Below are 89,468 nucleotides of genomic sequence, written 5' to 3' on the forward strand. Positions count from 1 at the left end.
TCAACCTAACTAAACCAATAAAACTAATCAAACCTAAACTTATGAACTAAAACTCTGCTACAAATATATGTCGAAAAACATATTTTTGTGTTATCTGAATGTTAAAAAAACACATTATTTGTTTTTCTAAAATCTATCAATATTAGATTAGATCTATGAAAATGCTGTGAAAGTATTCCTTTTTGCGACAAAATGATTTAAATGATTTTGGGAGGGGATTCAGAATTGAGATGTGATTTTTATAAAAAAGAAAAAGGATAAGTCAATACTTATCCTTTTCAACCTAACTAAACCAATAAAACTAATCAAACCTAAACTTATGAACTAAAACTCTGCTACAAATATATATCGAAAAACATATTTTTGTGTTATCTGAATGTTAAAAAACACATTGTTTATTTTTCTAAAATCTATGATTTATAGATGTAGTCTATGTATGTGTTGTTGGAGTGTGTTATTTTTTGACATTTTGTATTTGGGTTTTTTGACAATGATGTTATGAGGTATAAAAATGGGAGAGAGTAAAAAGGAAAAAGGATGAGTCAATACCCCATCCTTTTCAACCTAACTAAACCAATAAAACTAATCAAACCTAAACTTATGAACTAAAACTCTGCTACAAATATATGTTGAAAAACATTGAAGTAGGTTAACTGAATGTTAAAAAACATGCTCTACAACATATGTAAAATCTATGTTAATTCGACTAAATCTATAAGAGGTTCGTGGAGGTTTGCTTTTGTTGAGGAGAACAATTCAGGGAGAATAGTTGCTGTGCCCTCATGAGCGGGTAAAAAGAAAAAGGACAGGTCAACACCTATCCTTTTCAACTAACTAAACCAATAAAACTAATCAAACCTAAACTTATGAACTAAAACTCTGCTACAAATGTATGCTATAAAACACATTTGTAGGTTAACTAAATATTAAAAAGTATGTTTTGCAGCATATCTTAAGTCAATGTTAAACTTAAAACAGGGGTCAATCAACGTTAAGTCGATTGACCCCTGTTTTCCCAAAAAAAGTCATCGCCTGACATCAAGTTCGCCGGCGACTTTCATTTATTTATTCTCCCTTTTTGCTTTCTTCTCCTGCAATGGAATCTCTCATTGATGTGTCGGCCATAATGTTTTTGTATTTCATATAGTCCATCACACCCAGATTACCTTTGTTAAATGCTTCGGCGATTGCCAGCGGCACCTGTACTTCGGCTTCAATTACTTTTGCCCGTGCTTCCTGTGCTTTGGCTTTCATTTCCTGTTCAAGAGCGATAGCCATAGCCCTGCGTTCCTCCGCTTTGGCCTGTGCTATGTTTTTATCGGCATCGGCCTGGTCGATTTGTAATACCGCCCCAATATTTTTACCAATGTCGATATCCGCAATATCAATAGAAAGGATTTCAAATGCTGTGCCCGCGTCAAGTCCTTTTTCCAAAACCACCCGGGAAATAAAATCAGGATTTTCCAATACAGCTTTATGTGAATGTGACGAACCGATTGATGAAACAATTCCTTCCCCTACACGGGCAAGAACGGTTTCTTCTCCGGCTCCACCCACCAGTTGTTTAATGGAAGCGCGGACCGTTACCCTTGCTTTTGCGATCAACTGAATACCATCTTTGGCAACCGCTGTAACCGGAGGAGTGTTTATAACTTTTGGGTTTACCGACATTTGCACTGCTTCAAATACATCGCGACCGGCCAAATCAATAGCAGTAGCCATGTTAAAAGGCAGATCAATATTTGCCTTTGATGCCGACACCAGTGCATGCACCACATTGGCTACATGCCCTCCCGCAAGATAATGTGCCTCCAAGGCATCCCGACTCAAATGAACGTCAGCTTTTGTTCCTTCAATTAATGCACGAACGATGATCCCCGGCGGGACTTTTCGGAAGCGCATGAGAAAGAGTTGTAACAGCGAGATTCGTACACCGGAAACCAGCGCTGAAAACCAGAGCCCGATTGGAATAAAATAAAGAACGATAAATAACAGGACAATAACTCCAATTATTAGTCCCCACGTACCGACTGATTCAACCATACTATTCTTTTTTTACAGGTTCTACAATAATTTTATTGGTCAATATTTTTAATACTTTTATTTCTCTGTTATGATCGACAAAACTACCTGTTGACTGGGCTTCAACAACCTCACCGTTCACTTTTACTTTTCCTGAAGGGGCCAGTCTGCCAATTGATTTACCAACATCGCCAACTTTTATTTTTTCTGTGTTTATCGTCTCTACTTTTCCGATTATGTTGGACTCAAGAATCATTTTTTTTCCCGATTTTGATTTAAAAAAGTAATAAATCATGGCGGGAGCAGCAATCAATACAACGGTTAAGGTAAGAAAGCCCGGCCCGGTTCCATATTCAGAAAAAGCAATATAGACGCTGGCTCCCAAAAGAAGAAAACCTCCAATTCCGGCGATGGTAACCCCCGGAATTACCGCAAATTCGATAAGCAGGAGCAAAAGCCCAAGTAAAATCAAAAGTATAATTGCAAAAACAGTCATGGCAGTTCGTTAGTCAATAGTAGCGTTTAATTCCCGTTCAATTAAGGCATCTTTCATGATTTTCAGTACATTGAATTTTCCCTTTTTAACATCACATTTTCCCTTGTAATGCGTAATAATAGTGCACTGTGTAGCCTGCTCATATTCGTGTTTACAAATATCAACGAGCGCATTAATTACATAATCAAACGAATGTTCGTCGTCGTTGTGTAAAATCAGAATGTTTTCTTCAGAAACTTTTTCTTTGAAATCATCTGCAGGTCGTTTTTTGGTCTGCTCTGATGTCATAATTCGCTTTCAATTTTTTTTGCCTCTTCCAAAGTTATTCTTTTTCCGTTAAAATACGGCACAACAAATGCATCTTCTACACCTTCCTGTCGAACTTGTTTCTGCATTTTAACCGCATCTTCCAGATTAGTAAGCTTTCCGGTAGTATAGACAACAACACCGCGGTCGTCGGTGTAGTTATCAATTTTACGAAGAACAGCAAGTTTTTTATAGAGTCGTTCAACATAAGTCGGAAGGCCTCTGCTATAGGCGCCAATTTGAATACGGTATATCAACTCGTCTTTTTGTTCCGGTTCTTCCAGTAAAATATCGTTTTTTTCTTCCGAGAGAAATATTTCCGGATTTATGAAGGAAGTGTCAGCTTCCATAATTGTTTCAGGCGCTTCTGGTGTTTCCGTTTCGTGATATTTTTTTTCGTTCTTAACTTTTTCAACAAACGTTTCAATTTCATTTTCCGAAGCCTTATTCCAATATTCCAGTTCTCTTTTTTGGGCTTGCAAAAGCAGATTTGTAATTTCCTGTTGCAATGGGTAGGACTCTGTTTCCAGTGTAACTATCTTTTTGCCTAAAGCATCTTTTAAAACGGCACTGTTTGCCTGGAGATATTGTTCCCTTAACTCGTCAGTTTTGGTTAAAATCGAATCCAGACGTTGTTGTTTTTGATGGCTTTCATTAAAAAAAGCCCTGCCATCTTCCGTTTGAAAATGGCTGGTGTTATAATAAGTAATCCGGCTGTTTACGATAAACTCAACAGGAATTGCGTCTGGCCTGGCAGGAGTGCCCGCAGCAACTTCTTTATTTTCTTCTGCAAAAACTGTATTTGATGAATCAGGAAGAGGAGAAGGCTCTGCCGCAGTGGTTGAAGTGTCTGTTTCGGTTGCATCGGCATAGCTTTGTGCAAGTGAGCTTTCGGTAACTTTTTTAACCAGTTCCCTGTATGGATTTTCCTGATTATAGCATTGTTGAATTTTGCTTGCCACATTCAGCGCTTCCAGTTCTTCCGGATTGGCATTCATTCTGAACTTATTAAAGTTTTTTAGTGCCTGCTCCCAGTTTTCTTGTGCCTGGTATTGTATGCCGAGGTAATAATTAATTTTGAGGGGAGCTTCTGCCGGATCAGTATTTAATAATTGAATAAGATCATATTCAGAATAGTTTTGGTTTTCGGTTCTGCAGGCACCATAGTAATAGTATAACTCCAGTGATTCCGGTTTTTCTTCAATCAGTGTTTTAAACAAAGGCTCGGCCTCTGCATATTTTTTATTATCAAACAGTTCAAGTGCCTTTGATGATTTGTCATCCTGATTACTTCCAAAACTACCCGTTGAAATGGAAAACAAAACGCCCAAAAATATTGTTAGAAAAAATATCTTTTTTGCCATTGACAATCCCCCTAAGGTTCCGGTTTTAATAGAATGTAAAGGTACAAATTTTGACCGAAGCATTAAATAAATACGGATTTTCTTGAGGGGAATGAAGTGGTGTTTTACCTGATTTTTATCATTATAAAACGTATATTTGTACAACTGAAAAAACAGATTTTTTATGACACATTTAAAAGTTGGAGATAAAGCTCCTGAGTTTAAAGGAGTAAACCAGAATGGGGAAGAGATTGGTTTAAGCGATTTTTCAGGAAAGAAACTGATTCTTTATTTTTATCCAAAAGACAATACGCCCGGATGTACAGCGGAATCCTGTAATTTGAATGAGAATTACAATTCATGGTTAAACAAAGGCTTTGAAGTGATAGGAGTGAGCCCCGACAGTGTGCAGTCGCACGTGAAATTTGCCGATAAATACGGCTTGAAATTTAATTTGATTGCCGATACGGAAAAGGAGATTTTGCAGGCCTATGGAGCGTGGGGAGAGAAAAGTATGTATGGTAAAAAATACATGGGAGTTTTACGAACCACATTTGTTATCGATGAAAATGAAGTAATCACTGAAATTTTTGAAAAGGTAAAAACAAAGGACCATACCAACCAAATAGAAAAAGCTTTAAAAATTTAACCAAAACTAAACATGACAAAAGAAGAAAAAAACCAAATGAATAAAGAAAAGCTGAAAGCAATTCAGCTTACGATGGATAAAATTGAAAAAAGCTATGGTAAAGGTTCCATCATGCGTATGGGGGATCGCGCAGTTGAAGATGTTCCGGCCATTCCATCGGGATCCATTGCTTTGGATGTTGCGCTTGGAATTGGAGGTTACCCCAAAGGAAGGGTAATCGAAATTTACGGACCTGAATCTTCGGGTAAAACAACCCTGGCCATTCATGCTATTGCTGAAGCGCAAAAAGCAGGGGGAATTGCCGCCATTATTGATGCCGAACACGCCTTTGACCCGTATTATGCAAAAAAACTGGGAGTTGATATTGATGAATTATTGATTTCACAACCCGATAGTGGAGAGCAGGCCCTGGAAATTGCCGATAATCTTATTCGTTCAGGAGCTTTGGATATTGTAGTGATCGACTCGGTTGCAGCGCTTACTCCAAAAGCTGAATTGGAGGGAGAAATGGGCGATTCAAAAATGGGATTACAGGCTCGTTTAATGTCTCAGGCTCTGCGTAAGCTTACTGCAAACATCAATAAAACCAAAACCTGCTGCATTTTTATCAATCAGTTAAGGGAAAAAATAGGGGTGATGTTTGGTAACCCTGAAACCACAACCGGAGGAAATGCACTTAAGTTTTATGCTTCGGTTCGTTTGGATATCCGCCGGATTGGACAGATAAAAGATGGTGATGAGGTTCAGGGAAATAATGTTCGTGTGAAAGTGGTGAAGAACAAAGTTGCTCCGCCATTCCGTAAAGCGGAATTTGATATTTTGTATGGTGAAGGAATTTCAAAATCGGGTGAGATTATCGATTTGGGAGTCCAGTTTAACATCATTAAAAAAAGTGGTTCGTGGTTTAGTTATGGCGAAACCAAATTAGGACAGGGAAGAGAAACCGTGCGTAACCTGATTCTTGATAATCCGGAGTTGGCACAGGAACTCGAAACAAAAATAATGGAGACGATTACGGGAAAAATTACAAGCGAATAAAACGTATTTAAATAAGACAGAATGTACTGGATGAGCGGCTTCTGTCGTTTCATCCAGTTTTTTTATAACCAATTTTATAAAAGTATGAAAGTTTTGAAGTTTGGCGGAACCTCAGTCGGTTCAGCCGAAAATATAAAACGGGTAAAGGAGATTGTTCTCAAACAGGATGAGGATGTAGTTGTCGTAGTTTCTGCCTTGGGTGGGATTACAGATAAAATTTTGAATGCCGCCAGGCAAGCTTCTACGGGAACGCAAAACTTTCATGCGGAACTGACGGAAATAAAAAAAGCGCATTACGATGCCATTGAAACACTTTTTAACGGGACCGGCTCAATAAAATACATTGTTGATGAATTGCTGGATGAATTGGAACAGATTTTAACCGGGATTACCCTGGTGGGAGAGCTTACCGTTAAGACACTGGATCGGATTGCCGGAATCGGAGAACGAATTTCGTCGCATATTGTCGCGCAATACATTCCGGGGGCGGTTCGGAAGGACTCGTCGGAATTTATACAAACCGACAGTAATTTTGGACGAGCAGCCGTCGATTTTAAAATTACAAATCAGAACATTCAAAAAACTTTTGCAAACTTTTCAGGCGTTGCAGTAGTTCCCGGTTTTATTTCAAAAAACAGTAAAAGTGAATTTACGACATTAGGACGAGGTGGTTCAGATTATACCGCTTCGATAATTGCCGCAGCTCTTGATGTAAGCTCGTTGGAGATTTGGACTGATGTGGATGGTTTTATGACAGCCGATCCACGTGTTATCAGGAAAGCATACACCATCCCAAAACTGACCTATTCCGAGGCAATGGAACTTTCGCATTTTGGAGCGAAAGTAATTTACCCTCCAACTATTTTGCCGGTGTATCAAAAAGGAATCCCGATTCAGATTAAAAATACGTTTAAGCCGGAAAGTGAAGGGACAAGAATCATTCAAACAGCCGAAAACGGAAAGGAAAGACCTATTAAAGGGATTTCATCCATTTCGGGAATTACGCTTTTAACCCTTCAGGGGATCGGAATGGTGGGGGTAACCGGTATTTCCATGCGTTTGTTTACAGCACTGGCCAGCGTAAACGTTAATGTCATTTTAATCTCACAGGCTTCTTCCGAGAATTCAATCAGTGTTGCTATCGATGAACATGCGCTTGATGCAGCCGAAATTGCTATTCGGGAAGAGTTTGAAAAAGAAATAGCTTCGGGACAAATCAGTAAAATTTATGCCGAAAGTGAGCTTTCAATTGTGGCCATTGTAGGTGAAAATATGAAACATACCACCGGTATTGCCGGGAAATTGTTTTCTACCATCGGAAAAAACGGGGTGAATGTAATTGCCATAGCTCAGGGTGCTTCAGAATTAAATATTTCCTGGGTGGTTGAAAGCCGGGAACTTCGGAAAACACTAAATGTGGTTCATGAATCATTTTTCCTTTCCGAAAATGTGGAATTAAATGTTTTTCTGATGGGAATTGGAACCGTTGGCGGAAATCTGTTGCAGCAGTTACAAATGCAGCAGAAAAAATTGTTGGAGGAGAAACATCTGAAATTAAAACTTACCGGTGTTGCCAATTCAAAAACAATGGTTTTCGACCGCGACGGAATTGAAATTTCAACATTTAAAGAAAGCCTTGATAATTCAGAAAAGAAGTCGGATTTGACTGGTTTTGTCGATGAAATGAGAAAAATGAATATTTATAATTCTGTGTTTGTGGATTGCACTGCTTCAGATAAGGTGGCAGATATTTACAAAGATATTCTTCATTCGAATATTTCCATTGTGGCGGCAAACAAAGTGGCGGCCTCGTCTTCATTTTCAAATTATTCTGAATTAAAAAAACTGGCAAAACAAAAAGGTGTTAAGTTTTTATTTGAAACCAATGTGGGAGCCGGTTTGCCCATTATAAATACTTTAAACGACCTGGTAAATTCAGGAGATAAAATTTTGAAGATTGAGGCGGTATTATCTGGAACTCTGAATTATATTTTTAACACTATTTCAGAAAAAGTGCCTTTGAGTGAAACCATAAAAAGAGCAAAGGAAGAGGGGTATTCAGAGCCTGACCCGCGCATTGATTTGAGTGGTGTTGATGTGGCACGCAAAATCTTAATTCTCGCACGCGAATCAGGTTATGCTGTAGAAATGGAAGATATTAATATCAAACGTTTTGTGCCAGACTCCTTTTTTGAAGGCTCGCTGGAAAATTTCTGGGAAAAGATAAAGGATTTGGATGCTGATTTTGAGGTGAAACGGAAAGTTTTGGAAAAAGAAAATAAAAAATGGCGCTTTGTGGCGAAATACGAAAATGGGTTGGCAGAAGTGGAATTGCAGGAAGTAAGTTCCACTCATCCTTTTTACGATCTGGAAGGAAGCAATAATCTGGTGATGTACACTACGGAACGGTATCAGGAGTTTCCGATGCTGATAAAAGGATATGGAGCCGGCGCTTCAGTAACTGCAGCCGGGGTATTTGCCGATTTAATAAAAGTGTCAAATATTTAAATTTCGGAACTGGAATTTTCGATTAAACTGAAATTATGAAGTACATTATAATTCTTGGCGACGGAATGTCGGACGAACCTCTTGAAAATTATGGCGGAAAAACTCCGCTCCAAATGGCAAACAAGCCTCATATCGACTGGTTAGCTAAAAATGGCCAGGCCGGACAGTTCATTACGGTACCCGATTCCATGCATCCGGGAAGCGAGGTGGCAAATATGGCGGTTTTAGGTTACGATGTGGAAAAAGTTTTTGAGGGCAGGGGAGTGCTCGAAGCAGCAAGTATGGGGATCGAACTTGGCCCCGAAGATTTAGGATTGCGCTGTAATCTGATTACTGTTGAACACGAAAAAATAAAAAATCATTCGGCAGGTCATATTTCTTCTGAAGAAGCCTCTGAGTTGATTTCATTTTTAAATGAAAAGCTGGGAAGTGACAATGTTCGGTTTTACTCGGGTGTTTCCTATCGTCATTTGCTGGTGATAAAAAACGGGAAAAAAGATTTGCAATGTACTCCACCGCACGATGTGCCCGGTACTGCTTTTCTTGAAGTAGCAGTCAAAGCAAAATCTGCTAAGGCAGAAGAAACGGCCGATCTATTAAATAATTTGATTTTAAAATCACAAAAATTACTTGCGGAACATCCCATAAATATAAAAAGGAAACAAGTTGGTAAGGAATCCGCAAACAGTATATGGCCCTGGTCGCCCGGTTATAAACCGGCCATGCCAACTCTAAAGGAAATGTTTGGACTTGAAAAAACGGCAGTTATTTCGGCTGTTGATTTAATCCAGGGAATTGGTGTTTATGCAGGGATGAAAGTGATTCATGTAGAAGGTGCAACTGGTTTGTATGATACCAACTACGAAGGGAAAGCAAAAGCCGCTGTTGACGCGTTAAAAGAAAACGATTTGGTTTACCTTCATATTGAAGCAAGTGATGAAGCCGGACATGAAGGTGACGTTGAATTAAAGACAAAAACAATTGAATACCTTGATACACGGGTTGTGAAATATATACTCGGGGAAATAGAGAAAATGGGTGACGAGGTTGCTGTGGCTATCTTGCCTGATCATCCAACACCGTGTGCATTAAGAACGCACACTCGCGATGCCGTTCCGTTTATCATTTATAAAAAAGGAATTCAACCCGACAGAACTGAGGTATATGATGAATTTGATGTGAAGAACGGTTCGATCGGGTTATTAAAAGGTGATGAATTTATTCGAACATTTTTAAATATCCGGGTATAGTTACTTGTGGTTTTCTGATAAAAGTCATGTTTTTGTTATTAATACTTTAATCTTTGTTGTTGAGACTCCGTATAGATTGAAACTGAAAACAGGCTTGTTATTTTTGTCATCGCCAACGAAGTGAAATAAAAATGCAATATTACAGTACCAATAAAAATACACCGCCGGTTTCGTTAAAAGAAGCTGTAGTAAAAGGACTTGCAGCCGATAACGGACTTTTTATGCCGGAGCGGATTGAAAAATTTGAACCTTCATTTTTTAACTCTATCCATAAACTGTCTTTTCAGGAAATTGCTTTTGAGGTGGCAAAAAAGTTTTTTGGAGAAGATATTGAAGAAGCCAAACTGAAAGAAATTGTTTTTGATACCTTACAGTTTGATTGTCCACTGGTTAAGATTAAGGAGAATATTTACTCACTCGAACTTTTTCATGGTCCTACACTGGCGTTTAAAGATGTAGGTGCCCGTTTTATGGCTCGTTTATTAAACCACTTTTTGGGGGGAGAAAAAGAAAAGCAGGTCAATGTATTGGTGGCTACGTCAGGCGATACCGGAAGCGCGGTTGCCAATGGCTTTTTAGGGGTTGAAGGTATTCATGTATATGTGCTGTATCCTAAAGGTAAGGTGAGTAAAATTCAGGAATCGCAGTTTACTACGCTCGGAAAAAATATTACAGCTCTGGAAATTGACGGGACTTTTGATGATTGTCAGCACCTGGTAAAAACAGCATTTTTAGATGAGGAGTTAAACACGAAACTTGTTTTAACATCGGCCAATTCAATAAATGTAGCCCGTTTCCTCCCTCAGGCTTTTTACTATTTTAATGCATACGCCCGTTTAAAAGAAGTTGGTGCACTTGAAGCAAAAGAACTGGTCGTTTCGGTTCCCAGTGGGAATTTTGGCAATTTAACAGCCGGGCTGTTTGCACAGGAAATGGGATTACCCGTAAAACAATTTATTGCTGCAAATAATGAGAACGATATTGTTTATCAATATTTGAAAACAGGTGAATACAACCCGCGTTCTTCCGTAGAAACAATTGCCAATGCCATGGATGTGGGCGCACCAAGTAACTTTGCCCGCATTTTGGATTTGTATAATCATTCGTATAGAACAATTGCGGAAAAAATTGTAGGTTTTAGATATTCTGACGACCAAATCAGGGGAATAGTTAAACAAGTGTACGAAAAATATGGTTACTTATGTGATCCACACGGCGCATGTGGTTTTCAGTCGCTTGACGATTATTTACAAGGGAATCAAACAGGCATTTTCCTGGAAACAGCTCACCCTGCGAAGTTTACGGAAACAATAGAGCAAATTGTAGGAACGGGAAATGTTACGCTTCCGGATAAATTAGCAGTATTTATGAAAGGATTACGAAAAGTAATTATTTTAGACAAAAAATATTCAGATTTTAAGAAATTTCTGCTTAATAATAGAAATTTCTAATTTTTTTAAACTTATTCTAAACAAATCCGTTTTATTTGTTAACTGATCGGGTATTTCTACGTATAGTTTACTAGATTTTAAATGTTATTTTTGTGGGAATAAAAAGGATTGATAAATTCAACCCGAAAGTATTTTTACTAACCATTAAATTATGAGACAACTAAAAATTACAAAACAAGTTACCAATCGTGATACTTTGTCTTTGGATAAATATCTTCATGAAATTGGTAAAGTTGAATTGTTGTCTGCCGAAAAGGAGGTTGAACTAGCCAAACGAATAAAAAAAGGGGACAGACAGGCTCTGGAAACCTTAATCAAAGCAAATCTTCGTTTTGTGGTTTCTGTCTCAAAACAGTATCAAAATCAGGGACTAAGTTTACCTGACCTGATAAACGAAGGAAATCTTGGTTTAATAAAAGCAGCCGAGAGATTTGATGAAACTCGTGGGTTTAAGTTCATATCGTATGCTGTTTGGTGGATTCGGCAATCAATTTTGCAGGCACTTGCCGAACAGGCAAGAATCGTCCGGCTTCCGTTAAATAAGATTGGCTCTATCAACAAAATTAATAAAGCTTTTAATAAACTTGAACAAGAGTTTCAACGGGAACCAACAGTTGAAGAAGTTGCCGAGATTATGGAAGCAAAACCTGAGATGATAGAGGATTCAATGAATTTCTCAAGTGTGCATGTGTCTATGGATGCTCCTATTCGCGAAGAGGAAGCCAACAATATGTATGATGTAATGTTAAACGACGACTCTCCGAGTCCGGATAACAGTTTAATAGACAGTTCACTCCGGAAGGAAATAGAACGTTCGCTTTCAACTTTGGGCGACAGGGAGGCAGAAATTCTAAGGTTCTATTTTGGCTTGAACGGTTACCAGGCACATACGCTTGAAGAAATAGGCGATGAGTTTGGTTTGACCCGTGAGAGAGTAAGACAGATAAAAGAAAAAGCAATAAAAAAACTAAAAAATCAATACAGAAACAGGTTGTTAAAATCATACCTGGGAAAATAATTTTTGTGAATGAAACGTTTGATCGCACCTTCTATCCTTTCCGCTAATTTTAATCGTTTGGGAGAAGCTATTCAAACCATCAATCAAAGTGAAGCTGATTTTATTCATTTTGATGTAATGGATGGTGTATTTGTACCTAATATTTCATTTGGTATTCCGGTTATCAAAGATGTCAATAAAATAGCGAAAAAACCGCTCGACGTGCATCTGATGATTGTAAACCCGGACAAGTTTATTGTACCCTTTGCAAAGGCGGGAGCTTCCTATTTAACAGTTCATTACGAGGCGTGTCCCCATCTGCACCGAACTGTACAGTCGATAAAGGAGCAGAATGTAAAGGCTAGTGTGTGTTTAAATCCGCATACACCGGTATCGCTTTTGGAAGATATTATTGCAGAACTGGACATGGTTTTGCTGATGTCTGTAAATCCGGGTTTTGGCGGCCAGAAATTTATAGAGAATACCTATAAGAAAGTGACCCAGTTAAAAGAGTTAACGGAAAGATTTAACCCGAATTGTCTAATAGAGGTAGATGGCGGAGTAAATTACGAAACCGGGAAAAAGCTTTTTGAGGCAGGTGCTAACGTTTTGGTTGCGGGTAGTTTTGTTTTTAATGCTGAAGATTCTATAGAAACAATAAGGAATTTGAAACTACTTTGATTTAATTTCAATTTTTTGGCAAAGGTTTTTTTCGTTTTTTCTCTCCGGCAATGGGTTAACAGCATTTCTCAGCATGCATTCGGCAGAACAATCTGAACAATTGTGAGCTGCTTTAGATGTGTTACAATTTTTTGCGTGTTTCTCTTTCGCTCTTTTTTTTCCGAATTTTTTAATCGTTTTCATTGCTGCCACCGCAATTGCAGCACCGATGATCATATAAGTTATAAGCTCCTGCACCATGACAATCTAAAAAATAAGTTGAGCTATATTAAATACAACAAACGCAGCTGTCCACGCAAGTGCAGTGGTATAAAAAATAGTAAATGCAGCCCACTTCCAGGAACCTGATTCATTCTTTATGGTTGCAACTACCCCAATACATGGGAAATAAATGAGAATAAAAATCAGAAATGCCAGGGCTGTGGGTTGCGTAAAAACTTTTTGTCCCTGTCTTTTTCCGCTTTTATAGGTTTCATCCTTTAACTTTTTTTGCAGATTAACTGTACTCTCGTCACTGTTTGTTTGGTAGAGTACTCCCATTGTACTTACAATAATTTCTTTTGCCGGTAGTCCGGCAAGAAGGCTAATACTCATTTTCCAGTCAAAACCAAGCGGCCTCATTACGGGTTCAACAATTCTGCCCAATCTTCCCAAATAGGAGTTCATTAATCTCTCGGATTCAATTTGCTGCTCCAATGTTGCTGTTTGCTTCTTTTTAAATTCACCGTTGAGATTATCATTGCGTTGAACCTCTTCCAATTGCTTCTCATATTGTGCCGCTTGTTTTGTATGACGCGGGAAATATTCCAAAGCCCAGATTATAACCACTCCGACAAGAATAATCGTTCCTATCTTTTTAAGATAGTGTTGGGTTTTATCCCACATCTGGTAAATAATGTTTCTGAAAGTAGGTAAACGGTATGTCGGAAGTTCCATAACAAAAGGAGTTTCCTTGTTTTTAAAAACGGTTTTATTCAGAATTTGGGCAGTTAAAAAAGCAAATATAATTCCGGCAATGTAGATTCCAACGAGGTAAAGCGTATGGTATTTATCAAAAAATGCTGATATGATAAGAATATATACCGGAAGCCTTGCGCTACATGACATAAACGGAATGATAAGCATGGTTAATATTCTATCACCACGGTTGCGCATTGTCCGGGTTGCGAGAATTGCAGGAACATTACATCCAAATCCCATAATTAAAGGAATAAACGATCTCCCGTGAAGTCCAAAGCGGTGCATGATTTTGTCCATAATAAAAGCTGCACGAGCCATGTAGCCCGTTCCTTCCAGCAGCGAAATAAAGAAAAACAGAATAAGGATGTTGGGAAGAAAAACCAAAACGCTTCCGGCACCACTTATGATGCCGTTTACCAGCAAGTCTCTTAACATTCCTTCCGGCATGATATTGTTGACAAAATTTCCCAATGCTGCAACGCCAATGTCTATCCAATTCATTGGATAAGCTCCCAGTTTGAAGGTAGTATAAAACATCAAAAACAAAATGGCGGTAAACAACGGAAAACCGAGGTATTTCTGGGTTAAAATATTGTCAATCTTTTCAGAGCGTGTTTTTTTTGACTGGTTGGGATCTTTAAATGTCTCTTTAAGCGCCCCTGTAATAAAACCGTATTTGGCATCGGTAATTACGGTTTCACTGTCTTCATTCACCAATCCTTCAATCTTCTTTATTTCGCGATTTGTAACCGCTTTTATTTCGTCAAAATTTTTATAATCAGCAAGTAATTCAAGAACGTGTTGATCTTTTTCCAGCAGTTTGATAGCAAGAAACCGGGAAGAAATTTTATCTGTAATGGGTTTGTTCTCTTTAATTTTTTGGCGGACCAGTTTAATTGATTCCTCCAAATCTTTGCCATAATTAATGTGAATATGCCGTGTTGATTTTTCCCTTCCTTCAAAGACCTCTATCACTTTTTCAATCAAATTGTCCAAACCAATTCCTTTTGAACTGATGGTTGGTATAAAAGGCATTCCGAGAAGTCTGGACATCCCGTCACGATTGAAATAAAGTTTTTTCTTTTCCAGCTCGTCAAACATATTTAACGCAGCAACGATACGTAAATCCATATCGATAAGCTGTGTAGTGAGAAAAAGATTTCTTTCCAGATTGGTTGCATCCAGCACATTAATTACCAGATCCGGAGTTTGCTCATAGATAAACTTACGAACAAAAATTTCCTCTTTTGAATAAGCTGTTAGACTGTATGTCCCGGGTAAATCGTAAAAATTGAAAGTATAACCTTTGGTTTTAAAAGTGGCTTTTTTAATATCTACTGTAACGCCTGAGTAGTTTCCTACTCTTTCCTTTGAGCCCGAAATAAAATTAAAAAGGGTGGTTTTACCACAGTTTGGGTTTCCCACTAGCGCAATATTGATAGTTTTTGTCCGCTCCGACTGGTTGATCTGATCGATTTTTCGATCAATTACGCCTTCGTAACTTCCATTCAGGCTTTCAACAAATTTATCGGAAGGAACTACTTCTATCAGATCTGCCTCTGATTTTCGTAGAGAGACATTGTAATTCAGAATCTTAAACTCAATAGGGCCGTTAAAAGGAGCATTTTTAATGACCTTAACCTCTTTCCCCTTAATAAAACCCATTTCCGAAATACGTTTCCGGAATGAACCATGCCCGAGTACTTTGGTTATGATTACTTTGTTACTATTCTTAACCTCACTTAACTTCACTCCTGCTCAACTTCCTTCTATCAAAACTTAAATTAAATAAAAATAAGGCTACAAATATATTCACATTTCCAATTATTAAAAATAAAATGTTAATCTTCTGTTCATATAATAACAAGTCATTATTTTTGTCAGATAAATCAAAGGCATGAAAGAGGATAAATTTTACAATAACATTCAGAAAGCGTTGGAGAACCTGCCTGAGAATTTTAATATTCTTGAAGAACAAATCGATATTGAAATTCAGATGCAATATTTTGAATTTTCAAAAAAAATAAGAGACAAGGACAAAGAGCAAACAGAAGAATTTAATGATGGAGAGGGTGAGTTATTTTCTGAAGAAACAGATGTCGAGAGGAAAAGAGAAATACTATCTACACTGGCAACTGTTGATGATGTTAAAGCTTACCGGCTAATTGAGAAGTTTTTGGAAAGTGCTAAAGGCATTTTAAAACCGTGGGCTGTCCTGGCTCTGCAGGAAAACAGGATGCTTCTCCAAAGTTCGTTACTCGATGAACAGCAGGTTTTTATTTCTTCAGGTTTGGGAGGTAAAGGCCAGAAATTGAGATATTTTGTTGTATTTATTAACCGCAGTAAAGAAGCAATGCTTAATGAAACACAGCGGAAACTGTTAAAAGACGAGCTGATTTTTGAGCTAAAAAAACATGAAGGTGAATTTGAATTGATTGATTTTATGGAAGGTTTTTCAACGAGCCAGGTGATGTTGCCATTAAAAGCCAACCTAAAGGATATTTTCAGAAATATTGTAGATGAGTGTAATCAGTATGGTGACTTTCTACAGGAGGATATGATTGTTACCAACGTTAAGGTCTTGTCGAAAGGAGAGATTTTACGCATGTTGGATAAAAACGAAGAAGATGAAACAAACACATTGGAAATCGAATAAAATTAATGTGGCTATTCAGGTTTTGCCTGAAGCCGAAGGGAAATTAAAATATACGCTGGTTGACGAAGCGATTGCTGCCATTGAAAAAACGGGACTCAAATATAGGGTTTGTCCTTTTGAAACGGTAGTGGAATGTACTTTTCAAGATTTATCAGGGCTAATAGAAAATATTCATGACGCCTGTAAAGCAGCAGGGACAGAAAAAATGTTGACCAACCTTAAAATACAGGTTAACTTTGATAATGATGTTACTATTGAGGATAAAATGGAAAAGTACGGTTAAAGTTTTAATTTCTTGTTGAGTTTTATCAAAAAATATTATATTTGCACCGCTTTTGTGATACAGAACTGATGAAAAATCGGGTAAACAAAGTGTTTTTAGAAAATATAAATGGACCTGTAGCTTAATTGGATAGAGCACCTGACTACGGATCAGGAGGTTAGGGGTTCGAGTCCCTTCAGGTTCACGATGAAAATGAGGTGCTTACGATTTTGTAGGTACCTCTTTTTTTGTGGTTACAACATAAGCACAACAAAATAGACCATGCTGTTGTGCCACTCTATCCAAATATAAAATATTATAGCAGTTTACAATGTGACTCATTTTGTTTACTCGTACCGCAATGCCTCAACTGGATTCCTTGTAGCTGCCCTCCAGCTTTGCCAGCTGACGGTTATCAGTGCAATTCCAAGAGCCAACACTCCAGCCAAAGCAAATATCCACCAGCTTAAACCGGTTTTATAGGCAAAATTTTCCAGCCACTTATTCATGGCGTAGTACGCAACGGGCGTGGCAACGATAAAAGCAATCACTACCCATTTTACAAAGTCTTTATTGAGCATCGTTAATATTTCGGATATTTTTGCACCATTTACTTTGCGGATACCGATTTCTTTGGTTTTTTGTTGTGAGATGAAAAGAGAAAGTGCACTAATTCCGATGATACTTATTAAAATTCCAAGCAATGAGAAAGTAGAAAGTACTCTACCCAAAATAACTTCGGCTTTATACTGACTGGCAATTTTCTCATCCAAAAAAAAGTAATTAAAATCCTGATGGGAATAATGATCATCCCACACTTTACGCACGATTGTCATAGCTGTCCTGAGATCTCCTTTGTTTAACCTGACATGGATAAATCTTGCCGCATTAGACTCTTCTAACAAAAAAGCAAAATCACCTATCGCTTCGTGAGCTGAGTTATAATTAAAATCCCGGGCCACTCCAATAATATTAATCCTCCTCTGGTCCGGAGCAAGTTCTCTTCCATTCTGAAAAGTATTTAAAGCTTCCATACTACCGTGCTGTTCCATAAGCCGATTATACAAATGCTCATTAACTACCATTCCCTCAATCGTATCTACTGGCGGTTTGATCCAGTTCTTCAGTAACTCAATATTCATGGTCTTTAAATATGTATAATTGGCAAATACCAACTCGGCGGATCCGTCGAGTCCCAATCCTTCCAGGCCAAAACTTTGTGTGGGATATCCAAAATGCTGTCTGGTATAACCGACTGAGTTCACCCGACTGTGGGTCTCGAGATCCCGCATAAAAACAGCCGGATCTTTCGAAAAATCTTTCAGATTGATAACCAGCACATTTTCTTTGTCAAATCCAAGTGGTTTTTGATTGATAAAGTTCATTTGCTTGTTCACAAAAAAGGTAGCAGCAATTAAAATGATCACAATGGTAAACTGTCCAATCAACAAGGTTTTTAAAATAAAATTCTTGGAGTATTTGGCTTGCTGATTTAATAAGGCGCTTGGCGATGATTTGCTGTTAAGAAAGAACCCGACAAAGACACCGGTAAGAATCAGGCAAAGAGCTAACACTCCAATTATGCTCGCCAGAACAATCGGCTCAGAATAATAAATATCGAATTGAATATAGAACCACTTGTTAATAAATGATTTCAAACCTTCTGCAACAATAAACGCCAGTAACAGGCCGCTGATACAAACCAGAAAAACTTCCATAAGAATTTGTCCTGTCAACTGTTTTTTAGCTGCGCCAGCCGATCTTTTCAAACCCAGTTCTTTCGATCTTTTTATGAGCCTTGCAATGGTAAGGTTGATAAAGTTCAGTAGTGAAACCAGGAGAATCACAAAAGAAATAACAACAAAAAGTGTAATGTTTATTTTGCTTGAACTTTCTTTCAATTCAAAACGATAATCCGATTTTAAATGGATGTCTTGAAGAGCAATGAGATTAAAATCATATTCTTTGGGGCCAGGGGAATCTTTTAATTCACTTGAATTGTAAAATGCTGCAATTTTATTTGCAACTGTCTGTGGTGATGCTCCTTCTTTTAGTAAAAGATAATTGTATGTCCAGAATATTTTTAAGTTGGGAAGCGATGTATAACGTTCTTCGAGGCTTCCTTTTTGTGATAGTAATATTTCGTAATTGAAGTGTGTTTTTGGATGCGCATTCTTCACAATTCCCTTTATTTCATATTTCCCCAAATCGCGAAAATACTGCAAAGCTTCCACATCAATGGATTTTCCAATTGGGTTTTCATTACTGAAATATTTTTTTGCAAAATCCTCCGTTATAAAGGCAACGTTAGGTTTATCAATATCATTTAAATCTCCAACCTCCGGTTCCACTTCAAACAAATTCATAAAAGCTTTATCAACCGATAAGATATCGTTTTGTTGAAGTAAATTATCGTCAATTTTAATGCTGCCTTCAGTGCAGTACGTGAACTGAGTCGATTCTTCAACTTCCGGAATATTTTCAGCAGCAACATGAACAATTCCAAGACTGCGTGCCCAAGGATCTCCGGTTTTTTGCGGATAAGAAATCACCCTGTAAATATTCTTGTACTTTGCAAAGTGTTTGTCATAGCTTTTTTCGTTGGCCACATATAAAAACAAAATCAAAAAAGAAGTAATTCCGATAGTAAGTCCCAGAATTGTAATGCCCGAAAACAAAGGTTCTTTCCTTATTTTCCGCCAGGTCATTTTTAAGTAGTAGCCAATCATATTTTAAGGTTTTAAAGATTAGTTTATTTCATTTTCAGGTAGTTGTTATTCATTTTATTATTCCAGCCAGGCTCGTGTTCCCGAGCCGACGTGTTACTCATATCTGAGTGCTTCCACCGGATTCCTTGTAGCAGCTCTCCAACTTTGCCAACTAACGGTTAGCAACGCAATTCCCAATGCCATCACTCCGGCAAGGACAAAAATCCACCAGCTTAGGTTGGTTTTGTAAGCAAAATTTTCCAGCCATTTATTCATAGCGTAGTAAGAAATGGGAGTGGCCACTATAAAAGCAACTCCTACCCACATTACGAAGTCTTTGTTTAGCAAAGTCATTATTTCGTTAGTCCGTGCGCCGTTTACTTTACGAACACCAATTTCTTTAATACGCTGTTTTCCCATGAGCAAAGACAATCCAAACAAACCAAGAGTGGCAATAGCAACAGCAATAATTGCAAGCAGCCCAATGGTTTTTGAAAAGCGGATGTCTGATTCATACATGTCGTTCAGAATATCGTCGGTGAATTCAAAATCGAAGGCAGTCGTACCACCAGTGTTTGCCCAGGTTTCTTTTAAAAAGTCGATGGTTGCAGGCAGGTTTTCAGTTCTTAGCCGGATGGCAATACTCTGGCTCATTCCCGGATTTAAGCCAATTATCATTGGCGTGATGGCTTCATGAAGTGAAAACATGTTAAAATCGCTGACTACACCCACAACCGGTCCAAAAGCGGTTTGCTCTCCTAGAATATCAGTCAGCCCCAACGTTTCAATTGCCGATTCGTTGACGAGAACACCACTGTTGTTCTTTTCCTTGTCGAAATCGGAACCCATAATAATTTTGAGCCCCATGGTTTCAGCAAATCCATAATCAACAAAAAGCCCGTTTACTTTTACCTGTTCGTCGTGGTTGCTTACTTTGGGAATCGACATGTACATTTTATTGTTGCTTGGAGGCATCCACAGCGTTCCGCTGGCGCTAAGCACGTTTGGATTTTTTTTGATTTCCTGTTTAAACAAATCGAGATTGTGATCCCCCTTGGGAACACGAATCAAACCTTCTTTGGCAAACCCCAAATCTTTGTTGAAAGCATAACGCACTTGTTTCTGAACCAGAAACATGGTTGAAATTAACGAGATAAAAACAGCAATCTGGAATATCACCATCGCTTTACGGGTGTAGTGTTTGTCTCCAATGTCAATTTTATTTCCCTTTAAAACATTTACCAGGCCAAATCGAGATGATCGTATGGATACCAAACTTCCGGATACAATACCGGTTGTCAGTGTAATCAGTGCTAAAATGGAAAGGCTTGCAACCAATTGCCCCGAAATTTCAATGGAGTAATCTTTTCCAAGCATTGAACTTATGTAAGGCAGAGAAACCGATGCCACAAGTATCGCAAACGGTAATGCAAGGATGGTAATTAAAGTAGAATCAATAATCATTTGTACGATGATACTTTTTTGACGGGCGCCGCAAATTTTACGAACGGCATAGTTTTTCACCTGCGACATAGCTTTTGCCGAAGCCAGGTTGAGATAGTTGATGGAAGCAGTTACAAGAATTAAAAACCCAATAAATGCCAGTACAAGTAACATTGAAAGATTTCCCTGTTCTTTTCTGTTGTTGTCCACAATTTTTTCAGAACCAAAATAAATATCGGAAAATGGCTGGATCGAAAGGGAAAGTTTATTGTTTTCGCTGGAATTCTCTTGTCCCAATTTTTGAAGTTTGGCTTCAAAGGCTTTCGTATCAACACCATCTTTTAGCAGCAGAAAACTAGTAAAGAAAACCCCTTTCCAGGCTTGTCTGAACTCATTTTCGTCGGGCTTATCCGTGTTCGTTTGTATGTTGTCTTCCAAATGCTGCATTGCAAAATCCATACTTGCAATCAGTGTTGCTTTTATACTTGAATTTTGAGGAATATCACGATAAACAGCAGCCACTTCCATCGGAAATTCTTTTCCTGAATAACGAATATCGAGGTGTTGCCCCACTGGATCTTCCACTCCAAAATATTTGGTTGCCAGATGTTCGTTCACAAGGAGCTTTCCTTCAGTTTTATCAAAATCGTTCAGGCTTCCCTGTAATATATCAATTCCAAAGATGCTAAAGAAGTCGCTTTCGGTGCATATCATATCAGGTTCAGGAATATATTCGGTATTCTTTTTAACCTCAATATTTCCGATATTATACTGATGCGCAAAATTTTCTATCTCTGCAAATTTATTTTTGGCTTCTTCAGCAATAACAAAAGGCGTATTTGCCCAGATATGGTTATCTGATTCGTTATAATTAAGAACACGATAAATTTGTTTGTTATTTGCGAAAGAACTATCGTAACCCAATTCATTTAATACAAAAACGAGGACTACCATTACAATCCCCAGACCCAGGATTAATCCGCTGATGCTGATAAATGTATTTATTTTGTCGGCCTTTAAATGTCTGAAACTAATTTGTAAATTGTTTTTGAAACTCATGCTTTATTTTTTAATTTTTTCATACCTCAAAGTTTATCTCGGGCAATCAGCTCCCGATATCCGGGGCTTACTCATACCTGAGTGCCTCAACCGGATTCCGTGTTGCCGCACGCCAGCTCTGCCAACTAACTGTTAAAATTGCAATTCCCGACGCCAGCAAACCTGCCAGGGCAAAAATCCACCAACTCAAATCTGTTTTATATGCAAAGTTTTCGAGCCATTTATTCATAGCATAATATGCAATTGGAGTTGCGATTACAAAAGCGATAACAACCCACTTTACAAAGTCTTTATTGAGCATCGCCATTACTTCAGAAATTTTGGCTCCGTTTACTTTGCGGATGCCGATTTCTTTGTTTCGTTTGGCAACCGATTGAACTGATAAACAAAACAGGCCGATACAGGAAATAAAAATTCCTAACACAGAAAATAGGGTAAAGATATTTCCAAATCTTTTGTCAGAGCTGTATTGTTGTTCAAAAAAATTGTCGAGGAAATAGTAGTTAAACGGATTACCAGGGAAAAGTTCTTCCCATTTATTCTCAAGCAAATCCAGTGCGCCGGAAATATTCTGTGACGGATTTTGTCCCGAACTGATTTTAACCATATAGTCGCCGCTGCTATGTTCGTTGTAAAAACCGATAGGTTCTTTACTGTATTTTAATGACTGTTGGTGAAAATCTGCCACTACACCAATCACTTCACATTCGCCAACACCACCCGCCCAATGATAGCCTACCTTTTGTGATATCGCATCTTGTGGAGAGTTAAAACCAAGCACACTAACAGCAGATTCATTCAATATTACCGTTTGCCGGTTGTTTTCTGCTGCCTCTGAAAAATTATGGCCTGCAATAAAATTAACATCCAACATGGAAAAGTACTGCTGATCAACCAGTATTTCGCTGATTTCTTTCGCTCCTTCATTTTCTCTTGACAACTGGAACAAAGGCCTTGAAAGAACATTAACTTTCCCGGGGACAGCGCTGCATGCACTAACCTGTTTTATTGACGGATACGAAGCAATTTCGTTCCGTAGTCTACGTACTGTCTGCTCAAAATTAACTTGCTGGTTTATCGCATTGGGCCCTTCCAAAACAACGATTCTGTCCGTATCAATTCCCAAATCCTGGTTTCTCATAAAACTAATTTGTTTGTAATTTATCAGGGTACCAATAATCAGGACTATGGAAACCGTAAACTGAAAGACCAGCAAATATTTATTCATTCTGAGTCTCCGCGTCATAGCTGTATGGCCTTTTAGTTTTTCCATGTTTTTCGCAGAAGCAACCATTACAGAAGGGTAAAGTGAAGCAAGAACCGAACCGAGAAGGAGAAGTCCAAACAAAATGAAAATCAAATATCCTCCTGCATAATTAAACGAACCGGGAGTAAAACGAAAACCGGTAAAGTGAGACATGGCAGGGGCTGAAATTTTGCTGATAATCCAACCAATAATTATGGACAACAGATTAAAAATGAAAGCTTCTGTAAAAAGCTGTGCAACAACCTGATGTTTTTTTGAACCTACAATTTGCCGAATACCAATTTCTTCGGTTCTTTCCAAAAATCCGGCAATCGATAAGTTTATATAATTCACCAAAGCAAGAATTAAGATTAACAAGCCGATTCCCGCCATAACATAAACATTAATAATAGAACTGTTAGGTGAAGCTTCATTCGCAAGTTGTGATCTTAGATGAATGTCTTTAATTGGTTGAAGGAAAAAAGATTCTTTAAGATTATTGGCGTTTCTATTTCTGGCCACCAATTCATTTAAACGGGTTTCAATTACTTTTGGGTCGGCGTTTGGTTCAAGTGCCAAATAAGTATACCAGGAATAGTTACCCCAGTTGGTATCGAATATGGTAGATCGGATATGGTCAGGAACATTTTTGGGTAAATAATTGGTAAGAGAACTATGTGTCATTATCATTTCATATTGAAGATGGGAGTTGGAAGGCATATTTTGATAAACACCACATACATTAAACGGCATAGCAGCATCATGGTTGGAATTGTATACAAGAAGTGTTTGCCCGATCGGATTGATTTTTCTGTTCCATTCGGTTCCAAAATATCTTTCAGCCATTCCGTTCGAAATATACACATTACCGGGTTTGGCCAGTAACGAATCGTTACCCCCCACAATAAATTGCAGCGAAAAATAAGTAGCAAAGGCAGCATCAGCAAAAATCGCCTTGTCAGTTTTTATCGAAACAGGCTGATTATTTTTAACATCTTCATAGATAATCGTGTAAGAATTTGCCCATGGAGATAACCTGAAAAAATCTTTCACTCCTGGTATTTCATCTTTGGCTGCAATACCAAGAGCCGGAAAAGTATAAGCATCTTTAAATATTTCTCCGTTATCTTCTTCTTTTTCAACCGCTGCACGATAAATATTGTCAGCCTGGCTTTGAAATCGATCGTAACTAAGTTCGTATCGCAGATACTGAAATATGAGGAGAAAAGCAGCGACCGCAATTGCCAGTCCCAAAATTTTGATTATCGAAAAAGATTTATTTCTGATAATATTTCTCCATGTTAAAAAAAGATAATTCCTAAACATAGCTTCCATTATAAATTTCTAAAAAACCTTCATTCTTCAATGCTTCAATCCCGACGTATGTATTTAGATTTCATCACTCATACCTGAGTGCCTCCACCGGATTCCTTGTCGCTGCCCGCCAACTTTGCCAGCTAACCGTCAACAACGCAATTCCCAGCGCCAGCACTCCTGCAAGGGCAAAAATCCACCAGCTTAAAGTGGTCCTATATGCAAAATTCTCTAACCATTTATTCATCATATACCAGGCAATGGGTGTAGCAATGACAAAGGCGATCACTATCCATTTAACAAAATCTTTATTGAGCATTGTCACTACTTCCAATACCCTCGCTCCATTTACCTTGCGGACTCCTATTTCTTTCGTACGCTGGCGGGTTGCAAAGGTGACCAATCCGAACAGTCCAAGACAAGAAATCAGTATCGAGATAATTGTAAATGAAATTACAATATGGTATGTGCGATTGTCTGCCACATAATTACTCTCAAAGTCCTCATCAAGGAAGGTATAAGTAAATGGTTCGTCAGGAACAAGGGATTTCCATTTCCTTTCCAGGAAAGGAAGTACTTCATTTATTTCAGCGGTATTTGAATGTGCAATAATGTAATTAAAATCGGTGCTATCGTTAAGAAAAAAAGCATAAGGCTCAATTGTCTGACGCAGGTCGGAAAAGTGAAAATCTCGGACCACACCCATTATTTCCAGAGAGCCGATTGAGTTTTCATCTGTATTAAAGTTAAGTTTTTGTCCAATCGCCTTATCAACAGGAATAGAAAACATTCTTAAAGTCGCTTCATTAACAACGATTCGGGAATTTATGTCTCCGGGGAATTCTTCGGAAAACATTCTGCCTGCTACCATTTGAAATTCCATCGTCTTCATAAAATCCGGAGCCACCCAATTGGTCTTTACAGTAACTATATTATTCTTACTTTCACCCGGAAGATATACCGCAATATCGCTTGCATTGACAATACCAGGGTAATAAGAAGTCCCGGATGCGCCTGTAATATGATTATTTTGCAAAATCTCACTACGAAACGTGGCATATTCTTTTTGCGCCTGTTTACTCCGGAGCGGAATAACTATTTGCTGGTCTTTTGCGAAGCCCAGCGGCTGGTTTCGCATAAATCTCATCTGATGCCAAATAGCCATGGTCGCTACAACTAACCCGATAGCAACTACAAATTGAAATATAACCAATCCTTTTCGTAAACCTGTTGCGGATAATGAATTGATAAACTTTCCTTTTATGGTGTCGGCTGGTTTTATGACAGATAAATAAAAAGCCGGGTAACTACCTGCCAGTAGTCCGGTAATCAAAGTCATTGCCAGGAAAGCTAAAATTATTCTCAGGTCAAACAGGTCGGATATAAGAAACGATTTGCCAGAGAGCTGATTGAAGAAAGGTAGCAACAACATAACAAGCAGGCCAGCAATAACCAGTGATAACAAAGTGAGTAATACCGATTCTCCGAGAAACTGTCCGATCAATCCATTCTTGCCGGCTCCCAATATTTTACGTATCCCTACTTCCATGCCCCGTTTTGCCGAACCTGCCGTTGAAAGGTTCATAAAATTAACACAAGCGATAAGCAATATGAACAATGCAATGGATGCCAACACATAAAGATAGGTGGTAGTGGTTGTAGGTGTTATAATCCTATCGATTTTACTGAAGAAATGAATGTCACGCACGGGAAGTAAAAACATTTTCTTGTTGAAACCCGCTTTTTTTAAATCTTTCCCGGCGTACTTCTGTATAAAAGCCGGCAACTTTTTATTCAGTTCGTCCGGGTTAGCTTTAGTATTTAACAGAATATAAGTATAAAACATATTGTTGCCTGAAAAATCCTGACTATAGTTTTTCAGATAATCTCCCACCCAGCCTGAAGTCATTGGAAGAAAATATCGTGCATCAATGTGCGATCTCCTGCTTTCGTCACGGTAAACGCCGGTAACATGAAAACTTTCGCCATTACCATCAATACCACCAATTCTGACTGTTTGATTTAACGCTGGTTCGTTACCAAATAATTTTTCAGCTACCTGTTCTGATAATACAACAGAACGTGGATCTATTAACGCTGTTTGGGCGTTTCCCTCAAGGAATTGGTAAGAAAACATTTCGAAAAAAGTGGAATCTACATGATATCCATTAGTTTCATAGAGCAATTTTTCATTGTTACCCTCCCCAACTTTAAAAAGTGTTCTGTTTTCAAGAAAATTGGGCCAAATCCTTGTTACCTGTTTTATTTCCGGGAATTCTGCTTTAAATGCCTGTGTATAGAGTGATGGCGCCCTTGGATTATCAAATTTATCCCCATTGGGTAAAGAGTTTTCACTTCTAACCAAGTACAGGTTACCAACATGCTCATGGTATTTGTCATATGAGAACTCACTACGAATATAAAGTAGCAGTAATATGCAACACATCATTCCGACTGACAACCCAATTATATTAATAGTGGAAAACATTTTGTTTTTCCTTAAACTTCTCAACGCTATCCTAAAATAATTTGTTATCATCATTTTGCTCTTTTTGATTGTTTACATTAAACCCAAATTATTTATTCATACCTCAGTGCCTCCACCGGATTTTTCGTTGCCGCCCGCCAGCTTTGCCAACTTACAGTTAACAGAGCAATTCCCAAGGCCAGCAAACCGGCGAGTGCAAATATCCACCAGCTTAGCAATGTTTTATAGGCAAAATTATCAAGCCATTTATGCATGGTAAAATAGGCGGAAGGGAAAGCTATCAGCAAGGAAATCGCTACCCATTTGATAAAACTTTTATTCAGCATAAGCATTATCTCTGAAATTTTAGCGCCGTTCACTTTCCTTATTCCTATCTCTTTAATTTTTTGCTGACATAGAAAAATCGACAATCCCAAAATCCCTAGCATGGAAACGATTACCGAAAGCAAGCTGAAGAAAGTAATAAGCTTCGATTGTTGGGTTTCTTTGGCATACAACATATTCAACTGATCATCAAGGAAAAATCCCCTGAAAGGAATTTCAGGACAAAACTCTTCAAAAATGTTTTTAACGGAAGCCAGTACAGCCTGTGAATTTTTTTTGTTGAATTTTAGGCTCACCACGCCCAATTCATCTATTGAACCGGCTTTATGAAAAACAAAAGGGTCGATGTTTTCGCGTAACGATACCATGTTAAAGTCCTTCATAATTCCAACAATTTGTTTGTCGTTGATTTTAGTACCAACTTTCCAACCGTACCTTTTAGCGGCTGTTTCATTACAAATAAAATTTCCCTTTTCTGCCTCACTGTTATTCAGGAACCCACGCCCATCAACAATTTCAAAACCCATCATTTCCATGTAATCATCGCCCACTGCCCAATTCCAAGCAAAACACGCTTCTCCGTCAACATTAAAAATATTATACTCCTGGGCCTGTCCCGGAACAGCACGTGAACAAGCTACCTGATCAACAACAGAACTGGCTTCCAATTCCTGACGAAAAGCCGGATAATTTTTCCTGATTTCGTCATAAATCCGGATTACAAGCGTATTGCCCTTATCAAAACCCAGGTTACTTTTCTCCATAAATTTTACCTGTTTTAGTACGGTTGCCGAAGCCACAATTAAAGCGATAGTTGCAGCAAACTGAAATACGGTTAATGAACCCCTGAAACTTTCACTCATACCCGTACCGGTTGTTTTCAACGATTCTATATAATTGCCCTTTGTACTTACCACTGCCGGATATACAGCAGCAATAAATACAGCTACCAGTGTAATGCCGGCTGTTAATCCCAATACATACAGATTTTGTGTAAAGGGCAGTTCATACCCTAACACCGAAGTGGAGAATGATTTATTTAATGTATATGCCAGAAGGAACGCGAAAATAAGTGATACCAAAAATACCATTAAGGTTTCAAGCATTAACTGTACGGCAGAATTCCATTTACCACCTCCGATTACGCGATTAATATTAAAAGTTTTCATTCGTTTGGGAAGCGTGGCTGTGGAAAAGTTAATGTAATTAATGAGCGCAACGGCCAGGATTAAAATGCCCACTACCAAAAGGGAATCGACAAACAATTTATTATTTGAAGTAAACATGGGGTTTTCAGCCACTTCCTGAGTAAATCTTAAATCGCCTAATGGCCGGACAATTATAGTGGCAGCGGTTTTTCCATTATCGAAAAAACGATATTTTGATTTCAAAATGGACTGTTCATTTATTTTTTGATTAAGCTCTTTGGTGTCAACACCCGGCTCTGTAAGGATAAACTGGGGATAGTTGGTAACGTCCCATTTTGTGCGGGCTTCTGCAATAAAACCCTCTGTGGGTATTTTTAAAATAATAGGACAGGTAATAACACTGTTTTCAGGCAAATCTTCATAAACACCCGTAACCGTGTAAGAAGTTCCCGTAACATTCAGCTGTTTCCCCAACGGGTTGTTGTTTCCCCAGGCTTTTTGTGCAAACGATTTTGTTACAATTGCCGTTGCAGGTTCCTCCAGGGGTTTTTGTTTTCCTGAAATAAACCTGAAACTAAAAATGTCGGTTATATTTTCATCGGAAAAAGCATAATCTTCATAACTCCGCTGAATCCCTGTTTTATTTTCATAGGAAAAAGGTTGTTCTCCCCATTTCCCCCAAGGCATATAAGTAGTCGTTTTGATTATTTCAGGAAATTCATTTACCAGCGTTTCACCGGTTGGACCCAACATAAACACACTGGCTTTGTCACGTTTCGGACTTTTATATTCCAGACGGTAAATCTGACCCGAATTTTCCTGATACTGGTCAAAATGGTATTCATTCCATACATAAAGTATAATGAGGATAAAAGCTGCAAACGCGCTGGTTAATCCCACCAGGTTTAAAAAAGATGTCAGTGATGATTTTTTAAGATTTCCAATAATAATTTTAAATTGATATTTCATGGTGTATAGATAAATTATTCATATCTCAAACTTTCCACAGGATTCCTCGTGGCAGCCCGCCAGCTTTGCCAACTCACCGTCAACAATGCAATTCCCAATGCCAGCAAACCAGCCAGGGCAAATATCCACCAGCTCAAGTTGGTTTTGTAAGCAAAACTTTCGAGCCATTTATTCATGGCATAATATGCAATTGGTGTGGCAACAACGAAAGCAATGATTACCCATTTCACAAAGTCTTTGTTGAGTATGGTCAGAATCTCAGATATTGTGGCGCCGTTTACTTTCCTGATGCCAATTTCTTTTGTTTTCTCATCCATCTTTAAGTAAGTGATTCCTAGTAATCCTATTATAGATATTAAGAATGCCACCAAGGCAGATACCGGTATAATTTTTCGCAGCATTAATTCTTTATTGTAAAGGCCCGAGATTTTATCATTTAAAAAAGAATAATCAAAATATGAATCACCATAGACCTCATCCCATTTCCGTTTGATTACTTCAATTGTTTGATTATCCGTATTAATCAGCTTAATAAGAATAGTACTTGCCCCAAGTGAATTAGATCTTTCGATACCAGTGTAAATACATAGTGGTTCAATTGACCTGTGCAGCGATCTGAAATTAAAATCTTTTACCACCCCGACCACTTTATAAGTTTCACCCGATGACCGGGTAAAAACCGAACCAATTGGATGATCTTCAATCCCATATACTTTCAAAGCTTTTTCATTTAACAAAATAGAATTTGTCGGAGTCTTTTCGGAAAAAAACTCTCCTTCAACCAATTTTAAGTTAAGTACATGATTCATTTCAATGTCACAATTAAAATATTGCGGGGAATATGAGAAACCATCCGGAGAATCTTTTAGCTCAAGGTCTTTTGTGGGCAACGAGGTTCCGGGAAATGCATTTGTCACTGACACCGCTTTGATTCCGGGAAGTTTTCTTAACTGATCTGCCAATACAAAAGCCTTTGCCCTGTCTCTGTTTGTTCGATGTATAATCATTACATCTTCCTTATCAAACCCTAAATCATGTGTTGTGATTAGACGAACCTGATTGTTAATAACAATAAAAAAATTCAATATGACTATTGCAACCAAAAATTGAAGCCCTACAAACATTTTATTTCCTGAAAATCTATGTTCCTGAATGTTTACAGTATTTTTTAATATCGTATGTGGTATTTTCTTAATATTTAAATAGCTTGGTAAGAACCCACACAAAAAGGCTATTAATATTCCTCCAAAAAATAATGAAAGTACTATCTCATAACCGAAGGGATTCGTTCCATTTATTAATCCATCACTAATCCTTTCATAAAAAACTTTATAAATTATTATTGCAATGATAGCTGAGACAGAGTAAATTAAAAATGACTCCATAAAAGACTGAGACGAGATTCCAAATTTATTTGATCCGCATATTTTCTTTATTCCAACTGAAATGTTTCTTCTTCGGAAAGCACTAATATTAAAATTGATAAAATTGAAACATGCAATTAAAAGTAGTAATACCGAAATCATCGAAATTAGAATCACATCATTTATGCTGCTCTGATTATCAAAACCAGCTATATGGCTCCCATATAAATGTATTTTTGAGACAGGTATTAACTTCAAATTGATTGAATTGCCCCTACCCATCCACTCTTTAATGTTTAGCTGATAATTTTTTTCGACAAATGGAGCCAGCCTGTTCGTTATATAAGATTGTACAATCTGTTCAAATTTATGTGGATCTACTCCTTTTATAAGCTTTATGTATGTTGAATACATATATCCATCCAGATCATATTTATCCCGATTACCAGTGATTGTGGATAGCGATCCAATTAAACTAAAATGTAAATGTGAATTTTCAGGATAATCTTTAAAAATTCCTTTTATTTCATATTCTTTTCCATCAATTTTAAGAATTTTACCTAATGGATCCTCATTGGGGAAATACTTAAATGCACACTTTTGACTGATACAAACCTCATTTGGTGATTGGAGCAAGGATGAATTAAATCCATTAAGAAAGTCGACCTTAAACATATTGAGAAAAGCAGGATCAACTAATACAATATCATCCTTAAATTCCTTCCCGTCTGCTTTTCTCACAATGCTCTCATCTATATTATAGGTTCGGGTCATAATTTCAATATCCGGGTAATCTTCAGACAAATACGTACCAAGGCCATATGGAGTTTGTATATATCTATCCCTTATGCCTTCATCAGTCTCATCGAAATATACATTATATATTTGTTGATAATTGTCGTGAAACCGGTCAAAAGATAATTCATGCTTTATATGAGAAAAGATGAATAACAAGGATGACAAAGCCAGTGTCAGTCCAATGATATTAAATACCGATATTACTCTATTTTTAAGTAAGCTTCGAAAGGAATATTTTAAGATAGATTTAAACATTATCCATTTAGTTTTAAGTTATTCATATCTCAATGCTTCGACCCCGACGCGTTGGTCGGGATTTCCGCTCTCCTCTACTCATATCGGAGAGCTTCAACAGGATTCCTCGTAGCAGCTCTCCAGCTTTGCCAACTCACGGTGAACAAGGCAATTCCCAATGCAAGCACCCCGGCAAGAGCAAAAATCCACCAACTCAAGCTGGTTTTGTAGGCAAAATTTTCGAGCCATTTATTCATGGCGTAGTAAGCAACAGGGGTGGCAATTACAAAAGCAGTCGCAACCCATTTTACAAAGTCTTTGTTGAGCATCGTGAGTATTTCAGAAATTTTGGCACCGTTAACTTTGCGGATACCGATTTCTTTGATTCGTAATTCGGCAGAATATATTGACAAAACCATCAAGCCTAAACACGCTATAAAAAGGGCTAAAAAGGTAAAAATATTCAAAAGTATATTCAGGTTCTGTTCGGCTTGGTATTGTTTACCTAAAGTTTCATTTAAGAATGAGTAGGCAAATAAACTCCCCGGAGATGTTGTTTGTATCAGCTTTTCAATATCGGTTAATGCTCCGCTTATGTTCGAGCCATTAATTTTAACGTATAAATTGACAAGAAAATAAAAAGTGTTTGTTATCGCAAGTGGTTCAACCTCGGCGTGTAACGATGAATAATTAAAATTTTGAACTACACCAACAACATTGTGTTTGGTGTCGCCAACAACAACTTGTTCGTTAAGTGGATTTGTAAAACCATAAGCATCAACTGCTGCCTGATTAAGAATGACTGATGGCGTTTGAGACTTGGTAAAGTTGTTACCGTCAGTGATTTTCATATTTAATAACGAAATTAAACGCCCATCGGTGTTTAACACCCTCACATCAGGTAAATTTTCCTTGTTTTTTTGCGATAACGGATAAATTGTGGAAAAACCGATACGTTTTCCTAATTCATATGAAGTAAGCGATACATCAACTATATTCGGATTTTTCAGCAACTCATTTTTCAGCACATCTCCATTTTTCTTGAATTTATTATATAGGTCGCCATATAATTTAACAGATATTGTTGCTGTTTTGTCGAATCCCAAATTTTTGTTATTGATATACTTCATTTGGTGGTGGACTCCCAATGTGCAAACAATCAAAAAAATAGATGCTGCAAACTGGAACACAACCAACGCTTTCCTAAATCCTGCATTTACATTCTTCTTACTTTTAATTGCATCGGTAATATTGTATTTAAAAACAACTGACGCAGGATAAAAACTCACAAGAAACGTAATCAAAGCCAGTAACGAAAGAACAACGACGATGTTAAAACCTTTTAATTTCAGACTCAATCCTAAAATATATCCATAATTTTCGTTGAAAAGAAAAACTATAGCCAACGCAAACACGGTGGCAATTAACACATATATAAACGATTCGTGAAAGAAGTGTAAGACCAAGCTCTTTTTTGATGCTCCTAATACTTTCTTTACCCCAAATTCATTAACCCGTTTTAATGTTTTGATAACGCTAAGATTGATATAGTTGGCACAAGAAATAAATAGTATAAGCGCTGCAATAATTGAAAAAATAAAGAGATACAAAATATTCCCATTTCCTGGGATTTCTTTTTCCAATTTTGAGAATAAGTGAATCTTGTTTATTGGTTGAAGTGCAAGGCTTATTTCTGTATTTTCTGAACCTTGAAGAAGTTGCGTGTATTTTTTTGCAAAATCATTAAGTTTGGTTGTAACTAACTCCGTATTAACTGATTTATTCAATGAACAGTAAGTGTAAAAATTTTGCCATTTGCCGTATCTGTTCAGATTGTCATAATTTTCAGACAGTGAAAGAAAATAATTGAATTTCAAATGGGTGTTTGAAGGCAAATTTTCAATGATGCCTGTCACGGTATAAGTGTTTTCGTCAATTTCAACAGTTTTTCCGAGTGCATCATTCTTATTAAAATATTTTTTGGCAAGCGATTGTGTTAAAACAATTGACGCAGGATTGCTTAAAGCTGTTTTACTATTACCAGACAACCATTTGAATGAAAATATAGAAGAAACAGAATTGTCGGCATTACATCCGTTGTTTTCAATAAATGATTCTGCTCCAACTTTTACTATTTGTTCTTTGCAAAGCGATAGTCGAGCAATATTTTCAATTTCAGGAATTTGCTCTTTAACCATTACCCCAATCGTAGGAGGGATAGCCGCCCATTGGGTTGAATTGTTTTCTTCGGATATGCGGTAAATTTGCCCTGAATTATCAAAACAGCTTTCATAAGACAATTCGTTATGCACATAAAAAACAACCAGTATTGTTACTGCCAAACCAAATGCTAATCCGAAAATATTTATGGAAGAACCGATTTTATCCCGGCTAAATCTGCGTAATGTTAGTTTTAAATTGTATGTTTTCATATTCTATATTTTTCTATTCATATCTCAGAGCTTCCACCGGATTCCTGGTTGCCGCTTTCCAACTCTGCCAACTCACCGTTAACAACGCAATTCCCAGCGCAAGTCCCCCTGCCAGTGCAAAAATCCACCAATTCAAGCTGGTTTTATAAGCAAAGTTCTCCAGCCATTTATGCATGGCATACCAGGCAACAGGTGTTGAAATAACAAAGGCTACAGCAATCCATTTAATAAAATTAATATTAAGCATGGCCATTACTTCCGCGATATTGGCCCCGTTTACTTTGCGTATACCAATCTCTTTGATTTTCTGATTAGCGATAAAAGAAATCAATCCGTAAAGGCCAAGTGAAGCAATTAAAAGAGCTATTACTGCAAACAAGCGAATGAGCTTAAACGTATTGGTCTGACTGTTATAAAATCCGGCTATTTTTTTGTCAAGGAAATTGTAATTAAAAATGGCCTCAGGAAAAATGTCGCCCCACTCTTTTTTTATCTTTTGAATGGAATTGTTATAACCGGCTAAACTGGCAGTAACAGGATTTATTTTTACTGCCACTTCTTTTATATTGAAAGGAACATTGCTTAATATAACGTAATCCAATTGCTGTTGAAGTGACTGTGCATGAAAATCTTCCACAACTCCCACAATGTTAAATTCCAGGTTTCCCCTGCCATAGGTAAAAATTTCGCCTATTGCGTTATTGGGGTCAACAAATCCAAGGAGTTCCGTTATTTTCCGGTTTACTATAGCCTCGCCCGAATTTTTCCTTTCGCTAACATTTTTACCGGCAATTAATTTAAGGTTATAAAGGTCAAGATAGTTCTCGTCTATGGTTTTTAAGTTACCCATGTATAAGTCTTTATCCAGTGTGGGATAGTTAATACTGTTGCTAACACTCCAGTCAGCCATTGGGCTTGTTGATTCAAAGCTGATTTTCTTTATTTCAGGATATTTTAAAAGATTGGATCTCAACACATCAAGCTTACTCGGTGTCGCATCAGGTAGCGGAGCAATCAGCACTGCCTCTTTGTCGAATCCTAAATCAGCATTTAAAAAATAGTGTATTTGTTTTTGCATCACCAGGGTTCCGGTTATTAAAACCAGGGAGATTACAAACTGGCCAATCACGAGAATCCGACGAACCGATATTGAATTTGAACTGTTTTTTACCGGAAGCGAATTTTTTAAATTCCCTACAGGCCTCATACCTGCCATAATAGCGGACGGATAGATACCTGAAATTATTCCGATTAAAAGAGCAGAAATAGTCAGAAAAATTATGCTTCCCGGACTTTTCAGTATATCGAGGGTTAACCTGTAACCAAGGATTTCATCCAGGTAAATAAATAAAAAATGTGCAATGGCTACACCGATGAATGCAGCGATATAGGAAATCAATATGGTTTCGCCCATAAATTGTGAAATCAATTGAAATTTACTGACTCCCGTAATTTTTCGTACGCCAATTTCTTTAAATCTTTTGGATGATTGAGCGGTAGATAAATTGATAAAATTAATGGAAGCCAACAGAATAATAAATAACCCAACCAGGCCAAGAATATAATAAGCTTTTTCTGAAACCTTCCGGTGGCCGTAATTCTGGGCCCTTCCTGAGTGCAGTTCAGACAGGGGCTGCAAAACGTATTTTTTAAAAACCGGCGAATCCGTGCCAATGTATTTGGCAGCAAAAGCCTTAAGCTGGTTTTCAAAATCAGCAGGAGAAACATCACCGGGTAAAAGCAGGTAACAATTAGTGGCGGAATTATATTCCTGCCAGTCTGTTCCATCATTAAAATATGGATTTGAAGCTGACTGGCTTTTGTAATCAGCTATAATGGTAAAGGGCAAATCTGTATTTTTTGGAGTATCAGTAATAACACCGGTTACAGTAAACGTTTTTTGGTTATTTACACTTAATGATTTACCCAATGCGTTACTTACATTTCCGGGTGTTAAATTGAAATATTTTTGGGCCAGCGAAGAAGTAATAACAACACTTCCTGCATTTGACAAAACATTTTGAGGATTTCCTGCCAGAAAATCAAAATCAAATATCTCAAAAATTTCAGGTTCTGCGTAAGCCAGCCCGGTGTTCTCCTGATACCTCTCAAAGGTTCCGTTGCTGTTTTCAATGGCTATCTGCTCCTTTTCGGCATAAAAAGTCATTACTGCGTCCACTCCGGGAAAATCATTTCGAATTGCCTCACCAATCGGGTGTACCTGTGATTCAGCATAAATTATACCCTCTCCCGGAGGTTCCAGCTGGCTAATCAACCGGTAGATATTTGAATAATTCTTATGGTATTTATCAAATCCCGATTCATAACTGATAATTTTATAAATTACGAGTCCGCAGGCAATTCCAATGGCAAGCCCAGCAATATTAATAGCTGCATAAACCTTGTTCCGGGTTATCTGCCGCCAGGCTATTTTGATAAAATTATTTCCCATTTTTCCTGTCTTTAAATGTTATTATTCGTAACGAAGTGCTTCCACAGGGTTACTCACTGCAAGCTTCAGTACGTGGTAACTAATGGTGGCAAAAGCTATAATTGCCACCAAAACAATAGCTACCACAAATTCTGTTACTGAAAGCGGCTCCTTGTATGCACCGGGCATGGTTTTATAAATGTATATAGCAGCGGGGCAGCCAACAAGAATGGCAAAACCAAGCATTCCAATTACTTCAGTGGAGAGTTGCCAATAAACTGACACGACCGAACTGCCCAATACTTTTCTTACCCCAATTTCTTTTGTTCTGCGTTTAATGGTAAACAGAATTAATCCGAACAAACCAATGGTAGAAATAAGCAAGGTAATCACAGAAAAGAAAATAAACATTCTTTTCATCGTTTGCCAGAAAGCAATTGCTTCATCCAAATGAAATGCGACACTAAAATCTTTAAATTCGAAAGGAGCATTGGGGAAAATATTTTCCAGCTCACTGGTTACCAAAGCTTTTGCTTTTTGTTCGTCGCCGTTAAAACGTACAGACAACAGGGTTGAACCCGAAATTACATTGCTGTTCAGAAACATAACATATGTGGGTATCGGATTGTGAACAGAATAAGGATGGAAATCCTTTACAACACCAATAACAGGATAAGACCTTCCAGATAAGGTAATATGTTTGCCAATTGGATCTTTCCATCCAAAAACCTTCATAGCCGTTTCGTTTATAATACAACCCTTGTCATCAGCCGGGTATTCTTTCGAAAAATTACGCCCATAAGCCATTTTAATGTTATAGGTTGGAATAAAATCATAATTGACATAGTTACGGCTAACCATTTCCTTTTCGTCAGACGAGGCACCTTCCCAGCTTACAAATCCACCAATATTGCCAATGAACGGTATGGTACTTGAGAACGAGATGTCCGCAATTTCGGGATGTTGCAAGATGCTGGTTTTAACCGTTTCAAATGACATATTATCGCGGGGGTTGATTTCAGTATAAAGTATGTTTTTGCTATCAAATCCCAAGTCCTTTTTCAGAATAAAATTTACATGGTTGAAAAGGATAAAACTGACAATAAGCATAAACAATGAAATGGAAAATTGCGTAGCCACCAATATTTTTTTAATGTTAATGGATTTTCCGCCATTGCTGAAAATTTTGCCTTTAAGCACTTTTACCGGGCTATATGCCGAAATAACCATTGAGGGGTACAAACCAGACAACACTCCTACCAGTAAACTTACCAGAAAAATAAAGAATAGTAACGGTGTGTTATCCCATAATGAATACTCCACATTTTTATTTAGTAAATGGTTCAATAACGGAAACGAAGCTCGTGCTATAAAAAGCGCTATAATGGTGGAGAAAATGCTATGAATAATAGTTTCTGCCAGAAACTGGCCAGCAATAAGCTTTTTTGATGACCCAATTACTTTTTTTATACCAATTTCGGTTGAACGTTGGGTAGAATTGGCAAGCGAAAGATTTACATAGTTTACACAAGTGAGGATTAAAACCAGGATTGCTGCCAACGAAAGAATTCCAATGCCAATCATCATGTCGGGCTGACTATTGGGCGAAAGATGCAACTTTGAAAGCGGGTGAAGGTAAGGGGAACTTTTCTCAAAGTTTTTTACATGTTTAAAGGCATCTTTGATTTTTGCATCTACCAATTTCGGATCGGCTCCTTTTTTCAGCAACACATAATTATCGTAAGAAATATTTGTCCAGTCTTCCCGGTATTTGGTTTCGCCGCTTAACCCCTGGTAAGTTGCCATTGAAACCATGTAAGTAGGCTGAAGCGTTGAATTTTTTTGGAAATCGACATAAACTGCAGAAACAGTCAGCGGAAATCGCTTTCCTATAATAACCTGTTTCCCTACTGCATTTCCGTCAGAAAAAAGCTTGTTAGCTAAAGTTTCTGAAAGTGCAATGGTATTCGGTTCGGTAAGTGCAGAAGTTTTATCTCCTTCTGTCAACTGAATTGTAAAAATATCAAAGATGCTGTTTTCGCTCCAATAACCATTTTGCTCGTATAGCTGTCCACCATCTGGCAAAGTAAAAAACTGCCCCGAACCTTTAGCTCCTCCGGAAACTTCACGCATTAATAAAACCTTTTCAACCTCGGGCAAATCGGCCATTAAATGAAAACGATAAGCAGGTGGGCTATAAGCGCAATAATTTATTGGATAAGAATCTTCCTGTTTGGTTTGTACACGGTAGATCTGATTGTAATTGGTGTTGAATTTATCGAAGTTGATTTCGAAACCTATAACAACGCTAAACAATACAAACACGGTAAAACCAATGATAAGATTTGTAAAATTGATAACCGTAAATACCACGTTATGGCGGATATTCCGAAAAATGTTGGTAAAAAAATGTTTAATCATTGCTTTGCTATTACTAATCTTTAATTTTATTCATGTCGCAATGCCTCAACCCCGGTGTTACAGTCGGGATTCCTGCCTACCGGCAGGCAGGTCGTCACTCATATCTGAGTGACTCAACAGGATTTCTCGTAGCTGCTCTCCAACTTTGCCAACTCACCGTTAGCAGCGCAATTCCCAGCACCAATGCTCCGGCAAGGGTAAAATCCATCCCTTAAATTGGTTTCGTAAGCAAAATGTTCGACGCTTTTTCAAAACTTTCTATGTAAGACCTCATACATTAATGTTTTATCAATAAAAATGCCTTTTTGGTAAACTACTGAATAATAGTGTCTTGTAAATTATTGGTGAGAGCAAGTGTCAACTTATTTTACATAGAGTGTATGATTTTTAGTCAGGTTATAAATTGTCAGACATTGAAAGATAAATAGTATTTTGTGAGGTTACACACCTATATTTTTTTAACAAATTACTTAGGTAGTATTTATGATTTCAACAAAAACAGGTTAGTAGAATTAATTAGTTTCAAAATGAGTTAAACAAAAATTTTTATCCACTAGTACAAACACCCTTACCTTGGATATTTGAAAAATAAGAGAAATTAGATTACAGAATTATGACTAAAGCTGATATTATAAGTATGATAGCCTCCGAAGTTGATATTGATAAGTCACATATAAGTAAAACTATCGAGGCGTTCATGGATACTATAAAAGATTCTCTGGAAAAAGGTGAAAATATCTACTTAAGAGGTTTTGGAACTTTCGAGGTGAAAAAACGTGCAGAAAAGAAAGCCAGGAATATATCAAAAAATAAAACATTAATAATTCCGGCACATCATATCCCTTTTTTTAACCTAGTAAGCATTTCATTGAAAAAGTAAAAAGTAGTAATAAATCACTTTAATTTTATTGCAGAAATATGATTGTTTTGTGCCTTTTTGACTTTTAAGTTTATTTATATAGCATAGCTTTAACAGCCGCCCCTCAACTTATACAGAGCTTCAGAACTAAGAACTCTGTCATATTTTTTGATAAGAATGAATAAAAATGCACCAAATAGAATACTAACACTATAACTAAAATATTGACAGTGTTTTTTATCGTATTAAACAAAAATGTTGTAAAAGTATTATACGAAAATCAGGAATTGAGAGGCATTCACCCCTTTCACAAAATATCAACACTTTCGAAAGCCCGCCAATAACAATACTCAATCTTCTTTTGAAAATGTGGATTTAATAATGATATTTTTATAAAAGAATATCTTCATCCATTCCCGAATAAAATAATAGTTATCACTATTAACCGACATAAGTGCAAAAAAAGCTATCGTTTAATTATCTTCTTTTTATTTTTCTCTGTCTTCATAAACTTCAACACAACCTCACAATCTTCCACTAAAAAGTTCGACATTTTTCCGGTCAGGTTCACGAAAGATTTACAGAAGCCTTGTAGTTATAGTTATTACTGGGCTTTTGTGTGTTCAAATTAAAAGTTAGAACATCTCAGGAAAAGCGAAATCGACTATTTACGGATTCGAGTCTAGTAAGGTTTTCTACGTAAAGAATCTGCCTACTTATTGTCGTAACATTAATATAAACATACAATTTAGTATTCCATATTAAATAAAAAACTATATGTAGAATATGGATATTTGCAGAGGTGAAAAGTCGGTTGCCTTTAACTAGCAGCCGACTTTTAGTTCAATAAAATTAATTACTTTTAATCAATCTCACAGTGTTTGTTTCCTGTTTTAGCAGATAAGTGCCACCTAGCAAACCAGATGCATCGATACGATTGTTGCCGGGTTGCAAAAGCACATTAAACATGGCTTTCCCAGATAAACTGTAAACAACAGCATACCCCGCATTTTTCGCATCAACAATAAAATAATCGACAAACGGATTCGGATATACTTTCAGTTTACTCACCTCCCACGATTCTATTCCGGTAATTATTGTATGTTGAACGACTATTGCTTTTTCTGATTTATTTCCAGCTTCATCAAAAGCTTCCACCTCAAACGTATATTCCGTATCGCCTTCCAAATTAACTACAGTAAAGGTAGTATCAGTCACTGTCGCAATTGAATCGCCATTGAGATAAACAATATAACCAGTTACACCAACATTATCTGCCGAGCCTATCCACGAGAGTACGGCGCTTGTGTCAGAAGCCACTGCCGCAAGACCTGAAGGAATCGACGGAGCTGTTTCATCTGTTGTAGAAACTGTCAGCAATGCTTTCTCGGATTTATTTCCAGCATCATCGAAAGCCTGAACTTCAAATGTATATTCTGAAATCACATCCAATCCTGTTACAATAAATGCAGTTTCAGTAACCATATCAATAGAATCACCATCAAGATAAACAACATAACCTGCTACTCCAACATTATCAGTCGAGGCTGTCCACGAAAGTGCAATACTTGTTTCGGAAGCTACCGCAGCAAGATCAGCGGGGAAAGAAGGTGCTGTTTCGTCGGTAGTTGAAACCGCTAATGACACTTTTTCCGACTTATTACCGGAAGCATCGAAAGCTTCCACTTCAAATACATATTCTGTTAAAGCATTCAATTCTGTTGCATTGAATACAGTTTCAGTAACTGTATTAATCGAATCGCCATCGAGATAAACAATGTAGCCTTCAACTCCAATGTTGTCTGTTGAAGCTGTCCATGAAAGTTCAATGCTTGTTTCGGATGGTAAAGCAGTAAGATTTTCCGGCATAGACGGTGGTGTTTCATCATCAGTAGTTGAAATTACTAATAATGCTTTTTCTGACTTGTGTCCGGCCGCATCAAAAGCCTCCACTTCAAAAGTGTATTCAGTTCCCGGATTCAGATTATTTGATAAATAATTTGTTCCTACTACACTGGCTCTGAAAACTCCGTCTTTGTATATATTGTATCCTGTTACGCCCACATTATCGTTTGAAGCCGTCCACGAAAGTGCAATACTCGTTTCAGAAGGGCTACCTGCAAAATCAGCCGGTACAGAAGGTAATTCTTCATCAACAACGCTAACTTTAAAGGATGTTTCCACATACTTAACTCCGTAGGTATTGTGTTTGGCCGAATCTTTCACTGTAATAAAAACTTCACCTGCTTTGTTTGGAGCTATCGACAGCATAAGTGTATCGTTGACAATAGTGTTTGTTATTAACCCTGAATTTGTATTTTCTGAAACGGTCTTCCCAAACGTTACTCCGCTTGACGAAGTATTCGTAAACACATCTGCCAATGCTATTTTAATATCTGCACTGTTAACCTCCACAATCGTATCAGCAATAGGTTTTGCTACAAGCGGTTTGTAAACACGTGGTTTTATGGTTATATCAAAAGCTCGTGTTGCTGAAAATCCATAATTATCAATTGCATCTACAGGAATTGTAATTACAGAATCTTTATCTACAGTCCCGGAAAAATAAGCATACAATCTTTTATTTCCCGACGATGTGTAGCTGGTGTACCATGTTAACCACGAAGTATGTTCCAGATACCTGGGATAGATTCCAAAATTATCTTCTCCATCAGTAAAACGGTTTTTATAAATGGTAACAGAGGTATTACTTGTTGCCTTTTCGTAGGCAGTGAAGTTGCTCATGCTGTATGTGAGATTAGGCGACGGCTTTTCGTTTGTCTCTAAAGCCTCAACACATTTTATTAAAGCAGGAGTGGTTTCTACGCTGTCAAAACCGGCGACTTCAGCAAAATTTAAATCAAAAGCTAATCCTTTAGATTCTGTTTTGGCGGCATTTGAATAACTCACAAAATATTTACTCAACGAAGCATGATAAGCAATTGCTGTTGGATAAAAATCATCAGTAGTTTTCATTAACACATCGGTACCAAAAGTTTTTGTTGAAATTGTATAAGTAACATAGCCTTCATCGTTCGCAAGTAAAATACTATCGCCTTTTATCACGGCATTTGCAGCGAATGTATTGCTAAATTTGTTGTTTGCTTCCGATAGCGAATACGTGTTATTTTCCGTATCATATTCCATTATAGCTGTTTTCCCTGAACCGGAGGTTGTTCCTGTAATGTACAATTTTGTTCCTTTAACAAGGGTTTCCGAAACAATAAGCCCGGCTTCAGCAAGTGTATACTCACTTTCTGCCTTCCCCTCGATTAAATCAACAACCACAACTTTATTTAGTACACTGGTAGTTTCACCGGAAAGGAAAATATAAGCTTTACCTCCAACTACTTTTACACTATGAATTTTGCCTGATAATGCAATTTTCCTGCTTAACGTTAAATCGGCTTTATAGTAAATGGCAAGATTTGATTGTTCAGTAACCAGCAAAAGGTTGTTATACATTGCCATTGCACTGTTTCCTGTTTCGTCAACATCTATAGTGTTTTCTTTTTCATATGTTGTAAGATTATATTTCGACAGGAAATTTTCACCCGAAACAAAAGCAAAAGCTCCTTCAACCAAAACATCTTTTACCGAATAAGCGTCAAACTGGTCATCAATTACTAATGTTGTATCCAAATCAGGGATGTAAGCATTTAACGACGATTTTTCGGGATTTCCGGTTAAAGCGTTGTTCACAAATACAATTTGCGCATCCTTTTCATATCCATCGGGTTTATAAATAAACGCAACGCTTATTGTAGTATCCTGTTTGTATGAAGTAAGGTTAAAAGTTAAGGTGTCAGTTCCATAAACACCATCTGTAAAATTACACTTCAATGCATTCTTTTCGATAATAGGACTGGACAAACCAGTTTTCGAAACTACTGAATTAAGATAAGTTACCGAGTTTGTTCCGGTAGCAAAAAGCTCGCTACTCGTTTTTTCCCCCACCGGATTATAATATGAAATTACTACCGGATTGCTTACCGGACTTAGTTTCGGGATTTCATTCACAATAACCAGTATTGAATCAGACAATTCAGGATTGCTGTCAGAATATGCATGGACCATTGTTCTTCCAACTTTTTTCCCGGTAAACAAACCATTATCGATTGTCCCTATTTCAGGATTTGAAGTTGTCCAGGTATAAGTATCGTAAACAAAACGGTTAGAAGTGATTCCGTTTAAAACATCGCCGATATTATCCAAGCCCTGAGCTGTAATGCTGATACTTTCACTAACAATAAGGCTGGTACTATCAGACGAAGCGGAAGAATTTCCTTCCAGTTCCAGATGAACACCTTCCAGTTCAACCACCAGTAAGCGAATAGAATCGATAGGAATATCGCTTTTTTGCGAAAAACGCAACCATGTTTCACCATCGCCAACAGCAGTAAATAAACCGGTATTATCTACGGTTCCAACTGCGGGATTAGATGTGCCCCATTGTTGTATTCCGTCAGTTTGCGGACGGCCGTTTTTAAACAGAAATCCTTCAAACTGGCAAGTATGTCCTTTTAATACTTTTAGTTGTGTTATTCCTATATAATTTATATAGTAGTCTTGTGTAGCATAATCAGGGTCGGGCGTTGTTATTCCAACCCCCAAAACTTCCGAAGACCATTCTCCCAACCACCCTGCATTGGCAAAACCACCTGTATATATTTTTACAAAATCGATTTGGTCCAACTCTTTATGATTACCGTCCCTATCCACAGCCCAACTGATATCAAACCCATCGGCAGCTTTTCCTTTATCATCGGCATAATATGGATTTTGAGGGTCGGTCAGGTCAGAGCTATTCCCGCGATTATCACAATATCCGAAAAATGGTGCCCGGTAAAACTCGATGTAACTTGGAGTACTCATATCAAGCGAGCTTTTTATAATACTCCCTTCATAAGTCATAGAGTCTTTATTACATCCGAAATCAAACGGGTCGGGATAATAAGGATGACTATGAAATGCATTGGATAACAACGCGCCTGTTTCTCCATTGTCTTTCTTCCATGGAACAGTATAACGCTCATTATAATGAGGATTATAGTAGGTCATTTTTACATTCTTTTCGGTACTGCTCATGTAATAGTCAGAACCTGCCAGTTCGTACCACTCTCCGTCATTGGGGATACCATCGCCGTTTTCATCTTTCATTACACGCACGGTAGCAGGTTCGGTCCAAACACCGTAAAGGTTGGCCGCGAACGAATTTCCTTTTACAGAAAAATCTACACCGTAAGGATTTTGCGGATTATTTACAATAGGTTGGTCAAACCCATATACGACATATCCTCCAAAAGCACCTAAACTTATCATGCCACCTTGTGTCCCAAGTGTTTTTTCTGCCGAATTACTTTGCCCGATAGTTTCGTTGGTAAACTGTCCGGGAGCAGGCATAAACTCGATAACACGGCTTGCATATGAATTTTTGTGAATGTTTATTTTAACGGTTGCAGTGTCATAGTGGCCTTCAACATCAGCAATACGATATTCAAAGTTTTCGAATGAATAATTAGGGGTAGTACTTTCATTAACATAGGTTAGGGTTCCATCGTTATTATTTGTGAGTGCACCAAAACTTGTATTTTGAAAAATCTCCAGACTTGTTTTATCAAGATATGAAGATGGGATATCATTTCCGGCAACATTCATTTCTAACGTTTCTCCTATATCAATGGTGTAAGAATCATCCCTGGCCGAGATTGAAGATACATTAGCAATAACCATAACTTTAGAAGTAAAACCATGATAGTCGATGCTAATGGTCAGCGTATCTGTCCCATAGGCTCCGGCAGGAATTTTATAATAAAAGTATTGGCCACTGGATGAGCTATAATAGTAGCCATCAAACAACAAATGATTTTCGTTTGTAGAATTGTATGTAATAGCTACATCGCGGGGTTTGGAAATTTCTGTTTTAGTGTTGTAACCGTCAGGATAATTGAACAAGTCGGTAAACTTTTTGGTCACTCTAAAATCGCTGGCATCCCGTGTGCGATTAACTACTAAATTATCTTTAAAGGAAAACGCTAGTTTTGCAGTGCTTTCTCCGGAAAGAATAACTGATGTTCTCCCTGATTTATTTCCTGAAGCATCCTCAGCATCAATTTCAATCAGGTATTCAATACCAGCTTCTAATCCCTTTATTGTATCGGTTACATTGACCGTTGAATTTAAAAACTCGCCATTTACATACACATTGTATTTAATCACACCAAAATTATCGGTAGAAGCTGTCCACGATAACTCAACTCCATTTTCAGTTGCTTCTGCAACCAAATTTTCAGGAGAAACAGGAGCGGTATTGTCAATAGGTGTTGAAGCGGCAACTGATGCTTTAGCTGATTTGTTCCCGGTAGCATCTTCCGCTTCTACCTCAAACTGGTATTCGGTATTAGGAGCTAACCCTTTGATGGTGTCTTTTAATTCCGTAGTAGAACCGGTCAGTTCTCCTCCTAAATATATGTTGTATTTTGTAACTCCTATATTGTCGGTTGAAGTTGTCCAGGATAATATCATTTTATTATCATTGGCATTTGCCTGCAGATTTGTTGGTAATGTTGGAGCAGTCTTATCAATGGCTGTTGACAATGTTGCAGAAACCTTTCCCGATGTGTTCCCTGAGATATCTTCAGCTTCTACTTCAAACAAATATTGGGTATCATCGGTTAATCCCACAATTGTATCGGTTGTGGCAGCAGTAGAGCTTGCAAGCTCGCCAGCTACATACACATTGTATTTTGCCACGCCAACGTTATCTGTTGAAGCCATCCACGACAGTATCATACCACTTTCTTTAGATATTCCTGTTAGGTTTTCCGGAGCAGAAGGAGCGATATTATCAACAAGAGTTGTTGCAGATACTGATGCTTTTTCCGAATTATTCCGGTCGCCGTCTAAGGCTTCCAAGTCAAAGGTATATTCTGTTGAAGGAATCAACCCATTTACCACATAACTGGTCGTTGTAACGGTATCTATAATTGTCCCATCCAGGGAAACCCGGTAACCTTCTACGCTAATATTATCTGTTGAAGCTTTCCACGAAAGGGTAACAGAAGTTAAGTCGGGCTGAGCAGTAAGCTCAGTCGGAGCCGTTGGAGGAACAAGGTCGCGAATATAGTCCGTCAAACAGAAATCCTTAAAATCAGGAACATCGCCGTCCGGAGGGTTGCTATTAAAATTATTCGGAGACAGGCGGGTAATAATCAGTTGTACCGTATCTTCAATTTTTAGTTTATCATAAGAAACTTCATTGAAAACTAAATCTTCTGCTTCAGAATCCGTTATTGTCTTAGTCCATACAACCGACCAAACTCCTTCTATTTCCTTTTGAATTTCTATCTTAAACGAAGGATAACCAAACTCATAATAATCATCTTTGGCATATTTAAAAGAAATGGAATTGCATCCGTTGGGTAAGATGGGCGATTTCAGAGAGTCAAATAAACAAAGGAAATCCTCATAACGCTCGGCATAACTTGCATACCAACCGTTTGGAGTAGTTAATCCATTCTTGTAGACTTTTTCCTCCGTTGAATTAAAATCGTCTGAATTATCACACTGTACTTCCGAATAATTAAGCAGATTGGCACTTTTTAGTTGCTTATTAGAGGTAATAGAACTTCTTGCACGTCTGGCTGGCATGTCCGCAATATCAGCAGAACTTTGCGCCGTAGTAATTTGGCTTGCCAGCAAAAAGCACAAACAAACCAAAGAAAAAAAGTAGTTTTGTTTCATAATACTGTTATTGTATTTTATTAATGGTATTGCAACTTGGGAACGGTAGAAAGTTTTGGCGAACGCTACCGTTCCTTTTTATTATTTATGAATGATGTATGTAGAATTTCTTAAAACAGGAGCTTTGTATTGAACAAACTCGAATATTCCGAACAATGCCCCCGAATAAGCCAAATTTCCTATCAGCGTATTCTTGAAAAACGGTAATCCGGCAGCATAACAGCTCATTAAACCGGAGAAAGTATCAGGATACATTGTACCCGAAGCCCACACTCCGAAGTTTGATACCAGAAAAAATACAACTGACGCCAAAAGACTGGCAATTAACAATTTTGCCGGACGAACTTTTTTTAATAGTCCAAAGCCGATAAGACCAATAAATATAAATGCCGCATATGTCCAGTAAAAACCTTTGTAAAACCAAACAAAGTGGTCGAAATATTGTCCGTAAATTACATTGTTCAACACCAAATCGCTTAACCACATGGCTACAATTGGCACAATAAAAGCCAGGTATTTTCGCGAAAAATAAGCTGCCCCGAAAAGTGACATTGCTCCAATCGGCGCAAAATTTGGAGGATGTGGAATTAAACGGCTAAATGCAGCGAGTAAAACTACCAGGGACAAAACCCCGAAACGAATATTAATCTTCTTCTTTTCCATTGTGTTTATTTTTTATTGTATTGACTAATAATTTTATTTTATAAGCTTAAATGTATCTGTACCGCACCTGACCTGGTAAACTCCTTTTTTTATTCCAGACGTATTAATCTGTGTTATTCCGGCTTCTACACTTATTTGCAGCACTACTTTCCCGGAGACATCATAAATTATTACTTGCTGATTTTTTACTGATTTGATAATAATGAACGATGAAAACGGATTGGGATAAACCGTCAGTTCACTTTCCTTTACTGATTCAACACTGGTTATAATGGTACTCTGTGTAACCGTTGCTTTTTCTGATTTATTCCCCGATGCATCAACAGCTTCTACGCTAAATGTGTATTCCGTTCCGGGACTTAGTTCTGTTAATGTAAAATTCGTTTCTGTTACATTGTCAATCGAATCTCCGTTGAGGTATATATTATAAGCGGCAACGCCCACATTGTCGGATGAAGCCGACCACGAAAGGACAATGCTTGTTTCTGAAGCTTCGGCAATAAGATTGGCTGGCACAGACGGGGCTGTATTATCTGCCGGGGTTGTTGTTGAAACAGTTATTTTCGATAGTGCCGATTCATTACTTGAAGCATCAAAAGCCACCACTGCAAGTGTGTATTCTGTATCCGACGATAATCCGGTTACGTTAAGATTCGTCTGGTTAACAGTTGAAATCAAAACGCCATCAAGATAAATCGCGTAACCCAAAACACCCACATTATCAGTAGAAGCCGACCACGAAAAAGCAATGCTTGTGTCGGAAGGAACAGTCACAAGATTGGTTGGTGCTGTTGGCGCTTCATTATCAATTACCGGACTTGTTGGAATGTCAATTTCTACCTTTCCTGATTTATTTCCTGCCGCATCAAAAGCTTCTACCGCTAGGAGATAATCTGTACCAGGCGATAACCCTGTTACAGTAAAACTGGTTTCTGAAACAGTTTCAATTGAATCGCCATCGAGGTAAATAATGTAGCCTTCAACTCCAATGTTGTCTGTTGAAGCTGTCCACGAAAGGGCAATACTTGTTTCTGCAGGAGTAGCTTCGATTTTTTCTGGTGTTGTTGGGGCAATATTGTCAGCAATGGCTAAGGTTGCGACTATTACTTCTGCTTTTTCCGATTTGTTTCCCGCTTCATCAAAAGCTTCTACTGCCAAAGTATATTCTGTTCCTGATGTTAATCCGGTAACGTTGAAGTTTGTTTCTGAAACAGTTTCAATCGAATCACCATCAAGATAAATATTGTAACCGGCAACACCCTCATTATCGGTTGAAGCCGTCCACGAAAAGAAAATACTTGTTTCGGCAGGAACAGCGGCAAGATTGCTTGGAGCTGTTGGCGAAGTTTCGTCAATATTTGAAGTTGTTGAAACAATCACTTCCTGCACCCGGTCAACCGTCTTTCCATTCGAATTAAACCGCACGGTAATTCGGGCTGTTCCCGATTTCTCTTCTTTTGCAGTAAGCGTTAAAACGTTGTTTTTTATGCTTGCCGAAAGAATATCTTCATTATCGTTTGTAAGAATATTTTTGGTTATGGCTGCCGACAAATTATCCCGGTCGCTTGGCATGTCTTTTAAATTAATTGTTACCGGCTGTGTATTATTGAGCGTAAGTGAGGAAAACTGCGACACTTCCGGCGAATAATTATCAGGGAAAATAAACATGGCCGGAAACCAGTAGCGCTTAATTGGCTCGAAAGTTTTTAGCAAATTACCACTGTTATCTAATTGATAGATAAAATAAGTTTGATTGATGTTATCGAGGTATAAAGCGGCATATATTTTATCGTCCAGCGGGTTTATGCGAAGACTTGCCCCGTAAAAGTAGCGTTCTTCATTTTCACTGTCGTATATCAGTGTAAATTCGTTATTGTCAATATCGTAACGATACATTTTGGATGTAGTAAACCAGTTCCAGTCGCTTTCGTTGTAAGCAAAATAGAGTGCGTTTTCTTTGGCGCTGGCACATAGCGAACCGGCTGTCCAGGCATACCAGGTTTGGTTAATACCTGCACCACCGCTCATATTTATAGTCTCTGTGGCTAAATTATTCGGGTTAATCTTTAGCAATTGGTTACCATCCCAATTTTCGCCAACAGTTCCGTAAGGATATTTCTGGTAGGCCATATTTGAGTTTTTCCCAACCCACACCGTTCCATCTTTACTTTGCGTTAGAGTACTGTAACATCCATTAATTACCTTTATTACAGTATCAGATTCAGGGTCGATAACCAACACCCCTTTGTCTTGCTGAATGGCAAACACATAATCCGCAGTTCGGCACATCATCCCAATTTGATTATTGTACAAAGGGCCAACACCATCAGCATTACTTTCTCCGCCTGAAATTAAAGGGTTTTCTGTGCCTTCAATTCTTCTTCCGATTTGAAAATTGGAGAGATTCATAACAAAAATTCCATTAGAGGTACCTACGTAGCCTTTATTCTCGTTTACGCCAACAAAACCACGACCGTCAGCAGCTGATTTTCCATTAATCTCAAAAATTACAGGAATTCTTTTCTTTATTTTTAGCGTTTTAGCATCGGCGACTACAATTCGTCCTCCACTTATTGGATTGGTTTCGCCAGGATCCTGATCTTGTTTCGACAGCACATAGAGATTATCTCCGTATATTGTCCCAAATTGTGCCGTACATCCCAACGAAGTACCTGTGTTGTCTGCATTTCCCTGGAGGATGAGGTAATCGAACATCCCCGTTTGAGAATTTAAAAAATTGATTGTACTGTTGTTATGCCCGAACCAATCTTCGTTGAGGATAAAAATCCCGTTTGTATAATCCTGAGCCTTTACTCCTAAAAACAACGATAGGAAAATGGTATAAATGAATAATTTTTTCATCATCTTAATTATTATGGATTAGGTAATATTGTCGGGTCTTGAACATGTAAATCTTCTGCACGGGCAAGCTCTGTCGATGTTTCGCCAAGCCAGCCACATTGCTGGTTAACACCGGTATAAACCCGGATAAAATCTACTCCGGGCAAATACACTGAATTTCCGTTTTTATCTACTGCCCAGCCAATGTCGAAACTGATTTTATCTTCGTATTCATTGGGGTGATTGTCAACATATCCCCAATCATAGGCATAGAGAACATAATAAGAACCGTTTTTGCCGGCACTTTCGTCAACGGCATTGTTTGCCAGGATTGTCCCATTGAAAGCCATTTGGTCGCTATCCAGCCATTTCGGATAATAATCCTGTGTGTGATATACATTTTTTGCCATGTATCCCTGTTGCCCCAGGTTGTCGGTCCAGCGGATATAAGTTGTATCAGAAATCGGGCTGTTGGGCTGTGGAGTGGCTATTTTACCGGCATCCGGCTTGTAATATGTTATTTCGTAATCATGTTTGGTTTCGGATTTGTAATATTCGCTGCCAGCCAGTTCATACCAATCATCATCTGGAATACCGTTGTCATTTTCATCTAAAGAAACCAGTACAATGCCGGGTTCGCAACTGCCTCCTTCAGCCGGGGCATCAGGATTAGGATTGGAAGCAGCATAAAAAGAATTGCCCCGGATTTTAAAATCTTTTTCGCCTTTTGCATTAACAACCGTGTGGTCGAACCCGAAGGTTATATACCCGCCAAATCCCCCAAGAGAAACCATTACATCATTTTTCCCGGAAATACTTTCCTGCGCTTTTTTTCGCATTGTTTCTTCAGTATCCCCGTCTTCATATTCGGGCATGGTGTTCACAAACTGTCCGGGGGCCGGGCGGTATTCAAAAACCTGCGTAATGTAAGGGCTGTAAGCAACATCTTCTTCCCAAACAACAATCTGAACAGAATGCTCCACAGGGTTTTCAGCATCAATAATGTTCAATTTCAGGGAATATTCTCCTGTGTTTTCGGCAACAAAAATGTAGTCACGCTCTGTAGAAACCACCGAATCCTGGCCATTTGTATTCTTCATACTCCACTGATATTTACCGGGAAACTCGGGGTGAAGAATGACTTTTCTCATTCGTTCAACAGTATAAACATCGTCTATTCCTAAATTAACCATAGGAATATCCTTCTGGCAGGAAGAAAGAAGAAAAACAAAAAATATGACAGGTAGAAATTTTTTCATTGGCTCAATTTTTAAACAGGAAAACCATGTGTGCAGGAATATCGCCTGCACGTACACTCCACTTAAGTTTTCCATTGCGATTGTAACAGTGCACAACTCCGCTGGACACATAGTTCTTAGCATCGGTTACATAAATATCTCCATTGGCAGGATTGATTTGCAGCCCGTACGGAATCGTTATATCCTTTTCGGTTCCATCGGTAATAAAATGGTCCGTAACCAGTTCTTTTGTTTTTACATTGATAATTCCATACGAAATTGTGTTTTCTTCGGCCTGCTCGTTCCACTCGGTACTGTAGAAATAAAGCGAATCTCCCTGAATACACATATTGCTGCACGGAATATCAAGGGTGTCAGTTACAACCATTTCGTTTGAATTCTGGCTTTTTCGTTCCAGCACAAAAAGGTTGGAAGGGATGCTGTTGTAATCGCCCCGCGATGAGACCCATAACTTTCCATATTTGTCTTTGCGCAGACGGTGCAAATTAATGCCCACGGGTATTTTCTGCACCTGTTTCATTCCGTACATTTCAACCACCGAAATTGTGTAGTCGTAGTTCGGAACACGATAGCCTCCTGAGTTGGCAATATAAATGTATTCGCCCATTACCTCCAATTCATCCGGCTGGTAACCCACTGTTACTTTCCCGGTAATTTCCAGCGATGTTGTATCGATGCGGTAAACAGCTCCTAACTGCGCATCCGGGTCGATGGCTACCGGCCCCACATAAGCTGAAACATAGGCATTGCCACGCGAAAAACGGATATAACGGCAATTCGGAATATCCACCTGCCCGAGCCGCACACCGGTTTCGGCATCCATCACCTCAACTTTGTGCGAGCAATTGATTACCGCATATAGCTTGTTTCCATAAATCTGAATGTCGTTTCCAACATCGCCCAGCTCTTTAATTACATTTGGGTTTCTTTCTGCGTACAGGTTTCGGATATAATACGCATTTCTGAAATCCACAAAATCAATCGAAGCTTTATTACTCCCCATGTTCCCCTCGTTTAAAATATACATTCCAAGAGGGTCAGCATAGGGATTTAGTTCGCTGGGCAAAACATCGTATTCTGTGGGAACAACCAGTTCGTCTTTGCGGCAGGAATACAGCAAAAGAAAAAGAAATGCGAAATGAAAGCCCCTCCTAACCTCCCCGAAGGGGAGGGATAAGAGAAAAAATTTCACCGAACGTTTACACTGTAACTTTTGAATTAATTCCACAGGAATGCCGGACATCAATTTATAAATAATACGATTCATCTTTAGCATTTAAATTTCAATACCTATACGGAAGCGGTAATTTCGTTTTGGCATTGGGTAATTAAGAATTACATCATAATCCTGGCTCAGCAGGTTGTTTATCTCTGCGGAAAACTTCAGCGACAAGTCCTTTATTTTTAATGATTTTGATAAAGAGATATCGCTGGTGTACCAGGGTTGTGTATAGTTGTAGCGAATGTTTTCCTGCTGGTTATAGCGTTCACCAACATAAATATAGCTATAGTTCATCGACCAGCTTTTCCAGTTAAGCATGGCAATGGCCGAACCACTGTGCCAGGGAATGTATGGAATCTGGTCGCGGTGATACGTGTCTGCCGGGTCTGTTATATCAATGGCTTCCTGGTAGGTGTATTGCAGTTTTCCGGTTAAGCGCCATTCGTTCATAAAAAGAAGGGTTACCATTGTTGTAAGGTCTATTCCGCGAATATCAACTTCCCCAAGGTTCAACATTGTCCATCGAAACTGTTGTCCTTTGGGATAAGCTACAATTTTATCTTTTGCATAATTATAGTAAACATCAGCTCCGATATGAAATGATTCCAGTGTTCGGTTTTCCCGGTTTATATCGTACAGAACACCCAGATTGTATTGCTCTGCATATTCGGGACGGAGATAAGCATTGCCCATATCTGTATAATACAAATCGTTAAAAGTGGGCATACGAAAAGATTTCTTGTAAAAAGCGCGGAGAACAAGGTCGGTTGCAGCAAATGGCTGGTACGATAGAAACATGGCTGGAGTAAACACCTGTTTGTTCGGAACGGTGTCCCGTTCGCGGTTTTCTTCGTTAACAATGGTTTCCAGAATACTGGCCTGAATTTTCAATTGGTCGGCCACGGTAAAAGCGGTGGCAGCCGAGAACCAGTGCGTTGTTCGGGAAACATCTACGAATTCTGACAAGCCATTCCACTGAAAATCGTAAGCCGCAGAAATATCCCAGTTTTTGCGCAGTGCATATTTATTTGCCCACGAAAAATAGAGCTCTTTTTGCCTGTAAGTATTATCAACATGAATCAGCTTGTCGTCATTATTAATGTAATGCGTCAGGTCAACAGCGTACTTCATGTTTAGTTTGGAGCTAAATTTCGAACTGAAATCCTGCTCGTAAACGCCCTGTATAAATGAGTTGTTATCCCACAAACGCTCACCATTTCGCCACACATTATTTACGATAGCGCCCGGAACCCCGCGCTCTGAATCGTAATGGTACAGCTGTACTTTCCAGAACCCAGAAGATAAATACCCGTTCAGACTTCCCTCCAAACGAACAGCGTCGATATCGCCGTTTTCCCGGACAGCTGTAGTATCGTAGGCTAGCTCGCCGGAAGGTGTAACACGCCGGTAGCGAAATTTGTATTTGCCATCGGCATTAATCCATTCGGCGCTAAATGTGGTGTTGATTTTTTCGTTTATTTTATATTCATAAAGAACCGAAGGGTTAAACAGGCCAAAAGAACCGCTTCGCAAGGCCGCTTTAATATTTGTGTCTTTTCCTTTTGCGAATCTCGGACGACGGGTTGTCAGGTAAATACTTCCGGCAGAACCAAATTCTTTGGCCGATTGGAAAATCTCACTTTTTTGTCCGTTGTACAGCGAAATCTCTTCTACATTTTCTAAAGAGAACTTGCCTAAATCTATCTGTCCGTTTTGAGCATTGCCCAGTTGAATTCCGTTGTAGAAAACTCCCATGTGGTTTGTTCCCATACTACGAATGTTCACCGTTTTTAATCCGCCAATACCTCCATAATCTTTAATCTGAACGCCGGAAAAAAAACGAATTGCATCGGCAACAGAATAACTGTTTAGCTGTTGCAGTTCTTTCCCTTTCAGCGTTTGAGCAGGAATAATTTCTTTGTAGCGATTGGCAACTACCTTTACTTCGCCGATGTGCTGAACGCTGTCTAATTTACTCTGTGAAAATGCACTAATTGATATTGCAAATAGTGTAAGCCCACAAAAGAACCTAACAAAATACATAAAAAGCCATTTTAATTTTTTCAATCAAAACAGACTTCGAAGACCAATAGTATCGGGATAAACCTGGAGCAAAATCAGCGATTCTGCCTCTGTTTGTCGCCGGCTTTTATTCCTCGAAAGCCATCAACTAAAATCTTGGCAGGTCTTCTGACTTACTCCATCTTTGAAACTCCCTTCCCATCCGTCAGATGACGGACAGTGGTTTTGAGTATTGTTCAAAGACTTTGGCGGAGCTTACAGCAGCGGGTCTGTTCAGGATTTTCACCTGATTCCCTTTTCACCGTTTCTTCGATTATGAAAAATGCGGCACCAAAATCGGAGGCGAAGTTAGCATAAATATTTGAAGACTTTAAAATTTATTTTAAACGAATGATCATTTTTTTTCTAATAAGGTTGCCCTGTCACTCTATAGTCTTTGCTTCTTTTTCTGCCTTCCTTTGTTTCTAAATTTTAAAGCAGTCTCATAATCTACAGTCAAAAAGTTTTACATTTTTTCCGGGTGGGTTCAGCCATATAATCAGAGAATTATAAGATTTATTTCTTGTAATTTTTTTCAGCATATGAAAAGAATATTACTACAAAAGTGACTAGCAAAAAGGAATATTTCGCCCAGAAGTTGATATCTCTTGTTTTTATAAAAAACTTATTTAAAATGTTGTGTCTGCAAAAATTTAGTTGTCAATGGATTGAAGTTATTTTTTTTTGCTCTGATTTTAGAAATTCAAAAGGTAACCGTCTACTTAATTTTTACCGACGATTCTCTTTCCACCAGATTTGTTTTTAAAATTACAGTTCGTGGAAAAGCGGATGTTTGAATTCTTTCAAAAAATAATTCAGCAGCTTTACGCCCCGTTTCAAAGGTTGGATGCGTAATGGAAGTGAGCGGTGGTTCTACTACAGTAGCATGAAAATCATCTGTAAAACCAACCAATCCAATATCATCGGGAATTTGATATCCTCGTTCCCTTATTTTTTTCATTGCGGCAAAGGCAACTGTGTCATTAATTCCAAAAACTGCATCTGGCGGGTTTTCCAAATCCAGTAAACGTTTCATTGCACTGCTGGCCGAGTCATAGCTTAGGTCACAGCTCTCAATCAATTCCTTTGCTATTGGTAAGCCAGAATCTTTCAAACCTGATAAATAGCCATCCAGTCTTTCTTTGGAAATATTCAGATGCGACGGCCCTGAAATAAAGGCAATTCTCCGGTAGCCCTGCCGGTAAAAATGCCGTGTTATCTTTTTTGCCGCTTCTTTATTGTCAACCGTTACCGACGATACCCTATTGGGCAAACAAACGCGGTCAAAAAATACCAATGGGATATTCTGGTTTAACAGTGTTTTAAAATGAGAAATGTCGGTCGTTTCGCTGCTCATACAAATAATCAATCCCTCCACCCGGGCTTTTAATAAATTTTTGATTGATTCTTTTTCTTTTTGCGAAGATTCGTTTGAACTTGCGATTAATATAAAATAGCCCTTTTCGTTCGCGTAACTTTCAATTCCTGAAATTATTGATGAGTAAAAATGGGTTACCAGATCGGGGACTATAACACCAATCATTCGTGTTTCCTGTTTTAGTAAGCCCATTGCCAAAGGATTCGGGCTGTAATTCTTTTCCATTGCGAGTTGTTTAACTTTTTTTTTCATCTCCCGGCTAATATCCGGATGATCTTTTAAAGCTCTGGAAACGGTGGAGATAGAGATGTTCAATTCTTTCGCGAGATCCTTTAATGAAGTATGACGATTTCCCATTTTTGACTGCTTTCAGCGTAAAAATTTCTGTTTTGTTTGAATGTAAATAATGTTCTAAAACATTTTTTTTAGAACGCAAAGCTTTCCGCAAAGCTTTGCACTAAAAAGGCAGCTTACGGCTGTTTTGACAAGATAATTAATTATGGGAAATTTACTTCAAAATTAACAGTAAATGAATTTTAGAAACGAAAGAAGTATAACAATGAAAGTAAAACTAAATGTTTATTCGTGTCAAATCCCAAAAAAGGTTCAGATAGTTTGAAGCTAATGATGATGATACCGGATTTTTATAGAGAACAATAACAAATGGATACAACAAAACAATTTGGGAATTCGGGGTTGGATTGCCCCAGGATAATTTACGGAACAAGTTATTTGGGAAACTTATACCGTGAGCTAACAACAGAAGAAAAGTTTTCAATCATAAAAGAATGGTTTCGGGTGAGCGATGACAGAGTGATGATTGACAGCGCTGGGAAGTATGGCGCAGGGCTTGCGCTGGAAGTAATTGGGGAAGGACTCAGGAAATTAAATGTGGCTCCGGATGATATTCTGATTAGCAATAAATTAGGTTGGTTCCGGGTGCCATTAACTAACGAAGAGCCAACATTTGAGCCTGGTGCCTGGGCAAATCTGAAACACGATGCGGTTCAGAAAATCAGCTACTCCGGAATTTTGGAATGTTGGGAGCAAGGGTGCGAGCTTTTAGGAGGGCGATATAAACCTCAGATTGTATCGGTACACGATCCGGATGAATATCTTGAAGTGGCAAAAGATGCCGCAGACAGGGAAGCACGTTTGAAGGATATTCTGGGAGCTTATAAAGCATTATTTGAACTAAAAGAGAAAGGTGAAGTAAAAGCGGTTGGAATAGGCTCCAAAGACTGGCTTGTGATAAAAGAACTGTATCAGAAAGTAAAGTTCGACTGGGTTATGTTTGCAAACAAATTTACCTTGTTTCACCACCCCAAACCTGTTGTTGAATTTATCGAACAATTGGGCAAAGATTCGGTGTGTATTATCAATTCGGCCATTTTTAATGCCGGTTTTATTACAGGTGGCGAATATTTTGACTATCGGATTGTAAACAGATCATTTCCAAAAGATAAGCATTTGTTTGACTGGAGGGATAAATTATTTGCCATTTGCGAAAAGCATAAAATTACACCCGGAGAAGCTTGTTTAAAGTTTTCATTTTCTGCTCCTCAGGTTTGTGCCGTTGCGCTTAATCCCAGCAAGCCCAAACGGATGGCAAGGAATAAGGAAATTTTGAAAATGGAACTTCCGGCAGAGTTTTGGCATGAACTAAAAAACGAATCTGTTATTGATCCGAACTATAGATATCTATAATTGATCCGAATATGATTGTTGGTGCTTGTCATTATTATTTAAGATATAACTCAGGTGAGTTGGGACTGGGCGATTGTGAAATTGTGTCGCTTCTCATAAAAATGTACATGGTGTTTACCAAATTTCAAAATTAGAGTTTAGAAATGAAAGCTATAGAGATTACAAAACCGGGAGAGATTAGCGTAGTTGAACGGGAAATACCACGAATGGGAAAAAAGGATGTTCTTTTAAAGCTGAACTACGTTGGTTTTTGCGGATCAGACAGAAGTACTTTTTTAGGGAAAAACCCTTTGGTTCAATATCCAAGAATTCCGGGACATGAAATATCAGCCGTTATTGAAGCTGTGGGAGAAAAGGTTCCGGCTACTTTCAAAAAAGGTCAGAATGTAACAGTGGTACCTTATACCAATTGTGGGCAGTGCAATTCATGTAAACAAAAGCGGTTTAATGCATGTCTGCATAATCAAACTCTTGGTGTACAGCGTGACGGAGCAATGACTGAATATATTGTGGTCCCTTGGGAGAAGGTTCTTGCAAATGCAGAACTAAGTGAGATTCAGCTTGCGCTTGTTGAACCAATTACCGTTGGATTTCATGCGGTTGACAACGGAAAGGTTAATGATTTGGATACGGTGTTGGTATTTGGTTGCGGGATGATTGGAAGTGGAGCAATAATAAGGGCAGCGCTCCGCGGAGCAACCGTTATTGCAGCAGATATTGATGATGTTAAACTGGAGGTGGCCAAAAAATTGGGAGCTGACTATGTGATCAATTCCAGAATTCAAAATTTGCATCAGGAACTGGAAAAAATTACGCATGGGAACGGGCCAACGGTGGTGATTGAAGCGGCTGGAAATCCTGAAACATACCGGGCGGCAATAGAAGAAGTTGCTTTTGCGGGGCGGGTTGTATGTATCGGTTACGCAGCAAGCGAAGTGTCTTTTGCAACTAAACTTTGGGTGCAAAAAGAATTGGTTATTACGGGTTCAAGAAATGCAAACTCCTCTGATTTTGAGGCTGTAATTAAGTACCTTAAAAATAATCAGCCTGATGAAAATATTTTTGTTTCAAAAACGGTAAGTCCGAACGATGCCCCCGGAGCCATGAAAGATTGGTCGGAGGCGCCCGGTGAAATTATGAAAATACTCGTTCAGTTTTAAAATTACCATTCTTTTGATAATGAGATAAAAAACAACGAAATTGCTGAATTGGAATTGGCTATAGACAAAGTCTGCAGGAGCAAACAACAAAATTATAATAACTAAAACTTAAAAAGATGAAACACAAAATGCTTTACTATCCGGTTATTTTTCTAGTGATATTACTGGCCGGATGCGGTTCCAAAAAAGAAGAAAAGAAGGAGGTGGATATTTATCAACCGACATGGGAATCTCTTGAAAAAGTTAATCCTGTTCCGGAGTGGTTTAAAGATGCCAAGTTTGGTATCTATTTTCATTGGGGTGTTTATTCTGTTCCTGCTTTTGCCAACGAATGGTATCCCAAAAATATGTATGGTGTTGACTCCCGGGTGAACAAACATCATAAAGAAGTTTATGGAGATCTTGCATCGGAATGGCCCTATCATTATTTTATTGAGGGAGCAAAAGACAAACAGGGCAATTGGGCTGAGTTTGCTCCAAAATTAAAATCGAATGGAGGAGAATTCGATCCGGCAGAATGGGCTCAATTATTTGCCGATGCCGGAGCAAAGTTTGCAGGGCCGGTTGCCGAGCACCACGATGGTTTTTCGATGTGGGCAAGCAAAGTAAATCCCTGGAATGCCAAAGATAAAGGCCCCCAAATGGATCTTGTAAAAGTTTTGGCTGATGCCATACGTGAAAAAGATATGAAATTGATTCTTTCAATGCATCATGCCTATAACATTACCGGTTTTTATGAACATGTTCCAAAAACAGATGATCCTGAACTTCAAAAATTATATGGGCAATTAGGCAAAGAAAAAAATGAACAGGTTTGGCTCGAAAAACACAAGGAGATTATTGACAATTACCAGCCAGATATAATTTGGCAGGATTTTAACCTTACCGAGATTACGGATTCCGTTTTGCTGCAGTTTGTAGCTTATTATTATAATTCAGCCAATAAATGGAACAAGGAAGTTGTAAACACCTATAAAGATGCTCTGAATACAGATGTTGCCGTATTGGACTATGAACGCGGAGGGCCTTTTGAACTCAAAGACTACTATTGGCTTACTGATGATGCCATTAGTCGTTCTAGTTGGTGTTATACGGAAGGAATTGGTTACTATTCAGCAACCGCAGTACTTCATAGTTTGTTTGACCGCATCAGTAAAAACGGGAACCTGCTACTGAATATTTCCCCCAAAGCCGATGGCAGCATTCCTCAAAAACAAAAAGATATTCTTTTAGCCATGGGAAATTGGCTTAAAAAATATGGAGAAGCAGTTTATTCTACACGGGCATGGGTGAAGTTTGGCGAAGGTCCAACAGAAATGGGATCAGGTCATCCTCATGGTGAAGGTGCCTCTTTTACTACTCCTGTAGAAGGAACGTCGGATGACATTCGGTTTACACGAAGTAAGGATAACAAAACATTGTATGCCATTGTACTCGGGTGGCCTGAAGACAATACTGTAACAGTTGAATCACTTGCTCAGGGGAATATTAATTTGGCCTCACTACAGTCGGTTTTTTTACTAAATCAAAATTCACCTGTGAATCTCGAACATTATCAGGAGAAGGATGGATTACGTGTTGTTTTACCTGCCAAGCCGGAAAATGAAATGGCATATGTGATTAAATTTAATTTTGAGGGAGAAATTCCTGGATGGAAAAAAATAGCGGAAGAATAGTCGAATACAACTTGTTAATTAATACCAAAGAATTATTTTATATTTTGTAAATCAAGTTTTCCGAAAACCTATAGTTAAGAATACACAGCATTATACTCTGAAAAGTTAAACTTAGTAAGTTTAAAAATAAAAACACCGTCCCAAGAACTTGTTTTGAGACGGTGTTTTTCATTTCTAATACCTGTCGTTTTCTCTGTCTGAATAACCACCGCCGCCACCGCGGCCCCGGTTATCGAATCTTCGGCCACCGCCGCCGCCACCGCGGCGATCATCGCGGCGTTGGAAGCCACCGCCACCACCTCTGTTTTGGAAACCACCTCTATGCTGGCCCCCAAAACCACGACCGCCAGAGCGGTTTTCTGTTCGCGGATTGGCTTGTTTAACAACAATCTGATTCCCATCCTGTTCACTTTCGTTGAGGGCGTTGATTGCTTCATTCGCTTCGTCGTCATTTGGCATTTCAACAAAGCCAAAACCTTTTGAGTTTCCGGTTTCTCTGTCAAAAATAACTTTGGCAGATGCTACTTCTCCAAACTGTGAGAAGAGTTCTTGTAAGTCGTCACCTGTTGTAGATGAACTTAACTTTGCAACAAATAAATTCATAAAAAATTGAACAAATAATAATAAAATAAATAATTAAATACTGAGAAGTTGTTTTCTCTACCAGATTAGACAATTACTGAACATTTTAGTTCTCAATGATTTTTATACATTGCAGTAAAAATTAAAAACAGTCAATTACTTTACCCAAATAGTAAAAACAATATTTTCTTCCATATACAAAATAACGCACATTTTAGCAGATAATCTAATTTATTTTGTATGATTTTAAATAATTACATTAAAAAACCTTCCCGAAGGAAGGCTCTGTAAGGTGAGATCAATTATTTTTTTATTAATAAATCTGATTCAAATTTATAAAATTTAACTTCAAAAAGAATTAATTACTTAAAGATTGAACTGTGAGCTTATTATTTTTTTGTCTTTTAATATGTTGATAACGGCATCTACGATCTGATCGTCCTCCAGCGATGCATAATTAAAGATAATGTCAAAATCATTGTTTTCAGCCTTTCTTCCAATAATTTTCTCAATAAATGAATCCCGTTTTTGATCCATTTCATTAATGTATTTCGCGGCTTCTGCCTGGCTTAGATCTTTGAGCTGCATTACTCTGTTGATTCGCCACTCTGTGGGCGCTTCAAGTCTTATGTTTAGTTTGTCAGGAACATTCCGAAGTATTACTCCTGCCGAACGGCCAACAATAATTTTTCGGCCCGAAGTAGCTAATTTACAAACCACTCCTTTGAAAATGTCAATTAGCTTTTTGTCTGAGATATCATAAATCGTTTCATTTGAAAAAGCACGGGCAACTTCTTTCATCATTCTTACCGCCTCTGCCTTGTCATCATAACTTCCGTTATTAATTTCAATTATCATATTTTCAACTACATCTGAAAATATTGTTTTATCAACCCAGCTCCATTCTGCGTCGGTTTTTGTTTCCGACATATAACTGTAGCCCGTTAATATCTTAGAGAGTTTTATTGCGATACGCTGCGCAGAACAACCTGCCTGACGCGAGATTGTTACTACGGGGCCGGGGAAATCCCCGGTTTCAAGGTTAAAACAGGAAAATGTATGTAAATAGTTGTTTAAGAACCTCTCCATTTTAAGGTTATTATTTAAGGTTAATCATTCGAAGTTACAATCAAATATTTTTTATTTAAGCATTATGTGTTATACAATACCTCTTTTTTTTAATGTTATTCAACAACTTTCCCGGACCTTTTTGGAAGGATTAATTTTAAATTTTAGTGTTTTCAGGTTAACTTTATACGATTTTGTTAAAAAGTAAACGGGGCTTAAGCCAGAGAAAGAGAAATGGTCTGGCTCCTTTTAATATAATAAATTATGAATCAGCCAATAAAAGTTGCAATATCTTCATTTGGATTATCAGGACAGGCATTTCACGGGCCTTCTTTAAAAGTAAACTCAGGTTTTGAAGTGCTTCAGGTTTTGGAACGCTCAAAAGAGTTATCTCAAAGTTTATTTCCAGATGCAGAAATAGTCCGTAATTTTCAGGAGATAGTTAATAACTCTGCCGTTGAACTTGTAATTGTAAATACTCCCGACTATTTACACTTTGAGATGGCAAAACAAGTGATAAACGCGGGCAAGCATCTTGTTGTTGAAAAGCCTGTGGCACAAAAAAGTGCAGAAGCTGCCGAATTGGTGCGGCTGGCAAAAGAAAAAGGTGTGGTATTTACAGTATATCAAAACCGACGTCTGGACGGTGATTTTTTAACTGTGAAGAAAATCCTGGAGCAGGGAAATCTGGGAAGGCTGGTGGAATTTGAATCGCATTTTGATAGATACAGGACTTATATAACACCTGACACGTGGAAAGAAGAAGGCGACGAGTATATCGGTGTTTTATATAACCTGGGTTCCCATATGGTCGATCAGGCGTATATTTTATTTGGCAAACCTTCGTCAGTAAATGCTAATTTAAAAATTGTGAGAACTGGTGGGAAAGTAGCTGACTATTACGACATAAGACTGGAATACGAAAATTTTACTGCAATTTTGAAATGTTCTTATTTGGTTATGGATCCCGGACCACGCTACAGTTTATATGGTGAATACGGAACTTTTCATAAATGGGGTATCGATCCGCAGGAAGATGTGCTACGAACAGGGAAGTTGCCGCAGGGACCGGATTGGGGCAAAGAAGCTGAAAGTGAATGGGGAAAAATAATCTATGAAAGAGATGGCTTAAAGTTTCTGGGGAAAGTAGAAACCATTCAGGGGGATTATCCTTTTTTTTATAAAAACCTGTATGATGCTATCAGAAAAGGAAAAGAATTGCTTGTAAAACCGGAGGAAACAGTAGAAGTTTTGGAAATTCTGGAAGCTTGTATGGAAAGTAACCGAAAAAAATCGGCAATCATACTTTAAAGATATTGAGAAATTTAAGGTGTCTCGTTTCAAATATCTTTATTTTTACCGGAACGATTTTACGGGCAACTGCAGATACACATTGCTTTAATATTCAACTCTTTTTTGTATCCAAACCTGCACGTTTCTTTTAATTCGGAGTCTGTTTGACAATTTATTACCTAATAGGTATCCATTGAAGATAACACTCCAAAAGTTTTTTTATGCAAATTTAAGAGTTGTATAGTCAGATAGCATCTTAACTTTAGAGTTGATGTTTTTCCTAAAATTGATTTGGCGGGAATTTATATGCCGGTCAATTAATTTCGTTATCTGATTTGATTTTGAAATACGAGGACGAATTAATTTAATTATGACGCAACCTAATACATTATTTCGCATCTACTAAAAAAACAACCTAATGAAACCGGCATTCGTCTTGTTACTCTTATCTTTTTTTTTAATTGTTAATTATGCCTTCGCGCAAAAAGAGGCTTCGGTTTGGTTAATAGGTTCACAAAAACAATTTAATTTTCAAACAGGTAGTTTTGCCCTGTCGGATTTTGATGGAAATGCTACAGCAAAGTCTGCTATTTGTGATAAGGGTGGGAACTTACTAATGTATACAAACGGGCGTCAAATCTGGAATAAAAACGATGATCTGCTTATTAATGGTGAAGAGCTAATACCACCTGCCGCGTTTACTAATAATGCTCCTGTTTTTATTCCTTATCCGGGAAAAGAAAGTAAATACATTCTTTTGTATGAAGAAGTGTATTACGAGATTATTTTGGGTGAATATCAGAATACTTTGTATTATGCCGAAATAGATGTTAACGCAAATAATGGGAGGGGAGAGGTTATTAAACAAAAAGTAAAGCTTCATAATAATTATCATTCGTGGGTTTCGGTGTGTGGCTATTGCAACAACAGTTATTTTTGGATTGTTGTCGACCAAAATACCAACGTCGTAGACGAAATAAAGACAGACAGAATTTTCTTTTACAAAGTTGGCGAAAACGGTGTAGAAACGGAACCAAGAATAAATGACAATGTATCTATTGGCAACTCTTCCGGCTACAGGTTCTCTCCGAATGGCGATAAATTGTTTTTTATGGTGGGTGGAAGCTACGACGAAGGTGAAAAAGTAGCTGATTTTAATTTTGAAACGGGTGATTTATACAATATCAGATTTCTCGACCTCAACTTGAATCATGCAAAAGAATTTTCACCCGATAGTAGATTTTTATACTTTTTTTCGGGCTCAGAACTTGTTCAGATTGATGTTCGATATACCAGTGTGGCAAAGATACAGGATTCAGCCAAAGTTGTTCTCCGGCTGCCATCAAGTGAAGATTTGCCCTATCCAGGGCAGGGATTACAATTGGCACCCGATGGAAAAATTTATTTTGATTACTACGACGTTCCCAACAATTCAAAAAAAATGGGAAGGATTAATGCACCAAACGAGAAAGGCGATGCATGTAGCATTGAATTAAACGTTTCATCGTTGGACTATAGTATTCCCCGCATGCCCGATTTTGTGACCAGCTTTTTTAGAGAAAAGATGGATGGATTTGTAGATGAGGTAGTTCCGGAAGCCGGTCCTAAACTGGAAATTTGTTCTCGGTCTTCAGAAGCAATTGGAATAGCTCAAATTACAGATTCCAGGTATCAGTGGCTTTATGATGATTATTTATCCAACCCATTTATTTCACAACCGGTTTTTAACGCACCTCTTAATTATAACGACCCTTTTACATTACCAATAGTACTAAGGACAACTGATAAAAATTGCTGGGTAAATTTCGACACAACTATGGTAACGGTAAATCCAATTCCTGAAAAGATACCAATAGATGGCAGTTGGTCGGTCTGTCCGTATGTTAAAGAGGTCGATTACTGGACCGAGAATAATCATAATGTTATTTATTGGTTGGCCGATGGTGGAGACATTGTCGCAAACCCTGCTGTAGAAAAGGTGAAAATTAACTGGGGAGATACGAATTTGGATGCATCAGTGAGTGTATATTCTGAGAATAGTTACGGTTGTTATTCCGACACAACAGTTTTTCCAGTTCGTATAAATGTTGAGCTACTTACCGAAACACCCAATGGGCCCGATGATATTTGTATAGCAAATGCAAAAAATATCATTTATGAAATCAAAAAAACGAATGGTTCCGTTTACGATTGGAATCCTATGGGAGGCGAAGTAATTTACGGACAGGGAACAAACAAAGTTCATGTTCAATGGACGGAATCGGGACAAAACCGGTTAACGGTGCACGAGACAAGTGTGACTATTGACACAGTTTGTTATGGAGAGTCGGAACCGCTCTATGTTAACGTGGTAAACGACAGCCTGGAAATTGACCTTCAAAATGTTAGTTTCAATAAGGATAATAATATTGTGGTTGACTATTATTCAGAAAGACTCAGAAGCAATAACCACTCTTTGATTTTATCTGTCAGCGAATTCGGAGAAATGTCTGATGAAATGGAAATAAAAGGAACTTTTAGTGGTCGATATATATTTAAACCTTCTGCCTATAATTTGAAACCTGAAATTTTTACATTGGGAGTTATCAATTCATGCAATGAAACTTTTACTTCCAATTCTCTGCAAACCGTTGTCCTTCGTGGCAATGAAATACAGCCGGAAGGAATAGTTCGTTTAAGCTGGAATAATAATAGATTTTGGAATGAAGCGAACATTAAAAATGAAATTTGGCACTCTGCTGATGGAAAAAGTAATTGGGAGTTGGTAAAAAATGTTGGTCAGGATACTGAATTTATGTACACCAGTAGCAGTATGTCTTTACTTCATTATTTTAAAATAAAGGAAACCAACACGGTAGCGGGGGTTGAGTCGTGGTCAAACACCATTGAAGTGGAAATAGAAGGAAATTTGATAATCCCAGATGTTTTTACGCCGAATGGAGATGGTATAAATGACAAATGGGAAATTGGAAATATCGACTTTTATCCGTTTCAAAAGGTCGTTATTTATAACCGTTATGGGCAAATTGTTTATACATGCGAAAGGGAGTATGTTCCATGGGATGGAAAAATTGACGGGAAAATTATTCAGGGAACCTATATGTATCAATTGATTTTCGATTCAAGTAACAAAAAATACGGTCAGGTAACAATTCTACGATGAGAAGAACAGGAATAATATTGTTTCTTTTAAGTTTGCATCTTTTGTTTAATAAGCTAAGGGCGCAGGATTTTCCGTATCACTATTTTAATCATATTTCTCCAATCATTAATAACCCTTCCCTGGCAGCACTTAATAGTAAAATAGAAGTAAATTCTGCCTCATATTCAATGTGGGCAGGTGGTTTTAAACCAGTTAATGATTATTTGGTGAGTTTTGCCATATCTCCAAATCCGAAAGATAACCTGCGAAGAAGTTATTTTCAGCCATATGTAGGCTTGGGTGCTGTTTTTCTTCATGAAGATATTGGTCCTTTTAATCAAAATATTCTACAACTTATTTATGCTTACCATATTCCAGTAACAAGAACTAATTTACTTTCATTTGGGGTGAATGTATTGGTTGAAAATTTGGAAATTAATGTAAATGAATTAACAGCCCGGCAAGCCGATGATCCCAGACTACTCTCCGGGAACAATAATTCAATTCGATTTGATGGAGGGTTTGGTGCTTCGTTAAGCGGGAGGGATTTTCGTGTTTCTTTATCTGTATTAAATCTTATGCCGGCTGATTATAAATTTAATAACAATTCGGTTAGCGATCTGGCGAATTATAGAAAGTTTTTTATATCGGGAAATTATAGGATTGTGTTGAATGATAAGTTTACTTTTCAGCCAAATTTAGTTTTGAGAAATACGGTGGAGGAAAAGATTGGATTTGATTCAATGGCTGATTTTAACTTGTATTTATTGTCAGTGGGAATGGGATACAGAACTGAAAGTTCAATTTTTGTATTTGCAAAAATACCTTTTCATAATTTCTTTTTTTCCTACACTTCAGAAAATCCTTTAAAATCAAATCATATGATCGGTAATGGACATATTTTTTCTGTTGGGTGGGTTTGGAAACAAACAGATCGGTAGATTATATCCATATTTGTGAACGAGTCATAGAATTTTTCAAAAAAAAAATTGAAACTCTTACCTTATCAAATAGGCCATTCTGATGTGAAACGAGGAATTTTTTTAAGGTTATGCAGAGTTGATTTATAGATTTTATCAAGCGGTTTTTTATCAGGTCTGGTTTTATAAAATACAAACCCTTAGGCTCATCCGAAAACTTGTCAATTACCTTTACCAAATTTTTAAAGAATTGGCACTAGGAAAAATATAACGATCTGTTTTCTTTCCCCTGTTTCTTCCAAAACATTGATTGATTCGTAGCGTTTCATAAATGGTAAAACAAAATAGTTTATGGAGAAAAAATATACAAATGCTCTTATTCATTCCAGTTCGCCTTATCTGTTACAACACGCGCACAATCCGGTGAATTGGCAGCCCTGGAACGATAAAATTACAGAACAGGCACAAAAAGAAGATAAGCTCATTCTTGTCAGTATTGGATATGCCGCATGTCACTGGTGTCATGTGATGGAACACGAGAGTTTTGAAGATGGAGGTGTAGCGGAGGTGATGAATGATAATTTTATTTGTGTGAAGGTTGATCGTGAAGAGCGCCCCGATGTAGATCATTATTACATGACAGCGGTACAGCTGATGCGACGGCAGGGAGGCTGGCCTCTAAATATAATAGCACTTCCGGATGGGCGCCCGGTATGGGGAGGGACTTATTTTCCGCGCGAAACATGGATGAATGATATTTCTGCAGTTGCCGGTTTTTATCGAAAAAACAGGGAAAAAATGATAGAATATGCAGAAAATCTTCAAAAGGGAATAGAACAGGTTTCGGTTATAGAAGAAAAAGAAAATATTTTGCCGAAAAATTTTAAAATGATTGAAAGTGTGGTAGGCGAGTGGAGCAAAAGATTTGATTTGGAACATGGCGGACGAATAGGTGCTCCCAAATTCCCGATGCCTGTAAACCTTGAATTTTTGCTGTATTTTGGATATGTAAAAAGTGATAAGCCAGTTCTGGATTATCTAAAACTTACCCTGGAAAAAATGGCGCGCGGTGGAATTTACGACCAGGCAGGTGGTGGTTTTGCACGTTACTCGGTTGACGAGTCTTGGAAGGTGCCGCACTTTGAAAAAATGTTGTACGACAACGGACAACTGTTAAGTATTTATTCAAAAGCTTATCAGTTATTTAAAAACGATGAGTTTAAATTAGTGGTAAAAGAAACAGTTGATTTTATTGAACGTGAACTGACAGATAAGTCGGGGGCTTTTTACTCATCTCTTGATGCCGACAGCGAAGGAGAGGAAGGGAAATTTTATGTATGGAATGCAAAGGAACTGGGAAAAATTATTGGCGATGATTTCAAGTTGTTTTCAAAATATTTTAATGTAAACACCAAAGGTTTCTGGGAACAGGGAAACAACATTTTATTACGCGATGGTTCTGATCCTGAATTTGTTTTAAAAAATGGCATGTCGGAAAGCGAACTTCAACAAAAAAAGAAAGTTTGGAAAGATAAACTGATGAATGCCCGCCGGAAGAGAGCTCGACCGGGGCTTGATGATAAAACCTTAAGCTCGTGGAACGCTCTGGTAACCCAAGGACTGCTGGATGCTTACAAAGCTTTTTCTGAAAGACGTTATTTGGAACTGGCCCTTAAAAATGCAACGTTTTTACAAAATAATATTTTGACACAGGACGGGAAATTATTTCATGTCTGGAAAAAAGGACAAAAGTCGGTTGCTGGATTTCTGGAAGATTATGCTTTATTGATTCAGGCTTTTCTTACGGTATTTGAGGTAACCAGCGACGAAAAGTGGTTGGAATTAAGCCAAACGTTGGTTGAAACCACATTTCAGCATTTTTTTGATGAAAAGAACGGAATGTTTTTCTTTTCAGAAAAAGACGCAGACTCGACTATTACAAATCATTTTCAAAGGGAAGATAATGTTATTCCTGCGGCTAATTCGGTTGTGGCAAATAATCTGTTTAAGTTGTATTTATTTCTTGGTAAACCGGAATATCTGAATATTGTTAAAAAGATGGTTCAAACTGTTGTTTCCAATTTTCGTAACTACCCGATGGCGTATGCTAACTGGGGAACTTTAATGCTTAGAATTTATGAGCCTCATTTTGAAGTTGTAGTTTGCGGACCAAATTCTGAGGCTTTGTTGAAAGAGATTCAAAAAGATTTCAATCCAAATCTGATTGGTTTATTTTCAGCCAAAGAGAGTGAGGTAGCGATTTTTAGTAAGCGGTTTAAAAATGGGGAAGACCTGATTTATGTTTGTAAGGCCGGAGTTTGTGATTTGCCTGTGAAATCTGTTACAGAGGCTAAAAAGTTACTGGAAACACACAAATGAAAAAGGTTGAGCTTTTAGTTGTAGGACAAGGCTTAGCCGGTACGATGCTTGCCTTTGAGATGTTAAAAAAAGGTTTAAGTTTTCATATTATTTCTTCGTCTGAAAAGAGTAAAGCCTCACTGGTTGCAGCGGGAATGGTAAATCCGTTGGTTTTTAAGCGCCTTACAAAAAGTTGGCTGGCGGATAAACTGGTTCCGGTAATGAAAGAAAGTTATCAAAACCTTGAGAATGTGCTGGGAGAGTGTCTCTTTTTTGAAAAAGATATTCTAAAACCTTTGTCGGCGCAGGAAAAACAACTTTGGCAGGAAAGAAAATCTTTGCCTGAGTTTTCAAGCTTTATTAGGGAAATAACGGATGTGGCGCCAGTGGAAAATATTTCTGATGCTGCTGGTTTTGGAATTGTTACTCATGCGGGTTATTTAAATTTGGTGAAATTTTTAAAATTGTCAGAACACTATTTTCGGTCAGAAAGCCTGTTGACGGAAATGGACTTTTTGTTTCAAAAGTTTGAGCCCCAATGTTCAAATTTTGAGGTTGGAGGAGTTGTGGCTGAAAAGATTGTATTCTGCGAGGGGGCATATCTTAGGCAAAATCCATTCTTTGATTTTGTAAAGCTAAAACCTGTAAAAGGAGAAGTGCTGCAAATTTTTGCTCCGGAACTTTCAGAAAAATATATTTTAAATAAAGGAGTATTTGTATTGCCGGTTGGTCATCATCGTTTTAAAGTTGGTTCAACATATGAGTGGCAGGATTTGACTGAAAAGCCAACCCAAAAGGGCAAAAAATCGATTGCAGAACGACTGGATAATTTAATCAGAGTTGATTACACTGTTGAAAATCACTGGGCTGGCATTCGTCCCGCAATTGCTGACAGACGGCCGGTTTTAGGTGAACATCCCAATTATAGTAAATTATTTATTTTTAACGGCCTTGGAACCAAAGGAGTGATGCTGGCACCATTCTTTGCAAAAGAAATGGTTCGGTACCTTTGTTCCGAAAATTACCAGCTATCAGAGGAAGTTCGGGTAACCAGGTTTGTGTGATTTTAATTTATTTGAAACTAGTTGTTGGTTGAATAGGTATATTTTGCCTCGCTTAAAATCTCCGATGGAATAGTAAATCCAATATCAGCAGCGGTTTTTGTGTTTAAAGCGATCACGTCAGTGCTAAAATATTTTATCTCTTCTTCGTCCGGATCTGCCCCCAGCAGCACATTCGCTATTCGTTCTCCTGTGCTTGATGCAAGTTTTTCATAATCAATAGAAATTGAAGCGAGTGCTCCATCTTCACAATGCTGGAAAGAGTCTCCTATTACCGGAATTTTGTCTTTGATTGCCAGACTGGTTAGTTCAGTCATACCATCGCTTACTGTGTTGTCGGCAGCCACCAAAATAGCATCAATATTACTGTTATTGGCTAGCGACCAGTATCCTTCGTAGACAGCATTTATTGATGGAATTCCAACTGAAGTAAAATTTAGATTATAGAACCGCATTAACGAAACTAACTGACTTTGTGCAAACGCAGAATTCGATTCATAAGGATTGTATAATCTTCCTGCATTTTTTAAATTGGGCATAATTCTTTTAACAAAAGAAAGATAATCGTTAAAGTTGGTGGCATCAGATAATCCGGTCAGATTTCCTCTTGTATTTAAAATTCCTGATGATTTGGGGTCGGTCACATAGGTGAAAACTAAAGGGATTTTTTCGGGAACATTATTCACTGCGGCTTGTGAAGCAGGTGTGGAAACGGAAAGAAAGACATCAACATCTGCATCAAGTATTTCCTGAACTAAATCAAACAAACGAGATGCATCATTGTCAGCATCTCTTTCAATAAACTGTATAAAATTGGTCTCTGACAAACCCAGCTCAGACAGTTTTTCTTTCATACCCTCAGTGATACTGGTTGCTACAGATGATTTATTGAAATAAAGGATTCCAATCCTGGCTGAAGACTTGGTTATTTTTATTTTGTCTCCTGCATTTATGGCATAGCGAAGACTTAAATCTCCAACATTTACAGCAAGTCTCAATTTAAGAGAGGCATCAATAAACCCAACATTTTGGCTGTTCCCGACAGAAGAATAGGTGGTTCCAAGTTTTGCAAAAAAAGTTTTTTCTCCGTTTATTTCAATTTTTAATAAATCATCGAGATCGAATTCAGACATTAAATCATTTGAAACATTGGAATGACAATTTCCAAAATTATCAATATATAATATTTGCCCTGTAATTGTCGTTCTGTTTTTATTGGGTTGAGAAATTTCAATCGTTTCCGGCGAATTTAAAATTTCGCCAAAATTGGATAAATGCTTATCTTCTAATAAAGCCACCGTTGCAGAAGAATAGAAATTTTCAATAGACATATTTTGATAGTTCCCGCCTTCCAAAACATCGCTGTTGGTAACGGAATAAAATTCTGACAGCTCACCGTTAAGCATTAATCTTGAAGCAACACCATTGTCTGGTATCAGGTATCGCCGGCCACTGTTATCTTTACAAACCATTCGTCCACTCCCTGCACCGGGTTCAACAATTACAACAAAGTAAGTATTGTCGGGATAACTTTTTGCAGCAACTTCAAGATGGTAGGTTGCTTCATACAAATCAAAGGATTTTGTTTTTATGTAGTCGATGTAGGCATTTTTGTAAATCTTGCGAATTGAACCCATCACATTGATAATAATATCACTGCTTTCAACATTGTCTGATATCAATACTACCGAAGGTGAGTCAACAAGCTCATTTTTTGTCAGATCTTCGCTACATGACAAAGTAAACAGAAGGGGCAGGGTAAGCAATAATATTTTTTTCATTTGTTTTTGGTTTTTCTGATTTAATGGTTGCTCGCCGGCAATTCTTTTTTTGCCCTAAAGCGATTTGGTTTTAAATAAAGGTCTGTACGGTAAGTAAAATTAGTTGTATTCTGAATAAGAAAGTATAGGTATAACGCTGATTTTTAAGTAACAGATTCTGAATAATTAAATTATCTGGTTGTACTGAACCTAAAAAGCGGGAAGATAGTGGCAACAAACAGAGTTGTTATTTTGGTCATTAAAGTCGGCAATATCGGCAGGCTTTAATTCTTGTTCGTCTTCAATAAAGGATAAGCCTACATTAAAAGAGCAATCCCGGCGTCCATTCCGGGATTGCTAACTAACTTTTCTTATTATTAAAATCCGTTTTTGTAATAAAAAAGATAGGGTTTGTAATGATTCAAAGATAGGGTGTCTTTTTATTCCTGCAATAAATGCGAACCTGAATCGAATGGTAAAAAAAACTGATTTTAAAGTTCAAAAAAACCTATGCGGTATGATATAATAATTTTTGATGTTTTAATTCATTAGCTTCATTTGGAGATAAGTGAAAATAAGCGCGTACATCCTTGCTCGTTGTTCATTGGTTGAAGCGGCTGCATGTCCACCCTCTATATTTTCAAAATAATAAATTTTATAGCCCATGTCGCTCATTTTTGCTACCATTTTACGTGCGTGTCCCGGATGAACACGGTCGTCGCGGGTTGAGGTAGTAAAAAATACTTCCGGGTAATTCATCCCTTTTTTTACATTTTGATAGGGAGAGTACTTGCTGATATACTCCCATTCTTCCGGAATATCAGGGTTTCCGTATTCCGCCATCCAACTAGCCCCGGCTAGTAGTTTGTTGTATCTTTTCATATCAAGTAAAGGAACGGCACAAACAACCGCTTGATACAGATCCGGTCGTTGGGTAAAGGCAACGCCAACTAAAAGTCCGCCGTTGCTTCCGCCAAAAATACCAAGCTTTTTGGGAGATGTAATTTTTCTGGAAACCAGATCTCCAGCAACAGCATGAAAATCGTCATACACCCGCTGGCGATTAGCTTTTAATCCCGCCTGATGCCACTTGGGGCCAAATTCTCCGCCGCCACGAATATTTGCCAAAACATATACCCCTCCTTTTTCAAGCCATGCAGTGCCGGTAGTTGCTGAATAACTCGGTAGCTCAGGCACTTCAAAACCTCCATATGCGTATAAAAGAGTTGGATTATTTCCGTCTGGTTTCATATTCTTTGGGCCAACAACAAAATATGGAATTTTTGTTCCGTCTTTTGATGTTGTTTCAAATTGCTGGACTTTATATTTTTTAGTAGGGAAGAACGTAGGAAGCGATTTTACTTTGTTGTATTCTCCTGCTGCTGCGTCTCCGTAATATAAAGTTGCCGGTTCAAGAAAGTTTTCAAAATAAAAGAAAAAGTTATCACTGTTTTCGTCGGAGGCAGCCAAAGAAATATTTCCGGGTTCAGGAACATTTATTTTTTGTTTACGCCACGAACCGTCCCATTTATATGCATACAATTCACCTTTTACATTGTTAAGCATATTTACCAGTAACATATTTTTTGTTGAAGAAAGACCTGCCACGCTGGAACGCTCACCGGGTTCAACCAAAAGATAGAAGTCCGGTTTTCCGCGAAGTAAATCGTTGTATTTAGCGGTAATTACCGAGCCTTGTTTATAAAACTGATCATTTACTTCCCAGTCCGATTTCAAGCGTAGAATAACCATATCATTTACGATTCCCGCTAACTCAATATCGTCGGGTAGTTCAAGTTCAACCAGCTTTCCTTTTTCAAGAACATAGTACTGTGCCGTGTAAAAGGTCATGTATCTCATAATAAGTTGGTAGGTTTTATCCTGTGTTGGAATTGTATATCCCCAAACCCCCATATTATCTTTTTCACCTTCAAAAACCAGTTTTGCATCTTTTAACTCCGTTCCACGTTTCCATATTTTCACCTGACGCGGATATCCTGACGTTGTGACTCCGTCACCAAAATCAGTCGAAACCATCAGTGTGTTTTTATCAATCCAGCTTGCGTTTCCTTTTGCCTCGGGAATATAAAAACCGTTTTCGACAAAAGATTTGGTTTGGACATCAAATTCTTTTATAACAACGGCATCTCCACCACCTTTTGAGAGACTTATAAGGAATTTATCATAGTCAGAATAAAGCCCCGAAGCACCTTTAAATACCCATTTTATGTTGTCTTTCCCGGAAAGATCGTCGATGTCAAGAATTGTTTCCCACCCGGGAGCTTTACTTAAATAGCTCTCGATAGTGGTCCTTCTCCAGATACCTCTTTTATGTTCCTTATCCTGCCAGAAATTGTAAATGAAATTACCAAAGATTGTTGGCTCGGGAATACGGTCTGTTGAATTGTATATTTCAAGGTTTTTATTATAAATCCCTTCATAATCATGATGTTCTGTTAAAACATCCAGCGTTTTTTTATTCCATTCTTCCACCCAGTTGAGTGCCTTTTCATTTTCAACGTCTTCGAGCCACAGGTAGGAATCGTTTTGTGCAAAACTTAGTTGTGTCATAATAACAAATAAAATTAAGCTGTACTTTTTCATTATCACAGAGTTTAAATAAAATGTAACATTTGGTATTATATATAGTTGAATGAAAAGTTATTTTGTTACAATGAACAAAAGATTTTATTATTTAGCCTGAATTTGCAATTAGTATATGGGATGGAAATCCATAAGTCTAAAGCATTTTTTATACACAGGGTTTTTGTGTGAAATTATTTATTGCTTGATTGCCAGAAAAGTATATGTTTACAGGATAAAATATGGATAATTATTTATTACGTTATTTTTGTATGGGAACATTATTCCGTATATTCAACATATTTGTGGCTTAAAAATAGAATTTGCTGAAATGTGGATATTTTTTTGTTTTTTTGAAAAAAATGGTAATGTGAAGATTCTTGACGGGTTGAATTTGAAAAAAATTATATGGCAACATTGATCTTCTTTTTTGCCGTTTCCATAGTTGTTTCATTTTTATGTTCAATTTGGGAGGCAGTTTTATTAAGCGTAACACCTTCGTACGTTAGCCGCATGGAAAATGAGAAACCGGCGGTTGGGAAATTATTAAATCAATTTAAGGTTGACATTGATAAACCACTGTCTGCTATTCTTACTTTAAATACCATAGCGCATACCGTGGGGGCTATTGGAGTAGGGGTGCAGGCAGGAAAAGTATTTGGTACGCATCATCTCGACTTATATTTTTTTGAAATTACTTATGAATCACTTATTGCGGGAGCAATGACACTGGCAATCCTGGTGCTTTCAGAGATTATCCCAAAAACATTGGGCGCAAGTTACTGGAAGTTAATCACTCCTTTTACGGTTCGCTCTTTAAGAGTTTTACTGTTTATTTTGGCACCGTTTGTTTGGATGAGTAAATGGATAACACGCCTTGTGAAAACAGAAAAAGGGCGCAGCGTTTTTAGCCGGGCTGATTTTGCTGCTATGGCTGATGCCGGTTTAAAAAGTGGCGCGTTGGATAAGGATGAAAAGTCAATTATTCAGAATTTATTACGGCTGGAGAATCTGAAAGTGAAGGATATAATGACTCCGCGTTCAGTAGTATTGATTTTGGATGAGGAGATGACGCTTACTGAAATATACACCGAAATTCGGCCATTGCAATTTTCACGCATCCCTGTGTACAAAGATCAACCGGACAATATTACAGGGCTCATTCTAAAAGACAAAATCCTTGAGAATCTTGCTGAGGATCAACATTCGAAGAAAGCCTCTGAGATTAAACGGGATATTTTGTTTGTGGAAGATGAATTTTCAGTGTCCAAACTTATGGATACGCTCATATTACGACGTCAGCACCTGGCGATGGTAGCCGATAAATATGGAACTGTAGTTGGTTTAGTTACCATGGAAGATTTATTTGAAACACTGCTCGGGATGGAGATCGTTGATGAATCGGACAAAGTTGAAGATCTCCAGAAGTATGCCCGGGAAAATTGGGAAAAACGAGCAGAAAAGAATCGCTTCGAAGACAATAATTAGATTTCTTTTTGCCGGTTTATGTAAACCGAAAATCTCTTTGTTTGTTGGTATTTACGATTTAATGAATAATTCAGGACTTTAAATTGTAACACTAAAAAGTAATCTCTAAAATCATAAAACCAATGAAAAAGTTTTTGATACTCCTTGTTTTACTACCAGCTGCATTATTTGCTCAAAATGATAAAGATACGACGAGGTTATGGAAAACCGGAGGTGTTTTCACCTTTAATTTCTCACAGGTTTCTTTAACCAATTGGGTTGCCGGGGGAAAGAGTTCGGCTTCGGGTATTTTTATGGTAAATACATTTGCCAATTACAAAAAAGATAAATTGAGTTGGGATAATTCTATTGATTTAAGTTATGGGTTTTTGAAAGAAAAAGATAATGAAGTTGTAAAGTCCGATGATAAAATTGATTTCTCGTCAAAGTTAGGTTTTGCAGCTTCCAAACGATGGAACTACTCGGGATTGCTAAATTTTAAATCCCAGTTTGCTCCTGGTTATAATTACCCCAATACTGATGACGCTATTTCCCGGTTTATGGCGCCCGGATACCTTAATCTTGCTTTGGGTATGGATTATAAAACAGAGAATATGTCGGTTTTGTTATCACCGGTAACCGGAAAATTTACTTTTGTTACCGATGATGTACTTGCCAACGCAGGCGCTTTTGGAGTTGATCCCGGAAAAAAGTCACGCAGCGAACTCGGTGCCTTTGTAAAATTTGAAGGAAAAACACCGTTGGTAAAAAATGTGGATTTACAAACCAAACTTGATATGTTTTCAAATTACCTGAATAATCCGCAAAATATTGATGTAGACTGGAAGGTGATGGTGAACATGAAAATCAATGAATATCTTTCAGCCAATTTGGTTTCGCATATCATTTATGACGATGATGTTGATATTTCAGTTGATAACGACGGAGATGGAACAATTGATGAAACCGGGCCACGTATCCAGTTTATGGAAATGTTCGGACTTGGGTTATCCTATAAATTTTAGAATTTTAAAATCTTCAATTTCCCGTCAGAGCTCTTTTATAAAAATATCTTTGTATTTCATAAAAAGCTCGTCGCCGGTGTGCAGTTGCAGGCAAATGTGGCCTTTTTTTCCTACTTCCCGATTTTTATGAAATTCGTCGTTGAGAATTTCTGCTGAATCAAAATCAGTAATTAATACTTCGTTGAGCCAGGCTTTTATTGAATTTCCGCTGGCAACGATTCGCAAATCATTCCAGGTTTCTTTTTGGTCCGAATATTTCATCGGAACCTCTTTCTTTCTCATTTCTTTATTCACCCACTCACCTTTTGGAATATCCGGATATATCCACCGATGTACGCCACGGGTTTCGTCCCACATAAATCCTGTTCGCCATGGCAACGGAGGGTGAATATCAATTTGTGGGCCATCCAGCCAGAAATTTTTTTCATCGTATCTGCTGCGTATTTGAATACCACTGTTTCCCGAACTCGATTGAAAAGCTGCAAATTTCAGTTTTAGTTCAAAATTGTCATATTCTTTTTTCGTCATCAGCCATACATAGTCGTGATTTTTATTTCCGATTGAATTGACAACAATTACGTTGTTCTCTACTTTCCAGAAATTTTGTTTTATATCTTCCGGTTTTGCTTTAACCTCCCAAAGATTAAGGCTATTTCCGTTAAAAAGCGGAACAAATCCAGCTGAAGGTTGTGCCATTGTTTGGATGGCAAATAAAAGTACTATTTCAATTGTAAGTGCTGTTTTTTTCATTTCGGCGGTAAGGTTATTCAAGGATAAAAATAATAAAAAAACTCCCGCAAAATGCGAGAGTTACGATTTAATGGAATAGCTTCGATTTCAATAAAAAAACTATTCAACCATTTTTTCAATATCTTCTTCTGAGTCGGGAACAACAAGGTCGTCCGATTCATTTCTTACTTTTTCAAAATCGAGTGCTTTTCGTGCAGATTTTACAACAATTCCAATCACAAATTTCAAAACAAAATGTTCCGCAGGTTCCGGCAAATAAGGAATGTCAATTTTGTCATTGGCCAACCGGGTCAACCTTCTTACCAATCTTTTTGCTTCACCGTCGTCAATTCCTTTATCGGCACTTCGAATCAGATCATAAAATTCATTTGGCAAGTGGTCGTATAAAAATGTATCAATCTTTAAAATGATTTTGATAAAGATTTTTTCTTCACCGGTTTCATTAATTAAAGGAACATTAATTTTTTTATTTAACCGTTGAGCGAGATCTTTAATCTCTTCTTCAGTCATTTTATTCCTTTTTATAGGTTCGGCATAAAAGTCGTTTAATAACGCTTTAAATTCGTCTGTTGTTAATGTAGCTAGTGCTGTCGGCATGATAAAGCTTTTTAGGTTAATAAATTGATTTAATTAGTTATATATATGGTTTCAGGCCTGGAACAACGATTCGAGTAAATCTCTGGTTTCGGCATTGTAAACTCCATCGATAGTAAGATTGGGTTTACGGGTTTGTAACTCTTTTATCCCCGATTCCGTTTTTGAGCCAAAAGCACCGTCTGAAGTCCCCACATCTATCTTTAACAATTTTAATGCATCCTGAAGCGCTACAACTGCGACTCCCCGGCTTCCTTTTGTTAGAGTCGGGGCAGGAATATCCAGTCCTTTTACCGGAGCAAGACGTTGATAAGAGAGCACTGTGTTAAGCCGGTAAGCGGATACCGAAACCCTGTTTCCCTGGTTTCCCCCAAGACAGTACACTCTTTTTTTGTCGGCCGAAATTCCAAGAAAAATACCTACATGGCCTTTCCACGATTGCGGACTTTCGCGCCAAAAGACAACGATATCGCCCGGTTCAGGAGCAGTTACTTTTTCGCCGATATTTAACCACGAACGTGCATTGGCTTTTCCCGAGTATTGTAACCCGGCTTTCCAGGCAACCCAATTTACAAAGGTGCTGCACCACGGAATTTCATCGTTAGTGATTCCTTTAATTCCGACCTCTTTTGCGTATTTTAATACTTCAGGATTATCCTGATCTCCGACAATCTCCTCGGTTCCTAACTCATTAAAAGCAATTTTTAAAAGAGCTTCCATAATACGATTCTCATTATATTTTTATTGAACTTATACTCCCTGTTTTTCAACTTCTATACGTATAAGATTGACGACTGAAATTTTAAAATACCGGAAGAATAAATTTTAGATTTAACGGATTTCGAGATACAATTTACGGAAATAAAAGGTGAAAGTCAATAAAATAATACGTTTTTGTCTTTATTGATAATGGGTTAGTTCAGGCAATCTTCAATTTTGTTTTTTAACAGCAGATTAAGAAGATTTTGAGCGGCTCTTTTTTGCAGTTCTGCTGCTGCGCTGTCGGAATACCAGGCATAATGTCCGGTACAGATTGTACGCGAATGATCAACCAGTTCGTGCTGTGCCTCGCTGACAGGTTCATTTTCAAAAACATCAAGTCCGGCGCTGTGAATTTTTCTATCTTTTAATGCTTTCAGTAAAGCAGCCTCATCAACGGTTTCACCACGGGAGGTATTAATGATAACCGGTTTTCTTTTCATTAGTTGGAAAGCATTATCGTCTAAAATGTGGGAGGTTTCCGGCGTTAAGTTACAATGGAGACTGATTATATCAGATTTTTTAAAAAGTTCATTGAGTTTTACCTTGTGTACAAAATGTTTCTGAAAGTATTCAGTTGATTTGTAGGGATCGGCTCCAATTATATTTTTGAACAGAGGCAATGCTTTTTTACTTAGTTCTGTTCCTATTCTGCCCAGTCCTATGATTCCAAGTGTTTTATTATGAAGTTCAAAAATGTCTTCTACCGGTGGTGCCGCAAATTGCTGAGTGAGTTGCTTGTGTGTATTCCAAAGGGCGCGGGTGCAAGAAAACATCAGAGCCAGCGCATGTTCCGAAACCGAATGACTGGCATAACCCTGAACATTGGCGACTTTTACTTTATGTTTTGAACAGGCCTCAATATCAATGTTGTCGTATCCCACACCATAACGAACCACAGCTTTCAGGTTTTTCAATTCTGAAAGAAATTCTTCGTCGATAATTGTGTGCCGCACCAAAATCCCGTCGGCGTTTTTGGCAAACCTTATTTTTTCTGCTCTCTCACCTTTATAGGACGGATGAATCTTTAATTCAAATCCATGCCTTTCAAAAAGTTCTTTTTCAGAAGCATATGATTTATAACCAGAGTCGAGGATGACAATATTCATTTAAATTGCTTTTAAATTCCATTATAGGCAGAGAATCCTCCGTCCACGGGAACAGTAATTCCTGTAATAAACGATGATTTTTCAGAAAGTAACCAAAAAACGGTAGAAACAAGATCGACGGGATCTCCAAGTTTCCCTTGTGGTGTATGTGACACAATTCGCTGTCCACGTGGTGTTAAATTACCGCTTTTGTCATCAAAAAGCAGAAAGCGGTTTTGTTCGGTTAAAATAAACCCGGGGGCAATCGCGTTTACCCGGATATTCGATTTTGAAAGATGTACTGCCAGCCACTGTGTAAAATTAGTGATGGCAGCTTTTCCGGCGCTGTATGCCGGCGACTTGCTTAAAGGTTGTATCGCTCCCATCGAGCTGATATTGATAATGTTTCCACTTTTTTGTTTTGCCATGCTTTCTCCCAAAATTTTTATAGGATAAACACTTCCCGGAAAATTCAGGTCGGTGGTGTAGCGAAAATCGTTGAGATCGAGCCCAAAAAAAGAATCTTCCAAAGGTGTTTCTGCGAATAAAAATTCTGATTTGGAAGAAGCGCCCGGAGCGGCTCCTCCTGCAACGTTGATTAAGGCATCGATTGTAATTTTCTTTTTATCCAGGTGTTGGGCAACCTCTTGTAAGGAATGTACATCGAGCACATTGCATACCATTTGCAAATGCTCTGTCCCAAATGAAGCGAGTTGCTCAAACGATTTGTTGAGTTTTTCTTTGTTTCTGCCCAGTGCAATTATCCGGGCTCCTTTTTTTGCAAGAGCCTCCGAAATGGCAAAGCCAATTACACCGCTGGCACCGGTAACTATTATTGTTCTGTTTTTTACTGAAAACATAAGTAATTAACTTATTTCAACCGATTTTAAATTTTGCGAATCCTTATTCAAAGTAATTTTTATAACCCTAACCGGTTCATTTGATTTTTTTGCCGGCAACTGAATTTTTAGATTGCCGCCGGTTTTTGTAAACCTGAGTTTTTTCCCATTTAAAAACTTGCATGATTTTATCTCAGCAGGAAAAGGAAACGGCAATGCGACTTCGTTTTTGTTATATTTCAACAAATGAATATAGATGTTATTTCCTTTTCTGGTTGAAGCCATCCATTCGTTTGGTTTGTATGGGCCGCCTGTTGTTCCGTAAACCGATTCACCGTATTTTTCAAGCCAGTTACCAATTTCCTTTAAGCGCTTAGCCTGCCGTGATTCAATTTGGCCGTCAGGAGTTGGACCAACATTCAAAAGTAAATTTCCGCCACCACCCACAGTTTTTAAAAGTGTAAACAAACACTCCTCCAGGCTTTTCATTTTATCGTCTGGTTTCCAGGCCCACTGTTGGCAGATGGTAATACAAGATTCCCACGGATTTTCTATGTCATACGTACCAACTCGTTGTTCAGGTGTGGCAAAATCACCAGCAAAATCATCGGAAATGGTAATCCCTTCCATTCCTTTTCTGCCCTTGTCGACCCTGTTGTTGATGAGTACATTTTTATCAAACCCTTTCAGATAGCTGTATAAATCAAGCCCCATTTCATGTGTCCACGGTTCTTCCCATTCGCCGTCGAACCAGAGAATATTTGTATGATATTTTTCAATCAGTTCTTTGGTTTGGCCTTTGATGTATGGAATAAATTTTTCCATGTCTCCCGTTTCCTTTTGGGTTTTTCCTCCCGGGCTGCCCAGAGGATAATTGGGGTGTCGCCAATCACAAATGGAATAGTAAGTGCCAAACACAATTCCATACTTATCACAGGCATCTTTCAAGGCCTTTAAGATGTCTCTTTTGTGTGGTGTTGCTTCAATGTCATAATCCGAGTATTCAGAGGGCCATAAACTAAATCCATCATGATGCCGTGTGGTAATTACAAAATATTTCATGCCGGCTTCCTTCAGGGTTTTTATCCATTTATCAGCACTAAAATTTATCGGGTTGAATTCTTTGTAAAGCTTATCATATTCTTCAACGGAAACCTCCCGTCCGCGTGACCATCCAATTTCTGTTCCTTTTAAACTGACCGGGCCCCAGTGTACAAACATTCCAAATTTTAACTCCTGAAAATCTTTTACCGATGCCAGTTTTTTTTCAGCGTGTTGTGCGAACAACGGAAGCATAATAAACAAAAAGAGAAATGTGCAGACCGGTTTCATCACTTTTTATTTTGTTTTGTTTATTTCAATCAGTTTCATAGAGTGGCTTTTTAAGGGTAATTCCAGCAAAACAACCCCATTTTTATCCGTTGTAAATTTGTTTTTGTTTGTCGGATTGAGCTCTCCAGCATTTTTTATTGCTGAAAGGTTATCTCCAGCATTCTTTTTCGGGCTTCCTGCCTTCATCCACGCCGAATAAGTATTATTATTTTCTTTGTCGAGGGCTGTTTCTATTATGTTGTACCTTGTATTGGGTTCAAGTCCGTTTAGTGTAATATGCATTTCATCATTTACTCCTGGCGGATTTTCATCTTCTTCGTAATTATAGGCAATAAATGAAATGGTTTCCTTTCCTTTGCCAGTGGCAATAATTCCAAACTGATTGTCTTTTTTTGAGCGAATAACTTCAATACGATTGCTCTTTAATTTGGCCAGCATTTCAAAACCGGTTTGGATGGGTTTGGGAATATCTTCGCCTGTGGTAAGTTCACGTTGTCCGAGGAAATAGCTTTCAGCATCTGCTTCGCCACAAAATCCCCAATACAACAACAGCGAAGTTGGAAAATTATAGTTGTCTTCAATTTGATACAGCGAGTTAACCAGTTTTACTAAAAACAGTGCCGACTCTTCATTATTACGGTATCTTAAATCCGGGTAATCGGCCACTGTCCGGTAATAATTTGACGACATTCCCCACTCGTTCAGGTGGAATTCCACATTATTTAACTCCGGGTATTTTGAAATCATGCGCTGTAACCACAAAACCGATTGAGAAAAACGTTGCACCTGCGGTTGGATATGTGGCTCATTATTTAACCAGGATCCCGATAGTCCGTAGATATGGTAGGATATAAAGTCGATTTTTGTGCCTTTTTCCCCCGATACAAAATTGGTTCCGCGGGTAACATGTTCCAAAAAAGGGCGCAGGAAAAACTCATGATAACACGCCGGCCCTCCAACCTTCAGTTCCGGGTCGACAGAAGTAACGGCATCAACAAATATATCGTACATCTTAAAGAAAACGTCCATCTGGTCAACCGGCCATCCATCGGGTTCATTCCAAACTTCAAAATACCAGGTACGAACTTCCTCTGTGCCAAAAACATTGATGAAATTTTGCGTGGCAGCTTTCATTAAGTCCGACCATTTTTGCCAGTCTCGCGGACCTGTATTTCGCATGGTCATGCCTTCATCATTTCCCGAAGAAATATTTTTTTCATCAATTTCCAGTTCTTTTGGAATATAATCGTACTCTACAATTGGTTTTAACCCTCTTTCTACATACGCTGCAAAGACCTTGTTTACGTTGGAAAAATCATACAAAGACTTCCCGTTTCTATCTTCGGAGTACACATTTTGACCGCGAATGACTCCATGTGCTAAATCCTGGGTGAAAGTATGGTGAGAACGCATATAAACATGCGAATTCTTGTTTTCCATACGGTTAAGCAAAATCTGGCCTGATGGCTGCAATGCATGATAAAACAGATGGTCAGAGCCTGCTGCTTTCCAAAAATCAGTGTTTTTCCCAACTATTTTCTGTGTATTGATTGTAAAATAATTTGGCTGGCCGGAAATAAACGACAGTGTAAATAAAAGATTGGCGATAACCAAAGAGAGTTTTTTCATATTTTATTATTTTAAATTTTCCAAAATTTTATCGGCCACTTGATTTGCCAGTGCTTCATAACCTTCCGGAGTAAAATGAACATTGTTCGGAAGCTGCAATTTTTCCATTTTAGGAAGTACAAAGGCATATAAATCATCAATGGGAATGTTACTCTTTTTCATAATTGTTTTAGCCACCTCGTTGTATTTTTCGGGCATTCCCGGTTTTCGAAGTGGCCCGTTTGTTTTATCAGGATAAGGTGTTGTCGTCGCAAATATAAGTTTTGCGTCTGTAGCTTTTAGTTTTTTTACGATCTCTTTTAGGTTTTTCCGGTATTGTTTTATATCTGCCTGGTGAGGATGGGCTGGATTACTGCTGTTTTTGCGGGTAACAGGGTCAACATGTTTGATATCGTGCAAACCAAAATTGAAATGGATGATGTCCCATTTTGTGTTGCCAAGCCAGCGTTCAATATTTTCTACACCCTTAGTTGTTCCTTCGCAGTTTTCTGCTTTTCCGTCTTCAAATACCGGGCGAAAAACAGAGGCCGTATCCTTTAATCTTTCTTTAACAAAAGGAGTATATCCGATGGAAATGGAATCTCCAAGGATTAATACTTTGGGCAGTTGATTGTTCCTTAATATTCCGGGAATTCGTCTTATCGTTACAACAGGAAGTACAGACAATGTAAGCTTCAGAAAATTTCTTCTTGATTTCATTTTAGAGTTCATTAGATTTGCAGTATAAGTATTTTGCGAATCTAATAAATCAGTTTTTACAATGATAATTATTTGAGGCAAATCTGTTATTTTGGTATTCTGAATCTGCTAAATCGACAATAAAATGAAAATAAGTAAATCACTCCCTGTTTTTTTCTCCGTTATATTTTTTATGGCTTGTTCAACTGAAGAGGTAAAATGGCCGGAACTTACCAATGAAGCCAAACCCTGGACCCGCTGGTGGTGGATGGGAAACGCAGTAGATGAACAAAACCTGACCCGCGAGTTAGATGAAATGAACAGCGTTGGAATTGGAGGTGTGGAAATTACCCCGATTTATGGAGTGAAAGGAGAGGAGGACAGGTTTATTGAATATTTATCGCCGGAATTTACCAATGCCTTGAATTCGACGATCGAAGAAGCCAATCGTTTGGGAATGGGCGTTGATCTTCCTCCCGGAAGTGGCTGGCGTTGCGGCGGCCCATTTGTTCCCGAAGAAAAAGGATTGTGGGCTTTGCGTGTACATAAGAAGGAAGTTAAAAACGATGAAAAGGTGACAATCCCTTCAGATGTTGTTATTGCTTCAGCTTCGTTTGTGGATGAGGATAAAAATGTTAAGGTTTTTAATCCTGCTGCTGATTTTACAACACCGGCAAACGGGACAGTTTATTTTGCTATCAGAATAAAAAATGGTGATAAAGTAAAGCGTCCTTCTGATGGCGGAGAAGGCTGGGCAATCGATACTTTCAATGAAGAAATTACTGATTGGTATCTTGACGAGTTCTGGAAAAGGTTGGGTATTGATGAAGCAACAATTCGTTGTTTTTTTCACGATTCGTTTGAATATACCGGCGATTTTACCACCCATTTTACCGAAGAATTTAAAAAACGGCGTGGGTACGATTTGGCTGAATATTTATATGTTTTGGCCGGTGATTGCAACGATGCGGAAACGGTGGCGCGGATAAAATCGGATTACCGCGAAACGCTGGCCGATTTGGTTTTGGAGTCTTTTATTCAACCCATGACAGAATGGGCGCATGAACATAACAGTCTGAACCGTAATCAGGCACACGGTTCCCCCGGTAATATTTTAGATCTGTACGCTGCCTGCGACATTCCCGAAACCGAAATTTTCAGGGAAGTAGAACCCGGAACAGTGGATGTTTTTGTAAATAAATATGCTTCGTCGGCTGCACACGTTACCGGACAAAAACTGGTTTCATCGGAAAGTTTTACCTGGCTTGAAGAGCACTGGACAGTAACCACTTCCGACATGGTGCGGGCTACCAACCGGTTTTTTATGGCCGGAATTAACCACATGTTTTTTCACGGAACCTGCTATTCGCCTGACGATGCTAAATGGCCTGGCTGGCTGTTTTATGCATCAACACAGGTGAACAACCGGAATCCGTTGTGGCGCGAACTCCCCGCTTTGTTTTCATACATTGGCCGGAGCCAGTCGGTTTTGCAAAGTGTACAACCTGTAAACGATCTTTTAATTTACTGGCCATACTACGATGTGGCTGCAGAGGAAGGACGTTTGTTTAATCATTTGGGGGTTAATAAAGATGCAGGATGGTTTAAAAATCATCCCATTTCGCCGCTTTCTGAAAATTTGATGAATGCAGGTTATACATTTGATTATGTTTCTGACAAACAATTGCTGAATTGTGAATTGGCTGGAAGTGAAATAAAAACCACGGGAGGCGCAAATTACAAAGCTATTATAGTTCCAAAAACAAAATATATTCCTTTGGAAACCATGCAAAAACTGGTTGATTTTGTGGCTGCCGGAGGAACTGTAATTTTTGAAAAGACACTGCCTGAAAGTGTGCCTGGAATGTTTAATCTGGCAGAAAGGGAAGACGAGTTAAATCAACTAAAATCTGAAATCCTGGCCGGCGAAAACATTGGCAACCCTTTGGAATTGTTAAAAACAAAAGGTATTCAGGCAGAATCTTCCCTGGCTGAAAATGGATTGCATTTCCTGAAAATGAAAAAAAACAATGAAGACTGGTACATGGTTTTTAATTGCGGTTTGAAACCTGCGGATACCTGGGTTGATTTGAATGCCGATGCAAAAACCTATGTTTTTTTGAACCCGATGAATGGTAAAATTTCAACAGCAGCAACAAAGAACGGAGCAGTTCATATTCAGCTAGATCCGGAAGAGTCGGTTTTTATTAAATGTTCATCAGGGCAAGTGGATGCACCTGCGTTTGTGTACAAGATTCCCGAAAATAAACCGCAAGAAATAAATGGGCTTTGGAAAATCGAATTTGTTGAAGGCGGGCCGGTTTATCCCGGAAACATCAGTACCGATAAATTACAGTCATGGACAAAACTAGGCGACCAGGAAACCCGCCGTTTTGCCGGAACCGCGAAATATGAAATTGAATTCGACCTTGAAAGAACGAGTAGTTCAGGTGTGTTGGATTTGGGAGAGGTTAAAGATTGTGTCCGCATAAAACTAAATGGTAAAGATTACGGAACATTACTGGGGCCTTCATTTTATGTGAAAGTCGATAATTTGCAATCAGGAAAAAACCAACTGGAAGTAGAAGTAACCAATGTGGCAGCCAACCGGATTCGCGATTTGGATATCCATGGTGTTGAATGGCGCCATTTTTACGACATCAATTTGGTGAATATCGATTACATGCCTTTTGACGCTTCCATTTGGGAAATTAAAGACGCCGGATTGCTGGGGCCGGTAACTTTGGCTGATTTGTAGATTTAGTTTTTTATGGACATTTTAGACCTTCAAGGTTTTTAAAACCTTGAAGGTCTAACTATAACCAACCTTTGGAAAAGATAAAATCCCGATTTATGTTGCCAAACACCTTATTTACAAGGTTACCTTTCCGGGTTTAACGGATTGTACTAACAGAAACAAACCTGAAAATAACTAACAAATAAAACCAAAGAATCATGAACCCGCCACTCAAA

56 protein-coding genes, 1 tRNA gene and 1 riboswitch are annotated in these 89,468 nt (G+C 38.1%); of the genes, 23 read left to right on the forward strand and 34 right to left on the reverse strand.

The features are described from left to right. Positions 1 to 1,065 precede the first annotated feature (1,065 nt). Genes floA through K5G00_RS20875 form a run of 4 tightly spaced genes read right to left on the reverse strand, consistent with a single transcriptional unit; the run spans position 1,066 to position 4,251 of the window. Complete coding sequence (gene floA, locus K5G00_RS20860; RefSeq protein WP_238768180.1) at positions 1,066 to 2,043, reverse strand: flotillin-like protein FloA; 978 nt, start codon at positions 2,041 to 2,043, stop codon at positions 1,066 to 1,068. Position 2,044: 1 nt separating this feature from the next. Then, positions 2,045 to 2,518, reverse strand: coding sequence for an NfeD family protein (locus K5G00_RS20865; protein WP_238768181.1), 474 nt, complete (start codon positions 2,516 to 2,518; stop codon positions 2,045 to 2,047). Between the two features lie 9 nt (positions 2,519 to 2,527). Then, positions 2,528 to 2,806 carry an ATP-dependent Clp protease adaptor ClpS gene (locus K5G00_RS20870; protein ID WP_238768182.1) on the reverse strand — a complete coding sequence of 93 codons (279 nt, stop codon included), beginning with the start codon at positions 2,804 to 2,806 and terminating at the stop codon, positions 2,528 to 2,530. Continuing rightward, complete coding sequence (locus K5G00_RS20875; protein ID WP_238768183.1) at positions 2,803 to 4,251, reverse strand: tetratricopeptide repeat protein; 1,449 nt, start codon at positions 4,249 to 4,251, stop codon at positions 2,803 to 2,805. The genes K5G00_RS20870 and K5G00_RS20875 overlap by 4 nt, the downstream gene beginning before the upstream one ends. Before the next feature lie 100 nt (positions 4,252 to 4,351). On the opposite strand from K5G00_RS20875, the gene bcp reads away from it, so the two are divergent. The 7 genes from bcp to rpe all read left to right on the forward strand — a co-directional run bounded on the left by bcp (position 4,352) and on the right by rpe (position 12,741). Further along, positions 4,352 to 4,816 (forward strand): thioredoxin-dependent thiol peroxidase, encoded by a 465-nt coding sequence (gene bcp / locus K5G00_RS20880; RefSeq protein WP_238768184.1) that lies wholly within the window; start codon positions 4,352 to 4,354, stop codon positions 4,814 to 4,816. 12 nt (positions 4,817 to 4,828) lie between these two features. Then, positions 4,829 to 5,854: a recombinase RecA gene (gene recA, locus K5G00_RS20885; protein WP_158869499.1), complete on the forward strand. Its 1,026-nt coding sequence runs from the start codon at positions 4,829 to 4,831 to the stop codon at positions 5,852 to 5,854. Between the two features lie 84 nt (positions 5,855 to 5,938). Next, positions 5,939 to 8,362 (forward strand): bifunctional aspartate kinase/homoserine dehydrogenase I, encoded by a 2,424-nt coding sequence (thrA, locus tag K5G00_RS20890; RefSeq protein WP_238768185.1) that lies wholly within the window; start codon positions 5,939 to 5,941, stop codon positions 8,360 to 8,362. Positions 8,363 to 8,397: 35 nt separating this feature from the next. Then, positions 8,398 to 9,612, forward strand: coding sequence for a cofactor-independent phosphoglycerate mutase (locus K5G00_RS20895; protein WP_238768186.1), 1,215 nt, complete (start codon positions 8,398 to 8,400; stop codon positions 9,610 to 9,612). 131 nt (positions 9,613 to 9,743) lie between these two features. Continuing rightward, positions 9,744 to 11,063, forward strand: a complete 1,320-nt coding sequence (gene thrC / locus K5G00_RS20900) for a threonine synthase (protein ID WP_238768187.1) — start codon at positions 9,744 to 9,746, stop codon at positions 11,061 to 11,063. A gap of 151 nt (positions 11,064 to 11,214) precedes the next feature. Continuing rightward, on the forward strand, positions 11,215 to 12,081 hold the full coding sequence (locus K5G00_RS20905; protein ID WP_238768188.1) for a sigma-70 family RNA polymerase sigma factor: 867 nt from the start codon (positions 11,215 to 11,217) through the stop codon (positions 12,079 to 12,081). 9 nt (positions 12,082 to 12,090) lie between these two features. Continuing rightward, entirely contained in the window at positions 12,091 to 12,741 is a 651-nt protein-coding gene (gene rpe / locus K5G00_RS20910; RefSeq protein ID WP_238768189.1) for a ribulose-phosphate 3-epimerase, read from the forward strand. Here the strand turns inward: rpe and K5G00_RS20915 are convergent. Both K5G00_RS20915 and feoB read right to left on the reverse strand, forming a co-directional pair. Then, entirely contained in the window at positions 12,733 to 12,981 is a 249-nt protein-coding gene (locus K5G00_RS20915) for a hypothetical protein (protein ID WP_238768190.1), read from the reverse strand. The genes rpe and K5G00_RS20915 overlap by 9 nt on opposite strands. A gap of 6 nt (positions 12,982 to 12,987) precedes the next feature. After that, positions 12,988 to 15,453, reverse strand: coding sequence for a ferrous iron transport protein B (feoB, locus tag K5G00_RS20920; RefSeq protein WP_238768191.1), 2,466 nt, complete (start codon positions 15,451 to 15,453; stop codon positions 12,988 to 12,990). Positions 15,454 to 15,598: 145 nt separating this feature from the next. Between feoB and K5G00_RS20925 the strand changes: the two genes are divergently transcribed. From K5G00_RS20925 to K5G00_RS20935, 3 genes are all read left to right on the forward strand, one after another. Next, positions 15,599 to 16,357: a hypothetical protein gene (locus K5G00_RS20925; protein WP_238768192.1), complete on the forward strand. Its 759-nt coding sequence runs from the start codon at positions 15,599 to 15,601 to the stop codon at positions 16,355 to 16,357. After that, positions 16,329 to 16,640 (forward strand): thiamine-binding protein, encoded by a 312-nt coding sequence (locus K5G00_RS20930; RefSeq protein ID WP_238768193.1) that lies wholly within the window; start codon positions 16,329 to 16,331, stop codon positions 16,638 to 16,640. The genes K5G00_RS20925 and K5G00_RS20930 overlap by 29 nt, the downstream gene beginning before the upstream one ends. A 110-nt stretch (positions 16,641 to 16,750) precedes the next feature. Next, positions 16,751 to 16,824: transfer RNA gene (locus tag K5G00_RS20935), tRNA-Arg, on the forward strand. Between the two features lie 142 nt (positions 16,825 to 16,966). On the opposite strand, the gene K5G00_RS20940 is transcribed toward K5G00_RS20935, so the two are convergent. The 9 genes from K5G00_RS20940 to K5G00_RS20980 all read right to left on the reverse strand — a co-directional run bounded on the left by K5G00_RS20940 (position 16,967) and on the right by K5G00_RS20980 (position 38,998). Further along, positions 16,967 to 19,348: an ABC transporter permease gene (locus tag K5G00_RS20940; RefSeq protein WP_238768194.1), complete on the reverse strand. Its 2,382-nt coding sequence runs from the start codon at positions 19,346 to 19,348 to the stop codon at positions 16,967 to 16,969. A gap of 93 nt (positions 19,349 to 19,441) precedes the next feature. Next, positions 19,442 to 21,829, reverse strand: coding sequence for an ABC transporter permease (locus K5G00_RS20945; protein WP_238768195.1), 2,388 nt, complete (start codon positions 21,827 to 21,829; stop codon positions 19,442 to 19,444). Positions 21,830 to 21,896: 67 nt separating this feature from the next. Next, entirely contained in the window at positions 21,897 to 24,329 is a 2,433-nt protein-coding gene (locus tag K5G00_RS20950) for an ABC transporter permease (protein ID WP_238768196.1), read from the reverse strand. Between the two features lie 145 nt (positions 24,330 to 24,474). Further along, entirely contained in the window at positions 24,475 to 26,931 is a 2,457-nt protein-coding gene (locus K5G00_RS20955) for an ABC transporter permease (RefSeq protein ID WP_238768197.1), read from the reverse strand. A gap of 38 nt (positions 26,932 to 26,969) precedes the next feature. Then, positions 26,970 to 29,318: an ABC transporter permease gene (locus tag K5G00_RS20960; RefSeq protein WP_238768198.1), complete on the reverse strand. Its 2,349-nt coding sequence runs from the start codon at positions 29,316 to 29,318 to the stop codon at positions 26,970 to 26,972. A 14-nt stretch (positions 29,319 to 29,332) separates the two neighbouring features. Next, on the reverse strand, positions 29,333 to 31,735 hold the full coding sequence (locus K5G00_RS20965; RefSeq protein WP_238768199.1) for an ABC transporter permease: 2,403 nt from the start codon (positions 31,733 to 31,735) through the stop codon (positions 29,333 to 29,335). Between the two features lie 74 nt (positions 31,736 to 31,809). Next, positions 31,810 to 34,146 carry an ABC transporter permease gene (locus tag K5G00_RS20970; RefSeq protein ID WP_238768200.1) on the reverse strand — a complete coding sequence of 779 codons (2,337 nt, stop codon included), beginning with the start codon at positions 34,144 to 34,146 and terminating at the stop codon, positions 31,810 to 31,812. A gap of 13 nt (positions 34,147 to 34,159) precedes the next feature. Beyond that, a complete protein-coding gene (locus K5G00_RS20975) occupies positions 34,160 to 36,598 on the reverse strand; it encodes an ABC transporter permease (protein WP_238768201.1) in 2,439 nt (812 codons plus the stop codon). A 21-nt stretch (positions 36,599 to 36,619) separates the two neighbouring features. Further along, the gene (locus K5G00_RS20980; protein ID WP_238768202.1) at positions 36,620 to 38,998 is read right to left on the reverse strand and encodes an ABC transporter permease; all 2,379 of its coding nucleotides are present in this window, start codon (positions 38,996 to 38,998) and stop codon (positions 36,620 to 36,622) included. Positions 38,999 to 39,030: 32 nt separating this feature from the next. Here K5G00_RS20980 and K5G00_RS20985 point away from each other — a divergent pair, with 32 nt between their 5' ends. After that, positions 39,031 to 39,213 (forward strand): hypothetical protein, encoded by a 183-nt coding sequence (locus tag K5G00_RS20985; RefSeq protein WP_238768203.1) that lies wholly within the window; start codon positions 39,031 to 39,033, stop codon positions 39,211 to 39,213. Between the two features lie 398 nt (positions 39,214 to 39,611). After that, a complete protein-coding gene (locus tag K5G00_RS20990) occupies positions 39,612 to 39,878 on the forward strand; it encodes an HU family DNA-binding protein (protein WP_238768204.1) in 267 nt (88 codons plus the stop codon). A gap of 831 nt (positions 39,879 to 40,709) precedes the next feature. Here the strand turns inward: K5G00_RS20990 and K5G00_RS20995 are convergent. From K5G00_RS20995 to K5G00_RS21025, 7 genes are all read right to left on the reverse strand, one after another. Further along, positions 40,710 to 47,600 carry a fibronectin type III domain-containing protein gene (locus K5G00_RS20995; protein WP_238768205.1) on the reverse strand — a complete coding sequence of 2,297 codons (6,891 nt, stop codon included), beginning with the start codon at positions 47,598 to 47,600 and terminating at the stop codon, positions 40,710 to 40,712. A gap of 81 nt (positions 47,601 to 47,681) precedes the next feature. Beyond that, positions 47,682 to 48,263 carry a DUF6580 family putative transport protein gene (locus K5G00_RS21000; protein ID WP_238768206.1) on the reverse strand — a complete coding sequence of 194 codons (582 nt, stop codon included), beginning with the start codon at positions 48,261 to 48,263 and terminating at the stop codon, positions 47,682 to 47,684. A 33-nt stretch (positions 48,264 to 48,296) separates the two neighbouring features. Then, a complete protein-coding gene (locus K5G00_RS21005; protein WP_238768207.1) occupies positions 48,297 to 51,128 on the reverse strand; it encodes a DUF5074 domain-containing protein in 2,832 nt (943 codons plus the stop codon). Positions 51,129 to 51,136: 8 nt separating this feature from the next. Further along, a complete protein-coding gene (locus tag K5G00_RS21010) occupies positions 51,137 to 52,363 on the reverse strand; it encodes a hypothetical protein (protein ID WP_238768208.1) in 1,227 nt (408 codons plus the stop codon). A gap of 4 nt (positions 52,364 to 52,367) precedes the next feature. Further along, positions 52,368 to 53,630 carry a YncE family protein gene (locus tag K5G00_RS21015; protein WP_238768209.1) on the reverse strand — a complete coding sequence of 421 codons (1,263 nt, stop codon included), beginning with the start codon at positions 53,628 to 53,630 and terminating at the stop codon, positions 52,368 to 52,370. A 9-nt stretch (positions 53,631 to 53,639) separates the two neighbouring features. Next, a complete protein-coding gene (locus K5G00_RS21020) occupies positions 53,640 to 55,628 on the reverse strand; it encodes a TonB-dependent receptor plug domain-containing protein (protein ID WP_238768210.1) in 1,989 nt (662 codons plus the stop codon). Between the two features lie 120 nt (positions 55,629 to 55,748). Beyond that, positions 55,749 to 55,957: riboswitch (cobalamin riboswitch) on the reverse strand. Positions 55,958 to 56,364: 407 nt separating this feature from the next. After that, positions 56,365 to 57,381, reverse strand: coding sequence for a LacI family DNA-binding transcriptional regulator (locus K5G00_RS21025; RefSeq protein WP_238768211.1), 1,017 nt, complete (start codon positions 57,379 to 57,381; stop codon positions 56,365 to 56,367). Positions 57,382 to 57,687: 306 nt separating this feature from the next. On the opposite strand from K5G00_RS21025, the gene K5G00_RS21030 reads away from it, so the two are divergent. The 3 genes from K5G00_RS21030 (at position 57,688) to K5G00_RS21040 (ending at position 61,567) form a co-directional block, all read left to right on the forward strand. Further along, positions 57,688 to 58,731 (forward strand): aldo/keto reductase, encoded by a 1,044-nt coding sequence (locus tag K5G00_RS21030; protein ID WP_238768212.1) that lies wholly within the window; start codon positions 57,688 to 57,690, stop codon positions 58,729 to 58,731. 143 nt (positions 58,732 to 58,874) lie between these two features. After that, the gene (locus K5G00_RS21035; RefSeq protein ID WP_238768213.1) at positions 58,875 to 59,891 is read left to right on the forward strand and encodes a zinc-binding alcohol dehydrogenase family protein; all 1,017 of its coding nucleotides are present in this window, start codon (positions 58,875 to 58,877) and stop codon (positions 59,889 to 59,891) included. A 116-nt stretch (positions 59,892 to 60,007) separates the two neighbouring features. After that, positions 60,008 to 61,567, forward strand: coding sequence for an alpha-L-fucosidase (locus K5G00_RS21040; protein ID WP_238768214.1), 1,560 nt, complete (start codon positions 60,008 to 60,010; stop codon positions 61,565 to 61,567). Between the two features lie 174 nt (positions 61,568 to 61,741). On the opposite strand, the gene K5G00_RS21045 is transcribed toward K5G00_RS21040, so the two are convergent. Continuing rightward, complete coding sequence (locus K5G00_RS21045; RefSeq protein WP_158869359.1) at positions 61,742 to 62,170, reverse strand: RNA recognition motif domain-containing protein; 429 nt, start codon at positions 62,168 to 62,170, stop codon at positions 61,742 to 61,744. 345 nt (positions 62,171 to 62,515) lie between these two features. Beyond that, complete coding sequence (locus K5G00_RS21050) at positions 62,516 to 63,238, reverse strand: cytidylate kinase-like family protein (protein WP_238768215.1); 723 nt, start codon at positions 63,236 to 63,238, stop codon at positions 62,516 to 62,518. Between the two features lie 243 nt (positions 63,239 to 63,481). Here K5G00_RS21050 and K5G00_RS21055 point away from each other — a divergent pair, with 243 nt between their 5' ends. The 5 genes from K5G00_RS21055 to K5G00_RS21075 all read left to right on the forward strand — a co-directional run bounded on the left by K5G00_RS21055 (position 63,482) and on the right by K5G00_RS21075 (position 71,994). After that, positions 63,482 to 64,528: a Gfo/Idh/MocA family oxidoreductase gene (locus tag K5G00_RS21055; protein ID WP_238768216.1), complete on the forward strand. Its 1,047-nt coding sequence runs from the start codon at positions 63,482 to 63,484 to the stop codon at positions 64,526 to 64,528. Positions 64,529 to 64,928: 400 nt separating this feature from the next. Then, a complete protein-coding gene (locus K5G00_RS21060; protein WP_238768217.1) occupies positions 64,929 to 67,673 on the forward strand; it encodes a T9SS type B sorting domain-containing protein in 2,745 nt (914 codons plus the stop codon). Next, positions 67,670 to 68,593 carry a PorP/SprF family type IX secretion system membrane protein gene (locus tag K5G00_RS21065; protein ID WP_238768218.1) on the forward strand — a complete coding sequence of 308 codons (924 nt, stop codon included), beginning with the start codon at positions 67,670 to 67,672 and terminating at the stop codon, positions 68,591 to 68,593. The genes K5G00_RS21060 and K5G00_RS21065 overlap by 4 nt, the downstream gene beginning before the upstream one ends. Positions 68,594 to 68,923: 330 nt before the next feature. Beyond that, complete coding sequence (locus K5G00_RS21070; RefSeq protein ID WP_238768219.1) at positions 68,924 to 70,951, forward strand: thioredoxin domain-containing protein; 2,028 nt, start codon at positions 68,924 to 68,926, stop codon at positions 70,949 to 70,951. Beyond that, entirely contained in the window at positions 70,948 to 71,994 is a 1,047-nt protein-coding gene (locus K5G00_RS21075) for an NAD(P)/FAD-dependent oxidoreductase (protein WP_238768220.1), read from the forward strand. The genes K5G00_RS21070 and K5G00_RS21075 overlap by 4 nt, the downstream gene beginning before the upstream one ends. A 17-nt stretch (positions 71,995 to 72,011) precedes the next feature. Here K5G00_RS21075 and K5G00_RS21080 read toward each other — a convergent pair whose 3' ends face one another. Both K5G00_RS21080 and K5G00_RS21085 read right to left on the reverse strand, forming a co-directional pair. After that, positions 72,012 to 73,772 carry an SAM-dependent chlorinase/fluorinase gene (locus tag K5G00_RS21080; RefSeq protein ID WP_238768221.1) on the reverse strand — a complete coding sequence of 587 codons (1,761 nt, stop codon included), beginning with the start codon at positions 73,770 to 73,772 and terminating at the stop codon, positions 72,012 to 72,014. Between the two features lie 519 nt (positions 73,773 to 74,291). Next, positions 74,292 to 76,355: a prolyl oligopeptidase family serine peptidase gene (locus K5G00_RS21085; RefSeq protein WP_238768222.1), complete on the reverse strand. Its 2,064-nt coding sequence runs from the start codon at positions 76,353 to 76,355 to the stop codon at positions 74,292 to 74,294. A 387-nt stretch (positions 76,356 to 76,742) separates the two neighbouring features. Between K5G00_RS21085 and K5G00_RS21090 the strand changes: the two genes are divergently transcribed. Both K5G00_RS21090 and K5G00_RS21095 read left to right on the forward strand, forming a co-directional pair. Further along, positions 76,743 to 77,822 (forward strand): CNNM domain-containing protein, encoded by a 1,080-nt coding sequence (locus tag K5G00_RS21090; protein ID WP_238768223.1) that lies wholly within the window; start codon positions 76,743 to 76,745, stop codon positions 77,820 to 77,822. Positions 77,823 to 77,944: 122 nt separating this feature from the next. Next, positions 77,945 to 78,826: a DUF3078 domain-containing protein gene (locus K5G00_RS21095; protein WP_238768225.1), complete on the forward strand. Its 882-nt coding sequence runs from the start codon at positions 77,945 to 77,947 to the stop codon at positions 78,824 to 78,826. Positions 78,827 to 78,850: 24 nt separating this feature from the next. Here K5G00_RS21095 and K5G00_RS21100 read toward each other — a convergent pair whose 3' ends face one another. From K5G00_RS21100 to K5G00_RS21135, 8 genes are all read right to left on the reverse strand, one after another. Further along, positions 78,851 to 79,576, reverse strand: a complete 726-nt coding sequence (locus K5G00_RS21100) for a 3-keto-disaccharide hydrolase (RefSeq protein WP_238768227.1) — start codon at positions 79,574 to 79,576, stop codon at positions 78,851 to 78,853. Between the two features lie 99 nt (positions 79,577 to 79,675). Then, positions 79,676 to 80,173: a hypothetical protein gene (locus tag K5G00_RS21105; protein ID WP_238768228.1), complete on the reverse strand. Its 498-nt coding sequence runs from the start codon at positions 80,171 to 80,173 to the stop codon at positions 79,676 to 79,678. Between the two features lie 51 nt (positions 80,174 to 80,224). Continuing rightward, complete coding sequence (locus tag K5G00_RS21110; RefSeq protein ID WP_238768229.1) at positions 80,225 to 80,890, reverse strand: C40 family peptidase; 666 nt, start codon at positions 80,888 to 80,890, stop codon at positions 80,225 to 80,227. Positions 80,891 to 81,084: 194 nt separating this feature from the next. Next, positions 81,085 to 82,038, reverse strand: a complete 954-nt coding sequence (locus tag K5G00_RS21115) for a C-terminal binding protein (protein WP_238768230.1) — start codon at positions 82,036 to 82,038, stop codon at positions 81,085 to 81,087. An 11-nt stretch (positions 82,039 to 82,049) separates the two neighbouring features. After that, positions 82,050 to 82,877, reverse strand: coding sequence for an SDR family oxidoreductase (locus tag K5G00_RS21120; RefSeq protein WP_238768232.1), 828 nt, complete (start codon positions 82,875 to 82,877; stop codon positions 82,050 to 82,052). Between the two features lie 6 nt (positions 82,878 to 82,883). Then, positions 82,884 to 84,188, reverse strand: coding sequence for an alpha-L-fucosidase (locus K5G00_RS21125; RefSeq protein WP_238768234.1), 1,305 nt, complete (start codon positions 84,186 to 84,188; stop codon positions 82,884 to 82,886). A 6-nt stretch (positions 84,189 to 84,194) separates the two neighbouring features. After that, positions 84,195 to 85,817 carry a GH39 family glycosyl hydrolase gene (locus tag K5G00_RS21130; RefSeq protein ID WP_238768235.1) on the reverse strand — a complete coding sequence of 541 codons (1,623 nt, stop codon included), beginning with the start codon at positions 85,815 to 85,817 and terminating at the stop codon, positions 84,195 to 84,197. Between the two features lie 6 nt (positions 85,818 to 85,823). Then, positions 85,824 to 86,516: an SGNH/GDSL hydrolase family protein gene (locus K5G00_RS21135; RefSeq protein ID WP_238768237.1), complete on the reverse strand. Its 693-nt coding sequence runs from the start codon at positions 86,514 to 86,516 to the stop codon at positions 85,824 to 85,826. 124 nt (positions 86,517 to 86,640) lie between these two features. Here K5G00_RS21135 and K5G00_RS21140 point away from each other — a divergent pair, with 124 nt between their 5' ends. Beyond that, entirely contained in the window at positions 86,641 to 89,253 is a 2,613-nt protein-coding gene (locus tag K5G00_RS21140) for a glycosyl hydrolase (RefSeq protein ID WP_238768238.1), read from the forward strand. Positions 89,254 to 89,468: the final 215 nt, after the last annotated feature.

Origin of the sequence: Maribellus maritimus (assembly GCF_022267315.1) — a bacterium.
Lineage (GTDB): Bacteria > Bacteroidota > Bacteroidia > Bacteroidales > Prolixibacteraceae > Draconibacterium > Draconibacterium maritimum.

Excerpts from the sequence above, each read along its gene's own strand:
- floA (WP_238768180.1), bottom strand. The coding sequence starts at position 2,043 with ATGGTTGAATCAGTCGGTACGTGGGGACTAATAATTGGAGTTATTGTC.
- K5G00_RS20865 (WP_238768181.1), bottom strand. The coding sequence starts at position 2,518 with ATGACTGTTTTTGCAATTATACTTTTGATTTTACTTGGGCTTTTGCTC.
- K5G00_RS20870 (WP_238768182.1), bottom strand. The coding sequence starts at position 2,806 with ATGACATCAGAGCAGACCAAAAAACGACCTGCAGATGATTTCAAAGAA.
- K5G00_RS20875 (WP_238768183.1), bottom strand. The coding sequence starts at position 4,251 with ATGCTTCGGTCAAAATTTGTACCTTTACATTCTATTAAAACCGGAACC.
- bcp (WP_238768184.1), top strand. The coding sequence starts at position 4,352 with ATGACACATTTAAAAGTTGGAGATAAAGCTCCTGAGTTTAAAGGAGTA.
- recA (WP_158869499.1), top strand. The coding sequence starts at position 4,829 with ATGACAAAAGAAGAAAAAAACCAAATGAATAAAGAAAAGCTGAAAGCA.
- thrA (WP_238768185.1), top strand. The coding sequence starts at position 5,939 with ATGAAAGTTTTGAAGTTTGGCGGAACCTCAGTCGGTTCAGCCGAAAAT.
- K5G00_RS20895 (WP_238768186.1), top strand. The coding sequence starts at position 8,398 with ATGAAGTACATTATAATTCTTGGCGACGGAATGTCGGACGAACCTCTT.
- thrC (WP_238768187.1), top strand. The coding sequence starts at position 9,744 with ATGCAATATTACAGTACCAATAAAAATACACCGCCGGTTTCGTTAAAA.
- K5G00_RS20905 (WP_238768188.1), top strand. The coding sequence starts at position 11,215 with ATGAGACAACTAAAAATTACAAAACAAGTTACCAATCGTGATACTTTG.
- rpe (WP_238768189.1), top strand. The coding sequence starts at position 12,091 with ATGAAACGTTTGATCGCACCTTCTATCCTTTCCGCTAATTTTAATCGT.
- K5G00_RS20915 (WP_238768190.1), bottom strand. The coding sequence starts at position 12,981 with ATGGTGCAGGAGCTTATAACTTATATGATCATCGGTGCTGCAATTGCG.
- K5G00_RS20925 (WP_238768192.1), top strand. The coding sequence starts at position 15,599 with ATGAAAGAGGATAAATTTTACAATAACATTCAGAAAGCGTTGGAGAAC.
- K5G00_RS20930 (WP_238768193.1), top strand. The coding sequence starts at position 16,329 with ATGAAACAAACACATTGGAAATCGAATAAAATTAATGTGGCTATTCAG.
- K5G00_RS20940 (WP_238768194.1), bottom strand. The coding sequence starts at position 19,348 with ATGATTGGCTACTACTTAAAAATGACCTGGCGGAAAATAAGGAAAGAA.
- K5G00_RS20945 (WP_238768195.1), bottom strand. The coding sequence starts at position 21,829 with ATGAGTTTCAAAAACAATTTACAAATTAGTTTCAGACATTTAAAGGCC.
- K5G00_RS20955 (WP_238768197.1), bottom strand. The coding sequence starts at position 26,931 with ATGATGATAACAAATTATTTTAGGATAGCGTTGAGAAGTTTAAGGAAA.
- K5G00_RS20960 (WP_238768198.1), bottom strand. The coding sequence starts at position 29,318 with ATGAAATATCAATTTAAAATTATTATTGGAAATCTTAAAAAATCATCA.
- K5G00_RS20965 (WP_238768199.1), bottom strand. The coding sequence starts at position 31,735 with ATGTTTAAATCTATCTTAAAATATTCCTTTCGAAGCTTACTTAAAAAT.
- K5G00_RS20970 (WP_238768200.1), bottom strand. The coding sequence starts at position 34,146 with ATGAAAACATACAATTTAAAACTAACATTACGCAGATTTAGCCGGGAT.
- K5G00_RS20975 (WP_238768201.1), bottom strand. The coding sequence starts at position 36,598 with ATGGGAAATAATTTTATCAAAATAGCCTGGCGGCAGATAACCCGGAAC.
- K5G00_RS20980 (WP_238768202.1), bottom strand. The coding sequence starts at position 38,998 with ATGATTAAACATTTTTTTACCAACATTTTTCGGAATATCCGCCATAAC.
- K5G00_RS20985 (WP_238768203.1), top strand. The coding sequence starts at position 39,031 with ATGTCGCAATGCCTCAACCCCGGTGTTACAGTCGGGATTCCTGCCTAC.
- K5G00_RS20990 (WP_238768204.1), top strand. The coding sequence starts at position 39,612 with ATGACTAAAGCTGATATTATAAGTATGATAGCCTCCGAAGTTGATATT.
- K5G00_RS20995 (WP_238768205.1), bottom strand. The coding sequence starts at position 47,600 with ATGAAACAAAACTACTTTTTTTCTTTGGTTTGTTTGTGCTTTTTGCTG.
- K5G00_RS21000 (WP_238768206.1), bottom strand. The coding sequence starts at position 48,263 with ATGGAAAAGAAGAAGATTAATATTCGTTTCGGGGTTTTGTCCCTGGTA.
- K5G00_RS21005 (WP_238768207.1), bottom strand. The coding sequence starts at position 51,128 with ATGATGAAAAAATTATTCATTTATACCATTTTCCTATCGTTGTTTTTA.
- K5G00_RS21010 (WP_238768208.1), bottom strand. The coding sequence starts at position 52,363 with ATGAAAAAATTTCTACCTGTCATATTTTTTGTTTTTCTTCTTTCTTCC.
- K5G00_RS21015 (WP_238768209.1), bottom strand. The coding sequence starts at position 53,630 with ATGAATCGTATTATTTATAAATTGATGTCCGGCATTCCTGTGGAATTA.
- K5G00_RS21020 (WP_238768210.1), bottom strand. The coding sequence starts at position 55,628 with ATGTATTTTGTTAGGTTCTTTTGTGGGCTTACACTATTTGCAATATCA.
- K5G00_RS21025 (WP_238768211.1), bottom strand. The coding sequence starts at position 57,381 with ATGGGAAATCGTCATACTTCATTAAAGGATCTCGCGAAAGAATTGAAC.
- K5G00_RS21030 (WP_238768212.1), top strand. The coding sequence starts at position 57,688 with ATGGATACAACAAAACAATTTGGGAATTCGGGGTTGGATTGCCCCAGG.
- K5G00_RS21035 (WP_238768213.1), top strand. The coding sequence starts at position 58,875 with ATGAAAGCTATAGAGATTACAAAACCGGGAGAGATTAGCGTAGTTGAA.
- K5G00_RS21040 (WP_238768214.1), top strand. The coding sequence starts at position 60,008 with ATGAAACACAAAATGCTTTACTATCCGGTTATTTTTCTAGTGATATTA.
- K5G00_RS21045 (WP_158869359.1), bottom strand. The coding sequence starts at position 62,170 with ATGAATTTATTTGTTGCAAAGTTAAGTTCATCTACAACAGGTGACGAC.
- K5G00_RS21050 (WP_238768215.1), bottom strand. The coding sequence starts at position 63,238 with ATGGAGAGGTTCTTAAACAACTATTTACATACATTTTCCTGTTTTAAC.
- K5G00_RS21055 (WP_238768216.1), top strand. The coding sequence starts at position 63,482 with ATGAATCAGCCAATAAAAGTTGCAATATCTTCATTTGGATTATCAGGA.
- K5G00_RS21060 (WP_238768217.1), top strand. The coding sequence starts at position 64,929 with ATGAAACCGGCATTCGTCTTGTTACTCTTATCTTTTTTTTTAATTGTT.
- K5G00_RS21065 (WP_238768218.1), top strand. The coding sequence starts at position 67,670 with ATGAGAAGAACAGGAATAATATTGTTTCTTTTAAGTTTGCATCTTTTG.
- K5G00_RS21070 (WP_238768219.1), top strand. The coding sequence starts at position 68,924 with ATGGAGAAAAAATATACAAATGCTCTTATTCATTCCAGTTCGCCTTAT.
- K5G00_RS21075 (WP_238768220.1), top strand. The coding sequence starts at position 70,948 with ATGAAAAAGGTTGAGCTTTTAGTTGTAGGACAAGGCTTAGCCGGTACG.
- K5G00_RS21080 (WP_238768221.1), bottom strand. The coding sequence starts at position 73,772 with ATGAAAAAAATATTATTGCTTACCCTGCCCCTTCTGTTTACTTTGTCA.
- K5G00_RS21085 (WP_238768222.1), bottom strand. The coding sequence starts at position 76,355 with ATGAAAAAGTACAGCTTAATTTTATTTGTTATTATGACACAACTAAGT.
- K5G00_RS21090 (WP_238768223.1), top strand. The coding sequence starts at position 76,743 with ATGGCAACATTGATCTTCTTTTTTGCCGTTTCCATAGTTGTTTCATTT.
- K5G00_RS21095 (WP_238768225.1), top strand. The coding sequence starts at position 77,945 with ATGAAAAAGTTTTTGATACTCCTTGTTTTACTACCAGCTGCATTATTT.
- K5G00_RS21100 (WP_238768227.1), bottom strand. The coding sequence starts at position 79,576 with ATGAAAAAAACAGCACTTACAATTGAAATAGTACTTTTATTTGCCATC.
- K5G00_RS21105 (WP_238768228.1), bottom strand. The coding sequence starts at position 80,173 with ATGCCGACAGCACTAGCTACATTAACAACAGACGAATTTAAAGCGTTA.
- K5G00_RS21110 (WP_238768229.1), bottom strand. The coding sequence starts at position 80,890 with ATGGAAGCTCTTTTAAAAATTGCTTTTAATGAGTTAGGAACCGAGGAG.
- K5G00_RS21115 (WP_238768230.1), bottom strand. The coding sequence starts at position 82,038 with ATGAATATTGTCATCCTCGACTCTGGTTATAAATCATATGCTTCTGAA.
- K5G00_RS21120 (WP_238768232.1), bottom strand. The coding sequence starts at position 82,877 with ATGTTTTCAGTAAAAAACAGAACAATAATAGTTACCGGTGCCAGCGGT.
- K5G00_RS21125 (WP_238768234.1), bottom strand. The coding sequence starts at position 84,188 with ATGAAACCGGTCTGCACATTTCTCTTTTTGTTTATTATGCTTCCGTTG.
- K5G00_RS21130 (WP_238768235.1), bottom strand. The coding sequence starts at position 85,817 with ATGAAAAAACTCTCTTTGGTTATCGCCAATCTTTTATTTACACTGTCG.
- K5G00_RS21135 (WP_238768237.1), bottom strand. The coding sequence starts at position 86,516 with ATGAAATCAAGAAGAAATTTTCTGAAGCTTACATTGTCTGTACTTCCT.
- K5G00_RS21140 (WP_238768238.1), top strand. The coding sequence starts at position 86,641 with ATGAAAATAAGTAAATCACTCCCTGTTTTTTTCTCCGTTATATTTTTT.